Source organism: Streptomyces sp. NPDC015220 (genome assembly GCF_043079345.1).
Classification (GTDB): domain Bacteria; phylum Actinomycetota; class Actinomycetes; order Streptomycetales; family Streptomycetaceae; genus Streptomyces.
The window spans coordinates 1-112364 of sequence record NZ_JBIBUK010000018.1 but is presented as its reverse complement, the minus strand read 5'-3'; the positions used below and the strand labels follow the sequence as shown (position 1 = coordinate 112364).

Annotated in this window: 106 protein-coding genes and 1 tRNA gene (1 of these 107 running past the window's edge); 45 read left to right on the top strand and 62 right to left on the bottom strand. The window is 73.7% G+C overall.

The window, feature by feature from the left end:
* A protein-coding gene (locus tag ACF061_RS28845) for a serine/threonine-protein kinase (RefSeq protein WP_392269909.1) crosses the window boundary here: on the bottom strand, window positions 1-67 show its 5' portion. The gene continues 989 nt to the left of window position 1, outside the view; only the first 67 of its 1056 coding nucleotides appear in the window; it begins with the start codon at window positions 65-67; its stop codon lies off the left edge, out of view.
* A gap of 305 nt (window positions 68-372) precedes the next feature.
* Here ACF061_RS28845 and ACF061_RS28840 point away from each other — a divergent pair, with 305 nt between their 5' ends.
* A complete protein-coding gene (locus ACF061_RS28840) occupies window positions 373-561 on the top strand; it encodes a hypothetical protein (RefSeq protein WP_392269908.1) in 189 nt (62 codons plus the stop codon).
* On the opposite strand, the gene ACF061_RS28835 is transcribed toward ACF061_RS28840, so the two are convergent.
* The 3 genes from ACF061_RS28835 to ACF061_RS28825 form a co-directional block, all read right to left on the bottom strand.
* Window positions 558-1331 carry a sulfite exporter TauE/SafE family protein gene (locus ACF061_RS28835; protein WP_392269907.1) on the bottom strand — a complete coding sequence of 258 codons (774 nt, stop codon included), beginning with the start codon at window positions 1329-1331 and terminating at the stop codon, window positions 558-560. The genes ACF061_RS28840 and ACF061_RS28835 overlap by 4 nt on opposite strands.
* A gap of 132 nt (window positions 1332-1463) precedes the next feature.
* A complete protein-coding gene (locus tag ACF061_RS28830; protein ID WP_392269906.1) occupies window positions 1464-2981 on the bottom strand; it encodes a long-chain fatty acid--CoA ligase in 1518 nt (505 codons plus the stop codon).
* A gap of 92 nt (window positions 2982-3073) precedes the next feature.
* Window positions 3074-4261: a thiolase family protein gene (locus ACF061_RS28825; protein WP_392269905.1), complete on the bottom strand. Its 1188-nt coding sequence runs from the start codon at window positions 4259-4261 to the stop codon at window positions 3074-3076.
* A gap of 144 nt (window positions 4262-4405) precedes the next feature.
* On the opposite strand from ACF061_RS28825, the gene ACF061_RS28820 reads away from it, so the two are divergent.
* From ACF061_RS28820 to ACF061_RS28800, 5 genes are read left to right on the top strand one after another with little or no spacing between them, the layout of a single operon-like run.
* Window positions 4406-5284, top strand: coding sequence for an alpha/beta fold hydrolase (locus ACF061_RS28820; protein WP_392269904.1), 879 nt, complete (start codon window positions 4406-4408; stop codon window positions 5282-5284).
* 60 nt (window positions 5285-5344) lie between these two features.
* Entirely contained in the window at window positions 5345-5602 is a 258-nt protein-coding gene (locus ACF061_RS28815; protein WP_392269903.1) for a WhiB family transcriptional regulator, read from the top strand.
* The gene (locus ACF061_RS28810; RefSeq protein WP_392269902.1) at window positions 5599-6081 is read left to right on the top strand and encodes a Dps family protein; all 483 of its coding nucleotides are present in this window, start codon (window positions 5599-5601) and stop codon (window positions 6079-6081) included. Before ACF061_RS28815 ends, ACF061_RS28810 begins: the two co-directional genes overlap by 4 nt.
* Window positions 6082-6128: 47 nt before the next feature.
* Window positions 6129-6476, top strand: a complete 348-nt coding sequence (locus ACF061_RS28805) for a DUF3140 domain-containing protein (RefSeq protein ID WP_392269901.1) — start codon at window positions 6129-6131, stop codon at window positions 6474-6476.
* The gene (locus ACF061_RS28800) at window positions 6473-7126 is read left to right on the top strand and encodes an endonuclease (RefSeq protein ID WP_392269900.1); all 654 of its coding nucleotides are present in this window, start codon (window positions 6473-6475) and stop codon (window positions 7124-7126) included. Before ACF061_RS28805 ends, ACF061_RS28800 begins: the two co-directional genes overlap by 4 nt.
* Window positions 7127-7465: 339 nt before the next feature.
* Here ACF061_RS28800 and ACF061_RS28795 read toward each other — a convergent pair whose 3' ends face one another.
* Entirely contained in the window at window positions 7466-8413 is a 948-nt protein-coding gene (locus tag ACF061_RS28795; protein WP_392269899.1) for a Cof-type HAD-IIB family hydrolase, read from the bottom strand.
* Window positions 8414-8627: 214 nt separating this feature from the next.
* Here ACF061_RS28795 and ACF061_RS28790 point away from each other — a divergent pair, with 214 nt between their 5' ends.
* Genes ACF061_RS28790 through ACF061_RS28775 form a run of 4 tightly spaced genes read left to right on the top strand, consistent with a single transcriptional unit; the run spans window position 8628 to window position 12228 of the window.
* Window positions 8628-9032 carry a hypothetical protein gene (locus tag ACF061_RS28790; protein ID WP_392269898.1) on the top strand — a complete coding sequence of 135 codons (405 nt, stop codon included), beginning with the start codon at window positions 8628-8630 and terminating at the stop codon, window positions 9030-9032.
* A gap of 53 nt (window positions 9033-9085) precedes the next feature.
* The gene (locus tag ACF061_RS28785) at window positions 9086-10489 is read left to right on the top strand and encodes a glutamine synthetase family protein (RefSeq protein WP_392269897.1); all 1404 of its coding nucleotides are present in this window, start codon (window positions 9086-9088) and stop codon (window positions 10487-10489) included.
* A 1-nt stretch (window position 10490) separates the two neighbouring features.
* The gene (locus ACF061_RS28780) at window positions 10491-11666 is read left to right on the top strand and encodes an amidohydrolase family protein (protein WP_392269896.1); all 1176 of its coding nucleotides are present in this window, start codon (window positions 10491-10493) and stop codon (window positions 11664-11666) included.
* 34 nt (window positions 11667-11700) lie between these two features.
* Window positions 11701-12228 carry an NUDIX hydrolase family protein gene (locus ACF061_RS28775; RefSeq protein WP_392269938.1) on the top strand — a complete coding sequence of 176 codons (528 nt, stop codon included), beginning with the start codon at window positions 11701-11703 and terminating at the stop codon, window positions 12226-12228.
* Between the two features lie 208 nt (window positions 12229-12436).
* Here the strand turns inward: ACF061_RS28775 and ACF061_RS28770 are convergent, their stop codons facing one another.
* The 7 genes from ACF061_RS28770 to ACF061_RS28740 all read right to left on the bottom strand — a co-directional run bounded on the left by ACF061_RS28770 (window position 12437) and on the right by ACF061_RS28740 (window position 21029).
* A complete protein-coding gene (locus ACF061_RS28770) occupies window positions 12437-13903 on the bottom strand; it encodes a sialate:H+ symport family MFS transporter (protein WP_392269895.1) in 1467 nt (488 codons plus the stop codon).
* A gap of 60 nt (window positions 13904-13963) precedes the next feature.
* Entirely contained in the window at window positions 13964-14641 is a 678-nt protein-coding gene (locus ACF061_RS28765; protein ID WP_392269894.1) for an N-acetylmannosamine-6-phosphate 2-epimerase, read from the bottom strand.
* On the bottom strand, window positions 14638-15645 hold the full coding sequence (locus ACF061_RS28760; protein WP_392269893.1) for an ROK family protein: 1008 nt from the start codon (window positions 15643-15645) through the stop codon (window positions 14638-14640). Before ACF061_RS28760 ends, ACF061_RS28765 begins: the two co-directional genes overlap by 4 nt.
* On the bottom strand, window positions 15642-16601 hold the full coding sequence (locus ACF061_RS28755; RefSeq protein ID WP_392269892.1) for a dihydrodipicolinate synthase family protein: 960 nt from the start codon (window positions 16599-16601) through the stop codon (window positions 15642-15644). Before ACF061_RS28755 ends, ACF061_RS28760 begins: the two co-directional genes overlap by 4 nt.
* 312 nt (window positions 16602-16913) lie before the next feature.
* Window positions 16914-17705, bottom strand: coding sequence for a FadR/GntR family transcriptional regulator (locus ACF061_RS28750; RefSeq protein WP_392269937.1), 792 nt, complete (start codon window positions 17703-17705; stop codon window positions 16914-16916).
* A gap of 234 nt (window positions 17706-17939) precedes the next feature.
* Window positions 17940-19568 carry an amidohydrolase gene (locus tag ACF061_RS28745; RefSeq protein WP_392269891.1) on the bottom strand — a complete coding sequence of 543 codons (1629 nt, stop codon included), beginning with the start codon at window positions 19566-19568 and terminating at the stop codon, window positions 17940-17942.
* Between the two features lie 750 nt (window positions 19569-20318).
* Window positions 20319-21029, bottom strand: coding sequence for a TetR/AcrR family transcriptional regulator (locus tag ACF061_RS28740; RefSeq protein WP_392269890.1), 711 nt, complete (start codon window positions 21027-21029; stop codon window positions 20319-20321).
* A 61-nt stretch (window positions 21030-21090) separates the two neighbouring features.
* Here ACF061_RS28740 and ACF061_RS28735 point away from each other — a divergent pair, with 61 nt between their 5' ends.
* Window positions 21091-22539 (top strand): purine-cytosine permease family protein, encoded by a 1449-nt coding sequence (locus tag ACF061_RS28735; protein ID WP_392269889.1) that lies wholly within the window; start codon window positions 21091-21093, stop codon window positions 22537-22539.
* Window positions 22540-22693: 154 nt separating this feature from the next.
* Here the strand turns inward: ACF061_RS28735 and ACF061_RS28730 are convergent, their stop codons facing one another.
* Window positions 22694-23371 carry a response regulator gene (locus ACF061_RS28730; RefSeq protein ID WP_392269888.1) on the bottom strand — a complete coding sequence of 226 codons (678 nt, stop codon included), beginning with the start codon at window positions 23369-23371 and terminating at the stop codon, window positions 22694-22696.
* A gap of 221 nt (window positions 23372-23592) precedes the next feature.
* Entirely contained in the window at window positions 23593-24915 is a 1323-nt protein-coding gene (locus tag ACF061_RS28725; protein WP_392269887.1) for a sensor histidine kinase, read from the bottom strand.
* 302 nt (window positions 24916-25217) lie between these two features.
* On the opposite strand from ACF061_RS28725, the gene ACF061_RS28720 reads away from it, so the two are divergent.
* The gene (locus tag ACF061_RS28720; RefSeq protein ID WP_392269886.1) at window positions 25218-25790 is read left to right on the top strand and encodes a heme-binding protein; all 573 of its coding nucleotides are present in this window, start codon (window positions 25218-25220) and stop codon (window positions 25788-25790) included.
* A gap of 305 nt (window positions 25791-26095) precedes the next feature.
* Window positions 26096-26743, top strand: a complete 648-nt coding sequence (locus ACF061_RS28715) for an ankyrin repeat domain-containing protein (protein ID WP_392269885.1) — start codon at window positions 26096-26098, stop codon at window positions 26741-26743.
* A 50-nt stretch (window positions 26744-26793) separates the two neighbouring features.
* Here ACF061_RS28715 and ACF061_RS28710 read toward each other — a convergent pair whose 3' ends face one another.
* The 4 genes from ACF061_RS28710 to ACF061_RS28695 form a co-directional block, all read right to left on the bottom strand.
* Complete coding sequence (locus ACF061_RS28710) at window positions 26794-27354, bottom strand: nucleoside deaminase (protein WP_392269884.1); 561 nt, start codon at window positions 27352-27354, stop codon at window positions 26794-26796.
* A gap of 10 nt (window positions 27355-27364) precedes the next feature.
* Window positions 27365-27865 (bottom strand): nucleoside deaminase, encoded by a 501-nt coding sequence (locus tag ACF061_RS28705; protein ID WP_392269883.1) that lies wholly within the window; start codon window positions 27863-27865, stop codon window positions 27365-27367.
* A gap of 230 nt (window positions 27866-28095) precedes the next feature.
* Window positions 28096-28563: a cyanase gene (cynS, locus tag ACF061_RS28700; RefSeq protein WP_392269882.1), complete on the bottom strand. Its 468-nt coding sequence runs from the start codon at window positions 28561-28563 to the stop codon at window positions 28096-28098.
* A 25-nt stretch (window positions 28564-28588) separates the two neighbouring features.
* A complete protein-coding gene (locus ACF061_RS28695) occupies window positions 28589-29185 on the bottom strand; it encodes a carbonic anhydrase (protein ID WP_392269881.1) in 597 nt (198 codons plus the stop codon).
* A 123-nt stretch (window positions 29186-29308) separates the two neighbouring features.
* On the opposite strand from ACF061_RS28695, the gene cynR reads away from it, so the two are divergent.
* The 4 genes from cynR to meaB all read left to right on the top strand — a co-directional run bounded on the left by cynR (window position 29309) and on the right by meaB (window position 35364).
* Complete coding sequence (gene cynR / locus ACF061_RS28690) at window positions 29309-30220, top strand: transcriptional regulator CynR (protein ID WP_392269880.1); 912 nt, start codon at window positions 29309-29311, stop codon at window positions 30218-30220.
* 129 nt (window positions 30221-30349) lie between these two features.
* The gene (locus tag ACF061_RS28685; protein ID WP_392269879.1) at window positions 30350-32161 is read left to right on the top strand and encodes a methylmalonyl-CoA mutase family protein; all 1812 of its coding nucleotides are present in this window, start codon (window positions 30350-30352) and stop codon (window positions 32159-32161) included.
* The gene (gene scpA, locus ACF061_RS28680; protein ID WP_392269878.1) at window positions 32161-34338 is read left to right on the top strand and encodes a methylmalonyl-CoA mutase; all 2178 of its coding nucleotides are present in this window, start codon (window positions 32161-32163) and stop codon (window positions 34336-34338) included. The genes ACF061_RS28685 and scpA overlap by 1 nt, the downstream gene beginning before the upstream one ends.
* Window positions 34339-34350: 12 nt before the next feature.
* Complete coding sequence (gene meaB / locus ACF061_RS28675; protein WP_392269877.1) at window positions 34351-35364, top strand: methylmalonyl Co-A mutase-associated GTPase MeaB; 1014 nt, start codon at window positions 34351-34353, stop codon at window positions 35362-35364.
* A 152-nt stretch (window positions 35365-35516) separates the two neighbouring features.
* Here meaB and ACF061_RS28670 read toward each other — a convergent pair.
* Window positions 35517-35590 (bottom strand) — tRNA-Pro (locus ACF061_RS28670).
* A gap of 149 nt (window positions 35591-35739) precedes the next feature.
* Here ACF061_RS28670 and ACF061_RS28665 point away from each other — a divergent pair.
* Window positions 35740-36447, top strand: coding sequence for a transketolase (locus ACF061_RS28665; protein WP_392269876.1), 708 nt, complete (start codon window positions 35740-35742; stop codon window positions 36445-36447).
* A gap of 92 nt (window positions 36448-36539) precedes the next feature.
* Window positions 36540-37460: a transketolase family protein gene (locus ACF061_RS28660; RefSeq protein WP_392269875.1), complete on the top strand. Its 921-nt coding sequence runs from the start codon at window positions 36540-36542 to the stop codon at window positions 37458-37460.
* Window positions 37461-37546: 86 nt separating this feature from the next.
* Here ACF061_RS28660 and ACF061_RS28655 read toward each other — a convergent pair whose 3' ends face one another.
* From ACF061_RS28655 to ACF061_RS28610, 10 genes are all read right to left on the bottom strand, one after another.
* Window positions 37547-39073, bottom strand: a complete 1527-nt coding sequence (locus ACF061_RS28655) for an MFS transporter (RefSeq protein WP_392269874.1) — start codon at window positions 39071-39073, stop codon at window positions 37547-37549.
* A gap of 166 nt (window positions 39074-39239) precedes the next feature.
* The gene (locus ACF061_RS28650) at window positions 39240-39599 is read right to left on the bottom strand and encodes an MmcQ/YjbR family DNA-binding protein (protein WP_392269873.1); all 360 of its coding nucleotides are present in this window, start codon (window positions 39597-39599) and stop codon (window positions 39240-39242) included.
* 87 nt (window positions 39600-39686) lie between these two features.
* Window positions 39687-40604 (bottom strand): LysR family transcriptional regulator, encoded by a 918-nt coding sequence (locus ACF061_RS28645; protein WP_392269872.1) that lies wholly within the window; start codon window positions 40602-40604, stop codon window positions 39687-39689.
* 44 nt (window positions 40605-40648) lie between these two features.
* Entirely contained in the window at window positions 40649-41848 is a 1200-nt protein-coding gene (locus ACF061_RS28640; RefSeq protein WP_392269871.1) for a glycine C-acetyltransferase, read from the bottom strand.
* 40 nt (window positions 41849-41888) lie between these two features.
* A complete protein-coding gene (gene tdh / locus ACF061_RS28635) occupies window positions 41889-42917 on the bottom strand; it encodes an L-threonine 3-dehydrogenase (protein ID WP_392269870.1) in 1029 nt (342 codons plus the stop codon).
* A gap of 221 nt (window positions 42918-43138) precedes the next feature.
* A complete protein-coding gene (locus tag ACF061_RS28630; RefSeq protein ID WP_392269869.1) occupies window positions 43139-43741 on the bottom strand; it encodes a GAF domain-containing protein in 603 nt (200 codons plus the stop codon).
* 59 nt (window positions 43742-43800) lie between these two features.
* A complete protein-coding gene (locus tag ACF061_RS28625) occupies window positions 43801-44442 on the bottom strand; it encodes an ATP/GTP-binding protein (RefSeq protein ID WP_392269868.1) in 642 nt (213 codons plus the stop codon).
* Window positions 44420-44797, bottom strand: a complete 378-nt coding sequence (locus ACF061_RS28620; protein WP_392269867.1) for a DUF742 domain-containing protein — start codon at window positions 44795-44797, stop codon at window positions 44420-44422. Before ACF061_RS28620 ends, ACF061_RS28625 begins: the two co-directional genes overlap by 23 nt.
* The gene (locus ACF061_RS28615; protein WP_392269866.1) at window positions 44794-45228 is read right to left on the bottom strand and encodes a roadblock/LC7 domain-containing protein; all 435 of its coding nucleotides are present in this window, start codon (window positions 45226-45228) and stop codon (window positions 44794-44796) included. Before ACF061_RS28615 ends, ACF061_RS28620 begins: the two co-directional genes overlap by 4 nt.
* A gap of 98 nt (window positions 45229-45326) precedes the next feature.
* A complete protein-coding gene (locus ACF061_RS28610) occupies window positions 45327-47855 on the bottom strand; it encodes an ATP-binding protein (RefSeq protein WP_392269865.1) in 2529 nt (842 codons plus the stop codon).
* A 773-nt stretch (window positions 47856-48628) separates the two neighbouring features.
* On the opposite strand from ACF061_RS28610, the gene ACF061_RS28605 reads away from it, so the two are divergent.
* The 3 genes from ACF061_RS28605 (at window position 48629) to ACF061_RS28595 (ending at window position 53074) form a co-directional block, all read left to right on the top strand.
* Complete coding sequence (locus tag ACF061_RS28605) at window positions 48629-50050, top strand: APC family permease (protein WP_392269864.1); 1422 nt, start codon at window positions 48629-48631, stop codon at window positions 50048-50050.
* 147 nt (window positions 50051-50197) lie between these two features.
* Window positions 50198-51220: an acetamidase/formamidase family protein gene (locus ACF061_RS28600; protein WP_392269863.1), complete on the top strand. Its 1023-nt coding sequence runs from the start codon at window positions 50198-50200 to the stop codon at window positions 51218-51220.
* 327 nt (window positions 51221-51547) lie between these two features.
* Window positions 51548-53074, top strand: coding sequence for a glycosyl hydrolase family 18 protein (locus ACF061_RS28595; protein WP_392269862.1), 1527 nt, complete (start codon window positions 51548-51550; stop codon window positions 53072-53074).
* 155 nt (window positions 53075-53229) lie between these two features.
* On the opposite strand, the gene ACF061_RS28590 is transcribed toward ACF061_RS28595, so the two are convergent.
* From ACF061_RS28590 to ACF061_RS28575, 4 genes are all read right to left on the bottom strand, one after another.
* Complete coding sequence (locus tag ACF061_RS28590) at window positions 53230-54189, bottom strand: dihydrodipicolinate synthase family protein (protein ID WP_392269861.1); 960 nt, start codon at window positions 54187-54189, stop codon at window positions 53230-53232.
* A gap of 91 nt (window positions 54190-54280) precedes the next feature.
* Window positions 54281-55777: an exo-alpha-sialidase gene (locus ACF061_RS28585; RefSeq protein ID WP_392269860.1), complete on the bottom strand. Its 1497-nt coding sequence runs from the start codon at window positions 55775-55777 to the stop codon at window positions 54281-54283.
* Window positions 55778-55803: 26 nt separating this feature from the next.
* A complete protein-coding gene (locus ACF061_RS28580) occupies window positions 55804-56838 on the bottom strand; it encodes an acetylxylan esterase (protein ID WP_392269859.1) in 1035 nt (344 codons plus the stop codon).
* Window positions 56839-57087: 249 nt separating this feature from the next.
* The gene (locus tag ACF061_RS28575; protein WP_392269858.1) at window positions 57088-57840 is read right to left on the bottom strand and encodes a FadR/GntR family transcriptional regulator; all 753 of its coding nucleotides are present in this window, start codon (window positions 57838-57840) and stop codon (window positions 57088-57090) included.
* 142 nt (window positions 57841-57982) lie between these two features.
* On the opposite strand from ACF061_RS28575, the gene ACF061_RS28570 reads away from it, so the two are divergent.
* The 4 genes from ACF061_RS28570 (at window position 57983) to ACF061_RS28555 (ending at window position 63618) form a co-directional block, all read left to right on the top strand.
* Window positions 57983-59578 carry an ABC transporter substrate-binding protein gene (locus tag ACF061_RS28570; protein ID WP_392269857.1) on the top strand — a complete coding sequence of 532 codons (1596 nt, stop codon included), beginning with the start codon at window positions 57983-57985 and terminating at the stop codon, window positions 59576-59578.
* Between the two features lie 82 nt (window positions 59579-59660).
* Window positions 59661-60611, top strand: a complete 951-nt coding sequence (locus ACF061_RS28565) for an ABC transporter permease (protein WP_392269856.1) — start codon at window positions 59661-59663, stop codon at window positions 60609-60611.
* The gene (locus ACF061_RS28560) at window positions 60611-62590 is read left to right on the top strand and encodes a dipeptide/oligopeptide/nickel ABC transporter permease/ATP-binding protein (protein WP_392269855.1); all 1980 of its coding nucleotides are present in this window, start codon (window positions 60611-60613) and stop codon (window positions 62588-62590) included. The genes ACF061_RS28565 and ACF061_RS28560 overlap by 1 nt, the downstream gene beginning before the upstream one ends.
* Window positions 62587-63618 (top strand): oligopeptide/dipeptide ABC transporter ATP-binding protein, encoded by a 1032-nt coding sequence (locus tag ACF061_RS28555; protein WP_392269854.1) that lies wholly within the window; start codon window positions 62587-62589, stop codon window positions 63616-63618. The genes ACF061_RS28560 and ACF061_RS28555 overlap by 4 nt, the downstream gene beginning before the upstream one ends.
* 131 nt (window positions 63619-63749) lie before the next feature.
* Here ACF061_RS28555 and ACF061_RS28550 read toward each other — a convergent pair whose 3' ends face one another.
* The gene (locus tag ACF061_RS28550) at window positions 63750-64202 is read right to left on the bottom strand and encodes a hypothetical protein (protein ID WP_392269853.1); all 453 of its coding nucleotides are present in this window, start codon (window positions 64200-64202) and stop codon (window positions 63750-63752) included.
* Window positions 64203-64386: 184 nt separating this feature from the next.
* Between ACF061_RS28550 and ACF061_RS28545 the strand changes: the two genes are divergently transcribed.
* The gene (locus ACF061_RS28545) at window positions 64387-65271 is read left to right on the top strand and encodes an alpha/beta fold hydrolase (protein WP_392269852.1); all 885 of its coding nucleotides are present in this window, start codon (window positions 64387-64389) and stop codon (window positions 65269-65271) included.
* Between the two features lie 90 nt (window positions 65272-65361).
* Window positions 65362-66009 (top strand): TetR/AcrR family transcriptional regulator, encoded by a 648-nt coding sequence (locus ACF061_RS28540; RefSeq protein ID WP_392269851.1) that lies wholly within the window; start codon window positions 65362-65364, stop codon window positions 66007-66009.
* Between the two features lie 105 nt (window positions 66010-66114).
* On the opposite strand, the gene fabI is transcribed toward ACF061_RS28540, so the two are convergent.
* On the bottom strand, window positions 66115-66894 hold the full coding sequence (gene fabI, locus ACF061_RS28535; protein WP_392269850.1) for an enoyl-ACP reductase FabI: 780 nt from the start codon (window positions 66892-66894) through the stop codon (window positions 66115-66117).
* Window positions 66891-67754, bottom strand: coding sequence for an alpha/beta hydrolase family protein (locus tag ACF061_RS28530; RefSeq protein ID WP_392269849.1), 864 nt, complete (start codon window positions 67752-67754; stop codon window positions 66891-66893). The genes fabI and ACF061_RS28530 overlap by 4 nt, the downstream gene beginning before the upstream one ends.
* A gap of 301 nt (window positions 67755-68055) precedes the next feature.
* On the opposite strand from ACF061_RS28530, the gene ACF061_RS28525 reads away from it, so the two are divergent.
* Window positions 68056-69030 carry a hypothetical protein gene (locus tag ACF061_RS28525; protein WP_392269848.1) on the top strand — a complete coding sequence of 325 codons (975 nt, stop codon included), beginning with the start codon at window positions 68056-68058 and terminating at the stop codon, window positions 69028-69030.
* Window positions 69027-69377 (top strand): 4Fe-4S binding protein, encoded by a 351-nt coding sequence (locus ACF061_RS28520; RefSeq protein ID WP_392269847.1) that lies wholly within the window; start codon window positions 69027-69029, stop codon window positions 69375-69377. Before ACF061_RS28525 ends, ACF061_RS28520 begins: the two co-directional genes overlap by 4 nt.
* Window positions 69378-69640: 263 nt before the next feature.
* Here ACF061_RS28520 and ACF061_RS28515 read toward each other — a convergent pair whose 3' ends face one another.
* From ACF061_RS28515 to ACF061_RS28465, 11 genes are all read right to left on the bottom strand, one after another.
* Complete coding sequence (locus tag ACF061_RS28515; protein WP_392269846.1) at window positions 69641-70615, bottom strand: acyl-ACP desaturase; 975 nt, start codon at window positions 70613-70615, stop codon at window positions 69641-69643.
* Between the two features lie 54 nt (window positions 70616-70669).
* On the bottom strand, window positions 70670-72127 hold the full coding sequence (locus ACF061_RS28510; protein ID WP_392269845.1) for a DHA2 family efflux MFS transporter permease subunit: 1458 nt from the start codon (window positions 72125-72127) through the stop codon (window positions 70670-70672).
* A 56-nt stretch (window positions 72128-72183) separates the two neighbouring features.
* A complete protein-coding gene (locus ACF061_RS28505) occupies window positions 72184-73059 on the bottom strand; it encodes an alpha/beta hydrolase (protein WP_392269844.1) in 876 nt (291 codons plus the stop codon).
* Entirely contained in the window at window positions 73056-74468 is a 1413-nt protein-coding gene (locus ACF061_RS28500; protein ID WP_392269843.1) for a lyase family protein, read from the bottom strand. Before ACF061_RS28500 ends, ACF061_RS28505 begins: the two co-directional genes overlap by 4 nt.
* Window positions 74465-76417, bottom strand: a complete 1953-nt coding sequence (locus tag ACF061_RS28495; protein WP_392269842.1) for an FAD/NAD(P)-binding protein — start codon at window positions 76415-76417, stop codon at window positions 74465-74467. The genes ACF061_RS28500 and ACF061_RS28495 overlap by 4 nt, the downstream gene beginning before the upstream one ends.
* A gap of 222 nt (window positions 76418-76639) precedes the next feature.
* Window positions 76640-77548 carry a prephenate dehydrogenase gene (locus ACF061_RS28490; protein WP_392269841.1) on the bottom strand — a complete coding sequence of 303 codons (909 nt, stop codon included), beginning with the start codon at window positions 77546-77548 and terminating at the stop codon, window positions 76640-76642.
* Window positions 77548-78465, bottom strand: coding sequence for a phytanoyl-CoA dioxygenase family protein (locus tag ACF061_RS28485; protein ID WP_392269840.1), 918 nt, complete (start codon window positions 78463-78465; stop codon window positions 77548-77550). Before ACF061_RS28485 ends, ACF061_RS28490 begins: the two co-directional genes overlap by 1 nt.
* A 62-nt stretch (window positions 78466-78527) precedes the next feature.
* A complete protein-coding gene (gene hppD, locus ACF061_RS28480) occupies window positions 78528-79592 on the bottom strand; it encodes a 4-hydroxyphenylpyruvate dioxygenase (protein WP_392269839.1) in 1065 nt (354 codons plus the stop codon).
* Entirely contained in the window at window positions 79589-80875 is a 1287-nt protein-coding gene (locus tag ACF061_RS28475) for a beta-ketoacyl-[acyl-carrier-protein] synthase family protein (RefSeq protein ID WP_392269838.1), read from the bottom strand. Before ACF061_RS28475 ends, hppD begins: the two co-directional genes overlap by 4 nt.
* Window positions 80872-82521 carry a class I adenylate-forming enzyme family protein gene (locus ACF061_RS28470; protein WP_392269837.1) on the bottom strand — a complete coding sequence of 550 codons (1650 nt, stop codon included), beginning with the start codon at window positions 82519-82521 and terminating at the stop codon, window positions 80872-80874. Before ACF061_RS28470 ends, ACF061_RS28475 begins: the two co-directional genes overlap by 4 nt.
* A gap of 124 nt (window positions 82522-82645) precedes the next feature.
* Window positions 82646-82909 (bottom strand): acyl carrier protein, encoded by a 264-nt coding sequence (locus ACF061_RS28465; RefSeq protein ID WP_392269836.1) that lies wholly within the window; start codon window positions 82907-82909, stop codon window positions 82646-82648.
* A 17-nt stretch (window positions 82910-82926) separates the two neighbouring features.
* On the opposite strand from ACF061_RS28465, the gene ACF061_RS28460 reads away from it, so the two are divergent.
* Window positions 82927-83577 (top strand): 4'-phosphopantetheinyl transferase family protein, encoded by a 651-nt coding sequence (locus ACF061_RS28460; RefSeq protein ID WP_392269835.1) that lies wholly within the window; start codon window positions 82927-82929, stop codon window positions 83575-83577.
* A gap of 5 nt (window positions 83578-83582) precedes the next feature.
* On the opposite strand, the gene ACF061_RS28455 is transcribed toward ACF061_RS28460, so the two are convergent.
* Both ACF061_RS28455 and ACF061_RS28450 read right to left on the bottom strand, forming a co-directional pair.
* Window positions 83583-84887: a class I adenylate-forming enzyme family protein gene (locus ACF061_RS28455; RefSeq protein ID WP_392269834.1), complete on the bottom strand. Its 1305-nt coding sequence runs from the start codon at window positions 84885-84887 to the stop codon at window positions 83583-83585.
* A gap of 394 nt (window positions 84888-85281) precedes the next feature.
* Window positions 85282-86361: an alpha-hydroxy acid oxidase gene (locus ACF061_RS28450; protein WP_392269833.1), complete on the bottom strand. Its 1080-nt coding sequence runs from the start codon at window positions 86359-86361 to the stop codon at window positions 85282-85284.
* 168 nt (window positions 86362-86529) lie between these two features.
* Between ACF061_RS28450 and ACF061_RS28445 the strand changes: the two genes are divergently transcribed.
* The 9 genes from ACF061_RS28445 to ACF061_RS28405 all read left to right on the top strand — a co-directional run bounded on the left by ACF061_RS28445 (window position 86530) and on the right by ACF061_RS28405 (window position 93811).
* Window positions 86530-87174 carry a TetR/AcrR family transcriptional regulator gene (locus ACF061_RS28445; protein ID WP_392269832.1) on the top strand — a complete coding sequence of 215 codons (645 nt, stop codon included), beginning with the start codon at window positions 86530-86532 and terminating at the stop codon, window positions 87172-87174.
* A 46-nt stretch (window positions 87175-87220) separates the two neighbouring features.
* Window positions 87221-88171, top strand: a complete 951-nt coding sequence (locus tag ACF061_RS28440) for an alpha/beta hydrolase (RefSeq protein WP_392269831.1) — start codon at window positions 87221-87223, stop codon at window positions 88169-88171.
* A gap of 2 nt (window positions 88172-88173) precedes the next feature.
* Window positions 88174-89514 (top strand): PLP-dependent aminotransferase family protein, encoded by a 1341-nt coding sequence (locus tag ACF061_RS28435; protein ID WP_392269830.1) that lies wholly within the window; start codon window positions 88174-88176, stop codon window positions 89512-89514.
* 117 nt (window positions 89515-89631) lie between these two features.
* The gene (locus tag ACF061_RS28430) at window positions 89632-90234 is read left to right on the top strand and encodes a TIGR03086 family metal-binding protein (protein WP_392269829.1); all 603 of its coding nucleotides are present in this window, start codon (window positions 89632-89634) and stop codon (window positions 90232-90234) included.
* Between the two features lie 46 nt (window positions 90235-90280).
* Window positions 90281-90541 (top strand): hypothetical protein, encoded by a 261-nt coding sequence (locus ACF061_RS28425; protein ID WP_392269828.1) that lies wholly within the window; start codon window positions 90281-90283, stop codon window positions 90539-90541.
* 16 nt (window positions 90542-90557) lie between these two features.
* A complete protein-coding gene (locus ACF061_RS28420; protein ID WP_392269827.1) occupies window positions 90558-91532 on the top strand; it encodes a hypothetical protein in 975 nt (324 codons plus the stop codon).
* A complete protein-coding gene (locus tag ACF061_RS28415) occupies window positions 91495-91860 on the top strand; it encodes a holo-ACP synthase (RefSeq protein ID WP_392269826.1) in 366 nt (121 codons plus the stop codon). The genes ACF061_RS28420 and ACF061_RS28415 overlap by 38 nt, the downstream gene beginning before the upstream one ends.
* Entirely contained in the window at window positions 91857-92282 is a 426-nt protein-coding gene (locus ACF061_RS28410) for an acyl-CoA thioesterase (protein ID WP_392269825.1), read from the top strand. The genes ACF061_RS28415 and ACF061_RS28410 overlap by 4 nt, the downstream gene beginning before the upstream one ends.
* Entirely contained in the window at window positions 92279-93811 is a 1533-nt protein-coding gene (locus ACF061_RS28405; protein WP_392269824.1) for an AMP-binding protein, read from the top strand. Before ACF061_RS28410 ends, ACF061_RS28405 begins: the two co-directional genes overlap by 4 nt.
* Before the next feature lie 221 nt (window positions 93812-94032).
* Here the strand turns inward: ACF061_RS28405 and ACF061_RS28400 are convergent, their stop codons facing one another.
* The gene (locus tag ACF061_RS28400) at window positions 94033-94950 is read right to left on the bottom strand and encodes a LysR family transcriptional regulator (protein WP_392269823.1); all 918 of its coding nucleotides are present in this window, start codon (window positions 94948-94950) and stop codon (window positions 94033-94035) included.
* Between the two features lie 79 nt (window positions 94951-95029).
* Between ACF061_RS28400 and ACF061_RS28395 the strand changes: the two genes are divergently transcribed.
* From ACF061_RS28395 to ACF061_RS28385, 3 genes are all read left to right on the top strand, one after another.
* A complete protein-coding gene (locus ACF061_RS28395) occupies window positions 95030-95992 on the top strand; it encodes an EamA family transporter (protein ID WP_392269822.1) in 963 nt (320 codons plus the stop codon).
* A 167-nt stretch (window positions 95993-96159) separates the two neighbouring features.
* On the top strand, window positions 96160-96843 hold the full coding sequence (locus ACF061_RS28390; RefSeq protein ID WP_392269936.1) for an NAD(P)-dependent oxidoreductase: 684 nt from the start codon (window positions 96160-96162) through the stop codon (window positions 96841-96843).
* Window positions 96844-96945: 102 nt separating this feature from the next.
* The gene (locus ACF061_RS28385) at window positions 96946-97422 is read left to right on the top strand and encodes a RidA family protein (protein ID WP_392269821.1); all 477 of its coding nucleotides are present in this window, start codon (window positions 96946-96948) and stop codon (window positions 97420-97422) included.
* A gap of 13 nt (window positions 97423-97435) precedes the next feature.
* Here the strand turns inward: ACF061_RS28385 and ACF061_RS28380 are convergent, their stop codons facing one another.
* The 6 genes from ACF061_RS28380 to ACF061_RS28355 form a co-directional block, all read right to left on the bottom strand.
* Window positions 97436-98275: a PhzF family phenazine biosynthesis protein gene (locus ACF061_RS28380; protein ID WP_392269820.1), complete on the bottom strand. Its 840-nt coding sequence runs from the start codon at window positions 98273-98275 to the stop codon at window positions 97436-97438.
* Between the two features lie 92 nt (window positions 98276-98367).
* Window positions 98368-99159 carry a proline hydroxylase gene (locus ACF061_RS28375; RefSeq protein ID WP_392269819.1) on the bottom strand — a complete coding sequence of 264 codons (792 nt, stop codon included), beginning with the start codon at window positions 99157-99159 and terminating at the stop codon, window positions 98368-98370.
* An 88-nt stretch (window positions 99160-99247) separates the two neighbouring features.
* Window positions 99248-99439, bottom strand: coding sequence for a hypothetical protein (locus ACF061_RS28370; protein WP_392269818.1), 192 nt, complete (start codon window positions 99437-99439; stop codon window positions 99248-99250).
* A 133-nt stretch (window positions 99440-99572) separates the two neighbouring features.
* Window positions 99573-102569: a tetratricopeptide repeat protein gene (locus tag ACF061_RS28365; protein ID WP_392269817.1), complete on the bottom strand. Its 2997-nt coding sequence runs from the start codon at window positions 102567-102569 to the stop codon at window positions 99573-99575.
* A 341-nt stretch (window positions 102570-102910) separates the two neighbouring features.
* A complete protein-coding gene (locus ACF061_RS28360) occupies window positions 102911-103216 on the bottom strand; it encodes a hypothetical protein (RefSeq protein ID WP_392269816.1) in 306 nt (101 codons plus the stop codon).
* A gap of 35 nt (window positions 103217-103251) precedes the next feature.
* The gene (locus ACF061_RS28355; protein ID WP_392269815.1) at window positions 103252-104436 is read right to left on the bottom strand and encodes an MBL fold metallo-hydrolase; all 1185 of its coding nucleotides are present in this window, start codon (window positions 104434-104436) and stop codon (window positions 103252-103254) included.
* A 345-nt stretch (window positions 104437-104781) separates the two neighbouring features.
* Between ACF061_RS28355 and ACF061_RS28350 the strand changes: the two genes are divergently transcribed.
* Window positions 104782-105402 (top strand): TetR/AcrR family transcriptional regulator, encoded by a 621-nt coding sequence (locus tag ACF061_RS28350; protein WP_392269814.1) that lies wholly within the window; start codon window positions 104782-104784, stop codon window positions 105400-105402.
* Between the two features lie 336 nt (window positions 105403-105738).
* Here the strand turns inward: ACF061_RS28350 and ACF061_RS28345 are convergent, their stop codons facing one another.
* The gene (locus ACF061_RS28345) at window positions 105739-106524 is read right to left on the bottom strand and encodes an SGNH/GDSL hydrolase family protein (protein ID WP_392269935.1); all 786 of its coding nucleotides are present in this window, start codon (window positions 106522-106524) and stop codon (window positions 105739-105741) included.
* Between the two features lie 330 nt (window positions 106525-106854).
* Between ACF061_RS28345 and ACF061_RS28340 the strand changes: the two genes are divergently transcribed.
* Window positions 106855-107652, top strand: a complete 798-nt coding sequence (locus ACF061_RS28340) for a tyrosine-protein phosphatase (RefSeq protein WP_392269813.1) — start codon at window positions 106855-106857, stop codon at window positions 107650-107652.
* Window positions 107653-107676: 24 nt separating this feature from the next.
* Here the strand turns inward: ACF061_RS28340 and ACF061_RS28335 are convergent, their stop codons facing one another.
* The 5 genes from ACF061_RS28335 to ACF061_RS28315 form a co-directional block, all read right to left on the bottom strand.
* On the bottom strand, window positions 107677-107796 hold the full coding sequence (locus ACF061_RS28335) for a DUF6126 family protein (protein WP_037755618.1): 120 nt from the start codon (window positions 107794-107796) through the stop codon (window positions 107677-107679).
* On the bottom strand, window positions 107793-108416 hold the full coding sequence (locus ACF061_RS28330) for a helix-turn-helix domain-containing protein (RefSeq protein ID WP_392269812.1): 624 nt from the start codon (window positions 108414-108416) through the stop codon (window positions 107793-107795). The genes ACF061_RS28335 and ACF061_RS28330 overlap by 4 nt, the downstream gene beginning before the upstream one ends.
* 154 nt (window positions 108417-108570) lie before the next feature.
* Window positions 108571-109953, bottom strand: coding sequence for an aspartate aminotransferase family protein (locus ACF061_RS28325; protein ID WP_392269811.1), 1383 nt, complete (start codon window positions 109951-109953; stop codon window positions 108571-108573).
* On the bottom strand, window positions 109950-111896 hold the full coding sequence (gene dxs, locus ACF061_RS28320; protein WP_392269810.1) for a 1-deoxy-D-xylulose-5-phosphate synthase: 1947 nt from the start codon (window positions 111894-111896) through the stop codon (window positions 109950-109952). Before dxs ends, ACF061_RS28325 begins: the two co-directional genes overlap by 4 nt.
* A gap of 30 nt (window positions 111897-111926) precedes the next feature.
* Window positions 111927-112364 (bottom strand): flavodoxin-dependent (E)-4-hydroxy-3-methylbut-2-enyl-diphosphate synthase (locus ACF061_RS28315; protein ID WP_392269809.1); only part of this gene is annotated, 438 nt, incomplete at its 5' end.

The following is a 112364-nucleotide window of genomic DNA, read 5'->3' as shown; positions in this document are numbered from 1 at the left end:
GCCAGACCTCGCCCATACCGCCGCGCCCGATGACCGTGTGCAGCCGGTACCGATCCGCCACCAGCACCCGTAGACCGCCTCAATCCCCGAAAGATCCCCGAAGTCCCACCCTCACGACCGCGCCCGGCGAGGGGCACGGCGGCTGCCGGGCACCGCACCCGGGTCGCGGCAACCGGCCCATCTTAACGATCACTTGGTGTGCCGCCGACCGACGCCTTACCCGGACGGCGGCGAACGGACGGCGACCGGAGTGCCCCACTGAACACTTATGAGTGAAAAGCAGGAAGTCGCTTCTCGTACAAATATGTAGAACTGATCATGTATGTCATCGTCGCCCTACCCGCTGATCCGCTCGGGAAAGGGAGGACGATCTTGGATCCTTTGACGTGGCTGCTCATCCCCTTGGCGACCGTGTTCATGGCGAGTGTGTGGAGTTGCTGCGCCGGAAGATCACGGCGCGCCGACGTCTGGACGGACGTGCAGCGCTACGACCGCCTGCGGGCGGCACTCGCGCGCGCGGCGTCCGCCGACTCCCCCGCCACCCCCGTCTCCAGCGGCTAACCCAGCAGCAACTGCAGGCCGCCGACGACCGTCGCCGCGATCACCAGCTGCTCGAAGAGCCGCTGGTTGATCCGGTGCACGGCCCACTTGCCGACCAGCGCGCCCGGTACCACGAACACGGCGAGCGCCGCGTCGAGGAGCAGGGAACGGCCGTCGATCAGTCCGAGGCCCGCGCTGAAGGGCACCTTGGAGACGTTGACGACGAGGAAGAAGAAGGCCGACGTCCCGAGGAAGCCGAGCTTGCGGAAACCGGCGGAGAGCAGGTACATCGACATCACCGGGCCGCCCGCGTTGGCGACCATGGTGGTGAAACCGCCGAGGACACCGTAGGAGCGGGCCTTGAGGCGGCCGGGCCGGGTGGTGACCGCCTCGGGCCGATCCTCCCGGCCGGCCGCCCGGCGGCGCCCCACCGTCACCGCCGTCATCAGCAGCAGGGTCGCGCCGATGGATGTCCGCACGACCCCGTCGTCGGCCCACAGCAGGAACAGCGTGCCGAGGACGACCCCGGCCGCGACGGCCGGGAACAGACGCCACAGGGTGGGCCAGTGGGCGTGCCGCCGGTAGCTGAGGACGGCGAGCACGTCCCCGGCGATCAGCACCGGCAGCAGCACCCCGGTGGAGGCGCGGGCGGGGAGCACCGCCGCGAAGACGGCGAGGCTGACCGTGCTGGCCCCGCTGACGGCGGTCTTGGAGAAGCCGACGAGCAGGGCCGCGAGGGCGAGCGCCGCGAACCCCCAGCCGGATATGTGCCAGAGCGTCATCGTGTTCATGCGGAGACCGATGCTATGTCCTGACAACCGCGGGGCGTGAGCACCGTCCGGCCGCACGCCCCGTACAGGCCACCGGGCGCACGCCCCGTCCCGGGCGCCACGGGCCGCCCGCGCGGGCGGCCCGTGGCCCGCTCAGCGCCGGCCGTCGCGGTACCGCGCCCGCAGCTCCCGCTTGAGCACCTTCATGCTCGGCCCGAGCGGCAGCGCGTCGGTGAACTCCACGCGCCTCGGGTACTTGTGGCGGCCCAGGCGCTCCTTCGACCAGGCGGTGACCTCGGCCGGGTCCGCCTCGGCGCCGGGCGCGGGGACGACCACGGCGCACACCTCCTCGCCGTGCAGCTCGTCCGGCAGTCCGATGACGGCGACCTGGGCGACGCCGGGGTGGCGCAGCAGCACCTCCTCGACCTCGCGCGGGTAGACGTTGTAGCCGCCGCGGATGATGACGTCCTTCTTGCGGTCGACGATCCGGAGGAAGCCCTCGTCGTCCTTGGTGCCGAGGTCTCCGGTGCGGAACCAGCCGTCGACGAGCGCCTCGGCGGTGGCCTCGGGGCGGCCGAGGTAGCCGGAGAAGACGTTGTGGCCGCGGATGACGACCTCGCCCAGTTCGCCCGGGGGCAGCAGTTCGACGGCGTCCTCGACCTCCGCGCGGGCGATCTCGACGTCCACGCCCCACAGCGGGTGGCCGATGGTCCCGGCCCTGGTTCCGAACCAGGGCTGGTTCACGCTCGCCGTCGGCGAGGTCTCCGACAGGCCGTACCCCTCGTAGATCCGCGCGCCGAACGCCGCCTCGAACCGCTCCAGCACCGCGACCGGCAGGGAGGCGCCGCCGGAGATGCACACCCGCAGCTCGGGCAGGGCGTCGGCGGCGGCCGCGGCGGCTGCGAGCGAGACGAACATGGTCGGCACGCCGTGGAAGGTGTTCACTCCCTCCTTCACCATCAGCTCGATCGCCCGGGCCGCGTCGAAACGCGGCAGCAGCACGAGCGTGGCCCCGGCCCGCCAGGTGGAGTTCATCGACACCGTCTGACCGAAGGCGTGGAAGAGCGGCAGCGCGCCGAGCGCGACGTCGTCGGCGCGGATGTCGTTGGCGTCGAAGGCGTTGACGGTCGCGTTCATCACCAGGTTGAAGTGGCTGAGTACGGCGCCCTTGGGGACGCCGGTGGTGCCGCTGGTGTAGAACACGACGGCCGGGTCGTCGGCGGCCCGGGTGAGGTAGGACGGCAGCGGCTCGGCGGCGGCGGCGAGCCTTTCCAGCTCCGCGCCGAGGGTGACGACCCGGACGCCGACGGCGTCGGCCGCGGCGGTGCCCGTCGCCGCCTGCGCCGGGTGGCACAGGAGCAGGGCGGCGCCACTGTCCTTCAGGACGTGCTCGACCTCGTCCGCCGACAGCAGCAGGTGGACGGGGACGACGACCGCCCCGGCGGCGGCGATCGCGTAGTACGCCTGCGGGAACTCGGCGGTGTTGGGCGCCATCAGCGCGACGCGGTCCCCCGGCCGCACGCCGAGCTCGACGAGCGCCCCGGCCTGGGCGCGGGCCCGCTGCCACACCTGGGCGAAGGTGAGCCGCAGGTCGCCCTCCACGAGCGCGGTGCGGTCGGGGCGGCGCCGGGCGTTCTCGGCGAGGATCGCGGCGACGGAGAGGGTTGCCATGGAGGGGTACTTCCTTCGGTGCGGCTTCGTTGCGGCTCTTGTTTCGCTTGTCCCCGTGGGACGCCCCCGTCTGCGTACGTATGCGCGGCCGGCTAGTGCCGCTCGATGAGTACGGCGGTGCCCTGACCCACGCCCACGCACATGGTGGCCAGACCGCGGGCCGCTCCGGTGCGGCGCATGCGGTGCAGCAGTGTGGTGAGGATGCGGGCGCCGGAGCAGCCGAGCGGATGGCCGAGGGCGATGGCGCCGCCGCTCGGGTTGACCAGGTCCTCGTCGATGCCGAGCTGGTCGACGCAGGCCAGGGCCTGGGCCGCGAACGCCTCGTTGAACTCGGCCTCCGCCACGTCCCCGACGGTCCAGCCCGCGCGGGCCAGCGCCTTGCGGGTGGCGGGGACCGGTCCGAGCCCCATCACGTCGGGATGGACGCCCGCGGAGGCGCCGGCGACGTAGCGGCCGAGGGATTCGAGGCCGAGGTCGTTCAGGGCCTCCTCGCTGACCAGGAGGAGGCCGGCGGCGCCGTCGTTCATCGGGGAGGCGTTGCCCGCGGTGACCGTGCCGCCCTCGCGGAAGACGGGCCTGAGCCGGGCCAGCTTCTCCCGGGAGGTGTCCTCACGGACGCACTCGTCGGCGTCGACGACCACCCCGTCGGGGCGTTCGACGGGCAGCAGTTCGTCGTCGAAGTGGCCGTCCTTGCCCGCCCGGGCGGCCCGTCGGTGGCTGCGCAGCGCGAACTCGTCCTGGCGTTCGCGCGCGATGCCGTACCGGGCGGCCACCTCCTCGGCGGTCTCGCCCATGGCGAGCAGGCCGTGCAGTTCCCGCATGGCCGGGTTGACCAGGCGCCAGCCGAGCCGGGTGTCGTACGTCTCCATCCGGTGCGGCAGCGCCTCGTCGGGGCGGGGCAGCACGAAGGGGGCGCGGCTCATCGACTCCGAGCCGCCCGCGAGCACGATGTCGGCCTCGCCGGCGGCGATGGCGCGGGCGGCGGCGGTGACGGCCTCCAGGCCGGAGGCGCACAGCCGGTTGACCGTGGCGCCCGGCACCGACTCGGGGAGTCCGGCGAGCAGGGCGGCCATCCGGGCGACGTTGCGGTTGTCCTCGCCCGCCTGGTTGGCGGCGCCCCAGTACACGTCGTCGATCCGGGCCGGGTCCAGCGCGGGCACCTCGGCGACCAGGGCCCGGATCACGTGCGCGGCCAGGTCGTCGGGGCGGATGCCGGACAGGGCTCCGCGCAGCTTGCCGATCGGGGTGCGGCGGGCGGCCGCGAAGTGGACGGGACGCACGACAGGACTCCTCGGACGGCTCACACGGCCTCGCGCGTCGTTGCGCGGACCATTAATTAGCACTGCTAGTTTTGGACTATAGACCTCGGACCGGCCCCCTGGGAAGATCCCTCCCCGGAGCCCCGCCGACGCGTTGGAGGAGACATGGCCGACACCCGCGAGCATGTCCTGACCGGAACCCGGGGCACGCTCTGCGTCCACGAGTGGCCGCACGCCCGGCCGCGGTACCTCGCCGTCCTGGTGCACGGGTACGGCGAGCACGCCGGGCGGTACGCAGAGGTGGCGGGCGTGCTCGGGGCGCACGGCGCGGCGGTGTACGCGCCCGACCACATGGGCCACGGGAGGTCGGCCGGCGAGCGGGTGGTCGTCGAGGACTTCGAGGACGTGGTGACCGATGTGCACGCCGTGGCGGACCTCGCCCGGGCCGCGCACCCGGGGCTGCCGCTGGTGCTGGTCGGCCATTCCATGGGCGGCCTGATCGCGGCCCGCTACGCCCAGCGCCACGGCGCGGAGCTGACCGCGCTGGTGCTGTCCGGTCCCGTCATCGGCGCGTGGGAGCTGCCCGGGCGGCTGCTCGCGCTGGACGAGATCCCCGACACGCCGGTCGGTCCGGCCGCGCTCTCCCGGGACCCGGCGGTCGGCGCGGCGTACGCGGCGGACCCGCTGGTGTGGCACGGGCCGATGAAGCGGCCGACGGTGGAGGCGTTCGCGCGCTCCCTGGGGGCCGTCGCGGCGGGCGGCGGCGTCGGCCGGCTCCCCGTCCTGTGGCTGCACGGCGCCGACGACCGGCTGGTGCCGCTCGCCGGGAGCCGGGTCGGCGTCGAACGGCTCGGCTCGGGCGGTGGCGCAGACGACGGCGAGGATGACAGTGACGGCGGCGGTGGCGGGGGCGGCCGTGCCGGGGGCGGCGACCTCACCGAGCGGATCTATCCGGGCGCCCGGCACGAGGTGTTCCGGGAGACGAACCGGGCCGAGGTGTTCGCGGATGTGACGGGTTTCCTGGACCGGGTTCTGGCGCGCTGACCGGGCCGGGGACCGGCCCGTCATTGTTTGCGGTGGTCGACTCAGGGCACCCGCGCGACCATGGAGTGGTTGCGCAGTGCCGCCTGCGTGGGCGAGGACCCCGAGCTGTTCTTCCCGGTGGGCACCATCGGCCCGGCGGTGCGGGACATCGAGGCCGCCAAACGCGTCTGTGCCCGCTGCCCGGTGATCACCCAGTGTCTGTCCTTCGCGCTCGGCAACGGACGGACCGCGGGTGTGTGGGGCGGGACCTGCGAGGAGGAACGCGACGCACTGCTCCGTACCGCCAGAGACGACTCCACGAGGAGAACCACCGTATGACTGTCGTGAAGAGCACGATCTCCGACTCGGCCCGCCAGGTCACCGGGAACGCGTTGCAGAGCACCCTCGTCGATCTCCTGGGGCTCTCACTGATCGGGAAGCAGGCGCACTGGAACATCGTGGGCCCGCGGTTCCGCTCGATCCATCTCCAGCTCGACGAAGTGGTGGCGGCGGCGCGCGAGTTCGCCGACACGGTCGCGGAACGCGCCTCGGCGCTCGGCATCTCGCCGGACGGCCGGCCCGAGACGGTCGCCTCGGCGTTCACGCTGCCCAGCCCCAAGGACGGCTGGGTGCGCGACGTCGACGTCGTCGAGGTCATGGTCGAGGCCCTGGAGGCCGCCATCGCACGGCTGCGCGAGCGGATCGACGAGACCGAGAAGCCCGACCCGGTCACCCAGGACCTGCTGATCGCGATCACCGCGGAGCTGGAGAAGCAGCGCTGGATGTTCGCGGCGGAGAACGTGTCCCACGAGGGCTGACCGGCGCGCCGCGCCCGCCGTCCGCACCACGAACGAAAGGGGCACCGATGACCGACGCCCTCGAACTGGACGCGCTGTGGGAGGACTTCCACCGCGTGGTCAACATGACCTCGCAGGAGCTGGCCGCCTGGCTGCGGGTCCGGGACGCCGAGGAGACCACCGAGCCGCTGCCCGACGACGCGGGCACGCCGACCGGCCGGCATGTGCTCGCGATCCTGCAGAAACGGCGCACCGACCTCACCGACGACGACCTCCGGGTGATGCGCCGGGTCGTCGACACCGTCACCGCGCAGGTGGACCTGGAGAACGAACCCGAGCCGTCGGACGCCGGCGACACCGGCCGCCGGCACCGGCTGATGACCCTCGGCCACGATCCACTGAAGGCCACCCGGTGACCGAAGCCCGCGGCCGGGAGGCCCGGGTGCTGCGGGAGCTGGTCGAGGCGCACGGCGAGACGTTCGCCCACGAGGCCGGCATCACCTTGAAGGACACCCCGCAGCCGCTGTACCGGCTGCTGGTGCTCGCCGTTCTCCTCAGCGCCCGGATCCGCGGCTCGGTCGCGGTGGCCGCCGCCCGGGCGCTGTCCGAGGCGGGGCTGCGCGACGCGCGCAGCATGGCCGCGTCCGACTGGCAGGAGCGGGTGGACGCGCTGGGCCGCGGCGGTTACCGGCGCTACGACGAGCGCACGGCCACCCAGCTCGGTGACGGCGCCGAGCTGGTGGCCGAGCGCTGGGGCGGCGATCTGCGCCGTCTGCGTGAGGAGGCCGGCGGCGACGTCGGCGCGCTGCGCGAGCTGCTGCAGGAGGTGCCGGGGCTGGGACCGGCGGGCTCGGACATCTTCCTGCGCGAGGTCCAGGACGTCTGGTCCGAGCCGGTCCCCTACCTGGACGCCAAGGCCCTGTCCGGTGCCGAACGGCTCGGCCTGCCCACGGATCCCGGCCGGCTCGTCGCCCTGGCCGGAGACACGGCGCCGGCCGTCCTGGCGGCGGCACTGGTGCGCGCGGCGCTCGACAAGAAGATCGTCGAGGCCGTCACCGGCGCCTGAGCGGGCCGGACGAACCGCTTCCGGGCGCCCGCCTCCGCGTCACCCCACGGGGCAGGCGCCCGTCCCGGCACGCCCCGCCCGTCCCTGCCCCGCACGGCCCGCCCGGCGCCCGCCCCGCGGGGCGGGCGCCGGGCGCCGGTCGGTGGGTCCGCGGCGGTCGGCGGCCAGGCTGCGGTCGGCGCTCGGCGCTCGGGCTGCGACCGGCGGCCACCGTCCTGCCGCGGCGCCCGGTGCCCGGCTCCCGCCCGCCGGTCGCGGCGACGCGCCGCCGTCGGACCCGCGCCGCCGTCAAGCCGGCGTAGCCGTCAGTCCCGCGCCCTCGGCAAGCCCCCGCAGCCGTCAGACCCGCGCCGCCGGCAGGTCCAGCAGCCGGGCGACGGTGCGCAGGACCCCGTCTTCGTTGTTGGAGGGGGCCAGGTGGCGGGCCCGCCGGATGATCTCGGGGTGGGCGTTGGCCATGGCGAACGACCACTCGGCGGCGTCCAGCATCTCCAGGTCGTTGAGGTAGTCGCCGAAGACCAGCGTCTGCGCGGCCGTGATCCCCAGGTCCCGCTGGAGCCGGCGCAGGGCGGCGCCCTTGTTCGCGGTGCGGTTCATGACGTCGACCCAGTGCTCGCCGGAGACGACGACCTGATGGGTGGCGGCGAACGGCGCCAGCGCGGGGGCCGTGGTCCGCTCGGCCGACCCGAAGTCGAACAGGGCGACCTTGACGACGTCGTCGTCGCCGACGTCGGTCACGTCCGCCACGATCCGGTGTTCCACGTAGTACTTGCGGACCTCCGCCAGGAACGGCTCGTCGTTCCGCTCGACGTAGGCGGACCGCTTGCCGCAGACGACGGCGCCCACGTCCGCGCCCCGGCCCGCCAGGTCCCGCACGGCCAGCACGAGACGTTCCACGACGGCCGGGTCCATCGGGTCCGAGCTGAGCTCCACTCCGTCCCGGACCACGTGGGCGCCGTTCTCGGCGATGAACACCATGCCGTCGTCCGCGCCGGCGAACTGCTCGGCCAGCGTCGCGTACTGGCGTCCGCTGGCGGGGCTGAAGAGCACACCGCGGCGGCGCAGTTCGGCCAGGGTGGGCCACAGGCCCGGCGGGAGCCGCTTGGCGTCGTCGAGGAGCGTGCCGTCCATGTCGGTGACGATCAGCCGTATGTCGACGGGACCGGCGGGGAGTTCCGCGGCGGTCTCGGAGCCGGTGCCGGGGGCGGCCTCGGGGTCGGCGTCGGAAGCGTCCTCGACGGTGATGAGTTCGACGGCGGTGGGCAGGGGCGAGGGGGTGCTGGGCATGTCCTGGTCTCCGTGCGGGGCGCGGCGGCGCGCCGGGGGCGAGCGGTGGGCGTCGGCGCCGTGGTACGGCCCTGCCGGCCTTCGAGACAAACACGTCCCACCGCTTCCGGGCAAACCGCGCCCGACCGGACCCGCGGGACCCGAGCCGCCGGGCGGCCGCCGAGTCCGCCGATTCCCGGGACAGCGCTGATCACCGGGCGGCACAATGGCGGCGATGAACTTCGTCCCGGACACCCACCAGGCCCGCGACACCGTCCGCCGGCTCATGGCGGCGGCGCCCTCCCTCGGCCTCCCGGCCTCGACGCACCCCACCCCCGACACCGACCCGCACGGCGAGTACGCCGCGACGGCGACGGCGACGGCGACGGCGACGGCGACGGCGACGGCGACGGCGACGGCGTTGCGGAACGAGCGGGCCGCGCCCCAGGTCACCGCCCGGCCGCGCGCCGAGGCCGCCGCCTTCCGCACGGGCCGGGTCCGGTCCAGCCGGGTCCGGTCCAGCCGCGTCCGGGCGAGCGTGGCCCCGGTCCGGCCGGGTCCCGTGCCGTGCTCGCGCCGGCGGCCGGACACCGGCTCCCCCGCGGCGGCGCGGTTCCGTGCGGCGGCCGTGAATCCGTGACGCGGGGCGACGCGCCCCGCCCGGTCAGAGCTCGTCCGAGTTGAGGAGAACGTATGACCACCCTCGCCGATCCCGTACCCGGTGGGCGTCCCGGCGACGTCGAACGGGCCACCGCGCTCAGCGGTGAGCTGGCCGGGCGTGGCGTGCACGGTGTCGTCCTGGCCTACGTGGACACCGCCGGGATCGGCCGGGTCAAGACGGTCCCGGTGGCCAAGCTCCCCGCGGCGGCCGCCTGGGGGGTGGGCATGTCACCGGTGTTCGACACCTTCCTGGCGAACGACTCGATCGTCACCACGGACGTCCTCGGCTCCCCGGACGGCGATCTGCGGCTCTACCCGGACCTGGACCAGCTCGTCGCCCTCGCCGGGCAGCCCGGCTGGGCGTGGGCGCCGGTCGACCGGATCACACAGGACGGCGAGCGGCACCCCGGGTGCGGGCGTACCTTCCTGCGCCGCATCGTCGCGGACGCCGAGCGGCGCCTCGGCGTCACCTTCAAGGCGGCCGTCGAGATCGAGTGGGCCGTCGGCCGCGCGACGGCGCCGGAGGACGGCTTCGAGCCCGCGGTGTCGGGGCCGGCCTACGGTGCCGTCCGCCAGGTGGAGCTGAGCGACTGCACGGCGGACCTGCTGGCGGCCTGCGCGGCGCAGGGCGTGGACGTCGAGCAGATCCACCCCGAATACGCCGCGGGGCAGTTCGAGATCTCGGTCGGCGCGTTGGACCCGGTGGCCGCGGCCGACCGGAGCCTGCTGGTGCGCCAGACCATCCGGGCGGTGGCCCAGCGGCACGGGCTGCGGGTCTCGTTCGCCCCGGCCGTCCTCGCCGAGGGCGTCGGCAACGGCGGGCACCTCCACCTCTCCGCCTGGCGCGGCGGCGCCAACCTGCACAGCGGCGGCCAGGGCCGGCACGGCATGACGGCCGAGGCCGAGTCGTTCACCGCCGGGGTGCTGGCCCGGCTGCCCGCCCTCACCGCGGTGACCGCGCCGAGCCCGGCCAGCTACCTGCGGCTCAAGCCCTCCCAGTGGGCCGGTGTGTTCACCGCCTGGGGCCGGGAGACCCGCGAGGCGGCGCTGCGCGTCGTCACCGGCACCCGGGGCCTGCGCGACCAGGCCGCCAACCTGGAGGTCAAACCGGTCGACCTCGCGGCCAATCCGTACCTGGCACTCGGCTGTCTGATCGCCGCGGGACTGGACGGCATGGCGTCCTCGGCGCGGCTGCCCGAGGAGATCACCGGAGACCCCGCGCGGCTCGCCCCGGCCGAGGCCGCGGCGCGGGGCGTACGGCGGCTGCCGGTCTCCCTGTCGGAGGCGGTCGCCGAGTTCCGCGGGGACACCCTGCTGCGCGACACCCTCGGACCGGTCCTGGCCGACGCGGTGACCGCGGTGCGCGAGGGCGAGGTGGCGGCCGTCGCCGGGCTGGACGACGCGCAGGTGGCGGCGGCCTACCGCTGGAGGTACTGAAATGGGCGGGCCGGCCGTCGCCGGAACGGTGGACGAGGCGGTGGCCGCGGTGCCGCTCGTGGACCACCACTGCCACGGGGTGGTCACCGCCGACCTGGACCGGACGGGGTTCGAGTCCCTGCTCACCGAGGGCGAGGTGTGGCCGGACAGCGGGATCTCGCTCTTCGACAGCCCGGTCGGGGTGGCCGTGCGCCGCCACTGCGCACCGGTCCTGGACCTGCCCCGGCACGCCCCGGCCGATCAGTACCTGGCCCGCAGGGCGGAACTGGGCGCGCACGAGGTGAACCGGCGCTTCCTCGCCGCGACGGGCACGGCCGCCCTGTGCGTCGACACCGGCTACGCGCCCGAGCGGCTGACCACCCCGGCACAGCTCGCCGAGCCGGCCGGGGCGGCGGCGCATGAGGTCGTACGGCTGGAGAACATCGCGGAGGCGGTGGCCGCGCGCGGTGTGGAGGCGGGCGAGTACGGGGCCGCCGTGCTCACCGCCGCGCGGGACGCCGTACGCCGGCCCGGGGTGGTGGCGGTGAAGTCGGTGGCCGCCTACCGCACCGGTTTCCGCCTGGATCCGGCCCGCCCCACGGACGCCGAGGTCACGCGGGCGGCCGCCGGGTGGCTCGCCCGGCCAGGCCGCCGCCTGGACGACCCGGTCCTGGTCCGGCACCTGCTGTGGACGGCCGTCGACCTGGGGCTGCCGCTCCAGCTGCACACCGGGTTCGGGGACAACGACCTGCGCCTGCACCACACGGACCCGGCGCTCCTCACCGACTGGCTGCGCCTGACGGCGGGCACCGTCCCGGTGATGCTGCTGCACTGCTGGCCCTACCAGCGGCAGGCCGCCTATCTGGCCGCCGTCTTCGAGCAGGTGTACCTCGACGTCGGCCTGGCCCTGCACCACGTCGGTCCGGCACGGTCCGGCGCCGTCCTGGCCGAGGCCCTGGAGATCACGCCGTTCCGCAAGCTGCTCTACAGCTCCGACGCCTTCGGCCTGGCCGAGTTCCACCACCTCGGCGCGGTGGCCTTCCGGCAGGGGCTGGCGGGGCTGCTGCGGGAACGGGTGGCCGCCGACGAGATGAGTACGGCCGACGCGTTGCGGATCGTCCGGTGGACAGGAGGGGAGAACGCACGGCGGGTCTACCAACTCGCCGACCCGACCGGTTCCACCGATCGCGCCCATTGAGAACGACTGAAAGTATGATCAAGCAATGTCTGACATGACCGAGACCACACCCGGTTGGCTGACCACGGACGAACTGGAGGCGGCGCGCGCCCGCATGCCGATCCTGTACGTCGAGGCGGTTCCCGTGCGGGTCGACGACAGCGGCGAAGTGACCAGCATCGGACTGCTGCTGCGCATCGGACCGGACGGCACGGTCAGCCGGACCCTGGTCTCCGGCCGGGTGCTCCACCACGAGCGGGTGCGCGACGCCCTGCTGCGCCACCTGGAGAAGGACCTCGGGCCGGTGGCGCTGCCGCGGGTGCCCGCGTCCCTCCAGCCCTTCACCGTCGCCGAGTACTTCCCGACAGCCGGCATCACGGCGTACCACGATCCGCGCCAGCACGCCGTGTCGCTCGCCTACATCGTCCCGGTCACCGGGGACTGCCGCCCCCGTCAGGACGCCCTGGACCTGGTCTGGTTCAGTCCGCAGGAGGCCGCCTCCGAGGCGGTGCAGAGCGAGATGCCGGGCGGGCACGGGGTGCTGCTCAAGCAGGCCCTCGCCCATGTCGGCCACGTCGGCTGAGACGCTTCGCCGCCGGCTCTTCGGCGGCGCCCGTGCCGGAATCCCCGGGCTCCTCGGCCCGCCCCGCCGGGCGGGGTGGTCCACGGGCCCGCGCTCGCGCGCCACGTCGGCCTGCGCTGCGCGGCGGCGTGCGCTGGGCAGCGACCGCGCTCCGGACGACGGCCGCGCTCCGGACGGCCGTCGTCCCCCTCTCGCCCGGGCCCGCCGGCTAGGCGACGCCCTCCCGTGCCGGCGCCGTGTCGTGTCCGGGTTCCGCCACGAGGTGATCGGCGGGACCGTCCGGGTCGAGGAGCCGGCCCAGTCGCCCCGGCACGTCGAAGCCCACGAGGAGCACCACGATCATCGTCCCGGCGAAGGTCAGGACGGCTAGGGCGTGGCCGAGGTCCATGCCGGAGGCGAGGTGGGCGCCGAGGACGGGGGCCACCGCGCCGCCCAGCGCGCCCACGTTGTAGGTGAAGCCCAGGGCGGCGGCCCGCGAGTGGGTCGGGAAGTGGCCGCCGATGTAACGGGGCAGCAGGCCGGAGATGCCGAAGCTGGTGGCCTGCAGCACGAAGAGCAGCACACCGAGCAGCGGCAGGCTGTCGCGCACCGCGAACACCGGGAAGACGAAGACCAGTGAGGCGAGCAGCGTGAAGGCGTACGCCTTCCTGGTGCCGATCCAGTCGCCGACGAACCCGGCCAGCCAGCAGCCCGCCATGGTGCCGAAGCCCGCGTAGTACAGGGCGTCGGTGACCTGGCCGGCGTCGTAGCCGAGGTCGGTCTTCAAATAGGTGGGCAGCAGTGCCTGGATGGGCCAGGAGTACAGGAACGCGAAGAAGATCGTGACGATCATCGACACCCAGAGCAGCCAGCCGCGACGGCCGCCCAGCTGCACGGCGAAGGCGATCAGGCAGACTCCAGCGGCCACCGAGAGCACCGGCACCATGCCGTCGCCGAGCGGGGTGAAGACCGCGAGGAGCGAGCCGGTGGCCACCACGGCCAGCACCAGGTTGACGGTGGCCCTGGCCGGGGTGGCGAACAGCGGACCGAAGGGGTTGGGCCGCTTGTCGTGCTCGGCGACGGAGGCCTTCCAGTCGCCGGCCTCGGGGAGGGCGCGGCGCATCCACAGCGCGATCAGCACGGGGATCAGGCCGAGGTAGAACATCCAGCGCCAGCCGAGGGAAGGAACGACCCACTTGTAGACCTGGGCGGCGAGGACGGTGCCCACGGAGTAGCCGGAGATCAGGAAACCGCTGGCCCGGTTGCGCATGTGCACCGGCCAGCTCTCCATGACGTAGGTGGCGCTGGCCGAGTACTCCCCGGCCATGCCCATGCCGATGGCGAGCCGGGCGACGAACAGGCTGGTGTAGTCCCAGGCGAATCCGCAGGCGAAGCTGCCCAGCGAGTACAGCAGGATGCTGACCACCATCGACAGCTTCCGGCCGAAGCGGTCCCCCAGGGCGCCGAGCACCGCGCCGCCGAGCCAGCGGGTGATGAAGGCGGCGGAGACCAGACTCGCCGCCTGGACCGTGTCGAGGTGGAAGTCGTCGCTGATCTCGGTGAGCACCAGGGTGATCAGCACGAAATCGAAACCGTCGAGGACGTAGCCGATCCAGGCGGCGAAGAACGACTTCCACTGACCGCGGTCCACCTGGCGGTACCAGGGCGACTGCGATGGCGCGGTGGTGTGGTGCACGGTGACTCCAGGATGCCGGACGGCCTCGTCGTCGAGTGCCGTCGGGTACGACGGACCGCCCTACGGACGGGTGAGGTGTGTCACGAAGCGACGGGTGAGGGCGGTGGGCGCGGTGATGGCGGTGCCGACGACGACGCTGTGGGCGCCCCGGGCCAGCGCGGCGGCGGCCTCCTCGGGAGTGCCGACGCGTCCCTCGGCGACGACCGGGGTGTCGGTCCGGCGGGCGAGGTCGGCGACCAGCGCCAGGTCCGGTCCCGGGCCCTGCGGGGAGCCGGGCACGTATCCCGACAGGGTGGTGGAGACGAAGTCGGCGCCCTGCGCGGCGGCCGCCAGACCCTCCTCCAGGGTGGCGACGTCGGCCATGACCAGGGCCCCGGCGGCGTGGACGGCCCGGACGAGGTCCGAGAAGGTGCTGCCGTCCGGGCGCGGACGGGCCGTGGCGTCCGCGGCGACCACGTGCGCACCTGCTTCGGCGACGGCGAGGGCGTGGCGCACGGTCGGCGTGATGTAGACGCCGGTGTCGCCGTCCTTCCACAGCCCGATCACGGGCAGGTCCACGGCGGCGGCGACGGCGGCCACCACCTCGGGCTCGTTGACCCGGACACCCGCGGCCCCGCCGGCCGCCGCGGAGCGCGCGAGCCGGACCAGGGTGCCGGTGTCGCGCATCGGGTCGCCGGGCGGGGCCTGGCAGGAGACGATCAGCCGGCCCTGTACGGCGGTGACTGCGGACGGGGTCATGGAGCTCCTCCTGAGGCGTCGGTGAACGCGGTCGAGGGATGGGGGGAGACGGTCGGGTCCCGCGGGGGCGCGGTCGACCGGTGCAGGGGCGCGGTGCGGGTGAGCAGGGCGGCTCCCTGCACGGCCGCGTCGGCTCCCAGGCGCGGGTGCCGGGGGCGCAGGTGCCGCAGGGGCGCCATCAGCTCGGCGCGGAAGGCGTCGGTCAGCGCGGTCCAGTACGGCTCGCCGATGTGCGGCACACCGCCGCCGACCACGACACGGTGCGGGCCGAGGGCGTTGGCCAGGCCGCCGGCCACCCGTCCCGCGGCGCGCGCCCCGGTGGCGACGGCCTGCCGGGCGGCCGTGTCGCCCGCGGCGGCGCGCTCCGCCACGTCCTGGAGGCGCTCGGCCGGCTGTCCGCTCAGCCGCCGGTACAGGGCGGTGATCGCGGGTCCGGAGGCGATCGCCTCCAGGTGGCCGCTGCCGCCGCAGGTGCACGGCAGGTCCCCGGCCTCGGGGCTGGGCACATGGCCGAGGTGACCCGCGATGCCGGCGCTGCCGTGCAGCATCCGGCCGTCCACCGCGACCGCGCCGCCGACTCCGGTGCCCACGGCGACGTAGACCAGGGAGCCGTGCGGGTCCGGGAGCGCGGCGAGTTCGGTGGCCGCGGTGGCCCGTACGTCATTGTCGCAGGCCACCGGCAGTCCGGTACGGCCGTACAGGCCCGCGGCCAGCGGGGTGCCGGCCCAGCCGGCGATGGAGTCGGTGGCGCTGGTGACGATGCCGGTGCGCGGGTCCACGACGCCGGCCGCGGCGACACCGATCGCCCAGGCGCCGTCGTCGACTTCCCGGGCCGCGTCGGCGAGCGCGTCAACCACCGCCCGCGCCCCCGCCCGCGCCGGTGTCGGGCGGGTGTGCCGGCGCAGCACCGTGCCGTCCGGCCCGACCAGGGCGGCCGCGATCTTGGTGCCGCCGAGGTCGAGGCCGATGACCGCCTCGGCGCCGGGTACCGGGACGGCGGTCATCGGACCGGGGTGAGTCCGGCCGCGCGCAGCCGGGCGTCGACCTCGGCCACGGCCGCGGCGCCCAGCTGGATCTGCGGGAACGCGGTGTCGCCGCAGGCGATGACGCCCAGCAGGCGCAGCGCCGCCTTGAACGCGCCGAGCGCGGACGAGCTGCGGCCCATGTCGGCCTCGGGGCCGGCGTCCACCATGGCGAACAGGGTGGTGAGGCGTTCCTGCTCCTTGACGGCCGACGACCAGTCGCCGGCCCGCGCGGCGTCGTGGAGGCGTACGTAACCGGCCGGGTCGACGTTGCCCAGGCCGGGCACCACGCCGTCCGCGCCGGCCAGCAGCGCGGCGTCCACGGTGAGTTCGGAGCCGGTGAGGACGGAGAAGCCGGGGACCGGGCCGGTGCCGCGGCCTTCGCGCCCGCCGAGTTCGATGAGCAGACGGCGCAGGGAGCCCTCGTCGCCGCTGCTGTCCTTGATGCCGGCCAGGGTGCCGTCGGCGGCGAGGTCGAGCACCAGCGCGGGCGACAGCTTGCTGTGCACGGACACCGGCAGGTCGTAGGCGAACAGCGGCAGGTCGACGCGCTCGCGGATCCGTCGGAAGTGTCCGGAGATCTCCCGGGGGTGGGTGCGGGTGTAGAAGGGGGCGGTGGCCACCAGGGCGTCGGCGCCGAGCTGCGCCGCCTCGCGGGCGTGGTCCAGAACCCGGTTGGTGGTGGTGTCGATGACGCCCGCGAGCACCGGGACCCGCCCGTCGACGGTGTTCACCACCGTCTCCAGGACGGTGCTGCGCTGCTCGTCGGTGAGGTAGGCGACCTCGCTGGTCGAGCCGAGGGCGAAGAGCCCGTGGACACCACCGCCGATCAGGTGCTCGACCAGGCGGGAGAGGGAGACCGTGTCGACCTCCCCGGCCGCGTCGAGGGGGGTGCAGACGGGCGGGACGACCCCGCGCAGGGGTGTGGTCAAGGGCATGGGGGCTACTCCGTGGAACTGAGACGTAAGACGTCAGACGTCTGAACAATAGGCATCACTCTCCGGTGGCGGTCAAGAGGGAGATGGGTCACATGTGCCGACGCGCGCCGGAGTGGCGGCCGCGCTGCGACTCGGGTGTGGCGGGAGGACAGGTATGGACATGAGCATGACAATGCATCACCGTCGGACCGGCGAGCCGGGGCGGACGGTCGCGCGCCCGGCCGACTCACTGTCGGGGCGACTGCGCGCGGAAGCGACCGGCGGCCCCGCACGTCGTCGTCCCGCCCGGCGGGACGGGCCTCCCGCGGACCGTCAGGCCGTCGCCGCCCGCTCGTCGCCCTCCGCCGCCTCCGTGTCGGCCCGCGCCTCCGTGTCGGCCCGCGCCTCCGCGAGCCTCCTGCGCACCGGCGCGTAGTGGCCGGCGAGGGCGCGGACGAAGCCGTCCGCGTCGCCCTCCCGGGCGGCCCGCACGATCGCGCGGTGGTCGGCGATCGTCCCCGCCTCGTCCTCCTCGGAGATGCCCTTCAGGTGCGGCGCGACGATGGCGTACACGTCCCAGAAGGCGAGGGAGAGCTGGCTGACGAGCTTGTTGTCCAGCGGTTCCATCAGCCGCCGATGGAAGGCTCGGTCGCATTCGGCGAACCCCTCGCCGTCGTGGGCGCCGCGCTCGTCCATCTCGTCGACGAGGGCGTCGAGCGCGTCGAGGTCCTCGTCCGTCAGCGTCGCGAGGATGCGCTCGGCCATGCCGCGTTCGATCAGCTCGCGCACCTCGGTCAGCTCGGCCAGGATCCGGAAGTCGTCCTCGGGACTGAGCAGCCCCCGGAAGGCCAGGCCCTCCACCAGCGCGGAGAGACTGAGCCGGCCCACGTACGTCCCGTGCCCGCGCCGCACCTCGACGATGTCCAGCACCGCGAGGGTCTTCACCGCCTCGCGGATGCTGGACCGGCTGGCGCCCAGGGCCGTGCAGAGCTCCGCCTCGGACGGCAGCGGATCCCCCGGCCTGAGGCGGTTGTCGAGGATGTAACTCTTGATCGCCTCCGAGACCTCCTGGCGCAGTGACGGCCGGGCCGCCGTCCGGAACTCCTGCGGGCGCGACGGGCTCACCCGTTGCCCCTTGTCTCCTGCGGTAGTCACCCCGACAGTCTATCAACGTAGGACATCAGACGTCTGATGTCTAGGCCGGGGTCGTTCTCCTGCCCGGCCTCGATTCCGGACGCCGCCGGGCAGGAGTCGAAGCCGGCGGCCGCCGGGAAGGGCCGGGCCCGACCGTTGAGGCTGGGCCCGACGGTTGGGGCCGGGCCGGGCGGGCGCCGGCCGGAGTTCGGCGGCGGGCGCCGGTCAGAGGCCGGCGGCGCGGTGTGTCGGACGGCCGTCGACCACCGTGAGCAGGACCGGGAGCCCGGCCAGATCGGTGTCGGCGACCTCCAGCGGGTTGTCGGCGAGGACGGTGAGGTCCGCGCGCATGCCGACGGCGATCCGGCCCGCCTCGTGCTCGTCGCCCGCGACCCGGGCCGGGTTGAGGGTGATGCCCCGCAACGCCTGGAGCGGGGTCAGCGCCTGGTCGGGACCGTGCGGCGGCAGGGAGAGGTCGCCAGGGCGACGGTGGCGGGCGCCGGCCATGACGCCGAGCGGCGGGAACGGCGCGATGGGCCAGTCGGAGCCGAGGACGACGGTGGCGCCGGCCTCCCACAGATCGCGGCACCGGAAGGCGCGCGAGGCGCGTTCCTCGCCGAGCCGCCGGGACCAGTTGTCGGTGTGGTCCGCGCGGGTGTACTCGCAGCAGTGGGTGGGCTGCATGGAGGCCGCGACCCCGAGCCGGGCGAAGCGCGGCACCGTGTCGTCGGGGACGGTCTCGATGTGCTCGACCCGGTGGCGGACCGGCGTCCCGTTCCCGGGCCGGGCCGCCTGGGCCCGCTCGACCGAGTCCAGGACGTGGCGCACCGCGGCGTCACCGATCGCGTGGGTGGCCGTCGGCACTCCCGCCCGGTGCAGCTCGCCGACCACCCAGCGGTACTGGTCGGGGTCCGGCCAGAAGGCGTGGGTGGACTCGCCGTGGCAGTCGGGGCGCTCCAGCCAGGCGGTGCCGTTGTCGATGGTGCCGTCCATGAACATCTTCACTCCGGCGACCCGCCACAGCCCGCCCCCGACGCCCTGCATCCGGATCAGCTCGGCCACCGCGTCGGCGTCGGCGCCCGGCTGGCACCAGGGGGCCACCCGGAAGCGCAGCGGCAGCGCGCCGTCCGCCTCCAGGGCGGCGAGGATCTCCAGGCTCGCGCCGTTGGCGTCCATGGCGTGGCCGCCGGTCAGCCCGGCCGCGGCCATCTCGCGCAGCACCTCGGCGGTGCGGGCCCGTACCTCCGCTCCGGTGGGCCTGGGCGCCACGGCCTCGACGATTTCGCAGGCGGCGTCCTCCAGCAGCAGACCGGTGGGGCGGCCCTCGCTGTCGCAGACGATCTCGGCGGCCTGCTCGAACCGCCGCGGTCCGTCGACGCCCGCGAGCTCCAGCGCCCGGGTGCTGGCCAGAACCGAGTGACCGTCGAACAGGTCGATCAGGGCGGGGACGCCGTCCAGGACCGGGCCGAGCGAGGCCGCCGCCACGGGCGCGTCGCCGAAGGCGTTCGGGTCCAGCCCCCAGCCGCGCAGCCAGGCGCCGGGCGTCAGCGCCGCGACCCGCTCGGCGAGCGCCGCGCGCACCGCGGTCAGGTCGTGGCAGCCGGAGAGGTCGACGCCCATGGTGCGTTCGGCGCCGGAGACGGGGTGCAGGTGCCCGTCGGTGAAGCCGACGGTGACCACCGCGCCCTTCAGATCGATCACGGTGGTGGCCGGTCCGGCCAGCGCACGGACCTCGCGGTCGTCACCGAGGTGGGTGATGCGGCCACCGCCCGCGGCCAGCGCCGTGTGCGGGAGCAGCCCGCCCGTGCCCGGGTCGAGCAGCCGGGCGGAGAGGAGGACGAGATCGGGGGACACGGGGCGCTCCTTCGTGACTGGTGGAACTGGTGGAACTGGTGGAACCGGTGGTGTCGGGTGGTGCTGGATGGTTGGGGAACCGGGGTGGTCGGCGGGGAGCCGGGGTGGTCGGCGGGGAGCCGGGGTGGTCGGCGGCTCGGGTGGTCTGTGGCGGGGCGTAGTCGGCGGGCGGGGCGGCGGGCGGGGCGGTGATATCGCCCCCTCCCGCCGCCCTCACCCGTCGCTTCCTTCCCGGGGCTCCGCCCCCAGGCCGCCTGCGTCCGCCGTCGGTTCGGTGCCGGTGTGTGGAGGCTGGTCTCGCGGTTCCCCACGCCCGTTTCGGGGGGCGACGGTGACCGGCCGGGCCCGACGGGGCCGACCGCCTCGGGCCGCCGCCCCGGCCGCCGCGACCGGGGCCGTCCCGCGCGACGGCGCGGAACCGGCCGTACCGACTCCGACAGCCGGTACGGCGGTACGGCCGACGGCACCGACCAAGCGGGCCGGCCCGGTGCCGGGACACGGACCTGGCCCCCACGGCCCGGTGTGGTGCGGGCCGGCCCGGTGCCGGGACACGGACCGGGCAGGGCGGGCTGTGCCGAGCGGCGGACCGTTCGGGCCGGACCCGTGTGGTCCGGTGTGGTGCCGGGGCGCCCGGTGGTCAGGTTCGCGGCCCGGCCCCGGCACGGCGACCAGGCATCTTCGACCGGTGCCGACGACCGGGCACCGGCGACCGGATGCCGACGACCGGCGGGTGTCGGTGGTGCGGCGGGCTCAGGTGGTGCCGTCGAGCCGGGCGGTGCGGGGTGCCGGGCGGGCAGCGGGCTGGGTGTCCTGGCCGTCGTCCGTCTCGGCGAGCCGGGTGAGCGTGCCGGGCGGCAGGCCCAGTTCGCGCTCCGCCGTGGTGACGGCCATGCGCATCACCGCCGGGGGACGCTCGGGCGTGCCGGCGGAGTTGGCGTGGGCGCCGAGGCCGTCGAGCACGACCAGGATCTGGATCGCCGCCACGAGCGGGTCGTCCGCGTGGAACTCCCCCGCGGCCACCCCCTCCCGGACGAGGCCCTCCAGACGTCCGCGCCACGCGGCCTCCTGCTCGGCGACCCGGTCGCGCAGCACCGGCCGGTAACGGCTGAGGTGCCGGGCGTTGATCCACAGCCGGCTGATCGTGTCGTAGGCCTCCCCCACCGTGCGGGCGAGGAACCGTGCCAGGTGCCGGGCGGGGGCGCCCTCGGGACGCTCGCACGGGATGAGGGCGTCCAACTCCCCCGACGCGGCGCTGCCGAAGGCCTCGGCCACCAGGTCGTCCGCCGACGGGAAGTAGTGGTTGATCAGTCCCGGGCGGACGTCGAGCTCCTCGCCGACCCGGCGCAGGGTGATGCACTCCAGCCCCTCGGCCAGGGCGATCGCCGCGGCCGCGTCGACGATTTCCGCACGTCGGGTGGCCGGGTCCTTGCGAATTCGCTTGCGGCTGACGCTTGACGACATACGCCGGATGCTATTGAGTGTGCGACCAATAAGCAAGCGGCTGCCAGTACCCGGAGGGACAATGGTGTCCACGACCCCCGACCCGAACCCGGACGTCGACGACTGTCCGGGGGCACCGCCGTCCCCGGACCGGACGGCCCGTGTGGAGGCGCACGGCATCGACCACATCCCGGACTCCGAACGCCGGGGCCGGCCGCGTGAGTTGTTCTCCGTGTGGGCGGCGGCGAACGTGAACTACCTGAGCCTGGTCGTCGGCGGCGCGCTGGTCCTGCTGGGCCTGAGCCTGTGGCAGGCGCTCGCGGTGATCGTGGTGGGCAACGCGTTCTGGCTGCTGACCGGTGTGCTGGCCGTCTCGGGTCCGGCGGCCGGCACGCCGAGCGAGGTGATCACGCGGGCGATGTACGGGATCCGCGGCAACCGGGTGAACAACGCGGTCGTCGGCTGGCTGATCTCCGTCTGCTACTTCGCCCTCAACCTGGCCGCCGCCGCGACCGCCGCCTTCTCCCTCGTCGGCAGGACCGGCATACCGGTGAACACCGGCGTCAAGACGGCCGTCGTGATCGTCATCGCGGCGCTGACCCTGACCATCAGCGTCTACGGCCACGCCCTGATCATGAAGCTGTACCTCCCGATCACCCTGGCCCTCACCGCCGCCTTCCTCGGGGTGGCGGTCGCCGTCGTGCGGCACACCGACTTCTCCTACGTCCCCGACCAGCCGCTGACCGGCACCGACCGCTGGGCGGTCGTCCTCGCCGGTGTCTCCCTCGTCGCCTCGGGCCCGCTGTCGTACACCACCAGCGCGGACTTCTCCCGCTACCTGCCCCGGACGACGTCCGCCAGGGCGATCGTGGGCTGGACCGCCCTGGGCGGCTTCCTGCCGGGCACCGTCGTCTGCTCCCTGGGCGCGTTCGCCGCCACCGCGGTCGACATGACCGACCCGCAGAGCGCGCTGGAGAAGCTCCTGCCCGGCTGGTTCGACCCGGTCTTCCTGCTCGCCCTGATCCTCGGCACCATCGCCATCAACGCCCTGACCGCCTACAGCGCCGGTCTGGCGCTCCAGGCCGTCGGCATCCGCGTCCGCCGTTCCCTCAGCGTGCTCGTGGACGGCGCCGTGTCCGTCTCGCTGACCCTCTACGCCCTGCTCGTGTCGAACTTCCTCGACACCGTCAACAACGTGCTGCAACTGACCGTCGCGCTGCTCGGCCCGAGCACGGCCGTCTACGCCACCGACATCCTGCTGCGGCGCAACCGTTACGACGGCCGTGCCCTGATGGACGAGACCCCGGGCAGCCCGTTCTGGTACGCCGGGGGCGTCAACCGGGCGGGCGCCGTCGCGCTCCTCGGGGGCACCGCCGCGGCGGCCCTGTGCGTGGACACCCTCTACTGCACCGGGCCGATCGCCACGGCCCTCGGCGGTGTGGACCTCGCCCTGCCGGTGGGTCTGGTGGTCGCCTCGGCACTGTACGCGGTCCTCATGCGCGGGTCGGTTCCTCCCGCCGGCGTTCGATGACCCCCCGGAGTTCGCGCCCCGGCCCACGGAGACCGCCGGGGCGGGGCCGGGCCTCTCGGAGCCCCCGGACCGAGGCGGGGCAGGCCGTGGGGCGCGGGCCCACATCGCCGACCCCCGCCCCGCGCTCCGGCCGGCCGTGCGGCACTCGCCCCGCTCAGGGCAGCAGGCGCTGTTCCTTGGCGACGGCGACGGCGCCCGCGCGGGTGTCGACGCCGAGCTTGTCGTAGATGCGCCCCAGATGCGTCTTGACCGTGGCCTCGCTCAGGAAGAGGGCCTTGGCGATGTCCCGGTTGGTCAGCCCCCGGGCCAGCTGGCCGAGGATGTCGCGCTCGCGGTCGGTGAGGCCGGAGCGCGGGCTGCGCATCCGCGCCATGACCCGGTGGGCGACGGGAGCGGACAGCGCGGTGCGGCCGACGGCCGCGCTGTGGATGGCCGTGAACAGCTCCTCGGGGCGCTCGGCCTTGAGCAGGTAGCCGGTGGCGCCCGCCCCGATGGCGCGGGTGATGTCGGCGTCGGTGTCGTACGTGGTCAGCACCAGGACGTGGACCGAGCCGCCGGAGGCGGCGGTGATCCGGCGGGTGGCCTCGACACCGTCCATCCCGTCGCCCAGTTGCAGGTCCATCAGCACCACGTCGGGGGCCAGCTTCGCGGCGAGCGCGACCGCCTCGGCCCCGCTGTCCGCCTCTCCCACCACCTCCACGCCGGGAGCGCTGCCGAGCAGGGCGCGCAACCCGGCGCGGACGACGGCGTGGTCGTCGCACAGCACGAGCCGCACCGGCGCCGCCGACGACGAGGCCCCGGCCGCCCGGGCCTGCTCGGTCCCTCCGGCCACCTGGACCGGGTCGGCTCCGAAGGGCGGCTCGGCCCGTCGGCGCGGCTGGGCCCGTCCCGGTGGTTCGGCCCGTCCGCGCGGCTCGGCCCGTCCGCGCGGCTCGGCCCGTCCGGGCGGTTCGGAAGGCGTCCGCGGTCCGGCAGGGGCGGGCGATCCCGCAGATGCGGACGACGGCGTCCGCGGTCCGGAAGAGGCCGGTGGTCCGGACGGTTCGGCACGGTTCATGGCGTGGTGACCTCCGCGGCGCTGGGGGTGGGATGGAGCGGGACGGCGGCGGAGACGACGGTGCCGTCACCGGGCGCGGACTCGACGGTGAGGGTGCCGCCCAACTGGCCCACCCTGGCACGGATCGCGGGCAGCCCGTGCCCGCGGACTCCGACGGCGCGTTCCGGCAGCGCCGAGACGTCCAGACCGCGGCCGTTGTCGGCGATGTCCAGACGCACCTGGTCCCCCAGGTAGGTGAGGGTGAGGGCGGCCCGGGTGGCGCCGGAGTGCTCGCGGACGTTGGCGAGGGCGCCCTGCGCGATGCGCAGCAGCGCGGACTGCACCCGGTCGGGCAGCGGTCCGGGCGGGCCCGGTGTGCCGTCGACCAGACAGGTCACGGTGCGTTCCGCCGTGGTCTCCCGGGAGGCCAGCCGCCGCAGGGCCGCTTCCAGCCCGCCGCCCTCGGCGAGGTCGGCGGGCGCCAGGTCGTGCACGAACCGGCGGGCCTCGGCGAGGCTGCTCTCGGCGATGGAGGCCGCGGTGCGCACATGGGCCCGTGCCTGTCCCGGTTCGGTCGCCCACACCCGCTCGGCGGCCTGGAGCAGCATCCGCTGGCTGGACAGGCTCTGGGCGAGGGTGTCGTGGATCTCCATGGCCAGCCGCTGCCGCTCGGCGAGGGTGCCCTCACGGCGTTCGGTGGCGGCCAGTTCGCGGCGGGTGCGCACCAGGTCGCGGATCAGGGCGGCCTGGCGCGTCGCCTGCCGGTCCATGTGGGTGAAGACCGCGGTCGCCAGCAGGGCGACCGCCGGCGGGCCGACCACCAGGTCGACGTCGACGCGGTCGGCCAGCCGCAGCTGCGCCACGACCACGAAGGCGGTGAAGAAGGCCACGAGGGCGTAGGCGGCACGCGTCGGCAGGGTGCGCAGCGCGGTGTAGAACAGCGGCACCGCGCACCAGGCGAAGCTGGGCGCCAGGGCGACCAGCACGCCCCAGACGACGACCAGCGCGCCCAGCCACAGCAGCCCGGCGAGCGGAGGCCGCCCGGGGCTCGTGCCGACAGGGCCCGGGGCGGCGGGCGGCGTGGTCCGGGGCGGGGCGGCCGGGTCCGCGGCGGTCGCGCCCGTCGCCGTGCGGCGGCCGATGACGTACAGCAGCGCCAGCGCGCCGGCCAGGGCCAGGACGGCGGGCACCTGCGGCTGGGCGCCGTGCCGCTGGACGTAGCGGGCCAGGGCGGAGCCCAGCAGCAGGAAGAAGGCCAGGTGGATGACGAACGCCGGCCGGCGTGCCTCGCCGTCGGCGGCCTTCCGGCCCGCTGGGAAGGATCGGCTCCTGGTCGGCATGGGTTGCTCCTCCCCGGGGCCGGGACGTACGGATCTGGCTGCGGCTCGGCGGCGCGGGTGGCCGGGCGGCACACCGTCCGGCGGGACGGTGCGCGCGGTCGTCGGCGGCCGCCTGCCGGGCGCGGCGAGCACTGTCATTGTCGCCCGGGCGACACCGGGCGGGGTCAACCGATCGGATGACCCCGCCGTACGCCGTTGCGCGCGCCGGGACCAGCCGGTACGCCGACCGGTACCGGCCGTGGACGGGCCGAGGCTGGAGGCACAGCGCAGGAAGCGCTGCGAGACGACTGGGGAGTTGCCCGATGCAGCACAAGGCCGAGAAGTTCTCCACCCGTGCCAAGGTCCTCACCGCCGTGGCGTCCGCGGCCGCGGTCGCCGCCGGGGTTGCCGGCGCGGTGTCCGCGTCCGCCGACACCCCGGCCGCCGCTCCGGCCGCGGCCGTGGCCGCGGTGAAGGGCAAGGCCACGACCACCAGCACCCACCTGACGGTCGACGCCGCCACCGACGCGGCGCAGGCCGCCCTGAAGGCCGCCCGGAAGGAGGGCCAGCGGGTGAGCGTGGCGGTGGTGGACCGCAACGGCAACACGATCGTCACGCTGCGCGGCGACGGCGCGGGCCCGCAGGCCTACGAGTCCGCGATCAAGAAGGCGTACACCGCCGTGTCCTGGAACGCGCCCACCTCCAAGCTGGTCGAGCGCCTCCAGTCGGCGCCGACCCTGAAGGACATCCCGGGCACGCTGTTCCTGGCGGGCGGCGCGCCGGTCGCCTACGACAACGCGCCGATCGCGGGCGTCGGCGTGGCGGGCGCCCCCTCCGGCGACCTGGACGAGAAGTTCGCCCAGGCCGGTGTCGCCGCGATCAGCGACGGCCGCTGACCGCGGCGCCCCACCTCGGTGAACGGCGGCCCCCCGGCCGGGGGGCCGCTCCGCGGCGGCGTGTGCGGCTCCCCGCCCCGCGCACCGCCACGCCCGCTCCCACCGGACGACCGGGACCCGCTCTCGTCACCCTCCCGCCGTCCGCTTCCCCTTCCTCGCCGTGCCGCTTTCCGCTTTCCGCTTCTTTCCTCTTCCTCGCCGTGCCGTTCACCGCTTTCCTCGCCGTGCCGTTCACCGATTTCCTCGCCGTTCCGGCCTTCCGCTTTCCTCACCGTCCCGTCGCCATCCCGTGGAGGAGTTCCGTCATGGCCAAGAAGTCACTCACCCCGGCCGACCGCGCGCTGCTGGACGCGGCGCGGCGCGGAGACGCCGCCGCCGTCCGCGCGGCGCTGGCGGCCGGCGCCGACCTGGAGGCACGCGACGAGGAGGGCCGCACCCCCCTGCTGCGGGCGGCCCTCGCCGACCAGGTGGCGGCGGCCGAGGTGCTGGTCGGCGCGGGCGCGGACGTGAACGCCCAGGACGACCGCCAGGACAGTGCCTGGCTGGTGACCGGGGTGACCGGGAGCGTGGCGATGATGCGGGCGCTGCTGCCCGGCGGGCCGGACCTGGCGCTGACCAACCGGTTCGGCGGGGTGTCGGTGATCCCGGCGAGCGAGCGCGGCCACGTGGCGTACGTGAGGGCCGTGCTGGCCGAGACCGGCGTCGACGTGAACCACGTCAACCGGCTCGGCTGGACGGCCCTGCTGGAGGCGGTGATCCTCGGCGACGGCGGGCGCACCCACCAGGAGGTGGTCGAGGTGCTGCTCGCGGCGGGCGCCGATCCGCTGCTGCCGGACGCCGACGGGACGAGCGCCCTCGCCCACGCCGACCGCCGGGGCTTCCACGGGATCGCGGACCTGCTCCGGGCGGCCGAGGCGCGGGCGGGCTCGCGCGACGGCGAGCCCGGACGGTGACGGGCCGGGACGGTGACGGGCCGGGACGGTGACGGGCCGGCGCCCGGTCGTCAGGAGCCGCCCCCACGGGCCCGGGAGTAGCAGGCCCGGTGCATCTCGCGCAGGCGGTCGGTGAACTCCGGGGCGGGTCCGCGCACCTCCAGGCCGGGCACCACGTCCTGGATCGCCCGGAGGCGCACCGGTGCGGGCGGCAGGTGCAGCTCGGTCAGCCATTCCGCCAACTGGGCGGCCGAGTGCGCGTAGACCACGGGACCGAGCCCGGCCCAGCCGTGGGCGGCGGAGCACATGGGACAGTGCTCCCCGGAGGTGAAGACGGTGGCCGCCGCCCGCTGCGCCGCGGTGAGGTGCGCCGACGCCCAGCGGACCAGGTCGAACTCCGGGTGCCGGGTCCGGTCGTCCATCGTGTTCACCCGGTTGCGGTCCTCCGCCAGGATCCGCCCGTCGGCGCCGACCAGGACCGAGCCGAACGGCTCGTCCCCGGCCCGCAGCGCCTCGGCCGCCAGTTCGACGGCACGTTCCAGGTACGGCAGGTCGGCGGGGGTCGGCTCGAGGACGGCAGGGCCGGTGGCGGCCGGGGCACTGGGCGTCGGCCCGGTGGGCGTGGGGCTCATGGTCACTCCCTCAGTCGGCGGTGGGGGCGTCGGCGGCACGGCGTTCGCCGCCGTTGTGCTCCTGCCACAGACGGTAGACGTCGACAGCGGCGTCCCGCGGCTCGTGCCGCATCGGCAGCCTGCGCTCGTCCCAGTCCTTGGCGAATTCGTCGTAGAAGGTGTCCAGTTCGAAGTACTTGCGATCGTCGACGTAGTGCGGCTCGTAGGCGTCGCGGGTGGTGAGGAAGACGACCTCGTCGGGCGAGCAGTAGTACAGCGCCCCCAGGCACATCGGGCAGGGGTGGGCGAGTACGTAGATCGTGGTGCCGACGAGGTGTTCGGTGCCCAGCTTCGTGCAGGCCTCGCGGATGGCGAGGATCTCGGCGTGCGCGGTGGGGTCGTTGGTCTGGGCGACCCGGTTCGGGCTCTCGGCGAGGATCTCGCCGTCCCTGACGATGACGGTCGCGAACGGGCGGCCGCCCTCGGCGACGTTGCGGCGGGCGATGTCGATGGTGCGCTGTGCGAAGTCCATGACGGTGTCCTTCGGTGGTGGGGGGTGGGCGGGGCGGCCGACGGGGTGACGGCCCGCCCCACCCCGGGATACCGGCCGGCCGGACCGGGGTCCCGGACGGACCGGACGGGCCGGGTGAGCCGGACCGGGGTCCCGGCCGGACCGGAGTCCCGGACGGACCGGACGGGCCGGGTGAGACGGACCGGGGTCCCGGACGGGCCGGACGGGCCGCGGCCGGGAGGAGGAAGGGGTCAGAAGGGCTTGGTGGGCAGGTACTTGCCGTCCAGGGTGATCACCGCGCGCTCGCCGCCCTCGGGGTCGGCGACCTTCTTCACGTCCAGCCGGAAGTTGATCGCGGAGATGATGCCGTCCCCGAACTGCTCGTGGACCAGCGCCTTGAGCGTGGTGCCGTACACCTGGAGCATCTCGTAGAAGCGGTAGATGGTCGGGTCGGTGGGGACGCCGCCGGGGATGGACCCCCGGGTGGGAATGGTCTGCAGCAGGGCCACCGCGTCGGCGTCGAGGCCCAGCAGTTCGCCGACGGCCTCGGCGGCCGGCTCGGGCAGGGCGTGCTGGCCGAGCACGGCGGCGGTGGTGAAGGCCACCGACAGGCCGGCCGCGTCCGCGAGCTGCTGCCAGCTGAGGTCCTTGCGGGTCTTGGCCTCGACGGCGGCCACGGCGAGGGCCTGACGGGCGGCGGGGTCGAACTGAGCGTGCATGCGAGGGGTTTCCTTACGGGGTCGGTCAGGCCGCCGCGGACGCGGCGACCTGCTGGGCGGTGCCGGCGGTCTCGACGCCGCCGGTGGCGATGTCGTAGATCCAGCCGTGCAGGGTGAGGGTGCCCTCGGCGAGGGCACGGGCGACCGAGGGGTGGGTGGCCAGGTTCGCGAGCTGGGCGAGCACGTTCTGGCGCACCAGGGCCGCGACGTCCCCCCGGGCGGCGGTGCGGGCGAGGGAGGCGTCCGCGTGCCGCAGCCATCGGGCGAGCGCCGGGGCGCCGCTCAGGTCGTGCGTCTCGGCCAGCGCCGTCATGGCGCCGCAGCCGGAGTGGCCGCACACCACGATGTCGGACACGCCGAGAACGGCGACGGCGTACTCGATGGCGGCCGCCACCGCGTCGGGGCCCGGCGCGTGGGCCGGGACGAGGTTGCCCACGGCGCGGACGACGAACAGCTCGCCCGGCTCGCTGGCCGTGATCAGCTCGGGCACGACGCGGGCGTCGGAGCAGCCGATGAACAGCGTGTGCGGCGCGTGGTTCCCGGCGAGGCGGGCGAACAGCTCCGCCTTGGCGGGTTGGACGTCGCGCTGGAAACGTGTGACGCCCTCGGCGAGGTCGTGCATGGTCACTCCCTATCGGAGGCGGCGGCCCGGTGGGCCCGATGAATCCACCATGCATGACCTGTGGCTATAGAGTCCAAGACGCACTGCTCATGACTGCCATTGTTCCCACCTATAGTCGGATGCATGGCTCTGGAACTACGTCATCTGCGCTATCTGCTCGCCGTGGCCGAGCACGGCAGCTTCACCCGTGCCGCCGAGGACCTGCGCGTCTCCCAGCCGACCCTGTCCCAGCAGATCAGGCAACTGGAGCGGACGGTGGGCGCGCAACTGCTCGACCGCACGGGCCGCAGTGTGCGCCTGACCGACGCCGGTGAGACGTACGCGAGCCACGCCCGCCGGGCCCTGCGGGACCTGGCCGCCGCGCAGCGTGCCGTCCAGGACGTCCGGGACCTCACCCACGGCCATCTGCGCCTGGCCGTGACACCGACGTTCACCGCCTACCTGGTGGGCCCCCTGGTCGCCGGGCTGCACAGCCGGCACCCCGGCATCACCCTGGACGTCAGGGAGATGACGCAGGACCGCATCGAGACGTCACTGCTCGCCGACGACATCGACCTCGGCATCGCCTTCGCCGGCGCCCATCTGCCCGGCGTCACCGCGGCGACCCTGTTCACGGAGACCCTGAGTCTCGTCACCGCCGCGGGCCGACCCGAGGACGGCCCGCCCGGGCCGCTGTCGATCCGCGAACTGGCGGAGCGTCAGCTAGCCCTGCTCAGCGAGGACTTCGCCACCCGGGGGCACATCGACGCCCACTTCGCGGCCCACCGGGTGCGGCCGCGCATCACGGTGGAGGCCAACTCCGTCCAGGCGCTGGTCGAGATCGTGCGGCGGACCGCGATCGCCACCGTGCTGCCCGACGCGATCACCCATGACCACCCCCACCTCGTCCCCGTCCCCCTCGACCCCGCCCTGCCCGCGCGCACCGTCACCCTGCTGCGGCGCGGCAGCGGTTACCAGAGCGCCGCCGCCCGCGCCTTCACCCAACTGGCCCACGACCTCGTCCGGGAGCGCGGTTACACCGACGCCCGGCCCTGAGCCGCCGCGCGCCGGGCGCGACCGCCCCGCCCGGCGGCCACGAGCGGCCTACGCCACACGTCGGAGGAGAACAAGGTCACAACCGCGCCCTCTGACACCTCGCCGCCGCTCTGTCCTAGCATCCTGACCATGACGGTCCTGCCTGACGACGGGCTCTCCACGGCCGCCGGATTCCCTGACGCGACCCACGAGCAGTGGCGACACCTGGTGGCGGGTGTACTGCGCAAGTCGGGCAGGGAAGTGCCGGACGACGAGGCGGAGTCCGCCCTGTCCACCGCGCTGGAGGACGGACTGCGCGCCCGCCCCCTCTACACCGCGCGCGACCTCGCGCCCGACCCCGGCCTCCCGGGTTTCGCTCCCTTCGTGCGCGGGGGACGCGCCGAGGGGAACGCCGTCGGCGGCTGGGACGTGCGCCAGCGGCACACGGCGAGCGACCCGGCACCGGTCCTGAACGACCTGGAGAACGGCGTCACCTCGCTGTGGCTGGCCGTCGGCGAGACCACCGGCATCCCCGTCGGCGCGCTCGGCGAAGCCCTCGACGGCGTGCACCTCGACCTGGCCCCCGTCGTCCTGGACGCGGGCGACGAGACCGAGCCGGCCGCGCGGGAGCTGCTGCGGCTCTACGCGGAACGGGACGTGCCCGCCGACGCGGCGCGCGGCAACCTGGGCGCCGACCCCCTGGGCCACGAGGCCCGCACCGGAAAGCCGTACGCCACCGGGGCGGTGGCCGAACTGGCCCGGCTGTGCGCCGCACGGTACCCGGGGCTGCGGGCGCTGACCGTGGACGCGCTGCCCTATCACGAGGCCGGCGGGTCGGCGGCGCAGGAACTGGGCTGCTCCCTGGCGACGGGCGTCGCCTATCTGCGGGAGCTGACCGCGGCCGGACTGGACACGGCCCGGGCGCTGGCGCAGGTGGAGTTCCGGTACGCCGCGACCGCCGACCAGTTCCTGACCATCGCCAAGCTGCGCGCCGCCCGCCGGCTGTGGGCGCGGGTGGCGGAGGTCTGCGGCGCGCCCCGCGCGGGCGGGCAGTCGCAGCACGCGGTGACCTCCCCGGTGATGATGACGCGCCGCGACCCGTGGGTGAACATGCTGCGCACCACGGTGGCCACCCTGGCCGCCGGAGTGGGCGGCGCCGACGCCGTGACCGTGCTGCCGTTCGACCACGCGCTCGGCCTGCCGGACGCCTTCGCCCGCCGGATCGCCCGCAACACCTCCGTCATCCTCGTCGAGGAGTCGCACCTGTCCCGGGTGGTCGACCCGGCGGGCGGCTCCTGGTACGTGGAGCGGCTGACGGACGAACTCGCCCACGCCGCCTGGGACTTCTTCCAGGACATCGAGCGCGCGGGCGGGCAGGCGGCCGCGCTGCGTTCCGGAATGGTGGGCGAGCGGCTGGCGAGCACCTGGTCCGCGCGCAGCGAGCGGCTGGCGAAGCGGCGGGAGCCGGTCACCGGTGTCAGCGAGTTCCCGGACCTGGCCGAGAAACCCGTGGTGCGCCGGCCCGCGCCCGAGCGGCCGCCGGGCGGTCTGCCCCGGGTGCGGCGGGACGAGGCGTTCGAGGCGCTGCGGGCCCGCTCCGACGCCCACCTGGCCGAGACCGGCTCCCGGCCCCGCGTCCATCTGGCCGTGCTCGGCCCGCCCGCGGCGCATACCGCCCGGCTCGCCTTCGCCGCCAATCTCTTCCAGGCCGGCGGCATCGAGCCCGTCACCGGGGGCGGCTTCGAGGAGAGCGGTGCCCGGGAGGTGTGCCTGTGCTCCAGCGACGCCCTGTACGAGGAGCAGGCCGAGGCCACCGCCCGGGCGTTGCGGGAGGCGGGTGCCGAGCACGTGTTCCTCGCGGGCCGCCCGGGGCCGTACACCGGCGTGGACACCTATGTCTTCGCCGGCTGCGACGCCGTCGCCGTGCTCTCCGCCACGCTCGACCGCATGGGAGTGTCCTGATGTCCATCCCCGACTTCTCGTCGATCGAGCTGGGCGACCCGCGCGCCGACGCCGGCCTCGACGAGTGGCGTACGGCGGTCGAGAAGGCCGCCGACGGCGACGACCTCCTCTGGGAGACGCCCGAGGGCATCACCGTCAAGCCGCTGTACACGGGAGCGGACCTGGAGGGCCTGGACTTCCCTGGCACCTTCCCGGGCATCGCTCCGTACCTGCGCGGCCCGTACCCGACGATGTACGTCAACCAGCCCTGGACGATCCGCCAGTACGCGGGCTTCTCCACGGCCGAGGAGTCCAACGCCTTCTACCGCCGCAACCTGGCGGCCGGTCAGAAGGGCCTCTCGGTCGCCTTCGACCTGCCCACGCACCGCGGCTACGACAGCGACCACCCGCGGGTGACCGGCGACGTCGGCATGGCGGGCGTGGCGATCGACTCGATCTACGACATGCGGCAGCTCTTCGACGGCATCCCGCTGGACCGGATGACGGTGTCGATGACGATGAACGGCGCCGTGCTGCCGGTGCTGGCGCTGTACATCGTGGCGGCGGAGGAGCAGGGCGTGCCTCCGGAGAAGCTGGCGGGGACCATCCAGAACGACATCCTCAAGGAGTTCATGGTCCGCAACACCTACATCTACCCGCCGAAGCCGTCGATGCGGATCATCTCCGACATCTTCGCCTTCACCTCGCGGCGGATGCCGCGCTACAACTCCATCTCCATCTCCGGGTACCACATCCAGGAGGCGGGCGCGACGGCCGACCTGGAGCTGGCGTACACGCTGGCGGACGGCGTGGAGTACATCCGGGCGGGCCGGGAGGCGGGTCTGGACGTGGACGCCTTCGCGCCCCGGCTGTCCTTCTTCTGGGCGATCGGCATGAACTTCTTCATGGAGATCGCCAAGCTGCGCGCGGCCCGGCTGCTGTGGACGAAGCTGGTGGGACAGTTCGAGCCGAAGAACCCCAAGTCGCTCTCGCTGCGCACCCATTCGCAGACCTCCGGCTGGTCGCTGACGGCGCAGGACGTGTTCAACAACGTCACGCGCACCTGTGTGGAGGCGATGGCGGCGACCCAGGGGCACACGCAGTCGCTGCACACCAACGCCCTGGACGAGGCGCTCGCGCTGCCCACCGACTTCTCCGCCCGCATCGCCCGCAACACCCAGCTGCTGATCCAGCAGGAATCCGGCACGACGCGGGTGATCGACCCGTGGGGCGGCAGCGCGTACGTGGAGCGGCTGACCTACGACCTGGCCCGCCGGGCCTGGCAGCACATCCAGGAGGTCGAGCGGGCCGGCGGCATGGCGCGGGCCATCGACGCCGGCATCCCCAAGCTGCGCGTGGAGGAGGCCGCGGCCCGCACCCAGGCGCGGATCGACTCGGGGCGGCAGCCGGTGATCGGCGTGAACAAGTACCGGGTGGACTCCGACGAGCAGATCGAGGTGCTCAAGGTCGACAACTCCTCGGTGCGCGCCCAGCAGATCGCCAAGCTGCGGCGGCTGCGCGAGGAACGCGACGAGGCCGCGTGCCGGGACGCGCTCGACGCGCTCACCAGGGCCGCGGGCGGCGACGGCAACCTGCTGGAGCTGGCGGTGCGGGCGGCGCGCGCGAAGGCGACCGTCGGGGAGATCAGCGACGCCCTGGAGAAGGTGTACGGACGGCACGCGGGGCAGATCCGTACGATCTCCGGTGTGTACCGCAACGAATCAGGCCAGTCGCCGGAGGTGGACCGTACCCGTGCGGTGGTGGACGCCTTCGCCGAGGCCGAGGGCCGCCGGCCGCGCATCCTGGTCGCCAAGATGGGCCAGGACGGCCACGACCGCGGCCAGAAGGTGATCGCCACCGCCTTCGCCGACCTCGGTTTCGACGTGGACGTCGGCCCGCTGTTCCAGACGCCGGCGGAGGTGGCCCGTCAGGCCGTCGAGGCGGACGTGCACATCGTCGGGGTGTCGTCGCTGGCCGCCGGGCACCTCACCCTCGTGCCGACGCTGCGCGAGGCGCTCGCCGAGGAGGGCCGCGACGACATCATGATCGTGGTCGGCGGGGTGATCCCGCCGCAGGACGTGCCGGTGCTCCTGGAGATGGGCGCGACGGCCGTCTTCCCGCCCGGCACGGTGATCCCCGACGCGGCCCGCGACCTGGTGACGCGGCTGGCGGCCGGTCTCGGGCACGGCGACCTGTGAGCCGGTGACTCCATGGCCCTCGACCTCGACACGTACGTCAAGGGTGTGCTCGACGGCAGGCGGGCGATCGTGGCCCGCGCGATCACCCTGGTGGAGTCCACCAGCGCCCGGCACCGGGCGCCGGCCCAGGACCTGCTGACCGAGTTGCTGCCGCACAGCGGCAGGGCCCGGCGGATCGGGGTCAGCGGGGTGCCGGGCGTGGGCAAGTCGACGTTCATCGACGCGTTCGGCACGATGCTGACCGGGCTGGGCCACCGGGTGGCCGTACTGGCCGTCGACCCGTCCTCCAGCCGGACCGGCGGCTCCATCCTCGGTGACAAGACCCGGATGGAGCGGCTGGCCGTCGACCCCGCGGCCTTCGTCAGGCCCTCCCCCAGCGCGGGCACGCTCGGCGGGGTGGCCAGGGCGACCCGGGAGTCGATGGTGATCATGGAGGCCGCGGGCTACGACGTGGTGCTGGTGGAGACGGTCGGCGTCGGTCAGTCCGAGACGGCCGTCGCCAACATGGTCGACTCCTTCCTGCTGCTCACCCTGGCCCGCACGGGGGACCAGTTGCAGGGCATCAAGAAGGGCGTCCTGGAGCTCGCCGACGTGATCGCCGTCAACAAGGCCGACGGCCCGCACGAGCGCGACGCCCGCGCGGCGGCCCGCGAACTGGCCGGGGCGCTGCGGCTCATGCACGGCAAGGACGCCTTCTGGACACCGCCGGTGCTCAGTTGCAGCGCCCGCGAGCCGTCGGGGCTGGACACCGTCTGGGAACGCCTGGAGCGGCACCGCGCCCTGCTGGACTCCACCGGACGCCTCACCGCCAAGCGCCGGGCCCAGCAGGTCGACTGGACCTGGAGCATGGTCCACGACGAACTGCTGGACCGCCTGCACTCCGACCCGGCCGTCCGGTCCCTCGCCCCGGAGCTGGAACAGCGGGTCAGACAGGGCGGGCTGACGGCGACCCTGGCCGCCGAGCGGATCCTGAAGGCATTCGCCGGCGGCGAAGCCGCTCCGCCGCCGCCCGACGCCCGGCCCTGACCGGTCCCGCCGCGCACGCCGAGGGTCCGCCGGACCGGGCGCGCCCCCGCGTCCCGTCCCCGGCCGGCCTCGCGAGCGGTCCCCGCGCGCGAAACACCGAGGGGCCGTTCCGGATTGCTCCGGAACGGCCCCTCGGACACGACTCCACAAAGTCGGGACGACAGGATTTGAACCTGCGACCCCTTGACCCCCAGTCAAGTGCGCTACCAAGCTGCGCCACGTCCCGTTGCCCGTCTGACCTGGGGTTTCCCCGGGCCGAACGCGCAGGAAAACCATACCGCACTCGGGTCGGTGGTCGCGCACCCGTTTCCTGCGGGGCGGTTCCGGAATGTCGCCCTTGACCTCAAGCTTGGTTGAGGTCGCACGATCGCAGGTATGACGATCACCGAGGAATCCGGGCACGTCCACGGCTACGCGGACCTGCCCCGCCTGATGCGGCTCATGACGGGCGACGAGAAGCACGGACCGGCGGCCACGTCCACCCTGGACGTGCTCTGGGTCCTCTACGACCGGGTGCTGAAGGTGCGCCCGGAGCGGCGGGAGGACCCGGAGCGGGACCGGTTCCTGCTGTCGAAGGGGCACGGCCCGATGGCCTACTACGCGGTCCTGGCCGCCAAGGGCTTCGTACCGCGGGACTGGCTGGCGGACTTCGGCGCCTACGACTCCCCGCTCGGGCACCACCCGGACCGCACTCTGGTCCCGGGCGTGGAGATCGCCAGCGGTTCGCTGGGCCACGGACTGCCGATCGCCGTCGGCACGGCCCTGGGGCTGCGCGCCCGGAAGCTGGACCGGCCCCGGGTGTGGGTGCTGATCGGGGACGCCGAACTCGACGAGGGCAGCAACCACGAGGCGATCGCCTTCGCCGGGCCCGCGGGCCTCGACCGGCTGCACACCGTCGTCGTCGACAACGCCTCCGCCAGCCACGCCCGCCCCGGCGGGATCGCGGCCCGGTTCGAGGCGGCGGGCTGGTCGGCGGCGACCGTCGACGGCCGCGACCACGAGGCCCTGTACGCCGCGTTCACCGCTCCGCATCCGGGCCGGCCGCACGTGGTGGTCGCCCGGGTGGAGCCGAAGAACGCCTGACTCCCCCGGCTCCCCGCACGCCCCCGGCTCCCCCGCGGCGCCCCGTCCCCGCACAGACCCCCTCACCTCCCACACGGAAGGGCTCGACCCCCATGGACACCATGCGCGACCGCCTCGCCCCCGTCCTCTCACGACTGCTCGACGAGGATCCGCGGGTCGCGGTCGTCCTCGCCGAGATCGGCAGGGACGGCTTCACCGCCGCCCAACGCCGCCATCCGGACCGGTTGATCAACGTCGGGATCCGCGAGCAGCTCCTGGTCGGAGCCGGCGCGGGACTCGCCCTGACCGGGATGCGGCCGGTGCTGCACACGTTCGCGAGTTTCCTCGTCGAGCGGCCCTTCGAGCAGGTCAAACTGGATCTCGGGCACCAGGAGGCGGGCGCTGTGCTGGTGAGCGCGGCCGCCTCCTTCGACTGGCCCGCGGGCGGCTACACCCACATGGCCCCCGGCGACGTGGCCCTCCTCGACACCCTGGACGGCTGGACCGTCCATGTGCCAGGGCATCCGGACGAGGCCGAGACGCTGCTGCGGCACGCGGTCGCCGCGGGTGACGACAAGGTCTACGTGCGGCTGTCGACGCAGTCGAACGGGCAGGGGCGCCCGGTCGACGGCGCGCGGTTCTGGACCCTGCGCGAGGGCCGCTCCGGCGTGGTGGTCGCCGTCGGTCCCCTGCTCGACCCGGTCCTCGCCTCGACGGAGGGCCTGGACGTCACCGTGCTGTACGCGACGACCGTACGGCCCTTCGACACCGCCGCCCTGCGCCGGGCCACGTCGACGGCCGGGACGGACGTGGTCCTGGTCGAGCCGTATCTGGCGGGCACGTCCACGGCGGCGGCGAACGACGCGCTCCACGACGTCCCGCACCGTGTCCTGGGCCTCGGCGTGGGCCGCGCCGAGCTGCGCCGCTACGGTCGCGTCGAGGAGCACACCGCCGCGCACGGCCTGGACGCCCGGTCCCTGCGCCGGCGGATCTCGGCCTTCCTCGGGAGCGGGTCGGACGCCGCGGGAGTCTGAGGGGGCCGCGGAACGGGCGGCCTGCTCTTCCGGCTGCTCCCCCTTCGGGCGGCGGCGTCTGCCGGGCGGCGGTCCGGCGCCCGGTGTCAGGGCCGTTTCCGGCGCCCCCGCCCGGGTGTTCCCGCGCCGCTCGGGACGGAGGCGTCCGCGGCGTGCTGGGCGCCGGGACCCTCCGGGCGGGGCGGCAGGCCGCGGGCGCTCGGCGCGTCGGCGCGCACCAGGTCGCGTATCGCGGCGACGCAGAGCAGTGTGACCGGCACGACGAGGCTCACCGCCGCCGACACCAGCAGCACGTGGTCCGCGCCCAGCAGCGAGGCGGCCGGGCCGGCGAGGGCCTGGCCGACGGGCATCATGGCGAGGGAGCCGGCCACGTCGTAGGCGTGGATGCGGTTGAGGACGTCGGGCGGGACCTGCGTCTGGACGCTGGTCGCCCACATCACGCCCCAGAACGACATCCCGGCCCCGGCGACGGCCGCTCCGGCGGCCATCGCCGCGACGCCCAGGCCCGCCCCCACGGTCGCCGGGAACCAGACGAAGGCGAACAGGGCGAACGCGCCGGCGCGCAGCATCCGCCGCGGGCGCAGTCGCAGGGCGAGGAACCCTCCGACGACGGTACCCGCGCCGAGGGCCGAGTTGACCAGGCCGTAGGCGCGCGGGCCGTGCTGCTGGACCACTTCCGTGGCGACCAGCGGGACGGTCGGGCCCCACACGGCGATCATGTAGAGGCACCAGACGGCGATGACGCCCCACAGCCAGGTGCGCGAGCGGAACTCCCGCCAGCCCTCGACCAGATCGGCCCGGAAGGTGCCCGAGGCGTGACCGGCCGCAGCGCCGCCGGGGAGCAGCGGGGGCAGTCGGAGCAGCAGCAGGCACAGGGCGCTGACCGCGTAGGTGGCGGCGTGGGCCGCGAAGACACCGCCCGGCGAGGCGAAGCCGACCAGGAGGCCGGCGACGGCGGGGCCGGCGAGCTGGGCGGCCGACTCGGCGATCCGTATGGCGCCGTTGGCCGCCTGGATGTCGGCGGCGAGCCGGGGAACCGTGCTGGCCACGCCGGGCTGGAACACCGCGCCGGCCACGCCGTTGACGAAGCCGATGGCGCAGATCTCCCAGAGCACGACATGGCCCGAGTAGAAGAGGACGGCGGCCAGGGCCTGGGTGCCGAGCCGCACCAGGTCGGCGCCGATCATCAGCTTGCGGGTGCTGAACCGGTCGGCGATGACCCCGCCGAAGACCACGAGTCCGGCGAAGGCCGCGGCCGTCGAGGCCATGGCGAGGCCGACCGCGCCCGCGCCGTACCCGTGTTGCAGCAGGCCGGCGGCGAGCGCGACGGGCAGCATGGTGTCGCCGAGCCGGGCCACGGCCCGAGCGGCGAAGAACAGCGCGAAGTCCCGCGACCAGACCGGCCGCGTCCGCTCTCCGTCCAGGGCCCCCGCCCCGGTCCCGCCCCCGGCCTCGGCACCGGCTCCGACCCCGGCCGCGGCTTCGGTGCCGTCCCGCGGTCCCGCCGTGCGGCCCGTCGTCGGCCACGGACCCGCCGCCCCTCCCGGTGGCGGGGCGGCTCCGCGCGCCGCTCCCGCCTCCCCGGACGACGACTGCGATGACGTTCCGGTCATCCCTCGACGCTCCCTCCCCGGCCGGTCCCCACCCGTGCCCCTCGCACCCGGCGGCGGTCGCGGGCCCCCTCCGCACGCCCGCGGCGCCTGTGCCTGTGCCTGTGCCTGTGCCTGTGCCTGTGCCTCCGGATCATGCCACGGCCCGCCGGCACCGCCCGGGGGATTTTCAGCGGGCGGTGGGCAGACCGAGCTCGGGATGGGCCTCGACCAGCGGGCCCGGCGCGGCCTGGCGCCAGGAGTCGGCGAGGATGTCGCGCAGCTCCTCCTCGTCCTCCAGCGCGGCGAGACGGGCCCGCACCCAGGCGAACTGCGCCTCGTGGCCGGCGATCCAGAACTTGTCCGGCTCGGCCATGACCAGTTCGTCGCGCTCCTCCTTCGGGCAGCGCACGGCGATGGAGGTCTCGTCCTCCGGCAGCGTGGCGAACATCTTCCCGGCGACCCGGAAGGTGGGCATGCTCCAGGCGGTCTTCTCCGTCGTGTCCGGCAGGGACAGGGCGATTCGGCGTACGTCTTCTGCGTCCGGCATGGCACGCACGCTAACCCCTCCCACTGACAGTCGCCCCTGCCCGGGCGCAGTCCGGGCAGGCCGGTCCGAACCCGCCCGGCGACGTGCCTACGCCCGCGTCGGCCCGCCCCGCGCCACCTCGCCCAGCGCCTCCAGCACCGGGCGGATCAGCGGATGCTCCTCGGCGCCCCGGCGCACCGCGGCGAACACCCGGCGAGTGGGCGCGACTCCGTCGACGGGACGCACCACCACGCCCGTGAGGTCCATGCCGCGCAGTGCGGAGCGCGGGACGAGGGCCACGCCCACGTCCGCCGAGGCGAGCGCCACGACCGCGCGGAAGTCGTCGGAGGAGTGTTCGAGACGGGGCTGGAAGCCGGCGCTCTCGCAGGCGAGGACGACCACGTCGTGGCAGGGGTTGCCGGGGTAGGGGCCGATCCACGGGTCCTTGGCCAGCTCGGCGAGCGGGACCTCGGCGGCGCCGGCCATGCGGTGGGCCACCGGCACCACCGCGTCGAAGGGCTCGGCGTACAGCGGGACATGGGTGAGGCGCGGGTCGTCGGCGGGCGGCGCGCCCCGGTACTCGACGGCGACCGCCACGTCGACCTGACGGTCCAGCACCATCGGCAGGCTCGCGTCGCCCTCGGCGTCCTGGACCCGGATGCGGATGCCGGGCGCGGCGGCGGCCAGGCGGGCCACCGCGGGGGCGACGACCTCGGCGATGCCGGTCGCGAAGGCGGCGACGGTGACGGTGCCGGCCGCTCCCGAACCGTAGGCCGCCAGTTCGGCCTCCGCGCGTTCGAGCTGGGCGAGGACCACGTGGGTGTGGCCGAGCAGGATCTCACCGGCCGGGGTGAGCCGCACGCCCTTGGCGCCGCGCTCCACCAGCCGGTGCCCGGTCTCCTGTTCCAGGGCCGTGAGCTGCTGGGAGACCGCCGAGGGCGTGAGGTACAGCGCGGCGGCAGCCGCGGTCACCGTACGGTGGTCGGCCACCGCCCGGAGGATGTGCAGCCGCCGCGCTTCGATCATGCGAACGATTATCGCAAGACGTCGGACCTGGTTCGGGCCCGTGCTCAGCCCGCCAGCTCGGCGCGGGCCGCGACGAAGGCGTCCACCGCGCGGTCGACGTCCTGAGTCGAGTGGGCGGCGGACAACTGGACGCGGATCCGGGCCTGGCCCTGCGGCACGACCGGGTAGGAGAAGCCGATGACGTACACGCCGCGCTCCAGCAGCAGCTCCGCCATCCGGCCGGCCTCGGCCGCGTCGCCGATCATCACCGGGGCGATGGCGTGGTCGCCGGGGAGGACGTCGAAGCCCTCCTCGGTCATCCGGGAGCGGAACAGCGCCGTGTTCTCGGCCAGCCGGACCCGCAGGTCGTCGGCCGACTCCAGCAGGTCCAGCACCTTCAGGGAGGCCGCCGCGATCACCGGGGCGAGGGTGTTGGAGAACAGGTACGGCCGGGAGCGCTGGCGCAGCAGGGCGACGATCTCGGCGCGGGCGGCGACGTAGCCGCCGGAGGCCCCGCCGAGCGCCTTGCCGAGGGTGCCGGTGACGATGTCGACGCGGTCCATGACGCCGTGCAGCTCGGGGGTGCCGCGGCCACCGGGGCCGACGAAGCCGACGGCGTGCGAGTCGTCGACCATCACCATGGCGTCGTAGCGGTCGGCGAGGTCGCAGATCTCGCGCAGCGGGGCCACGTAGCCGTCCATCGAGAAGACGCCGTCGGTGACGATGAGCTTGCGGCGCGCGCCGCCCTCGTCCGCCTCCTTGAGCTGCTGTTCGAGGTCGGCCATGTCGCGGTTGGCGTAGCGCAGGCGGCGGGCCTTGGACAGGCGGATGCCGTCGATGATCGAGGCGTGGTTGAGGGCGTCGGAGATCACCGCGTCCTCGGCGCCGAGGAGGGTCTCGAAGACGCCGCCGTTGGCGTCGAAGCAGGAGGAGTACAGGATCGTGTCCTCCTGGCCGAGGAAGGCCGACAGACGGGCCTCCAGCTCCTTGTGCACCTCCTGGGTGCCGCAGATGAAGCGCACGGAGGCCATGCCGTAGCCCCAGCGGTCCAGCGCCGCGTGGGCCGCGGCGACGACCTCGGGGTGGTCGGCGAGGCCCAGGTAGTTGTTGGCGCAGAAGTTGAGGACCTCGCCGGGACGGCCGCCCGCGGTGACGGCGACGGTCGCGGACTGGGGGGTGCCGATCACCCGCTCGGGCTTGTGCAGGCCGGCGGCGCGGATCTCGTCGAGGGTGGCGCGCAGGTCGTCGCGGACAGAGTTGAACATCAGGGACTCCAGGGGAAGCAGGGGCGAACCGGGCCGGGGATCAGACAGTCCAGTCGAGGATGACCTTGCCGCCCTTGCCGCTGGCGGCGTCCTCGAAGGCGGCCTCGAAGTCGGCGCAGGCGTACCGGCCGGTGATCACCGGGGCGAGGTCGAGGCCGCCCTCCAGCAGCACCGACATGGCGTACCAGGTCTCGAACATCTCGCGGCCGTAGATGCCCTTGACGGTGATCATCGAGGTGACGATCCGGGCCCAGTCGACCGCGAACTCCTCGGACGGCAGGCCGAGCATGGCGATCCGGCCGCCGTGGGTCATGTTGGCGATCATGTCGCGCATCGCCTCGGGACGGCCGGACATCTCCAGGCCGATGTCGAAGCCCTCGCGCAGGCCGAGCGAACGCTGGCCCTCGGCGATCGTCGTCCCGGCGACATCGAGCGCCAGGCTCACCCCGATCTTGCGGGCCAGTTCCAGCCGTTCCTCGCTGACGTCGGTGATGACGACGTTGCGGGCGCCCGCGTGCCGGGCCACCGCGGCCGCCATCAGGCCGATCGGGCCGGCGCCGGTGATCAGGACGTCCTCGCCGACCAGCGGGAAGGACAGCGCGGTGTGCACGGCGTTGCCGAACGGGTCGAAGATCGCGGCGACGTCGAGGTCGACGGGGACGCGGTGCACCCAGACGTTGCCGGCGGGCAGGGCGACGTACTCGGCGAAGGCGCCGTCGCGGCCCACGCCCAGTCCGACGGTGGCCCGGCACAGGTGGCGGCGGCCGGCCAGGCAGTTGCGGCACTTGCCGCACACCAGGTGGCCCTCGCCGCTGACCCGGTCGCCGGCCTTGATGTCGGTGACGTCGCGGCCGGTGGCGACGACCTCGCCGACGAACTCGTGGCCGACCACGAGCGGGGTGCGGATCGCCTGCCGCGCCCAGCCGTCCCAGGCCCGGATGTGCAGGTCGGTGCCGCAGATGCCGGTCCGCAGGACCTTGATCAGCACGTCACCGGGTCCGACAGCGGGCTCGGGCACGTCCGCGAGCCACAGCCCGGGTTCCGCCTTCTCCTTGACCAGCGCCTTCAACGCTACGGCTCCTGTGGTTCGGGCCCCGGGCCCGGGCATGCCGAAGGGACCCGTATCCGGGGTGAGGGGTGGATTCGCCAGCAATCTGCCGTACGGCGGCGCCCTGGTCCATCGAGACTTTCTTAAGCGCGGCCACAGCTTTGCTTCACGCCACCCGACTGGAGTCACCGCGGCCCCCGGTCCCGCCGTCCGGATCACGGTCGGGCCGCGGGTCCCGGCGGCTACGGACCCTGGAGCGGGAAGCCCTCCGGGACCCCTCGCTCCAGCCGCGGGACCAGTTCCGCCGCCGCCGACTTGATGGCCGTCAGGCCCTGCCGGCCCCACGGCCGCGGCTCGACGTCCACGACGCAGACCGTGCCCAGCACCGTCTGGGTGCTGTCGATGAGCGGGGCGCCGAGGTAGGAGCGGATGCCGAACTCGTCGACGACCGGGTTGCCCGCGAACCGCGGGTAGTCGCGGACGTCCTCCAGCACCAGCGCCTTGCGCCGGGCCACCACGTGCGGGCAGAAGCCGTGGTCGTGGGCGAGGCAGCGGCCCACCTCGCGCCGGACTCCCCCGGCGCCGGGGGCGGCGGTGTCGACGTCGAGCACGCTCCGTTCGGGCCGGTGCAGGCCGGCGAAGAACTGCCGCTTGTCGTCGGGGAGGTTGACCATCGCGTACGGCGCCCCGGTGAGCTCGGCGAGGCGGTCCGCGAAGGCGTCGAGGGCCGGCTCGGGGCGCTCCCCCAGTCCCAGCCGGCGCAGCCGGAGGGCACGGGCGGGGGCCTCCCTGTCCTCGGGCGTGAGCAGCAGGCGACCGGCCGGACGCGGCGGGTCGTAGCTCATGGCCGGGCTCCGGCGCTGTGCGCGTGTGTCATGGTCGGGCTCCGTGGGGTGTGCGGGGATCACATGTGCGCGCCGTGGCCCGGCGCGGCGGCGGGGGCCGGGGCGTGGGCGATGAGGTGCCGTACGAGGGTCAGCAGGCTCTGGATGCCGGAGCTGGAGATACGGGCGTCGCAGCGCACGACGGGGACGTCGGGAGCGAGGTCGAGGGCGGCGCGGACCTCGTCGGCGTCGTAGCGGTGGGCGCCGTCGAACTCGTTGACGGCGACGACGAACGCCAGTCCGCGCTGTTCGAAGAAGTCGACGGCGGCGAAGCACTCCTCAAGGCGGCGGGTGTCGGCGAGGATCACCGCGCCCAGGGCGCCCTCGGACAGTTCGTCCCACATGAACCAGAACCGCTCCTGCCCGGGCGTGCCGAACAGGTACAGCACGTGCCGCGCGTCGAGCGTGATGCGGCCGAAGTCCATCGCGACGGTCGTCTCGACCTTGTTCTCGATGCCGTCGAGGTTGTCGGTGTCCGCTCCGACCGTGGTGAGCAGTTCCTCCGTGCTGAGCGGCGCGATCTCGCTCACGGCGCCGACGAAGGTGGTCTTGCCCACGCCGAACCCGCCCGCCACCAGGATCTTCAGCGCGGTGGGGAAGGGGTCGCGGCGGCCCTGGTGGTCGGGGCCGCCGACGTGGTCAGAGCTGTCGTCGTAGTCCATCGAGGACTGCCTCCAGAAGGGCCCGGTCGGTGGGGTGGTCGTGGAACTCGGGGGGCTTGGTGGTCAGCGCGCCGCAGTCGACCAGATCGGACAGCAGTACCTTCGCCACCGCCGCCGGCAGCCTCAGCTGGGCGGCGACCTCGGCGACCGGGACCGGGCCGAGGCACAGGTCGAGCGCCTGGCCGTGCTCGGGGCCGAGGTACCCGAGGGGCGTGACGCCGGTGGCCATCACCTGCGACATGAGGTCGAGCGCGACGCTGGGCCGGGTGCGGCCGTTGCTGACCGTGAAGGGGCGCACCAGCCGCCCGGCCGCGTCGTCGAGCCAGGGCCCGTCGCCGGCCGCCGCAGCGCTCAAGGCCGCAGCGCCGGGTGGTCGGCGGTGTGCTGCCGGGGGGCGGTCACGAGGTACGGGCGGACGCTCTTGACCAGCATCGCCATCTCGTAGCCGAGCACCGCCGCGTCGGCCTCCCGCCCGGCGAGCACGGCCAGGCAGGTGCCGGAGCCGGCGGTGGTGACGAAGAGCAGGGTCGAGTCGAGTTCGACGACCACCTGGCGGACGTCGCCGCCGTCGCCGAAGCGGACACCGGCGCTGCGACCGAGTGAGTACAGCCCGGAGGCGAGCGCGGCCATGTGGTCGGCGCTGTCCGGGTCGAGGCCGTGCACGGACTTCACCAGCCCGTCGCAGGACAGCAGGACCGCGCTGCTGGTGTGCGGGACGCGCTGCACGAGGCCGCTCATCAGCCAGTCGAGGTCGGAAACATGGCCGGTCGGCGCATCGCTCGCCATGGTGGATCGACTCCTTGGGGTACGAAGGTCCGCGGGAGCGCTGGACGTGGGGACGGGAGGCAGGGGGCGCGTTCGGGCGCGGGCGGGGGGCGGGCTGGTCATCCGGCCGGCGCACTCCCGTCGTGCCGGGCGGTGACGTCGGGGACGGCGGCGTCGAGCCGGGCGGTCGGATCGGGAGCGGCGGCGTCGTGCCCGGCGGTCAGGCCGGGGACGGGAGTGTCGTCGGCGGCGCCGGTCGCGGGGCCGGGCCGGCTCGGACGGCGGCCCGGCTCCGGCAGGTCCGGTGTGCGGCGCTGCTGGGCCTCGGCGAGTCCGATGCCCCGCTGGAAGGCGGCCATCAGAGCGGGGTCGTGGCCGGCGACGTGCTCGCCGTCGTGGCGGGGCGCCGGGCCGTCGCGCAGTTGGGGGGCGATGTGCTCCTGGGCGCGGCGTCGGGGCAGCCGGGGCCGGTCCGTGGCACCGCGCACGTCGCCGTTTCGCGGGGTGGGCGCGAGGCCCTCGTTCGCGGCCACCGCGGCCCGGTCGGCGGGCCGGACGCCGGGCACCGCCTCCGCCGGGTTGGCCCGCCCGCTCCGGTCGCCGCGCCGCGGCAGCGGCACGGGCGGGCTGCCGTCGGCGTCCCGGGCGGGACCGGCCCCGTCGAGGGCGCCGGCGGTGTCCGCGTCGGCCGCGGGGAGCGGGGAACCGGTGCGCCCGCCGTCGCAAGAGCGTGCCTGCGTGCCGCCGGTGTCGGTGCGGAACACGGCGTGCGCTCCGGAGCGCGGACCCCCGACGGTGTCGAGGTCGCCTCCGAGCGCGGCGCGCCCCACCGCTTCGCCCTGCGCTCCCCGGCGGTCGCCGCCGCCCGCACCACCGGCCCCGGCGGTTCCGACGATCCCGCCGGTTCCGCCGGCCCCGGCGGTTCCGGCGGACGGGAAGGAACCTTCGGCGGAGTCGTGGCCCTCGGCGCGCGGCACGGCGGACGGCCCCGGGAAGCCGGACGGAGCGACCGCACCGGCCGGGGCGGAGGGCGAGCGGTCCGCCGGGCCGGAGCGTGCCGACTGGTCCGACAGGCCGGACGGGGCGATCGGAACCGCCGAAACGAATGGACCGGACGGAGCGACCGGTCCGGACGCAGCGGCTGGGAGCACCGGGCCGGACGCAGCGGCCGTAGTTGCCGGATCGAACGAACCAGACGGACCGGACGGACCGGATGGACCGGACGGACCGGACGGACCGGACGGACCGGACGGACCGGATGAACCACTCGATGAACCGGACGGACCGCGAGACGGCCCGGACGGACCGCTCGGAGCGACCGCTCCGAGCGGAGCCGGCGGTTCGCTCGGGTACGGGTCCTGCGCCACCAGGGCCCGGCGCGTGCCGTCGGCCGGGGCGGCGAGCGCCTGCGCCATGCCCTCCGCGTCGCCCGGCGCGGTCGTGTCGGTGCCCAGCAGTGCCTGCGGTACGACGAGGACGGCCTGGACACCGCCGTAGATGTTGGTCTGCAGGCGCACGGTGATGCCGTGGCGCCGGGCGAGCTGGGAGACCACGAACAGCCCGATCCGGCCGTCGGCGAGCAGACTGGCGACGTTGACCTGGTCGGGGTCGGCCAGCAGCGCGTTCATCCTGACCTGCTCTCCGACCGGCATGCCCAGGCCGCGGTCCTCGACCTCGACGGCGAGTCCCGAGGTGACGAGTCCGGCGCGCAGCAGGACCTGGGTGTGCGGGGCGGAGAACACGGTGGCGTTCTCGACGAGTTCGGCCAGCAGGTGGATGACGTCGGCGACGGCGTGACCGCGCAGCCGTCCGTCGATCGGCGGGACGAGTTTGACCCGCGAGTACTGCTCGACCTCGGCGATGGCGGAGCGCAGCACCTCGGTCATGGGGACGGGGTTGCTCCACTGGCGGCGGGAGACGGCACCGCCGAGAACGGCGAGGTTCTCCGCGTGCCGGCGGATCCGGGTGGCCAGGTGGTCGACGTGGAAGAGGCCCTTGAGCAGGTCGGGGTCCTCGATCTCGTTCTCCAGCTCGTCGAGGATGGAGATCTCGCGGTGCACCAGGGACTGAAGGCGCCGGGCGAGGTTGAGGAAGACCTCGAGCTTCTGTTCGCTGCCGGCCTGGCTGGAGAGCTGGGTGGCCCGGACGACGGCGGCGACGGCACCGTCGTGGGCGCGGGCGAGGTCGGCTGCGAGCAGTTCGAACTCGTCGGTGTCGTCCGGCGGACCGCCGCGCGGATTGCGTCGGGGCGGGGCCTCTCCGTGGCGCAGCGCCTCGACCAGGGCGCTCAGATCGGCCTCGCGGCGCGCGGTGCCGCGGCGCAGGGCGTCGATCCGCTCGTGCACGGAGCGCGCGGCGCGGCCGGCCGCGACCGCGGCGACCACGATGCCGGCGAGCGCCACCGACGACGCGCCGGCCAGCACGGCCCACAGGGCGGGACCGGTGCGGGCCCCGGTGGAGCGCACGGTGAAGAGCACGACGGCGATCGCGGCCAGCGCGACCGCGGTGGGCGGCAGCACCGCGAGGCGCAGCAGTTGGGGCCGCAGGCGCGTTTCGGGCAGCGAGGGGGCGGGGCGGGCCACCGGCCGTCCGTGCCGCCCGCCCTCACGGCGGTCTGCGCGGGCGGCCGGTGCGCGGAGGTGAGACATCTGTTCCTCGTACTGGTCCGTCGGGCCTGTGTGCTCGCGGGGTGCGAGCGGGCATGCGCCATCGCTGTGCCGGCCGACCCGGGCCGCGGAGGATGCGGCGCTGCGTCGCCCGGCGGACACTGACAGTAGTCACGGACGCATCGTGCGCGGCAGCCAGTTGACGAAATCCCACGGGAAGCGTCCCGCTCTGGTATGAGGCGTCGTACGGCCGACCGATAACTTTCCGGGCCCGACATGGGATGCCGTCGGTGACCGGCACGCGCGGCCCCTCGCCGCGCGCCGGGAAACCGGGTCCGGCCGATCGCCCGCCCGCCGATCGTCGCCGCCACCGGATCGAACACCTGCCGGGCGAAGGGTTCGCGGTCGGCCGGGCGACCGAACTCGGTCGGCCGCATACCGGTCGGCCGGGCGACCGGCCTGCGGTCAGCCGCACACCGCGCGAACCGTTCGCGGACAGCCGGGCGACCGGCTCGCGGACAGCCGCACACCGGTCCCGGTCGACCGCACACCGGGCGAACGGTTTCCGGTCGACCGGGCGAACGGTTTCCGGTCAACCGGTCTCCAGTCGCCCGCGCGCCGGGCGCGGGCACCGGTCAGCCGGGCGCCGCGCCGGCCGCCGCGAGGTGGCCGACCACGGGGCCGGGGCCGTGGGCGCCGGCGGCGCGCGGTACCAACTCCCGGGCGGACACCGGCGCGTCGGGCCGTTCCCTCCGGAAAGGACTGGCCGTACGCTCTCCCCCGCGGCGCGGGCAGCGGCAGTGAGGAGAACGCGAATGACCGAACAACCGGCTTCCGGCTCGCTCCAGGACTACGGCTACCGGCAGGAGCTCCACCGCTCGCTGACCTTCCGCGACCTGCTGGTCTACGGTCTGGTCTTCATGGTGCCGATCGCGCCCTTCGGCATCTTCGGCAGCGTCTTCGCGAGCTCGGGCGGCATGGTCGCCCTGACCTACGCGGTGGGCATGGTGGCCATGATGTTCACGGCGCTCTCGTACGCGCAGATGGCGCGGGCGTTCCCGATGTCCGGCTCGGTCTACGCCTACGCCGGACGGGGCATCGCCGCGCCCGTCGGCTTCCTGGCCGGCTGGATGATCCTGCTCGACTACGTGCTGGTGCCCGGGCTGTTGTACCTGATCGCCGGAATCGCCATGAACTCGCTGGCGCCGGCCGTACCGGTGTGGCTGTGGCTGGTGGGTTTCGTGGTGCTCAACACCGCGGTCAACTACACGGGCATCCGGATGACCGCGCGCGTCAACAAGGTGATGCTGCTGGCCGAACTCGCGGTGCTGGCCGTCTTCGTGGTGATCGGCTTGATCGCGCTGGCCCGGGGCGAGGGGCGCGGTTTCGACCTCACCCCGGTCTACAACGGCGCCACCTTCTCCTGGTCGCTGGTCTTCGGCGCCGTGTCGGTCGCCGTGCTGAGCTTCCTCGGGTTCGACGGCATCTCGACGCTGGCCGAGGAGAACAAGGATTCGGCGCGTGCCATCGGCCGTTCGATGGTGGCGGCGCTGCTGCTGGCCGGCGCCCTGTTCGTCGTCCAGACCTGGCTGGCCTCCCTGCTGGTGCCCGATCCCGCCGGGCTCCTGGACCGGGGCGACCCCGACGGCACCGCCTTCTACGACGCGGCCCGCGCGGCCTCCGGCGAGTGGCTGGCCACCCTGACCGCCGCGGCCACCGCCGTGGCGTGGGGCTTCGCCAACTCGCTGGTGGCCCAGGCCGCCACCTCCCGGCTGCTGTACGCGATGGCCCGGGACCGGCAACTGCCCTCCTTCCTGGCCAGGGTGCACCCGCGGCACCGGGTCCCGGTCAACGCGACCCTGCTCACGGCCGCGGTGTCGCTGGCACTGGGCCTCTACATGGACTCCCGCGACGACGGGGTGACGCTGCTCAGCAGTCTGGTCAACTTCGGTGCGCTGACGACCTTTCTGGTGCTGCACGTGTCCGTGGTCGTGCACTACCTGGTCCGGCGGCGCAGCCACGACTACTGGCGCCATCTGATCGCGCCGGCCATCGGCTTCGCCATACTGGCGTACGTCGTGGTGAACGCCGACATCGCCGCGCAGCGGCTCGGCTTCGTCTGGCTGGGCGTCGGCGTCGTGGTGCTGGCCGGGCTGCTCCTGACCGGCCGCCGCCCGCGGTTGGCCGCCGTGCGGTCGGCGGAGGACCCGGCGCCCTCGCCACCGCCGGGCGGATAGCACCCGCACCACCTCGCACCACACCTGTGTCGCCCCGCGCCGTTGCGCACACCTCCCCGTGGCACCCGCACACTCACGCACACGTCCGCCGAGGACGTCCCGTCCGCCGCACCCCGCCCGCGCCCCGCTCACCCCGAGGAGTTCCGCATGACCACGTCCGACCAGGTGATCACCGTCCCCGCCGACCCGGACCGGTACGCCTACTCCTTCGGCGGCGGATCGCCGGTGGTGACGGTGCGGCCCGGCAGCATCGTCGAGCTGAGCACCGAGGACTGCTTCGGCGGCCGGGTGCGCGGCCCGGGCGACCTGCCGAGCAAGGTGTGCGCCTTCCCGTATCTCAACCCGGTCACCGGTCCGATCGCCGTCGCCGGCGCCGAGCCCGGCGACGCGCTCGCGGTGCACTTCGTGGAGATCACGCCGGCCCGCGACTGGGGCGTGTCCAGCACGTTCCCGCACTTCGGCGCGCTCACCGCCACACACACCACCGCCATGCTGCATCCCGCGCTGGAGGAGCGGGTCTGGGTCTACGCCATCGATGTCGAGGCCGGGACCTGCCGGTTCGAGGCCACGCACGGCGACTTCGCGGTCGACCTGCCGCTGGACCCGATGCACGGCACGGTCGGCGTGGCCCCCGCCGCGGGCGAACGGCTGATGTCCATCTCCCCGGGCGTGCACGGCGGCAACATGGACACGCCCGAGCTGCGTGCCGGCACCACCGTCTACTTCCCCGTCAACGTGGCCGGGGCCATGCTCGCCATCGGCGACGGCCACGCCCGGCAGGGCGAGGGCGAGGTGTGCGGGACCGCGGTGGAGACCGCCATGAACACGGTGGTGGCCGTAGATCTCGTCAAGGGCGCCGCGCCCGCCGTGCCACGGCTGGAGAACGACGACTTCCTGCTGAGCACGGGCCACGCGCGTCCGCTGGAGGACGCCTTCCGGATCAGCCAGCACGATCTGGTGGGGTGGACCGCCGACCTGCTGGGGCTCGACCGGCTGGACGCGTACCAGTTGGTCGGCCAGGCCGGACTGGCGCCCGCGGCGAACGTCTGCGACACCCAGTACACGATGGTCGCCAAGCTGCCCAAGCGCGTCCTCGGCGCCGCCCGCGCCTACGAAGGCGTCCACGACCGGCTGCGGGCCCTGGGCGCGGAGTACTCGCGCCGGCGCTGAAGGGCGGCAGGGGGCACGGCGACGGCGGCGCCGTACGGCACCGCCCGGCGGGAACGACGGCGGGGAGCACGGCACCGCCCGGCGGGAGCGGCGCGGGTCCGCGACGCTCCCGCACCCCGCCCTCCCCCGGTTTTTCCTCCGCATGTGGTCCAGTCCACCGCCGGGGGCGCTGCGCAGGCGGATGACCCCCGACCTCGGGTGATTGGTCTAGTCCCATTTTGGTCCAGACCATTGACCCACCCCGTGAGCGGGCGCTATCCCATACGCATCAACATTCTCCCTGCGTACGTGAACTGACGACCCCTCACTCCTCACACCGGGACTGACATGAAACTCATGCGTTCCTTCCGCGCGGTGCTCACCGCGGCCGTCACCACGGCGGCCTCCGTGGGCCTCGCCCTCTCGGGCACCGGCACCGCGCAGGCGGCGACGCCGCTGCCGGCCCACGTCTTCGCCCCCTACTTCGAGGCCTGGACGGGCGAGAGCCCCGCCGCGCTGTCCGCCCAGTCGGGCGCGAAGCACCTGACGATGGCGTTCCTGCAGACCGCGTCCAAGGGTTCCTGCACGCCGTACTGGAACGGCGACACCGGCATGCCGGTCGCCGCGTCGACCTTCGGCAGCGACATCAAGACCATCCAGAGCAGGGGCGGCGACGTCATCCCCTCGTTCGGCGGCTACACGGCCGACACCACCGGCACCGAGATCGCCGACAGCTGCACCGACGTCCAGCAGATCGCCGCCGCGTACGAGAAGGTCATCACCACCTACGACATCTCGCGGCTCGACATGGACATCGAGGCCGACTCCATCGACAACTCCGCCTCCGTCGACCGGCGCAACAAGGCCATCAAGCTGGTCCAGGACTGGGCGGCGGCCAACGGGCGCAAGGTGGAGTTCTCGTACACCCTGCCGACCACCACGCAGGGGCTCGCCTCCAACGGCGTGGCACTGCTGCGCAACGCCGTGAGCAACGGCGCCCGGGTCGACGTCGTGAACCTCATGACGTTCGACTACTACGACAACCAGGCCCACGACATGGCGAAGGACACCCAGACCGCCGCCCAGGGCCTGTACAACACGCTCGCCCAGCTCTACCCGAGCAAGACGTCGGCGCAGCTGTGGAACATGGTCGGCGTCACCGAGATGCCCGGCGTCGACGACTTCGGCCCGGCCGAGACGTTCAGCCTGGCCAACGCCACCACGGTCTACAACTGGGCGGTCTCCAAGGGCATCAACACCCTGTCCTTCTGGGCTCTCCAGCGGGACAACGGCGGCTGCCCGGGCGGCGCGGCCGCCGACAACTGCTCCGGCATCCAGCAGAACACCTGGGACTTCTCCCACATCTTCTCGCCCTTCACCGGCGGCGGCAGCACCCAGCCGACCGACGACTTCTCCGTCGCGCTCAGCTCCGCGTCCGGCTCGGTGACGGCCGGCCAGTCCGCCACCGCCACCGTGAAGACCGCCGTCACGGCCGGTCAGGCGCAGACGGTGAACCTCAGTGTCAGCGGGGCCCCGGCGGGCGTCACCGCCTCCCTCAGCCCCACCTCCGTCACGGCGGGCGGCTCCTCGACGCTGACCCTCGCCACGACCTCGGCGGCGGCCTCGGGCACCTACAACATCACCGTCACCGGCTCGAACGCCTCCGGCAGCCACTCGGCGACGTACGCCCTGACCATCACGGGCGGCAGCGGCAACCAGTGCACCGGCACCGCGTGGGCCAAGGACAAGGTCTACACCGGCGGTGAGACGGTCTCCTACAAGGGCCACAACTGGAAGGCCAAGTGGTGGACGACGGGCGAGGAGCCCGGCACCACCGGTCAGTGGGGTGTCTGGCAGGACCTGGGCGCCTGCTGACGGACCCGCACGGTCTCGGTGGCCACCCGGCGGACAGCCGCCCGGGTGGCCACCGGCATGTCGGCCCCCGGGCCGGGACCTGCGGGAGCCGGACCGGGACCTGCGGGGGCCGGGCCGGGACCTGCGGGAGCCGGACCGGGGCGGCTGGGGGCCGGTCAGCGCACCGGCGGCAGCCCGGCGGCGCGCAGCCGTTCGGCGACGTACGCCACCGAGGCGTCGCCCAGCTGGATCTGCGGGTCGGCGGTGGTGCCGTGCGCGAAGACGCCGAGCAGCCGCAGGGCGTGCTTGAACGCGCCGATCGCGGAGGAGTTGCGGCCCATCTCGTCCTGCGGGCCCGCGTCGACCATGCCGAACAGCTCGACGAGCCGTTCCTGTTCCTTGACGGCGGTGTCCAGGTCGCCGCCGCGCACGGCGTCGTAGAGGCGTACGTAACCGGCGGGGTCGACGTTGCCCAGACCGGGCACGACACCGTCGGCGCCGGCCAGCAGGGCGGCGTCCACGGTCAGTTCGGAGCCGGTGAGGATGCTGAACGAGGGAGCCGGGCCCTCGGCGCGGCCGTGGCGTCCGCCGAGTTCCACGACGAGCCGGCGCAGCGAGCCCTCGTCGCCGCTGCTGTCCTTCAGCCCGGCCAGGGTGCCGTCCTCGGCGAGTTCGCGCACCAGGGCGTTGGAGAGCTTGCTGTGCACCGAGACGGGCAGGTCGTAGGCGTACAGGGGCAGGCCGGCGGTGTCCCGGACGGTGCGGAAGTGGCGCGCGATCTCGTGCGGGTGGGTCCGTGTGTAGAACGGCGCGGTGGCCACCAGGGCGTCGGCGCCCGCCGCCCGGGCGGCCCGTGCGTGGTGGAGCACACGGGGGGTGGTCATGTCGATGACGCCGGCGAGCACGGGCACGCGCCCGTCGACGGCCTCGACCACCGTCTCCAGGGCCACGGCCCGCTGCCGGTCGGTGAGGAAGGCGACCTCGCTGCTGGAGCCCAGGGCGAACAGCCCGTGCACTCCCCCGCCGACGAGGTGTTCCACGTGCCGGGTGAGCGAGGCGGTGTCGACCTGGCCCGACGCGTCGAGGGGGGTGCAGACGGGCGGCACGACGCCGCGCAGGGGCTGGGACGAGGACATGTGTCTCCTGGGCTGTGCGAGTGGGTGGTACGGGGGGACGGGCCGCCCGCCGCCGCTCGGGGGATCGGGCGGGCGGGCGGCCCGTGGCCGGTCACGGCGTGGTGACGGTGAGCGTCGCGTCGCCGTACGAGTGCTGCGTGCCGCGGACCTCGTAGGTCGCGGTGGTCGCCACGGCGCCCGCGGTGGCGGTCGCGGGGACGGTGACGGGGATCTTGACGTTCGCGCCCTGACCGGGGTTGAGCGCGGGCACGGTGACGGCCGGGGCCCTGAAGCCGGCGGGCAGCTTGAGGGAGGCCGTGCCGGCGGGGAGGGCCACGTCGTTCTGGCTGACGACGCGGACGGTGACCTCGGTGGTCGCCCCGGCGGGCAGGGCGGCGGGCGGGGTGACGGTGACGGGCGCGCAGACTCCGCCGAGCCACTTGATGTCGAAGGACGAGTACGTGATGTGCTGGTAGTTGTCGCGCTCCCACAGCAGGCCCACCCGGGAGTTGGCGGCGGTGCCGTCGTCGAGCGGGGTGAGCGTCGAATAGGCGGCCGAACCCGCCTCTACGGTCTTGCGCACCGGCCAGTTCTGCCCGTTGTCGCAGGAGAGCCGGACGGTCAGGTCGCTGCGGCCGCTGGTGGTCGCGGTGTTGCTGAACAGCAGCCAGGAGGCGCGCGGGTGGGAGGCGGCCACGTCCGGCGCGAAGCGGGCGATGGAGCCGTTGTTGCCGGGGTCGGGCAGTTCGGTGTCCTGCTGGAAGGGGGTGTAGGTGACGCCGCCGTCGCTGGAGTAGGCGACCTTGCGGTACGGCGCGGAACGGGTGTTGAGCATGACGCGGCCGTCGGACAGTTCGACGGTCTTGTTCTCGTCGCCGCCCGGTCCGACCGGGGTGCCCGTCCGCCAGGTGGCGCCGTGGTCGTCGCTGTAGGCGCTGACCGCGTAGTTGGCGCCGTTGCTGCGGATGGCGTACTGCTGGATCAGGCGGCCCTTGTGGGCGCCCTGCCGCAGTTGGACGCCCTCGCCGGAGGCCGCGAACACACCGCCCCAGGCCGGGTTCTTGATCTGGGCGGTGATCCGCCGGTGCTGCCAGGTCAGGCCGTCGTCGTCGGAGTAGCTGTAGTCGGCCTGGAGGACGTTCGGGTCGCTCTCGTCGTTGCCGGTCGCCGAGCCGAGGAACCCCTGGTTCACGGCGGCCGCGTAGAAGAGGAAGATCCGTCCGGTCTCGCGGTCGACGAGCAGGCTGGGGTCGCCGTAGCCCTTGGGCGCGGCGTCCTTGCGCACCACCTGCTGTGCCTGCCAGGTGGTGCCGCCGTCGGTGCTGCGCCGCAGCACGACCCCGATGTTGCTGGGCAGGTCGCCGAGGGTGGGGCGGGCGTCGTACGCGGCGAGCAGGGTGCCCTGGGTGGTCCTGGTCAGGGCGGGGATGCGGTAGTAGGGGGAGCCGGTGCCCGCGGTGGCGAGGTCCTGCGAGGCGAGGGTGCCGGCGGTGGCCGCGGCCGCGCCGGCGGCGACGCCCCGGCCGGGGGCGCCGTGCGCGGCGGGCATGGTGGCGGCCAGGACGGCCAGGGTCGCGGTGGCGGTGACCAGGAAGACTCTTCGCTGCATGGACGGGCCTCTTCTCGGGTGAGGGGTCAGGCGAGCCGGGTGTCGTGCGGGGCGGTGAGTGCGGTGGGGACGTCGCGGACCGCGGCGTCGGGGGTGGCGAGGAGCCGCCGCAGCCAGGCGAGTTGGGCGCGCTGGTGGTGGCCGCCGCCGCCCTCGTGGCCGTTGAACTCGTAGACGCGCAGGTCCTTGGGACCGCCGTAGCGGTGGTAGGCGGCGAAGCAGGTGGAGGGCGGGCAGATCTCGTCCATCATGGCGATGGAGAAGAGCGCCGGGGCCGTGGCCCTGGCGGCCAGCAGGGCCGCGTCGACGTAGGACAGGGTGCCGAAGACGGTCGCGGTGCGGTCGCGGTGCAGGCGCAGGTACTCCGCGACCTCGGTGTAGGGCGGCTGGGCCGCGATGCTCGCGCCGCGCCGGATGTCGCACAGGAACGGCACGTCGGGCATCACGCCGGCGAGGCCGGGAACGAGCCCGGCCACCGCGAGCGCGATGCCGCCGCCCTGGCTGATGCCGGTCACCACGACCTTGGCCGGGTCGACGGCCGGGTGTGCGCGGACGGCCTCCACGCACGCCACGGCGTCGGTGAACACCCGGCGGTAGTAGTGGTCGTGGGGGCTTTCGACGCCGCGGGTCAGGAAGCCCGGCACGGTGCCCGCCAGGGCCGCGGTGTCAGGGGTGTCCCCGCCGGCCGTGGACCAGCCCTGGCCCCGGGTGTCCATGACGAAGTGGGCGTACCCGGCGTTGGCCCAGAGCACCTGCTCGTGCGGCAGGCCGCGCCCGCGTCCGTACCCGAGGAACTCCACCACGCAGCCGAGCGGACCGCTCGCGCCGGCGGGCAGGTGCAGCCAGCCCCGCACCGGTTCGCCGGCGAAGCCCGGCACGGTCGCGTCGTAGGTCGTGACCTGGGTCAGGCCGGTGTCCACGAGTGCGAAGCCGGGTGCGCCGGCGTCGTCCCCGCGGGCCTCACGCAGGGTGCGGTCCCAGAAGGCGTCGAGGTCGGCGGGTTCGTCGAGGTCGGGCCGCAGTGCGTGGCACTCGGCGAGGGTGAGGTCCGTCAGTGGCATGGAGGGGCCCCGGTCGGTGAGGCGTGCGCGCGGCGCAGCGCGGGGGTACGGAGTCGAACGGGTCGCAAGGCGCGCGTTCGAGAGCAGACGTCTGACGTCTGTTGTCCCGGGACCCTAGAGACCTCGGACGGGAGCCGTCAAGTGCCCCGCCGGCCGGGGGCCTTCGCCGGCCCGGAAGGGCCCCGCACACGGCGCGGCGGAGGCTCCCCCCTCCACAGAGGTGCCTCCGCCATCAGGGAAAGGGCCTGGTCAGCCCAGGGCGCGGGCCTCCGCGATCCGCCGCCGGACCGGCGCGTAGTGGTCGGCCAGCGCCGCCGCGAACTCCACCGGGTCGCGGTCCCGTACGGCGTCCACGATGCGCTGGTGGTTGGCGATGGTGGCCATCTCGTGTTCGTGGGTGAAGACGTCGAGGTGCGGCGCGACGATGACGTAGACGTCCCAGAACGCCGTGGACAACTGGCCGATGAGGTCGTTGCCGAGCGGCGCGAGGAGCAGGGTGTGGAAGGCCCGGTCGGTCTCGACGAAGCCCCTGCCCTCCCCAGCGCCGGCCCTGCGCATCTCCTCGACCAGGTCCGCGAGCCGGCCGATCTGCTCGCCGTCCAGGGAGGCGACGAGCCGTTCGGCCATGCCCCGCTCGAACAGCTCGCGCACCTCGACCAGGTCGGACATCACCTGGAAGTCGTCGTCGGGACTGAGCAGGCCGCGGAAGGCCAGGCTCTCCACCAGGGCGGACAGGCTCAGCCGCCCGACGTAGGTGCCGTGGCCGTGCCGCACCTCGACGATGTCGAGCGCGGCGAGGATCCTGATCGCCTCGCGCACGCTGGAGCGGCTCGCGCCGAGGGCCTCGCAGAGCGCGGGCTCACTCGGCAGCGGGTCCCCCGGGCGCAGTTCGTTGCGCAGGATGTACGTCTTGATGCCGTCCACGACCTCCTGCCGCAACGGCTGTCGTGCCGACCTGGGCTCCGGCGCCGTACGCCGGGCCGCCCCCTGTCCCACCGCCACCTCTTGACCCCTCTCACTCGCCGGGCTACGTTCCCACGTTACCAAGCATCAGACGTCAGACGTCTGATGCATTGCGTCGAGGCGTCGGCCACGTTCGCCTCCTTCTTCTCGACCGTCTCCCTTCCCCTGCCAGGAGGACCCCTTGCCCGCGCGCAGTGCAGCCGGCGTCGACCGCCGCGCCTTCCTCAGATACACCAGCGCCATCGGTGTGGCGACCGCCGTCACCACGGGCCTGACGGCCTGCGGAGGCCCGGCCTCCAGCGGAGACGGGGCCGGCGGCTCGGGCAGCGGCGCCGACACCATCGAGGCCGGCCTCTCCTACCCGCTCTCCACCGGCTTCGACCCGATGATCACCTCGGGGGCGACCCCGTACGCGGCCAACATGCACATCTTCGAGGGCCTGGTGGACCTGGACCCGGCGACGCTCGTGGCCCGGCCGGCCCTGGCCACCGCCATGCCCACGAAGATCAACGCGACCACCTACCGGGCCACCCTGCGCAAGGGCGCCACCTTCCACGACGGCTCACCGGTCACCGCGGACGACGTGGTCTTCAGCTTCGAACGCGTCCTCGACCCGAAGAACGCCTCGCTGATGGCGCAGTTCGTCCCGTTCGTCGACAAGGTCACCGCGGTCGACACCTCGACGGTCGAGTTCAAGCTGAAGTACCCCTTCGCGCTCTTCCCCTCCCGGATATCCGTGGTGCGCGTGGTGCCCGAGAAGATCGCCGGCGCCGACGCCAAGGCCTTCGACGCCAAGCCCGTCGGCTCGGGCCCGTACCGCTTCGTGTCCGCCGTCCGCGAGGACCGGATCGTGCTGGCGGCCCACGACGAGTACAACGGCCCGCACCCCGCCAAGGCCAAGAAGCTGGTCTGGCACCTGATCTCCGACCCGTCCGCCCGGGTCAGCGCCCTGCAGTCCGGCCGGGTGCAGGCCATCGAGGACGTGCCCTACATCGACGTCAAGGGCTTCACCGGCAAGAACAAGGTCGAGTCCGTCCAGTCCTTCGGACTGCTCTTCCTCATGTTCAACTGCGAGGACAAGCGCTTCGCGGACAAGCGGGTGCGCCAGGCCCTGCACTACGCCCTGGACACCGAGAAGATCATCTCCACCGCCCTGCTGGGCAACGCCGAGCCCGCCACCGGATACGTGCCGCCCACGCACCCCGACTACCACAAGGCCGCCACCGTCTACGGCCACGACGTCGCCAAGGCCAGGAAGCTGCTCGCCGACGCGGGCGTGGGCAAGCTCTCCTTCACCCTGCTGGTCACCGACACCGGCTGGGTCAAGGACATCGCCCCCCTGATCAAGGAGAGCTGGGCGGCGGTGGGCGTCGACGCCAAGCTGGACATCGCCCAGTCCCCCGCCCAGTACGCCAAGGTCGACAAGGGCTCCTTCGAGGTGCTGGCCGCACCGGGCGACCCGTCCGTCTTCGGCAACGACGCCGACCTGCTGCTGCGCTGGTTCTACTACGGGTTCTGGCCGGAGAAGCGCTACGGGTGGACCGGTTCCGCCGCGTACAAGCAGGTCAAGTCGCTACTCGACCGGGCCGCCGCGGAGACCGACGCCACCGGGCGCAAGGAGCTGTGGGGCAAGGTCACCGACCTGGTCGCCGAGGAGGCGGCCCTGTACCCGGTGCTGCACCGCAAGCTGCCCACCGCCTGGCAGGACGGCACGCTGACCGGGTTCAGGCCGCTGCCCACCACCGGACTGTCCTTCATCGACGTCGGCCGCGCCTGACCCCGTAACCCCAGGCCGACGGGCCGCCGCAGCGCCGCACCGGACAGCGGCGGCCCCCGCCCCGATCCCTAGGAACCCCAGGATGGTTGCATTTCTCCGGCTGGCGCTGCGCCGCGTCGCGATGATGCCGGTGATGGTCCTCGGCATCGCGCTGCTGGTCTTCGTGGTCCTGCAGTTCTCGCCGGCCGACCCCGCGTACAACGCGCTCGGCGACAGCGCGAGCCCCGCGGCGCGTGCCGCGTTCGCCGAGGCGCACGGTCTCGACGACCCGCTGCCGGTCCGGTACTTCGCCTTCCTCGGCGATCTGGTGCGGGGGGACCTCGGTGTGACCGTGCCGCCCAGCCAGCCCGTGGCCGACCGGATCGCCACCGCGTTCCCGCTCACCCTCCAGCTCACGCTGCTCGGTCTCGCGCTGGCCGTCGTGCTGGCCCTGGTCTTCGGCGTCACCGGCGCCGTCTACCGGGACCGCTGGCCCGACCAGGTCTTCCGGGTGCTGTCGATGGCCGGTATCGCGCTGCCCTCGTTCTGGCTCGGCGTGCTGCTCATCCAGCAGTTCGCGCTGAACATCCCGCTCTTCCCGACCGGCGGTTACGTCAATCCGGCCGAGTCGCTCGGCGGCTGGCTGCGGAGCCTCGCACTGCCCGCGTTCGCCCTCGCCCTGCCCGTCGCCGCGTCGCTGGCACGCCTGGTGCGCACCTCGATGGTCGCCGAACTCGACCGCGACTACGTGCGCACGGCCCGGGGCAGCGGCCTGCCGCCGTTCCTGATCGTCCGGTCGGTCCTGCGCAACGCCCTGGTCACCCCGCTGACGGTGCTCGGCGTCAAGGTCGGCTACCTGCTCAGCGGCGCCGTCGTCATCGAGGCGATCTTCGACCTGCCCGGCATGGGCAAGCTGATCCTCGAAGGCGTCACCGGGGGCGACGTCGCGCTCGTCCAGGGCACCGTGCTCACCATCGCGGTCGCCTTCCTCGTGGTCAACGTCGTCGTCGACCTGCTCTACCTGCTCGTCAATCCGCGCATCAGGACGGTGTGATGTTCGCCCCTCGCTCCCTCGCCGAGCGGCTGGCCCGGCCCGGCACCCGCCTGCGCCGCCTGCCCGTGCCCTCGCGGATCGCCCTGGCGGTCCTCCTCCTGGTCGTGCTGGGCGCGATCCTCGCCCCCCTGCTCACCCAGGACCCGCTCGCGACCGGCACCCCGGCCCAGGCGCCGAGCGCCGACCACTGGTTCGGCACCGACCGGGCCGGCCGGGACGTCTTCGCCCGGGTCGTGCACGGTGCCCGCTACTCCCTCACCATCGGCTTCGGCGCGACGCTCCTCGCCCTGGTCATCGGCTCGTTCCTCGGCGCCCTGGCCGCCACCTCGCGCAGGCTCGCCGACGAGGCGGTGATGCGCACGCTCGACATCGTCATGTCGTTCCCGCCGATCGCCCTGGCCGCCGTCCTCGTCGCGGTGTTCGGCCCCAGCGTCCCGGTCATCATCCTCACCATCGCGTTCGTCTACGCGCCCTCGCTCGCCCGGGTCGTGCGGGCCAACGTGCTGGAGCAGTACGGCGAGGACTACGTCGCCGCCGAACAGGTCGTCGGCGCCCGCCGCGGCCACATCGTGGCCCGGCACGTCGCCGTCAACTGCGCCGCCCCGGTCCTGGTGTTCGCCACCGTCATGGTCGCCGACTCCATCATCTTCGAGGCGAGCCTGTCCTTCATCGGCGCCGGCGTGCAGGACCCGGACCCCAGCTGGGGCAGCGTCCTCGCCTACGGCCGCCAGATCCTGCTCTCCGGCGGCTGGTGGGCCACCCTCTTCCCCGGCCTGTGCCTGCTGGTCACCGTACTCGCCCTGAACGTCCTGTCCGAGGGCATGACGGACGCCGCCGCGGCCCCCGACCGGGCCCGCACCGGCGGCGGCGACTCCGACGAGAACACGGCGCCGGCCGCCACGCCGGCCGCCGACGCCGCCGAGGTGGACGCCGCGCTCGCCGAACTGGCCGGCCGGCTGGCCGCGCTGGAGCCCGCCGTGCGGCCGCTGCCCGAGGACGCGCCGGAACTGCTGGTCGTACGCGACCTGACGATCCGTTTCCCCGACCGGTACGGCGACACCCGCGTCGTCGACGGCATCTCCTTCACGGTCCGCGAGGGCGAGACCCTGGGACTGGTCGGCGAGTCGGGCTGCGGCAAGTCGATCACCAGCCTGGCGATCATGGGCCTGCTGGCCCGCAACGCCGAGGCCGAGGGCGAGATCCTCTACCGGGGCCGCGACCTGCTGAAGCTGTCGCCGAAGGAGCGCCGGGCGCTCATGGGCCCGGAGATCGCGATGGTCTACCAGGACGCCATGTCGTCCCTGAACCCGTCGGTGCTGATCGGCACCCAGCTCAGGCGGCTCACCTCGCGCGGCGGCACCCGAACCCCCGCCGAACTGCTCGAACTGGTCGGCCTGTCCCCCGAGCGAACCCTGCGCAGCTACCCCCACGAGCTCTCCGGCGGCCAGCGGCAGCGCGTGCTCATCGCCATGGCGCTCTCCCGCGGCCCGCGGCTGCTCATCGCCGACGAGCCCACGACCGCGCTCGACGTCACCGTGCAGGCCCAGGTCGTCGAACTGCTGGTCAGGCTGCGCGACGAACTCGGTTTCGCGATGGTCCTCGTCTCCCACGACCTGGCCCTGGTCGGCGACCTCGCCCACCGGGTGGCGGTGATGTACGCGGGGCAGGTCGCCGAGGCCGGCGCCACCCGTTCCCTGCTGACCGACCCGGCCCACCACTACAGCCGCGGACTGCTCGGCTCGGTCGTCTCCCTGGAGGCGGGCGCGCGGCGGCTGCACCAGATCCGCGGTGTCGTGCCCGCGCCCAGGGCGTTCGGCGCCGGCTGCCGGTTCGCCTCCCGCTGCGCGGCCGCCACCGACCTGTGCGCCACCACCCCGCCGGTCCCGGCCGGCCGCGACGCCGCGCCGGACCACCAGTTCGCCTGCCACCACCCGGCGCCCGCGCCCCGGCCGGCCAAGCCGCTGGAAGGCGCCCGATGACCGCCCCGAAGGACACCACGATGGAACCGCTCGTCCGGCTCGACCGCATCCACGTACGGCACAAGGCCCGCAGCGGGGGCATCCTGCGCCGGGACGCCGTGCACGCCCTGACCGACGCCTCCCTGGAGGTCCGGCGCGGCGAGATCCTCGGCCTGGTCGGCGAGTCGGGCTGCGGCAAGTCCACCCTGGCCCGGGTGGTCACCGGACTGCAGCGGCCCACGGAGGGCCGGGTCCACTTCCAGGGCCGGGACCTGTGGACGATGAGCGCCGCCGAGCGCCGGACCCGCTTCGGTCCCGCCGTCGGCGTGGTCTTCCAGGACCCCTCCACCGCGCTCAACCCGCGTCTGCCGGTGCGCCGGATCCTGCGCGACCCGCTGGACGTGCACGACCGCGGCACCCGCGCCGAGCGCGAGCGGCGCGTCGAGGAACTCCTCGACCTGGTCGGGCTGCCCGGTCACACCCTGGACGCGCTGCCCGGCCAGCTCTCCGGGGGCCAGCGCCAGCGCGTGGCCATCGCCCGCGCCCTCGCCCTGGAGCCGGAGCTGATCGTCGCCGACGAACCCACCAGCGCCCTGGACGTGTCCGTGCGCGCCCAGATCCTGAACCTGCTGGTGGACCTGCGCGCCCGCCTGGGCCTCGGCATGGTCTTCATCTCCCACGACGTGCAGACCGTGCGCTACCTCGCCGACCGGATCGCCGTGCTCTACCTCGGCCGCGTCGTGGAGGAGGGCGCGGCCGGGGAGGTGACCGGCCACTCCCGGCACCCGTACACCGAGGCGCTGCTGTCGGCCACGCCGAGCCTGCTGGAACGCCCCGAGCGCATCGTGCTGCACGGCCCCGTGCCCTCGGCCACCAACCCGCCCTCGGGGTGCCCGTTCCGCACCCGCTGCTGGAAGGCGGACGACGCGTGCGCCGCCGCCTTCCCGGACGCCACCGACGGCGGCGACGGCCACCGCTGGCACTGCGTGCACCCGCAGCCCGGGAAAGACGCCGCGGCCGTGACGGGAACGGCCGCGGACAGCGCCTGAACGGCGGGGCGCCCGGACGCTGGTCGGCCGGCCGGCGGACGTGGGTCCGGGGCCCGGCCCGCCCGGTCGGTCGGGCGGCGGACCGGCCCGTCCGCCGGTGGACCGGCCCGCCCGGGCAGCGGTGGCACCGGCTATCGGGCGGGCCAGTCGGTCCGCCCGGTCAGCAGTGCGCGGGCCGCTTCCCGGGTCGCGGCCCGGTCGAAGTCCTCGGTCCGCCACATCGCCGACCGCAGGGTGCCGCGGTCCCGGTAGGCGCGGACGATGCGCAGATGATCGGGGCGCGAGACGAAGCCCGCCAGACACGTCTCGTCACGCCACACGGACACCGCCCCGGAGCGGGGCCTCAGCAGGTCCGGCACCGTCCACAGCCACAGCCCCACCGCTCCCTCCACGTCGTGCCAGATCCGCCGCAGCGCGGCACCGGCGATGCCGACGCCGAGCGCGTCCCACGGCCGGTGCGGGACGAACTCGGTGACGCTGACGACCCCCGGCCCGCCGCCCGCGCCGGCATCTCCCGCGTCGTCATCGAGGCCGGCCCCGGCCGGACCGGACTTCCAGGGGGCGAACCAGACAGCGGACGGCATGGCGTCTCCTCGGGGGCGGGAGCCGACGGCGGGAGCGGATACGGGAGTGGATACGAAGGGGGACGGCGGGGACGTCGCGAAACGGAGTGGGGGGGGCGAGGCGGGGCGGGGCATGGCCGGTAATACAAAGTGCACGGCCGTGCGTGCTAATATACCAGGCCCCTATGCCGATCGAGGAGCAAGCATGGACCCCACCGAGGCAGTCACGAGCGCCGTCCTCAACGGCACCTCCGTCCTCTCGACCCGGCTCGCGGGCTCGGGCGCGTACAAGCTGTTCCACATGCCGCTCGCCCGCAGCCGGGTGCGGACCGCCGAGCGGGAACTGTTCGACCGGGCGGAGACCGGGCACGTGGAGGTCGGCGGCAGGCGCTCGGTCACCTATCGGTGGGGCGACGGCACCCGGCCGGTGCTGCTGGTGCACGGCTGGCAGTCCCGTGCCTCCCGGCTGTCGGACTTCGTGCCCGGCCTGCTGGACCGGGGCCACAGCGTCGTCGCCTTCGACGCCCCGGGCCACGGCGACTCCTCCGGCCGGGACGCGACGATCCTCGACTACCGGACGGTCATCACCACGCTGCACGACGAGTTCGGCCCCTTCGACGCCCTGGTGGCGCACTCGCTGGGCGCGCTGGCGTCGTTCTACGCGCTGAAGCACGGCGTGAAGGCGCAGCGGATCGTCACCATCAGCGGGGTCTGCGACTTCGACTACCTGGTCGACGAGTACTGCTCGGCCCTGAGGCTGCGGCCGCGGCTGAAGACCGAGCTGCACCGGCGCATCGCGCGGGAGCTGTTCCCCGGCACGCCGCCGGAGCGGACACCGTTCTCCGCGACCCACGCGACCGAGGACGTGCACGCGCCGATGCTGGTCATTCACGACGAGGACGACTCCAGGATCGAGGTTGCGCAGGGCCGCCGCCTCGCCGCGGCGTTCGCCGGCCGCGCCCGGCTGGTCACCACCAACGGCCTGGGGCACCGGCGTATCCTCGGCGACCCGGAAGTCGTGCGCACGGTCCTGGACTTCGTCGCGGACGCGGACCGCGTCCGGGCACGTCAGGAGCCCCGGCAGCCCTAACCGCACGAGCGTCCGCTTATTGGCTACACTCGGGTAACCTCATCGGCACGACCGGGGGGTCCGGCCCAAGAGAGCAGGTAAGACACGGGCATGGCAGCACCACAACACACCGACGGGCGCATCGCACGTGGCAACCAGACCCGTCAGCTGATCCTCCGGCGCACCGTGGAGATCGCGTCCGTCGAGGGCCTGGAAGGGCTCTCGCTGGGACGGCTCGCGAGCGAGCTCAATCTCAGCAAGAGCGGTGTGTTCGCCCTGTTCGGCTCCAAGGAGGACCTGCAACTGGCCACCGTCCGGGCCGCCATCAAGATCTACCTGGAACACGTGGTGCAGCCGGCCCGCGAGCTGGCGCCGGGCGTGGGCCGCCTGTGGCGGGTGTGCGCGGACTGGCTCACCTACTCCCGGGAGCGCGTCTTCCCCGGCGGCTGCTTCTTCTACTCGGTCCTGGCCGAGTACGACGCCCGCGAGGGCAAGGTGCACGACACGCTCGCCGCGACCCGCACCAACTGGCTGGACTACCTGGACCAGACGGTGCGGGAGGCTCAGCGGGCCGGTGAGATCGAGGCGGACATCGATGTCGCGCAACTCGTCTTCGAACTGGTGGCGCTGCTGGAGATGGCCAACGCCGAGTCGATCCTGCACGACACGTTCACCAGTTACGACAAGGCGGCGAAGGCCATACTGAGCAGGCTGCGCTCGGTGGCCACCGACCCGGCCCTGCTGCCCGACGGCCCGTAACGCCTTTGGCGCCGGGCGGCCGGTGGACCGCCCGGCGGCCGGTGACGGCCCGGGTGGGCCGGCCCCGGCGACGCGGGCGGGCCCACCCGGAGGGCGTGGACGACGTCATGCGCCGATGGCGTGCACACCGCCGTCCACGTGCACGATCTCCCCCGTGGTCCGCGGGAACCAGTCCGAGAGCAGTGCGACGACCGCCCGGGCGGCCGGCTCCGGGTCGGTGATGTCCCACCCGATGGGCGCGCGCGTGCGCCACACCTCCCGGAAGGTGTCGAAGCCGGGGATGGACTTGGCCGCCATCGTCTTGATCGGCCCGGCGGCGACGAGGTTGCAGCGCACCCCCCGCGGCCCCAGGTCCCGGGCGACATAGCGCGACGTGGCCTCCAGCGCCGCTTTCGCCACGCCCATCCAGTCGTACGCCGGCCAGGCGATGCTCGCGTCGAAGTCCAGGCCCACGACCGAGCCGCCCCGCTCCTCCATCAGCGGCAGGCAGGCCATGGCCAGGGACTTCAGCGAGTACGCGGACACCTCGACCGCGGTCGCCACGGAGTCCCAGCCGGTGTGCAGGAAGTTGCCGCCGAGCGCGTCCTGCGGGGCGAAGGCCACCGAGTGCACCACTCCGTCGAGACGCGCGTCGGCGCCCACCGCCTCCCGGACGCGCTCGGCCAGGCTGTCCAGCTGCCCCTTGTCCCGGACGTCGAGTTCGACGAGCGGGGCCGGGCGCGGCAGCCGGCGGGCGATCCGCTCGACGAGGCCGAGCCGGCCGTAGCCCGTGAGCACTACCTCGGCGCCCTCCTCCTGGGCGATCCGTGCACTGTGGAAGGCGATCGAGGACTCCATCAGGACCCCCGTCACCAGGATGCGCTTGCCCGCGAGTATGCCGCTCATCGCGCGCCCACCTCCGTCTCCCGGCCGGCCCGTGCCGCGCCGGCCTCGATGAACTCCGTCATGGCGTCGACGGCCTGGGGTGCCCCGAGGATCCGCCGGTGGCCGAACCTGCGCGTCGTCACGAGGCTCGCCCGGCCGCCGAAGGCGCCGACGAGCTGCGCCACCCGGCCCGGCTCGACCGCCTCGTCGTCCTCGTCGTGGACGAAGAGCAGCGGGGCGCGTACGGCGTCGGCGTCGTGCAGGACCGAGAAACGTGTCCACATGTCCGCCACGTCCGGGTAGAGCTGCCGCTCCACCCGGTGGCGCAGTTCGTCCTCCAACGGCGCCGGCAGGCGCATCCGCCGCTGGAACGTCTCGATCAGGTACGAGAAGTCGGGCACCGGACTCACCGCGACGACCCGCCGCGCGCGCAGCCCCTCGCCGAGCGCGAAGAAGACCGCGAGCGCCCCGAAGGAGTGCGCCACGACGGCCTCGAACTCGCCGTGCTCGCGCTGGAGTCGGGCGATGATGTCGCGGTACTCCACGAGGGTCGTGTCCTGCCCCTCGGATTCTCCGTGCCCCGGCGCGTCGAAGGCCACCGGGCTGCACCCCGCCTCGACCAGCCGGGCGACGGCCTTCGCGTAGCGCGAGGCGCGGGACTCCCAGCCGTGCACCAGCAGCACGGGGCGCGCGCCCGTGCCCCAGCGGTAGGTGACGGCCCGCTTGCCGCCGACCGTCACCGAGCCGGTCACCGCGCTCTCCATGACCGCCGTCTCGTCCGGCCTGGGTCTGCTGCGTCCGTGCGGTCTGCGGAAGAGGTCGAACAGTCGCTCGCCCTCTGCGCTCATGGCCGTCTCGACGGCTGCCGTCGCGGGCTCCATTCGACCTCCCACTCGATCCTTGACGCGAAAATGTTAGCACGACCGTTCGGACTTTTTTTGGGGACGAGGGGAAAAGTAAACGGACGATCGTGCTATTGTTTTCGCCGTCCGCACTCTCCCCTGGAGGACGCGCCATGACGTCTACGCATCCCGCCCCGCGCCCGGGCGCCACGGCCGAGAGCGGCCCCGGACCGAATCAGTGGCTCAAGGACCACCTGGACGGCGTGATCGACGCCGAGCTCCTGAGGAACTGGCCGGCCGCCGCGGACACACCCGCACCGTCGCGGAACGGGCGGGCGTCATGACCGGCGCGGGCGCCGGGAACGAGGCGGACGGCGCGAACGGGGCGGGGCGCCCCGGGGAGAGCGTGGGCATCGCGGTGGCGGCGGGCATGCTCAAGGGCGTCTACGGCCACGGTGTGCTGTCCGCCTTCGAGGAGCGCGGTCTGCGCGCACAGGTGTACGGCACCGCTTCGTCCTCCGGCCTCTCCGGCGGCCTCGCCGCCGTGGGCCTGGCCCGGCGTACCGGCGTCGACTACTGGCTCAAGGCCGCCGCGGCCGCCTCGGAACGGGGCATGAGCAGCGTCGTGCTGGACAGCATCGAGGAGTACGGCCCGGCTCTGCGCGCGGGACTCTTCCAGCCCTCCGCGCCCGAGTTCCTGCTGGCCACCAGCAAGGTCACCAACGCGGCCGCGGCCCGGACCACCCAGGGCCCCGAGGCGAAGGCGCTCGGCAGGCAGTTGCTGCGCAACGTCTTCACCGGTGACAGGAGCTGGGTCCAGGAGAACCTCGCCACCGTGGTGTTCTCCTCCCGCGCGCTGCCCGGGGGCGAGCAGCCGGCGCTGACGCCGGAGAACTACGACGCGGTGTCCTACGCCTCCACCCGCATGCTGCACGCCTGGAAGGTGCCGGCCGAGATCGACGGCGAGGCGTACGTCGACGCCTCCTACACCTGCTCCTGTCCGGCCCGGGAGGTCGCGGACCGAGGGGTGTCGGTGCTGGTCGCGATCGGCTGCGACCCCTTCCCGCTCTTCCGCGACCTGTACGCCTCGGAGGAGATCCGCGACGGATCCGTCCTCGGCGGGGCCCGGGTCCTGGTGATCAAGCCGGACGAGGACCTGAAGGACCTGGGCGTCGACTACGCCACCGCGGACGGCGAGGGGCTGGTCAAGGCGTACGGGATTGGAGTGGAGGCGGGGCACCGGTTCGCGGACCGGCACCCGGAACTGCTCGGGTCGCCGGCCGGACGGTCCGCTGGACAGGAGGGCGCGGCGTGACACACGTGGTCACCGAGCAGTGCGTGCGCTGCAAGTTCGCGGAGTGCGTCACCTACTGTCCCGTGGCCTGCTTCCGGGAGGCCGACGCGTTCCTGGTGATCGATCCCGAGGAGTGCATCGACTGCGGGAACTGCGTCGAGGCGTGTCCGGCCGACGCCATCTACCCGGAGGGCGAACTGCCCCCCGAGCTGGAGCCCGCGCTCGAGTGGAACGCCCGGCTCGCCGCCCGGCTGCCCCTGGCGACCACCCGCGTCGAGCCGCTGCCCGACGGCGAGGAGTGGAACGGGAAGCCGGACAAGTGGCTCTCGCTGCCCGCCGAAGAGGCCCCGCGCGTGACGGCCCCCTGACCGACGCGCCGGCCGGTGTGCCGTCCCGTGCGCGGCGGGCGCGGGGGCGGCACGCACCGGCGCCCGCCGCCCGGCGGTGGACGCCAGGCGATGGACGCCCGTGTGCCGGGCCCCGACGAGGACGAACTCCTCGCCGGGGCCCGGCACACGGGCGTTCGCGCTTCGCCGCGTCGTTGCCGCCGGGGGGCGGAGCGAGCCCTTCGGACGCGTGACGGCGGCCGTCACTCCGTGTCGTGTGACGGCCGCCGCTCCGCTCCGTCCGCTCAGACGGCCGGTACCGCCTCCCGCTTGGCCCGCGCCGCCCGGATGCCCTCGCGCCGGTCGACGAAGGACGTCGCCTTGGCGTCCAGCCGCTCGACGAAGGCGGCGAGTTCCTCGCGGGCCGCCTCGCCGGCGGGACCGAGGCCGCCCCGCTCGAAGACGAGCAGTTTGCGCAGGATCGGCATGACCACGCTGTCGTGGTGCAGCCGCAGGTCGTAGATGCCCGCGATGGCTATCTCCGCGGACTTGCGCCCGAAGTCCTTGATCGTCGATCCGGGCATCTCGAACCCGGTGACGACGTCGCGGACGACCTCCATGGTGGTGTCCGGCGCCAGTTCGAACGCCGCCTCGACCAGGTTGCGGTAGAAGACCATGTGCAGGTTCTCGTCCGCGGCGATCCGGGCGAGCAGCGCGTCGCAGACCGGTTCGGTGCTGATCCGGCCGGTGTTGCGGTGCGAGATCCGCGTGGCGAGCTCCTGGAAGGCGGCGTACCCGATCGCGTGCAGCGCGCTGTAACCGTCGGGGCGCAGATAGCCGGCCGACATGTGCTCCATCCGGGCCCGCTCCAGCGCCCGCGGGTCCACCGCCCGGGTGACCAGGAGGTAGTCGCGCAGCGCGGCGCCGTGCCTGGCCTCCTCGGCGGTCCACCGGTCCACCCAGTTGCCCCAGGCGCCGTCCTTGCCGAACTCCGCGACGGCGAAGTGGTATCCGGGCAGGTTGTCCTCGGTGAGCAGGTTGACCACGAGCGACTCGCGGGCCACCTCCGGGAGCGTGGCCTCGTCCGGCGTCCAGGGCTCTCCGTCCAGCGGGCCGTCGAAGTCCCGGCCCTTTCCCCAGGGGATGTACTCGTGCGGGAACCACTCCTTGGCGACCTCCAGGTGGCGGTGGAGATTGCTCTCCACCACCGGCTGGAGCTCGGCCAGCAGGGAGTGCTCCGCTCGGGTGGCGCTGCGATCGGACCGGTCTATGGGCGGCATGGCAGTCTCTGTTTCACGTGTCGGGGAGGGTGACTCCCGCTGGGCGGTTACGAGTTACGGAACCTGCGGGGGCAGGGACCGGGTGCGGATCGCCGGTGCGGCGACGGCCGCGGCCACCGAACCCACGGCGCAGAGGAGGAACACCACCAGGTATCCCTCGTCGTCGAGGAAGTCGTGGCGTTCCAGGACGGCCGCCATCACCGCGACGCCGAGCGCGCCGCCGATCTGACGTGCCGTCATGAGCAGGCCGGTGCCGGAGGCGAAGCGCTGCGGCTCGAGCGAGGCCGTGGCCGCGTTGGAGATCGCGGTCAGCGCGGCGCCGATCCCGATGCCGGCCACGATGCCGATGGGCAGCCAGACCGCCGCGTACTGACGCTCGGTGCCCAGCAGCGCGTACATCGCGGCGCAGGCCGCGCCGAAGACCAGGGAGCCGAGGCCGACGGCCGCCCACTGCGACCTCGGGGCGACCCGGCGGCCGACCAGCGTGGCCCCGATCGCGGCGCTGAAGGCGCCGGGCGTGACCGCGAGGCCCGCCTTCAGCTCCGAGTAGCCCCAGACCGCGTTGAGGAACAGCAGCGAGGCGAGGAGGTAGGAGTACATGGCCGCGCCGAACAGCAGGGAGGCGACGTTCGTGGCGGCGAAGCCGCGGTTGCGCCACAGGTCCCACTCGACGGCGGGCGCCTCGTGCCGGCGCGACAGCAGCAGGGCGAGCGCGAGCAGCACGGCGCCGCCGATCAGCAGGACGAGCACGCGCCCGCTGCCCCATCCCCAGTCCGATCCCTGCGTCACCCCGAAGACGAGTCCGCCGACGCCCAGGGCCAGCGCCAGGGTTCCCACCGGGTCGGGCAGCCGCCGCCCGCTGGGGGCGTCGCCCGCGAGCCGGGCGGCGATCGCCACGATCGCGACGCCGAGCGGCAGGTTGATCAGGAAGACGCTGCGCCATCCCCAGGCGTCCACCAGCAGCCCGCCGAGGCTGGGGCCCACGGCCGCAGCCATGCTGCCGACCGCTCCCCAGACGCCGAGGGCGACCTGGCGGCGGGCCGCCGGCGTGTGCTGGAGGACCAGGCCGAGCGCCGAGGGGATCATTCCGGCGGCCGCGACCCCCTGCAACGCACGGGCGCCGACCAGCATCGGCACCCCGCCCGCCACTCCGCTCAGCAGTGAGGCGAGGGTGAACAGGGCCGTGGCGGAGAGGAACAGCCGCTTGCGCCCGATGACGTCGGCGACCCGCCCGGCGACGGCGAGCAGCGCCGCGAAGACCACGGTGTAGGCGGTGACGACCCAGGTCAGCTCGGAGAGCGAGGCGTCGGGGAAGTCGATGCGGAGGTCGGAGAAGGCGATGTTGACGACCGTGGTGTCGAGCACGGCGAGGAAGGTCGCCCCGGAGGAGACCAGGAGCGCGAGCTTCGCCGTGGCGGACGCGGCCTCGTCGGCCCGCCCCGGCTGTCCGGTCCGGGGCGGCGCGGCGTCCGCCGCTTCCGCGTCGGGTGATTGGGGGGAGGCGGTGGACATGGCGGGGGTCCCTTCGTCGTCGGTCGCGGGATAAAACTAAACGACCGTACGTGCAATTAAAAGCCGCCTCTCCCGGACTCCCCGGGACCGGCCCCGATGAAGTCCAGGGCGCCGTCGATGACCACGGCCTCGCCGAGCACCTTGCGGTGCCCGAGTCCGCTGGTGACGAGCAGGTCCGCCCGGTCCCCGTACGCCGCCTTCAGCGCGTGCGCCTGGGCGACCGGGACCATGTCGTCGTCCGTGTCGTGGATGATCCGCATCGGCACGTGGATCTCCTCGGGCCGGTGTGTGGCGTCGAAGAGCTGCCAGGGGGCCTGGACGTCCGCGAACAGCAGGTGCTCGATCCGGTGGCGCAGGTCCGTCCGCAGTCCGGGCCCGAGCCCGAGGATGCGCCCGAACTCGTCGGCCAGGTGACCGAAGTGCGTCACCGCCGAGACCGTGACCAGACGCTCCGCCCGGACACCGCTGCGCAGCGCCAGGAACGCGCTCGTGGCGCCGAAGGAATGGGCGACGACCGCGTGGAAGGCGCCGTACCGGTCCTGCAGGCACCGCAGGATCTCGCGGTACTCCAGGATCGTCGTGCTGCGTCCCTCGGAGTCCCCGTGCCCCGGGGCGTCGAAGGAGAGCGCGGTCAGGCCCAGCGCCTCCAGGCGCGGCACGAAGCCGGCGTACCTGGAGGCCCTGGACTGCCAGCCGTGCAGCATGACGACCGGACGGGCGCCGTCGCCCCACCGGTAGACCCGCACCCGCTTGCCGGCCACGGTCAGCTCCTCCACCGCGGCCCGCTCGTGGGCGGCACGTTCCCGGGGCAGCACCTTGCCCCGCCGCAGCGGATGGCAGAACAGGCCGAAGGCGGCCCGGCCCGCCAGCGCCGGGGCCGGGCCCGCCAGCGCGTTGAGGGCGGTGCCGGCGAACGCCGCGCCGCGGCTCACGCCCCCGGCTCCTTCTCCGGTCCGCCGTGCACGGCCGAGCGCACCAGTTCCCCGGCCGCTCCGACGTATTCGGCCGGGTCGAGGAGGTCCTGGAGCATCCCGGCCAGCCGGCCGTCCGCCTCCCCCGTCTCGAGCAGAGCGGACAGCAGGGGCCGGCCGGTGGCGGACGCCTGGGCCGCGGCCCGGCTGACGGCCTCCTTGGCGGCGGCCTTGCCGAGGACCGGCGCCAGCGCCGCGGCGAGCCGTTCGGAGACGATCAGGCCTCCGGTCAGGTCCACGTTGGCCCGCATGCGCCCGGGGAACACCTCCAGCCCGGCGACCAGTTCGCGTGCGGTCCACGCGGCGCCGCCGGCCAGCCGCAGGCACTCGCGCAGCGGTTGCCACTCGGCGTGCCAGGCGCCGGCCGAACGCTCGTCCTCGGAGAGCATGGCCTGGGTCAGCACTCCGGCGTAGGCGGGCACCTGAAGTGCCGCCGAGCGGATCAGCGTGGCCAGTGCCGGGTTCCTCTTCTGCGGCATGGCCGAGGAGACGCCCCGGCCGGCGGCCGCCGGTTCGGCGACCTCTGCGACCTCGGTGCGGGCCAAGGACTGCACGTCCACCGCGATCTTCCCCAGCACGCCGGTGGTGAGGGCCAGTTCGGCCGCCAGCGCGGCGACGGGCGCACGATGGCTGTGCCAGGGCAGCACGGGCGCGCGCAACCCCGTCTCCTGGGCGAACCGCTCGGTCAGGCGCCTGGCGTAGTCCTCCGTCACCGGTTCCTGTCGGGCCTGCCGGTGGAGCCGCTCGTAGGCGACGTATCCGGCCAGGGTGCCGGCCGCGCCGCCCAGCTGGACCACGAGGTTCTCGGCGCGCAGCGCCCGCAGGCGGTCCACGGCCGCGCGCACCGCCACCAGCCAGCCGGCCGCCTTCAGGCCGAACGTCGTGGGCACCGCGTGCAGCGCCAGCGTCCGGCCGGGCATCAGCGTCCCGGCGTGCCCGGCCGCCAGCGAGCGCAGTGAGCAGGCCACCTGCTGGAGGTCGTCCACCAGGACGTCCAGGGTCCTGCCCGCCACCAGCATCAGCGCGGTGTCGAAGATGTCCTGGCTGGTGGAGCCGCGGTGCACGTAGTCGGCGGCGTCCGGGGCCCTGGCGGCCACCAGCTCGGTGAACGCCTGGACCAGGGCCACCACCGGGTTGGCCGCCCCCCTGCTGAGCCGGGCCAGTTCGATCAGGTCGAAGTGATCTGCGCGAGCCAGCTCCGTAATGACCCGGGCCGCTTCCTCCGGTACGTTCCCCAGGTTCGCCTGGGCGCGCACCAGCGCGGCCTCGGCGTCGAGCATCGCCTGCAGCCAGGCGCCGTCCGACGTGGTCTGCTCGGCCGCGGAGCCGGCTCTCACCGGGCTCAGCAGGCCGGTGTCGATGACGTTCATCCCGTCAGCTCTCCCATCATCCGGCCGTCCTGCCGGTCCCGGCCGTCCATCCCGAGCAGCGCTCGCGCGACGGCGTCGGAGTCCTGCAGCGTCACCGAGTTGACCCCGGGACGGATACCGGCCGCCGTCGCCCAGTGCACGGACTCTGTGGGGACCCCGAGGGCGAAGCGGCCCGGGTGCGCGCGGCCGTCTGCGCCGATCACCCGGTAGGGCCTGCCGGAGACCGCGAGGCCCCCCGTCTCGTACGGCGCCTGACCGGGGTCGTGGATGCGGTAGGTCCGGCACTGCCCGGTCTCCAGCAGACGGCGCAGCAGCGGGTCGCCGGTCACCCGCAGATCGGTCTCGGGAAGGCGCGCGTCGACCAGTGTGGTGGCCGCCGTCGAGGAGCCCGGGACCGCGGCGGACTCCACGACGAACGCGCCCGCCGATCCGTCCGTCCGGAGCCGGACGTCGGGGCCGAGCACCCGCAGCACGCCCGCCTCCACCAGGGCGATCGCCTCCTCGATCCGCCCGGCGGGCGGGCCGATGGACAAGTAGGCGTTGAGCGGGGTGTACCAGCCGTCCAGGTCCCGCCGGTAGGAGCCGCCGGTGAGGCCCCCGTGGTCGACGACGAGGCGCACCTCGTTGCGCAGGTCGCGCAGCACGTCGAGGGCCGCCTTGAGCGGGCCGTCGACGTTGCCCGCCCGGGCCGCGCCCAGGTCCGCGCGCAGATGCCCGAGCAGCCAGTCCCGGAAGTCCGACACGGAGGAGAAGTTCCGGCCCGCGTACGGCCGGGCGATCCGCTCCCAGTCCCAGCGCTGGTCCTCGGCGATGCCGAACTCCCCGGGCAGGTCGCGCTCCTCCCGGCTGCCCGCGGGCGCCGCGAGGTAGCGGTCGCGCAGCCGCCGGGCCTCGCCGGAGCGTCCCTCGGCGGTCAGCAGCGCCGAGTAGTAGACGGCCTCGACCTCCTTGGCCACGAGTGGCCACACGGTCTCGCGGAAGTCGATTCCGCCGTCCCGACGCGCCCGCCGGCGCAGTTCCCGGATCACCTCTTCGGTCAGCACCGCGGGTTCGTGGCGCCCGTGCGCGCCCTTCTGGTTCTCCCCCCGCGCGTGGAAGGGCAGTCCGCGCCGGGAGCCGGCCACCAGCAGCGGCTCCCGGCCCGAGGCCACGTAGTCGAGCCGTCCGGCATGCCGGACGAACCGTCCGCCGCGGCCCAGCGTGAACAACGCCGTGTAGTCGAAGAAGTTCAGGCCGAGGCCGAGCAGCGCGACGGTCTCCCCGGGCCGGACCGCGGACAGGTCGACGTCCGCCGGGTTGGCGGGCGGCAGGTAGCCGAGACCGTGGGCCTCGGCGAAACGCTCCAGTTCGCGTCGGCGGGGGGAACTCCGCACCGGCAGGTGCCCCTGCGCGAGGACGACGGCGTCCAGGCCCGAGACAAGGGTGCCGTCGTCCAGCAGGACCCGCTGGGTGCCGCCGGGTTCGTCATCGAGCTCGACGGCCCGTGCCCGGTGCTCGGTGACGGTCACCGTGGCCGGAGCGGTCCTGACGACCCGCTGGAAGACCCACTCCAGATAGCGGCCGTAGAAGGCTCGCGTGGGGTACGTGTCCGGCCCCAGGGCGCTTGCCTCGGCGAGCACCGCTTCGTCGTAGTGCCAGTCGTCGAGCGGTCCGATCAGGGTGAGGAAGCGAGCCCACTCGTACAGGCTGGGTCCCGGGGCGAGGGCGCCCTCGATCCGGACGCTCTCGTCGGTGAACATGGTGACCTGCGAGGCCACCGTGTTCATCAGCAGGTGCTCGGACTGGTCGGTGCGCCACACTTGCCCGGCGCCCGGCGGGTAGGGATCGACGACGTGCACGGTGACACGCATGTCCACCGCCGAGGCCGCGTTCGCGCAGAGCCGTTCGAGGACGGAGAGCCCCCTGGGCCCGGCACCGATCAGGCACACGTCGAGCCGTCGGCTGGTCATGGATCAGTCTCTCCAGTGGGTCGGAAACGGTCGTGTCGGTGTGCGGGTCCGCTGGGACGCGCACCTCTCGCGTCCCGGCGGCGGTCCCGAGCGGACTCCCGCGGCGGCACCGCCCGGGCCCCGGGGTCGGGCCGCCCGAGGCCGGGGCGCCGCCGCCACGGAAGCCCGGCGGCGGCCCGCCTGCCCGGCGCCGGTGGCGCCGCCCGGCCCCGGCGGCGCTGCTCAGGCCCCGGCGGGCGCGCCGCTCAGGCGGAGCTGCTCGTCGGAGGCCGGGGTCCGCACCGGGATCCGGCCCCGCCCCTGCACCCCGCGGGACAGGACGGCGGTGAGCCGGTCGCGGTCGGCGGCCGGCCGCCGGCCGGGCGGATCGGCGGCCAGGCCGCGCAGCGCGTCCACGACCGTGCCCAGTTCCTCGGCGAACTCCGTCAGCACCTCGGCGACGGCCGTGGCGTTGGCGCCCAGGATGTCGGTCCACAGCTCGGCCTCCCCCGCGGCGATCCGGGTGACGTCGCGCAGCCCCTGCCCGGCGAGCTGCAACTGGGACTCCTCCCCGTGCAGCAGGCGGGCGGCCAGCAGGCTCGCCACCAGGTGCGGGGTGTGCGAGACCAGGGCCACCGCCCGGTCGTGCTGGCCGGGCGCCATCAGCACCGGCCGGGCACCGCAGAGCTCGGCGAGCGTCCGCACCCGTCCGACGGCGCGGCCGCCCGCCCGGGAGCTCGGCGTGAGCACCCACGGTCTGCCGTGGAACAGGTCGCCCTGGGCGGCGAGCGGTCCCGACTGCTCCCGGCCCGCCATGGGGTGGCCGCCGACGTAGCGGGTCAGGTCGCAGCCCAGCGCCGCGGCCTCCTCCTGCGGGCCGGCCTTGACGCTGGCGACGTCGGTGAAATCGTGTGCCAGGTTGGCGAGCTGCTGCTCGCGCAGGATCGAGGCGACACGGCTCGGCGGCACCGCGATGACGGCCAGGTCCACCGGCGAGCGTGGCGCGCCCACGACACCGGCGCCCAGCTCCGCCGCGGTCCGCGCCGCCTCCGGGTTCACGTCGAGCAGGTAGGGGGTGATCCCCCGGCCCCGCAGGGCCAGGGCGATCGAAGTACCGATCAGGCCGGTTCCGACCACGGCGGCACTACGCATCAGCGGCTGCTCCAGAGCACCGGGAGGAACTCGGGGTCGCTGTAGTCCGGGGTGCCCTCGGCGGTCTTGCGCACGAGGACGTCGTGGTTGTACGAGACCTGCGTGCCGTCCGAGCGGCGGAAGTCCCGGTAGCGGTTCTCCCCGTCCTGGAGGTGGAAGGAGATCGCCCGGCGCGGCCGGTCGCTGACGTTCGCGCCGCTGCCGTGGTAGGTGCGGCAGTGGTGGAAGCTGACGTGTCCCTTGGGGATCTCGACGGGTATCTTGCGCACCTCGACGCCGTTGTACCGGGCGTTCTCCTCCAGCATGACGTCGAGTTCGCTGCGGTCGCGCTCGGCGAAGTGCAGCGACGTCGCGTCGTTGACGGCCGTCTCCCGCCAGTTGTGGGAGCCGTCCACCATGGTGATCGTGCCCATCTCCTCGCCGCAGTCGTGGAACGGGATGAAGGCCGTCAGCATGCGCTCGGAGGTGGACGTCGACCAGTAGTGCCGGTCGAAGTGCCAGGGCACGATGTTCGACTGTTCCCCGGCGACCGGCGGCTTGTAGATGAGGGTGGACTGGAACACCCTGATCTCCTCGGCCTGGGCGAGCCGTGCGGCGACCGCGCCGAGCAGCGGCTTGCGCAGGATGCCGCCGATCGTGTCGTCCTCGTAGTGGATGTAGTCGTTGTGCCGCTGGACGTTGCCCTTCTCCGGCTCCCAGTAGGCGAGCTTGGGCGGACGCACGGGCAGCGTGCGGTCGCGGTGGCCGGCGTAGAAGCGCTCGCTGGCCGACTCCAGGAGGTCGATCTCCTCGTCGGTGAAGATCTTCCGGGACAGATACCAGCCGTGTTCGGCGTAGAAGGCGACGTCCTCGTCGGTGGGCAGGAGCGCGCGCTCCTCTTCGGTCAGGGTGAACAGAGCCGAGTCCTGAACAGTCATGGTCTTCCTCGAGTACGACGGTGCGGTACGGGTTGCGAAGGGGTGTGCGCGGCGGCGCGGTGTCAGGCCATCGCCTTCTCGCGGGCCACGGCCTCGTAGAGGGCCTTGATGTTGCCGCTGCCGAAGGTGCGGGCGCCGTGCCGGTCGATGACCTCCCAGAAGAAGGTCCGGCGCACGTGCGGCGACTGGGTGAAGAGCTGGAACACCTGGCCCCAGTGGTCCCGGTCGACCAGGACGTTGGTGCGCCTGAGGTCCTCGATGCGCAGGTCGGGCCGGCCGAGCCGCTCGGTCAGCTCGTCGTAGTAGGCGTCGGGCGTCTCCAGGAACTTCACGCCCCGGGCCTCCAGGGCCGGCACCGTGGTAACGATGTCATCGGTGAGCAGGGCCAGGTGCTGCACACCCGCGCCGCCGTGCCGGGCCAGGAAGTCGTCGATCTGTCCCGGCCTGCGGTCCACGACCGGCTCGATGAGGGTGAAGGTGACCTCGCCCGACGGGCTCTGCACCACCTTGGAGTCCATCGCCTGCTCGCCGACCTCGATGAACTCCTCGAAGATCTGCCGGAACCCGAAGACCTTCTGGTAGAACTCGACGGTCTGGCTCAGCTGGCCCGCGGGCAGGCAGACCGCCGCGTGGTCGACGGTGTGCAGCAGCCGCTCGGTCTCGTCGGGGTCCTCGGCGATCATGTCGAACACTCCCGGCAGGAAGTCCTCGCGGCCGCCGGCGCGCTGCACGAAGCGGTGCGCCACGTCGCCGAAGCCGAGCACGGAGGCGGTGACCACCTCGTCGCCGTCCTCGCCGTGCGTCCGCGGCTCCTCGACCGCCGTCGCGCCGCGTTCCACCGCGAGGGCGAACGCCCCGGCCGCGTCGTCGGTAGCGAAGGCGATGTTGGCCACGCCGTCGCCGTGCCGCGCCACGTAGTCCGCCGCCGGGTGGTCGGTGCCGAGGGCCGAGGTGAGCACGAGGTCGATGCCGCCCTGCCGCAGCAGGAGGGAGCGCCGGTCGGGGTGCCCGGTCTCCGGGCCGGCCTGCCCGCGCACCCGGAATCCGAAGGCGGTGCAGAGGTAGAACGCGGACTGCTGGGCGTCCCCGACGTAGAACTCGATGTGGTCCACTGCTCCGATGTTCACGGGTGAATCCCTTCCTGCTGTCGCTTGTTACGGGTGGATGCGGAACCGAGGAGCAGGCTGACGTTGTGGCCGCCGAAGGCGAACGAGTTGGAGAGCACGGCCTCCACCCGCTGCGGTCGGGCCCCGCCGCGCACATGGTCCAGATCGCACGCCGGGTCGATCTCGTCGAGGTTGTGCGTGGGCGGCAGCAGGCCCCGGGAGAGCGCCAGGGCGCAGATGGCCGCCTCCACCGCGCCGGACCCGCCGAGCAGGTGGCCGGTCATCGACTTGGTGCTGCTGACGGCGGGCCCGTCGTCGCCGAACACGGCCCGCACGGCCTTCGTCTCGGCGACGTCGCCCAGCTTGGTGGCCGTGCCGTGCGCGTTGACGTAGCCGATGTCGGCCGGTTCGAGTCCGGCCGTCGCGAGGGCTCCGCGCATGCTCTGCGCGGCGCCCTCCCCGTCGGGGCGGGGGGCGGTGGGGCGGTAGGCGTCGGTGGTGGCGCCCCAGCCGAGGACGTCGGCGTAGCCGGCCGCACCGCGGGCGTCCGCGTGCTCGGCGCGCTCCAGGACCAGCACGCCGGCGCCCTCCGCCAGGACGAAGCCGTTGCGGCGCCGGTCGAAGGGCCGGCTGGCCGCCTCGGGGTCCTCCCAGCCGCTCGCCAGCGCCCGGGCGTGCGAGAAGGCCAGCGCGGAGGTGGGGTTCAGCGGTGCCTCGGCGCCGCCGCAGACCACCACGTCGGCCTCGCCGTACCGGATCAGCCGGGCTGCCTCCGCCACGGCGTGGGCCCCCGCGGCGCACGCGGTGGCGATCGCCGAACTCCAGCCGCGTATGCCGTACTTGATGGCGATCCGGGCGGCGGCCATGTTCGGCAGCATGCCGGGCAGCAGATACGGGCTGACCGCGGTCGGCCCGCGCTCCGCGCGCGCCCGGGTCTGCTCCTCGTACGTGGTCAGGCCGCCGGCGCCGCTGGAGACGATCACCGCGATCCGGTGCGGGTCGACATCGCGGCCGACGACGAGGCCGGCGTCGGCCAGCGCGTCGTCCGCGGCGGCCAGGGCCATCAGGGCGTACCGGTCGACGAGGCGACCCTCGCTGGGCGGCAGCACCTCGCTCGCCGTGATGTCCGGAGCGATGCCGGCCACGTTCACGGTGCCGTCGAGAAGGTGGCCCGCAGGCGGTGTGCGCAGTCCGGACTTGCCGTGGCACAGGGCGTCGAAGGTGTCCGCGGCGCCGCGGCCGAGCGGGGTGAAGGTGCCGAGCCCGGTGACGACGGCGCCGGACCGCACGGTGCGCGCCGTCATGCCGTCACCTGCCGGGCCTCGGTCTCGCGGCCGAGCAGTTCCCCGTCGAGGAAGCGCTGCCGGAGCAGGAACTTGCGCACCTTCCCGGTCGCGCCGAGCGGTATGCGGTCCGGTTCGACGACCACCACGCGTTCGACGGTGCGGGCCACGTGCGGTTCGAGGGCCGCGAGCACCTCGGCGGTCCGGTCGGCGTCCTGGTCGGCGCGGGCGTCGAGCACGAGCAGGACCGAGGTGGCGACCCGGCCGTCGGCCGGCACGGCGACGACGGTGCACTCCTGCACGTCCGCGCAGTCGGCGAGGACGCGCTCCTCGCAGAGCATGGTGTAGAGCTTGTTGCCGTCGCCCAGGTCCACGGCGTCCACGGCGCGGTCGACGTGGTAGTAGTAGCCCTCCTCGTCGCTGAAGACGAGGTCGCCGGTGAGGAAGTAGCCGTCCCTGCGGGTGCGGTAGGTGGTCACCGAGTCGTTCCAGTAACCCAGCGACAGGGTGGGCGCGTTGATGGCGAGCTGTCCGACCTGGCCGGCGCCCAGCTTCTCGCCGTCCTCGTCGACCACGGCCACGTCCGAGAAGGCGTGCGGGCGGCCGATGCACCGGCCGTAGCGGCTGGTCTCGGGGGTGTGGGTGATGTGGAACTGGGAGTGGCCCATCTCCGAGGAGCCGAGGCCGTCGACGAAGAAGGAGCCGGTGCGGCGCGACCGGCCCTGCGCGGTGACGGTCTCCCGGGTGCCCACGGCGATGAGCTTGCGGATGTGCGCCTCGTGCGCGCAGTCGCCCGTGTTCCACCAGGTGCGCACGGAGCCCAGGTCGCGCGCCGACAGGTCCTCGGCGGCCAGCTCGGACCAGGTGGTGGCGAAGCCAAGGACGCTGTACGGCTGCCAGGACTCGATGGCGTCGAGGACGGGGCCGCCGCCCTGGACGGAGAGCACGGCCAGTTCGGCGCGGTTGGTCAGCGCCAGGTTCACGGCGATGACGGTCGCCGCGTGTGCCGACGGCAGTGCTCCCAGCATCCGGTCGAGGCCCTGTCCCTTGGGCAGCGACAGGCGGTGGCGGATGGCGGCGAAGAGGCTGTGGTGGGAGTGGATCACCGCCTTGGGCAGGCCGGTGGTCCCGGAGGAGTGGGTGATCACCACGGGCTCGTTGGCGTGGTGGCGGTACGGCTTGGGCGCTCCGGCGGGATCGGCCTTGCCGAGTTCGGCCGGGTCCGCGAGCAGCGGAGTGGGGCAGCCGGCGGCGGACAGGGCGTCCCAGTGCGGCGTGTCGGCGATGACTCCCACGGCGCGCAGCCGCTTGATGTACTCGCCGGCCTGCTCGCCGGGGATCCTGCCGTTGACGAGCGCGGGAATCGCGCCGATCCGGGCCAGGGCCAGGTAGCTGAGGACCTGGTCGGCGCCGGCGGTCGTCCATACGGCGACGGCGTCCCGGGGCCGGACGCCGAGGTCGTGCAGGGCGGCGGCCCGGGCGGCCACGCGCTCACCCAGCTGGGCCAGGGTCAGCGCCTGCCAGGCCGGGTGGCCGTCGACGTCGGTGTCGAACGTGAGGGTGGGGGTGTCCAGACCGGTTCCTCGTTCGAGCAGCGTGGTCAGCACGTTGCCGACACCGAGGCCCTGGTCGGCCGCGAACTGCGCGCGCTCGTTCTTCGGATTCATTGCCCGTTGTCTCCAGTTTCCGGATCTAAGTCCTTGCGTGCGGTCCACCCCGCCCCGCCCCGCCCACGGCCTTCGGTGGTCGCGGGCGGGGAGAGGGTGCCGGGGGAGCCGGAACGGCCCCGGGTCACTTGGCCGCGGCCGCGGCGGACGCCCGCTCGACGATCTCCTTGACCAGGCCGGAGACGGTCAGCAGCGCGACGGTCTCCATCTCGTCCTCCTCGAACTTCACGCCGTAGGTGTCCTCGACCTGGATCGCTATCTCGGCGACGGAGAGCGATTCGAGGTCCAGTCCGGCCGGGCCCAGGGGGGTGTCGCCGGTGACATCGGTGACGTCGTAGTTCATGTTCTTCAGCGCCTCGATGATGAACTTCTCAACCTCAGCGGACATTTGATTGACTCCTGTTCATGGATTGGCGCCCGGGAGTGGTCCCGGACACGGTGACGGTGCGGTGGTGCACCGCTGACGGGGACGAACGCCGAAGGGCGCGCGTCCTGTTGCTGCGGACGGCGGCGGAACTGCTCCAGGTCCCGCTGTCCGAGGTCTCGTTGGAGCACGAGCCCGGTGGCCGGCCGTATCTCGGCGGGGCCGGTGGGCCGCTGCGGGTGAGTCTCACGCACGGCCGCGGTGTGCTGGCGGTCGCGCTGACCGGCCGGGCTCCGGTGGGGGTCGATGTGGAGGTGGTACGTCGGGTGCGCGCCACGGCGATGGCGCGGGCGTGGCTCGATCCGGCCGAGGCGGCCTGGGTCGAGGGACTGGCGGAGCGGGACCGCTCAGCGGCCTTCCTGTGGCTGTGGACACAGAAGGAGGCCGTGGGCAAGGCGCTCGGTCAGGGGCTGCGGGGCGGCGGCATGAGCCGTCCGATGCCGCTGCCGCGGCAGTGGCCGCCGCCCGAGGACGCCCCGGGCGGGCTGACGCCGCTGCCCGGCGCGCCGGGTCTGGCGTCCGCGGCGGTCGTGGTCGGTGGCGGGGGGCATGTCGTCGGTGTGGCGCTGCACGGCCGGGAAGGCGACGTCCGGATCGACGTGTGCCGGGTGCCGGCCGCGGCCTGCGACTGAGCGGGTCACGCGGAAGTCGCCGACCGCACCGCGGCGCGGAGGATCTCCGCGTTGCGCACCGGCTTGCCGGTGGGGGTGCGTGGCAGCTCGGGCAGGACGTGGAGGGTACGGGGGCGTTTGTAGGGCGCGAGCCGGGTGGCGAGGGAGTCGGCGAGCCCGTCGGACACGCCGTGTTCGGATACGGTCACGAACGCCTCGATGCCCGTGCCGTGGACGACCACGGCGTCGGTGACACCGGGCAGCGCGGTGATGGACTCCTCGACCTCCGCGAGGTCGACCTTGAGGCCGCCGATGGAGACCTGCGAGTCGAGCCGTCCGTGGACCGTCAGGAGTCCGGTCGCCTCGTCGAGGTCGCCCGCGTCCTTGGTCCGCAGCCAGCCGTCCACGAAGCGGGACGGGTCCGCCGCGCCCACGTAGGGGGTGGCCGGCAGCCCGATCAGGATGTGCCCGTCCTCCACGCGCACCCGCATCCCGGGCGCGGGCGTCAGGCCGGGGCGGGTGGAGCCGTGCAGGTCGGTGGCGATGACGCCGGTCTCGGTCATGCCGTACATGGCGCCCAGTTCGGCGCCGTAGCCCCGGGTGAACCGTTCCCAGACGTTGGCCTTGACCAGTTCGCCGCCGACGATCATCCGGCGCAGCTGCGGGAGCCGCGGCGGGTTCTGGGCGGTGGCGAGGACCGCGGCCTGCGAGGGCACGCCGAGGAGGGTGGTGGGTTCCTCGCCCGCCGCCACGGCCTTGAGGATGCCGTCGAAGGTCTGCGTGCCGGGGAGCACCACCTGTGTACCGGCGGCGAGTCCGTGCAGCAGGCCTCCGACGAGGCCGAGGACGTGGATGACCGAGGCCAGGACCACGGTGCGTTCGCCGCGGCGGGGGAAGCCGTCGAGCTGCGCGTAGCGGTCCAGTTCGGCCAGGAGGCTGCCGACCGTGCGGCCGATCACCTTGGAGGGGCCGGTGGAGCCGGAGCTGAGCTGGAGCAGGACGTGCTCCGTCTCGGCGGGCCGGCCGCCGCGCAGCGCCGACACCCGGGTCCGGACGTCGAAGTATCCGCGCAGCCGGCCCGTCACGTCCTCGACGGGTTCCACGACCAGTTGCGGAGCCAGTCGGGCGATCGCCCTGCCCACCTCGAAGGTGGTCAGCCGGTAGTCCAGCAGGGCCACCTGGGCTCCCGCGCGCCATCCGGCGAGCATGGCCACGATGCAGCCCAGCGACGGCGGCACCCGGACGGCGAGCGTTCCGCCGGCGACGAGGCCCGCCGCCTGGAGGCGCTGCTGCTCGTCCGCGACGAGCCGTCGGAGTTCCGCCCGGCTCACCGGCCCGCCGACATGGAGGGCGACGGCGGAATCGTCGCCTTGGAGCAGTATTTCGTCGACCCAGGAGCCTTCGACGCAAACGGGCCTTTTGGGCGCCGTTTCCCCCACTGAAATCCCCACCTATCAAAGATTCTGGACGACCCGATTCACCAGCGGACAGCACTGTCCGCCGGCCCCTTCGGGAGCGTAGCCACCGCCTCGCACTTCCCCCGGGCGGCACGTTCATCGTTGCCGACTACTTTCAAGTAATCAAGCGCAGCTTTCCGTTAACTTCTACCGGCGAGTAGCAGTTGAATGAGCAAATCATTGGATCCGCCGACAGGCACGCCAAAGCGCCCTATTCGCTTGGCTGGAAAGGCGAATAGGAGGTGAACTCTTCATTCCCCGGCCGGGCTCAGCGCCGAGCGATTCCGGAGGAACAGAAATCCTGCACGCGAACGGCCCCCATCAGGGCCATGACCTCTTCGAACTCGTCGATGATCAGCCGGAGGACCGACTCCGCGCCGGCGCTTCCCGAATCCGAGAGTCCCCACAGGACGGGGCGCCCGACGAAAACGGCGTCCGCCCCCAGGCAGAGCGCCTTCGCGATATCGGCGCCGTGCCGGATCGCTCCGTCCAGGATGACGCGGCAGTCATCCTGGACCGCGTCACGAATCTCCGGCAGAGCATCGACCGCGGGCACCGCGAAATCGAGCTGACGGCCTCCGTGATTGGAGACGACGAGCGCGTCGACACCGTGCTTCACGGCGAGTTCGGCATCCTCCCCCGTCAGTACGCCTTTCAGAACCAGTGGCAGCGAGGTGCGCTCCCGGAGCCAGGCGAGGTCTTCCCAGGTGATGCCGGCGTCGAACTGCTCGCGCGAATGCCGCGCGATCGCGGACTCGCCGGCCGCCGAGTCGTGGGAGGCGGCCATCAGAGCGGCGTCGACGTTCACCGCCCGGATGCCGGCGGGCACCGTGAACGAGTTGCGCAGGTCCCGCGGCCGGCGCGCGACCCGGGGGGCGTCGACCGTCAGCACCAGCGCGCGGTACCCGGACCGCTCCGCCCGCGCGACGAGTTCCAGCATCGCCTCGCGCCGCTTCAGCCAGTAGAGCTGGAGCCAGAGCGGCCCGGTCGCCCCCTGCGCGATCTCCTCGAGGGTGCGGCTGGCGAACATGCTGACCGTGAACAGCGCGCCCGCGGCGCCGGCGGCCCGGGCGGTCGCCACCTCGCCCTCGGGGTGGACGAGCCGGTGGTAGGCCATGGGCGCGATGCCCACGGGCGCCGCCAGTCGTTCCCCGAACAGGGTGGCGCCGGGGTCGCAGTGCGACACGTCGACCAGACACCGAGGGCGCAGCCGGATCGCGTCGAGCGCCTCGCGGCCGGCGGACAGCATCGACTCCGTTCCGCTGCCGCCCGCGAGGAAGTCCCACACGGGTGCGGGCAACCGCCCTCTGGCCCCGGTCTCGTACTCGTCGAGCGTCAGCTTCGCCATCGTGCTCCCCCGTTGCGTGTATCAGCCCTGCTCAACCGTGCACAAACTAACCGCACGGACGTACACTAACTTCACTCTCCCACATGTCCGCACGATCGTCCACTTTGTTCGACCGTGGACGGTCAAGGTGACGGACGCCCCCGGCGGGAGCCATCGAGGAGGTGTCCTTTGACAACCACGCGCACGGACGGACGGATCGAACGCGGTAACCAGACACGGCAGTTGATCCTCCACCGAGCCGTTAGGATCGCATCGGTCGAAGGCCTCGAGGGGCTGTCGCTGGGCCGGCTGGCGACCGAGCTCAGCCTCAGCAAGAGCGGTGTGTTCGCCCTCTTCGGTTCCAAGGAGGAACTCCAGCTCGCCACGGTGCGCGCGGCCATCAAGGTCTTCATCGAGCACGTGGTGCAGCCCGCCCGTTGCCTGCCGGCGGGGCTGGCCCGGGTCTGGTTCCTGTGCCGGAACTGGCTCGTCTACTCCGAGCGGCGGGTCTTCCCCGGCGGCTGTTTCTTCTACTCGGTCTCGGCCGAGTACGACGCCCGTTCCGGCAAGGTGCACGACGCGGTCGCCAAGGCCCACGGCAACTGGTTCTCCCTGATGGAGCAGGCGATCGAGGACGCCAAGCAGGCGGGCGAGGCGCGGGCGGACACCGACGTGCCGCAGCTGGCCTTCGAGGTGATCGCGCTCCTTGAGATGGCCAACGCCGAATCGGTGCTGCACGACAACTTCACCTGCTACACAAGGGCCGCCGACGGGATTCTCGGCCGTCTGCGAAGCGCCGCGACCGACCCGGCGCTGCTGCCCGACACCCCATGAAAGCCGCCCGTGGCCGCCCGGCCGCGGGCCGACGGCCGGAGGTGCCATGCCTTTCGATCCGCAGCTTCAGACCCTGTACGACCAGCGCGCCGCCGAGGGCGTGCGCCCCCTGTACACGATGACGCTCGCCGAGGCGCGGGCGGCGGACCTCGCCGCCGTCCAGGCGGACGCCGGGGCCCCCGAGCCGGTGGAGGAGGTCCTCGACCTCTCGGTACCGGGTCCGGCCGGACCGCTGCCCGTGCGGATCTACCGCCCCCGCGCCGAGGGCCCGCTGCCCGTGCTCGTCTACTTCTTCGGCGGCGGCTGGACCCTCGGCTCGCTCGACACCAGCGACGCCATCTGCCGGAGCCTGGCCAACGCCGCCGGGTGCCTGACCGTCTCGGTCGGTTACCGCCTCGCGCCCGAGCACAAGTTCCCGGCCGCTCCCGAGGACTGCATGGCGGGCGTCAGGTGGGTGGCCGAGCACGCCGGCGGTTACGGCGGCGACCCGGCCCGCCTGGCCGTCGGCGGGGACAGCGCGGGCGGCAACCTCGCCGCCGCGGTGACCCTCATGGCCCGCGACGCGGGGGGCCCGGGGCTCCTGGCCCAGCTCCTCGTCTACCCGAACACCGACCAGCTCGCGGACACCCCGTCACGCCGGGAGAACACCGACCCGCTGCTGTTCAACGACAAGTCGGTGCAGTGGTACTGGGACAACTACCTCGCGGCCCCCGAGGACGGCGTCCACCCCCTCGCGTCCCCGCTGCGCGCGGCAGACCACCGCGGCCTGCCGCCGGCCCTCGTGATCACCGCCGAGTACGACCCGCTGCGCGACGAGGGCGAGGAGTACGCCCGGCGGCTGCGGGAGAACGGGGTCCCCGTCGTGGCGAGCCGCTACCCCGGAGTGGCCCACGGCTTCTTCGCCATGGCCGGGACGCTCGACGCGGGCCGCCGCGCCACCGAGCAGGCCGCCGGGTACCTGCGCTCCGCCTTCGACGGCACCCTCACCAAGGACTGAACATGGCAGACACCACCGCATCCGCCACCCGGCCCCCGGCGCTCGCGCTGGAGGAGCTGCACGCCTCGCTCACCGACCCCGTGCTCGACGCGATGAACTTCCTGAACGAAGTCGTCGCGCGCTTCCCCGACGCGCTCTCCTTCGCCCCCGGCCGGCCGTTCGAGGGGACGTTCGAGACGGAGGACCTGAGCCGGTACCTGCGGGCCTACACCGACCACCTGGAACACGGTCTGGGCTGGTCCCGGGACCGGGTGCGCACCCAGCTCTTCCAGTACGGCCGCACCAACGGCATCATCCACGAGCTGATCGCCCGCACCCTGGCCAACGACGAGCGGATCGAGGTGAGCCCCGAGGCCGTGGTCGTGACCACCGGCTGCCAGGAGGCGATGCTGCTCACCCTGCGCGCCCTGTTCGCCCGGCCCGAGGACACCCTGCTCGTCAGCTCCCCCTGCTACGTCGGGGTCACCGGAGCGGCCCGGCTGCTCGACATCGCGATCCGCCCGGTCCCGGAGGGCGCCGACGGCCCCGACCCCGACGCCGTGCTGGCCGCCGTCCGGCACACCCGGCGGTCGGGCGGCCGGCCCCGCGCCCTGTACCTGGTGCCGGACTTCGCCAACCCGTCCGGCGCCAGCATGACGGTGGCGGCCCGTGAACGGCTCCTGGAGATCGCGGCCCAGGAGGACCTGCTGATCCTGGAGGACGACCCCTACGGGTTCTTCGTGCGCACCGGATCGGCCCGCCCGACCCTGAAGTCCATGGACCGCGAGCGCCGTGTGCTGCACCTCGGCTCGTTCGCCAAGACCGCGCTGCCCGGCGCCCGCGTGGGATACGTCGTCGCCGACCAGGAGGTGATCGGGCCGGGGGGCCGGCGGTCGCTGCTCGCGGACGAGCTGTCCAAGATCAAGAGCATGACGACGGTCAACACCTCCGCCATCTCCCAGGCCGTCATCGGCGGTCTGCTCGTCGAGTCGGACTGCCGGCTGCGCGAGGCGAACGCCGGGGCCGTCGCGTACTACCGGACCAACCTCGACACGCTCCTCGGCGAGCTGGAACGGCACTTCCCGGCGGAGCGCAGGAAGGCTCTCGGGGTCTCGTGGAACGAACCGGACGGCGGGTTCTTCCTCGTCGTGGACGTGCCGTTCCGCGCCGACCACAAGGCGCTCGAGGACTCGGCGCGCAACTACGGCGTGCTCTGGACGCCGATGGGCGACTTCTACCTGGACGGCGGCGGGGACCACCAGCTCAGGCTGTCGTGCAGCGCGCTCGGCCCCGAGGACATCACCGAGGGCGTACGGCGGCTGGCCCGCTTCGTCGAGGCCCGGGCGGCCCGGACGAGCGAGTGACACCTCCCGGAGGTCCGGTCCCCGCCCGGCCGGACCTCCGACCGCCCGGACACTAAAAACTAAACGTACGGTCGTGCTAATGTCTGGCTCGAAGAAACCCTTCCCGGAAGGGGTCCGATGGACATCCTGAAGCTCGACCGGACGGCGGCGCTGGAAACCGTGCGGCTCCTGGAGCACGCGACCCCTGAGGACTGGACCCGCCCGACGCCGTGCGCCGGCTGGACGCTTCACGACCTGGTGGCCCACCTGGCCGGCCGGCACCACGGCTTCGCGGCGGCCGCCGCCGGAGGCGGCGCCGCACGCGGCGTCTGGCTGCCCCCGGCCCTCGGCGGGGACCCGGTGGCGGCGTACCGCTCCGCCACCGCGGCGGTGCTCGACGCCTTCGCCCGACCCGGAGTCCTGACCCGGGAGTTCAGCCTCCCGGAGATCAGCACCGGAACCCGGTTCCCCGCCACCGTGGCCATCGGGTACCACTTCCTCGACCTCGTGGTCCACGGCTGGGACGTGGCCCGCACCCTCGGCATCCCGCTGGAGCTGGACCTGGCGACCACCGAGGCCGCGCTCCTGTTCGCACTGCGCGTCCCGGACGACGAGCGGCGCCTGGAGCCGGCCCCGGCCTTCCGTCCGGCACTGCCGGCCGCCACCCACGCGAGCCCGCTCGACCTGGCCCTGGCGGCGCTCGGCCGCTCCCCCGCCTGGTCCGCTCCGGCGTCCCTGTAGGACCCGGCACGGCCCCCATCACCCACGCACGCACAGGGAGACACCCATGCTCGACGAACTCAGAGCGAACGTCGCACGCCGGCTCGGCCTCCCGGAGGACGAGGTCTTCAACGGGCAGCCGCTGTCGGCGGTCCTGGTGGCCTCGCCGTCCGCCATCAACTCCATCGACCTGCTGGACGCGTTCGCCGGCGCGCTGGCCGACCTCGGAGTGGACGACGACGTCGAACTGCCGACGATGACCCTCGACCACACCGCGCAGGACGTCGTCACGGCCCTGGCCGGCCAGCTCACCCCCACCTCCTCCTGAACGAAAGGCGGGACCCGTGCTGATCATGACCGACATCGTCAAGGAGCTCCGGGCCGGAGCCACCATCAGCGACGTGCTGCGCGTCCAGCAGAGCTACCACGAGCAGCGCCGCTGGGGAACCGACCAGCTCTTCGACGGCCGCAGCCTGTCGCGGCCCGAACCGGGCGACAAGGCCGCGCTGTGGCACGCGGCGCGCGCCGAACTCACCACCCAGCCCGCCGGTATCCGGCTCGCCGTGGACGGCGTCAAGCTCGCCGGGGAACTGCGCGAGTCCAACCCGCTCGGCGCGGACGTGCTGCACGTCGCCGCCGCCTGGTCGGCCCGCTACTGGCTGGAGGAGGAGGCGCACCACGAGGTCGCCTTCGGACGGCTCATGGAGATGGCGGGCATCGACCCGATCGACGAGGCCGAAGTGGTCGAGCACCGCGGCCCGTTCCCCGCGGACAACTACGCGCGGGTGTGCATCCTCCAGGCGTGCGTGGAGATCGAGGCCTGCGTGTCCTACGGCTGGCAGTCCCGCACCACCGAGGACGGACTCGTCCGCGACGTCTTCCACACGATCATGAAGGACGAGGTCCAGCACCGGCAGTACTTCGCCTCGTTCGCCAAGGCCCTGGTGGACTCGGGTGTCTACCCGATCAAGGACGTGCTGTCGATGGCGTACACCTGGATCCGTCCGGACGGCGGCGAGACCTTCGGCTCGGCCCGCGACGCCCAGACCGAGCGGCAGGGCTACGTCAACTGGTGGGAGCGGACCCGCACCGGCGAGGAGGAGTTCGGGCTCGGCGACGACGCCCTGCACGAGGGCTCGGTGCACAAGCAGAAGCTGACCAGTGTCTTCGCCCTGGTGCGCGAGGTTACCGGAATCCAGACCCGCTCCTACGAGGACCTCAAACGTGCCTACTTCGCCAGCCTGCGCACCAACGATGTCGACCGGATTCGATCTGCAGTCCGTGACGGAGCTGCGCGCGAAGCCGCACTTGCTCGATAACGGGACGCTGTTCACCGAGGCCGAGCGCCGGCACTGCCGCTCGCGTCCCGATCCGGCGGCCTCCCTGGCGGGGCTGTTCTCGGCGAAGGAGGCGTTCGTCAAGGCGGTGGGCGCCCTGCCGCGGGCGCCCGCGCACACCTTTCCCGACATCGAGATCGCGCACGGCCCCACCGGGCGGCCCCGCATCAGGCTGCACGGCCGGATCGGCCGCTGGTTCGAGGAGGGCAACATCAGCGCGGACGTCTCCATCAGTCACAGCGGCGACATGGCCGGCGCGGTGGTCGTGCTGCTCGCCGCGCCGGCGCCGAGCGAGGGGGAACAGCCATGACCGCCGGCCGGCCGTTCGGCCTGGTGCACGTCAGTGAGGTCGCCCTGCGTCCCAACGACTTCGACTGGGCCGGTCATCTGAACAACAGCGTGTACGTCCAGCTCCTGGAGACCGGCCGGTGGGAGTGGGGGCTCGCCTGCGGGGTCGATCTGCGCGACAGCCGGCTGGTCGCCGTGGTGCTCCAGCTCCGGCTGGACTACCTGCGCGCGGTCGACTGGGACCCGGTGGGCCGCCTCGCCGTCCGCACCTCGCTGGCGGAGCGGTCCCCGTTCAGCTTCACGCTGGCCCAGGACGTCGAGCGCACCGACGGGACCGTGGTCGCCACCGGACGGGTCCGGCTGGGGCTCGTCGACCGCGACACCAAGCGCGTCCACCCGGCCGACCTGGAGGCCATGCTCGAAGTCCCGGGCAGGGCGGCATGAGCGGGAACACCCTCCGGGCGGCCCTCGCGGACCAGGCCCACCGCCGGGACGCGACGGTGACCTTCGGCACCGGCGCCCGGCGTACGAGCCTCACCTACCCCGAGCTGGCCGAACAGATCGCCGCGGCCGCCGGCGGCTTCGCCCGGCAGGGCGTGTGCCCCGGCGACCGGGTGATGCTGCGCATCGGCAGTTCGCGCGAGAGCGTGCTGGCCATGCTGGGGCTGATGCACCTGGGCGCCGTGCCCGTCTCGGTCAAGCCGCGCGTTCCGGGGGCGGTGCTGGAGGAGTACCTGGAGACGGTCGCCCGCCAGCAGGGGGTGCGCCACGCGTTCCGGGTGGCCGGCCCCGGGCTGGGCGAGCTCGAGCTGGAGCTGCGCGGCGGGACCGTGCCCGGGCCCGCCCCGGGGGACCCGGAGGACCTGGCGTTCATCCAGTACACCAGCGGCTCCACCGGCATGCCGCGGCCCATTCCGCTCAGCCATCGCGCGGTGCTCGGCAACATCGACGCCATCCGCGACATCGCCGGCATGAAGCCCGGCCACGCGGGGCTCATCGCCCTGCCGCTCCACCACGACATGGGCCTCATCGGGGTGCTGACCTCCCTCGTCCAGGGCATCGACCTGGTCGTCGAGGAACCGGGCGCCTTCCTGCGCAGACCCATGGCCGCCCTGCGGCTGGTACGCGACGCCGAGTCGGTGCACAGCGCCTTCCCCGACTTCATGCTGCGCTACCTCGCGGCACGGATCGCGGAGGCGGCGGCACGCACGGGCCCGGACCCGCGGCTGCTCGGCGCCTGGAGCACCGTCTTCTGCGGCGCGGAGCCCATCCGCCGGCCCTCGGTCGACACCTTCCTGTCCGCCGCCGGGCCGTGGGGTTTCGACCCGACGGCACTGGTCTTCTGCTACGGCCTGGCCGAGGCGGCGCTGATGGCCACCGCCCACCGGTACGTGGACGCCGGACACAGCTTCCACACGGACGGCCCCACCGTCACCGCCTGCCTCGGAACTCCCGCGCCCGGCCTGGACCTGCGGATCGTCGACGACACCGGACGCACCTGCCCGCCGGGGGCGACCGGCTCCGTGCAGCTGCGCGGAGGCACCCTCTTCAACGGCTACGACGGCGCCACCGACCACCGCGCCCACTGGTTCGACACCGGCGACCTCGGCTGCCTGAGGTCGGGCCGGCTGTATCTGAGCGGCCGGCGCGGCGACCGGATCTCCGTCAACGGCGTGAACGTCTTCGCGGCGGACGTCGAACAACTGGCGGCCACCGAGCCGGGCGTGGCGGAGTGCGTCGCGGTGCCGTACGGCGGCTCGTTCGCCGTCGTCCTCGTCGCCCGGCGCGGCGAGGTCCTCGACACCGGCCGGATCGCCGCCCGCATCGCCGCGGACCTCACCGTCGCCCCGCACACCGTCCTGGAGGTCCCGCACAGCGCCGTTCCCCGCACCGCGAGCGGGAAGCCCGCCCGAGGCCACCTCGCCGCCCAGCTGGAGCAGCGCCTGACCGCGCGCGAGGAGGAGGCCGTCTAGTGCCGCGGCAGGCAACGTTTGCCCGTCGAGGAGCGGCGTCCGGTGCGTGCTCTCTGGGGGTGCCCCCTGCTCGAAGAGCTCGGGGGAGTGCCGGCCGGAAGTCCTCGTACTGGGCGTACTTGGGCTTTCGGCCGGTGCGGCGAGTGGGGTTCCCCCTGCTCGAAGAGATCGGGGGAGGCGTGCCGGGCGTCGCGACGGGGTGAACGTTGCCTGTTGCGGCACTAACCGTCGCGCCCGTCGTCCGGCCGCCGGGCCCGTCGGTCCACCCCGAGGACGTCGAGCATCGCCCGGGTGGCCGGGCTGGGGTTGAACCGGCTCCACGCCAGGTACTCCACCCGGTGCGGCCCGTCGACCACCGGGACCAGCGCCAGCGCGGGGTCGTCCGCGGCCAGCGGCCGGACGAAGGCCGAGGGCAGCAGTGCGATGCCCAGTCCGCGCGCGATCAGCCGGGTCGTCAGCTCCGCGACACCGGCCTCGTACGCCACGTCACGGGCCAGCCCAGCGGCGGCGAACGCCTGGTCGGACTGGGCGCGGGCGGGTGTCCCGGCGACGAAGTCCACGAACGTCTCCCCGGCGACGTCCCCCAGCGTGACCCGGGAAGCGCCCGCGAGCCGGTGCCCCGCGGGCACCACCAGCACGTGCTCGTCGTGATCGAGGACGACGGTCTCCACCCCGGAGGGCCGTTCGTCCTCCGGCAGGCCCAGGAAGGCGATGTCCAGTTCGCCGGCCCGGATCGCCGCCACCAGTTCGTCGCTGCCGCCGGCCCGCAGCAGGACGCGGACGTCCGGGTGCCGGGCGCGGTAGCGCTGGAGCAGTTCGGGTACGTCGACCGCGGCCGTGGTCACGATCACGCCGACGGCGAGCCGGCCGCGCACCACGCCGGCCGCGGCGGCCGCGTCGGCCGCCGCGCGGTCGGCGGCGGCCAGGCACTCGCGGGCGCCGGCGAGGAACGCGGCCCCGGCGCTGGTGAGTTCGACGCGTCGGCTGGACCGGGCGAACAGCCTGACGCCGAGTTCCCGTTCCAGGCCGGCGATCCGGTGACTCAGTGACGACTGCACCACCTCGCAGCGCTCCGCCGCGCGGGTGAAGTTGCGGGTTTCGGCGACGGCCACGACGTATCGCATCTGCTGGAGATCCACCCGAACCATGATGCTGATTCATGGCTGGCATGACAAGCATGCTTTGGAATCATGATGCGTGACGGCCAGACTCCACCGCATGCATACCTCGACCGCCCGGTCCCCGGGCCTGCCGCGGACCCCGCACGCGCGGCAGGCGGCCACCGTCGCCCTGACCGCCCTCGCGCCCGCGTCCTGGGGCACCACGTACGCCGTGACCACGGAACTGCTGCCGCCCGGGCATCCGTTGTTCGCCGGACTGATGCGCGCCCTGCCCGCCGGCCTGCTCGCGCTGGCGATCACCCGGGTGCTCCCCCGTGGGGACTGGTGGTGGAAGGCGGCCGTCCTCGGCGTGCTCAACATAGGCGCCTTCTTCCCCCTGTTGTTCCTGGCCGCCGAACGTCTCCCCGGCGGTGTCGCCGCCACCCTCGGCGCCGCCCAGCCGCTGCTGGTCGCCGGGCTGGCCGTCGTGGCGCTGCACGACCGGCCGACGGCCTGGCGGCTGGGCTGGGGCGTGATCGGCGTGCTCGGCGTCGGACTCGTCGTGCTGGGGCCGCGGGCCCGGCTGGACGCCGTCGGGGTGCTCGCCGGCCTCGGCGGAACGGCCTTCATGGCCTGCGGGGTCGTCCTCACCAAGCGCTGGGGCCGGCCCGCGGGGGCCGGGCCCATGACCCTGGCCGGCTGGCAGCTGACGGCAGGCGGCCTGCTGCTGCTCCCGCTCACCCTCGGGATCGAGGGGGTGCCGCGGCGGATCGACGCCGGAGCCGTCGGCGGCTATCTGTGGCTCGGCAGCATGGGCGGGCTGATCGCCTACACCTTGTGGTTCCGCGGCATCGGGCGGCTGCCGGTCGGCGCGTCCGCCCCGCTGGTGCTGCTGTCCCCGCTGGTCGCCGCCGTGGTCGGCGTCGCGCTGGGCGAGTCGACGACCCTGCCGCAGACCCTCGGCTTCGCCCTCGCCCTGGCCGCGATGCTCGCCGCGCAGCTCACTGGCCCGGACCGGCGTGCCCGGACCGGGCGCGACCGCTCCTCGGCGGACCCCGCACGCGAGGCTCGCCTTCGATGAGGACGGGCCCAAGAGGGCCGGAGGCGGTGCGGGCGGGTGCGGCGAAGCCGGCGGGACCGATGACGCGGAGGGGTTCCACGACGGTGACAGGACTGACGGAGGAGGAACCGATGGAGAAGGAACCGATGGGGACGGAACCGACGAGGACGGACACGACCGGGACGGGCATGACGATCGCCGTGCTCGGCGCCGGCGGGATGGTGGGCAGCCGCGTGGTCGCCGAGGCCGGCGCACGCGGACACCGCGTGCTCGCCCTGTCCCGGAGGCCGCCGGGCGGCAAGGCGGGCGTGACCCCGGTCGCGGTCGACGCCCGGGATCCGGCCGCCGTGCGCGAGGCGCTCGCCGGCTCCGCCTCGCGGAGCGCGGCGGACGCCGTGGTGCTGGCCGTGCGGACCGAACCGGTCGACCAGGAGTTCCTGGTCGGCGTCACCCGTACGCTGCTGGACCTGACCGCGCGGCTCGGGATCCGCCTCCTCGTGGTCGGCGGCGCCGGCGCGCTGCGCAGCCCCGGCGACCGCGAACTCCTGGTCGCCGACGACCCCGTTCACGTGCCGCCCGAGTTCCGGAGCGTCGCCGCCGCCGGGGTCGCCCAGTTGCGGGCCTGCCGGCGCCGGGCCGGCGGTGACTGGGTCTATCTGAGCCCGCCGGCCCAGCTCCTGCCCGGCGCCCGCACCGGCCGCTACCGGCGCGGCACCGACACCCTGCTCACCGCCGCCGACGGCCGGTCGTGGATCAGCGCCGAGGACCTGGCCGTCGCCGTGCTCGACGAACTCGAGACCCCTGGGTCCGGACGGCACATCACGGTCGTCCACCATGACGGGGACCGGGCCGTCGCGGCGGGGCTGCCGTAGCAGACCGGCGCCGCCACCGTGGGAGCAAGGGGCGAAGTGGGTCCCGACCGGACGGGGGCGGTGGGACGATGACTCGCGTCGTCCAGGTCACCAGGAGGGGCCATGACCACTGACGTCCGCCGGCGGCTCGCCGGGCTCGGTCTGCGACTGCCGGAGGTGAGTGCACCCAAGGGCGCCTACGTGCCCGCCGTGCGCAGCGGCAGCCATGTCTTCGTCGCCGGTCAGATCCCGCTGACCGGAGGGGAGTTGACCGCTACCGGGCGGGTCGGGGCGGAGGTGTCGCTGGAGCGGGCCAAGGAGCTGAGCAGGCAATGCGCGCTGGCGGCGCTGGCCGCCGCCGACTCGGTCGCACCGCTGGAGACGGTGGTCCGGGTGGTGAAGGTGGTCGGGTACGTGTCCTCCGCGCCCGGGTTCGTCCGGCAGGCGGCGGTGGTGGACGGGGCCAGCGAGCTGCTCGTCGACCTGTTCGGAGCGGCGGGCCGGCACGCGCGCAGCGCGGTCGGGATGAACATCCTGCCGCTCGACGCGCCCGTGGAGATCGAGGTCGTCCTGGAGGTCTCCGCGGACGGCGCGCGGTAGCCGCCGCCCCCGCTCAGGCGATGCGGACCGCCGTCCCCGTCACCTCGATGCCGCTCGACGGGTGCGCCGGGACGCCCACCGTGAGCAGGCTCGGCCGGCCCATGTCCGTCCCCTGGTGGATCGTCAGCACGGTGGGCGGGTCGATGAGGCCCAGGGCGCGGAGGTAGCCGCCGAAGGCCGCCGCCGCCGCGCCGGTGGCCGGGTCCTCGACCACGCCGCCGGGCGGGAAGGGGTTGCGGACGTGGAAGACGGTGTCCGCCTCCCGCTGGACCAGGGTGACGGTGGTCCAGTCCCGGCGCGCCATGAGGTCGGCGAGCGCGGACATGTCGTAGTCGAGGTCGGCGAGCCGGTCCCGGCGGGCGGCCGCGATGACCGGGTGCCAGGCGCCGGCGTAGGCGGCCCGCGGCGGCAGGGCCGGGTCGAGGTCGTCGGCGGACCAGCGCAGGGCGGCGAGGAGCTCGGCCAGATCGGGTTCGGCGATCTCCGCCGTGCGGGGCTCGACGCTGACCAGGGTGGCGACGATCGAGCCGTCCGGGCGCGCGGAGGTGGTCACCGGGACGGGTCCGGCCATGGTGTGCAGCAGCAGGTCGCCGACGCCGTGCCGGTGGGCGTGGGCGACGGCGGTCGCGATGGTGGCGTGGCCGCAGAAGGGCACTTCGGCCTTCGGGCTGAAGTAGCGGATGTCGAGCGCCCCGTCCGGGCGGGGGACGGCGAAGGCCGTCTCCGAGTAGCCGACCTCCGCCGCGACGGCGCCCATCGTGGCCTCGTCGACGCCCTCGGCGTCCAGCACCACACCCGCCGGGTTCCCGCCCGAGGGGTCGGTGCTGAAGGCCACGTAGCGCAGGATGTCCATCACCCGAACGTAGCGGCTCCGTCACTGAGGCGTCAAAGCCGCCCGCCCGGTCGGCCTCGCGCCGCCCGGACCCGGCCGCGCCGGCGCGGCGTTCAGGCCCAGGTGAGCAGCCGGCCGGAGGCGGCGAGCCCCACCGCGAACCCCAGGGCGATCCTGCGGGCGCCCCGGCTCGGCCGCACCGCGTGGAAGTAGCGCGGGTCGATCAGCAGCGCCTCGCCCACGCGCGGGGTGATCTCCAGGGATTCGGCACCCCGCACCACCGCCTCGTCGTAGCCGTAGGAGGCGGGCAGCCGGTGCGCCTCGTCCTCCGGCTGCCACCGGTGGCGCCACAGGACCGTCTCGCCGCCGGAGTCGGGCACGGCGAGGTAGAGGTTGAACGCGAACTGGGCGATCAGGGGTTCGTCCAGCAGGTCCCCCGTGTACTCGCGGAGGGCGTCGTCGAAGTGGACCAGGAAGCCCTGGTTGGGTTCCCTGGCCACGCCGTCGCCGAGCTCCCGGCCGCCCCTGCGGCCGACCGCCACGCCCCCGGGCCAGTGCGCGCCGAGCCCCTCCCGGCAGGTGAGGAAGGGGTCGAAGGAGAGGCCGAGGCCCTGCCAGGCGGCGTGGTGCCCCTCCAGGGCCTTCCAGTAGTCCTCACAGACGCCGCCGTCCGCCATGTGGTCGCTGATCCCCACGCCGAACCGCATCACCCGCGGCTGGACACGGGTGCTGCCGTAGGAGTCGAAGGCCCGCGTCTCCAGGGCGGCGAGCACCTCGGCGCACCGCTGCTGGGGCAGGAAGCCGGGCACCCGCACCGCCGCGTACCGTCCGGCCGCGAGCCCGGCGAGCAGGTCGTGGGTGAAGGCGGACGCGGTGGCGGCGCGGAAGAAGGGGTCGTGCGACACGGTCCGCGGTAAGCCCTGCGTGGATGTCCCTGATGTCATTCGTGATCCCCCTGACATTCTGGAAGACAGCGGCGAAGAGACGTCGTGCCTAGCCCGGATGCGCTCCGCCGGTGGCGCGGAACGCGGTCTTGGCGTCGAGTTCGAGTGCCTGGCGTCCGGCCTCCAGCGCTTCCATCGCGATCCGCCGGCCGAACTCCGCCTGCATCTCCTCCAGCTCGCTCCCCGGAGCGCCCCACGTCAGGGCCTGGTCGTCGTAGGTGTCAGGGGGGAGAGATGTCATCGGCGGACCTCCGAGCGCTTCGGTAGGGGACGCGTCACACAGCGTGAGGCACCGTCAGGCTACGCGCAAGGGCGCCGTGTCCGACGGCGTTCCGCCCAACTGCTCCCGGGAACGGAGTGACCCCGGGGGCGCGTCAGGTCGGCATCTCCCTTACCGCCGTTTCGAGGAGTGCCCTGGCCTGCACGGACAGCGGGTGCTCGGAGGTCACCACCCGGTCGAGGTCGTGCACCAGTGCGCGCAGTTCGTTCACCGCTTCGGGGGTACGGCCGCGGATTCCGAGGATCACGAGGACGAAGGTCCAGCGGAGCCGCATGACGAGGTTGGAGTCCGGGGGCTGGGCGGCGTCCCGCAGCGCCTCGCGGATGACCTGCTCCGCCTCCTGGCTGCGGCCCTGACTCATCAGCGAGTGGGCCAGGGTCTCCCGCACCCGGAGGGTCTCGGGCGTGGCGGGCGGCCAGTGGTTGCGACGGCTGATGGCCAGTATCTCCCGGGCCTCCGACTCGGCCTCGCGGTGCGCCCCGAGGGCGAACATCGTCCGGGCCAGGGTGTGGCGCACCACCAGGGTGTCGTAGTGCTCGGGGCCGCGCACCTGCTTCTCCGCCTCGACGATGGAGCGCAGCATGACCTCGGCCTCGCCCTCCCGGCCGGTCTGCTCGTTGATGGCGCGGGCCAGCTTGTGCCTGCTGGCCAGGGTGTCGGCGTGGTCCTCCCCCAGGATCCGGGTCCTCACCTCCACGACGCGGCCCAGGACCGCCTCGGCCAGGGGCAGTTGCTCCCTGTCGAGGTGGATGCGCCCCTGCTCGTGGCGCAGGCCGAGGACCTCCCGGTCGTCGCTGTCGAAGCCGAACGAGGAGCAGCGCTCGACGAGCGGGAGGACGAGGTCGTGGGCGGGCCCCAGCAGCCCCGTGGCGATGAGGTAGCGGGCGGTCAGCCGGGCCAGTTCCAGGGCCTCGGTGCGCACGGAGCGGTCGGAGAGCCTGAGGTCGCCGAGCAGACAGGCCCGGGACACCTCCAGCGCGTGCGGGGTGAGCGCGGCCCACAGCGGCCAGTTGGCGGGGTGGTCGGGGTTGCGGTGCTGGGTGGCCGACCGGAGCATGCGCACGGCCAGCCCGTAGTAGTCCGCGGGCCGCTTGCGCACCTCCTCGTCCTCGCGCAGGACTCCGTGCACGACGGGGTGCAGGGTCAGCACGCCGGCCAGTGCGCGGTCGGTGACGCCCTCGCGCTCGTAGGCGTCCACGAGTCCGAGTTCCTCCAGGCCCGCCAGGGCCGCTCCGGTGCCGGCGGGGGTGGCGCCGGGGAAGAGCGGGGACTGGGCGAGCGCGGAGTCGGTGAGGAGGCAGCGGTAGGGGATCGGGGCGATGCTCAGACAGGCGAGGACCTTCAACAGGTAGGGCGCCTGCGGAAGTTCGTGCTGCGTGAGCAGGTCCATGCCGATCCCGCAGACCTTCTCCACTATCTCCCGGCCCAGCAGTTCGCTCAGGTGCGGTCCGTCCTGGTCGGTGGCGGTGTCGACCCGGGGGGCGACGGTACGGCGGAAGGTCTCGAAGTCCCTGATGTCGCTGTCCAGTGAGACCCGGCTCTGACTGACCGCCTTGATCACGTCGGCGGCCTGTCGCAGGGCCAGCGGCAGCCCGCCCAACTGCCGCGACAGTCTGCGCGCGTCCTCGTTGGTACCGCCCAGCCCGCCGGTCCGTTCCAGCAGCATGGAGGCGCCGTCGTTCTCGTCCAGCGGCAGCACCTGGTGGACGCGGCAGGCGTCGCCCCAGGCGTGCCGGCTGCGCACCCGGCTGGTGACGATCACGGTGCCCCGGGCGTTGCGCGGCGTGCGCAGCCAGCCGGTTCCGGCGGAGACCGGGCCGTCGCGGGGGCCGAGGCGCTCGGGGTCGTCGGCGTTGTCGAAGATCAGCAGCCAGGGGTCGGGGCAGGCGTCCAGCAGGGTCCACACCAGGTCCATCGCCGTGCCGACGAGCCAGGCCCGTTCCACGGTGATCGACGGAGCGCCCAGATCACGGGCGATCATCCGCATCCGGAGGCTGAGCTCGGGCGCCGACACCCACCAGACGCGGTGTCCGGCGCGCTGGGCGCGGTCGGCGACCTCCAGGGCGATCCGGCTCTTCCCCGACCCGCCGAGGCCCGCCACGACGTGCACCTGCCGGCGTGCCTGTTCGGACAGGAGGTGGGCGACCAGGCTCAGCCGGTCCTCGCCCTTCAACTGGCCCTCGTCCAACCGCCCGTACGGCGGGGGCGGGAAGGGGGCGAGGTCCGGGTCCTCGGCGGCGGGCGGCGGCCCCGAGGGCCCGCCGTCGGCCCGGGTGTCCGCGGCGGTGCGGACGCCGTCGACGGCCCCGTCGGTGCGGGCGGTGGCGGGGGGCCGCGCGGCCGCCGGCCCGGGCGGGGGAGCCGCCTCGCGGGCCGGCGCGTCCCGGGTCGCCTCCAGCAGGGCGCCGCGCACGGCCCGGTAGGAGGCCGCGGTACGGTCCGCGGGCTGGACGATGGAGAAGTGGTCGGCGGTGACCACGCCGCCCTTGGGGAAGACGCCGCGGGCCACGACCGGCGGCACGATGTCGTCGGAGGAGCCGCCGTAGGCGCGGACCGGTATGGGGCACTCCTTGTCGCTGTGCCCCCGGGCGTGCACCACCGCGCTCAGGACGGTCCGCTGGGCCTCCGTCACCGCCCGGTCGAAGGGCCTCAGTTGCTGCTCCTGCGGGTTGCTCCAGAGCTTGAGGGCCTTGCGGACGGTGAGGAAGAAACCCGAGCCGGTGTTGGGGCAGGCGAACATCGTGAAGTGCTTGATCCGGGCCAGGTCGGCGCCCTCGCCGTTCCACAGCTTGCGGGCCAGGAAGCGCTGCACGACCAGGCCGCCCTGGCTGTGGGTGACCAGCACGATCCGTTCGGCGTCGGCGAGTTCGGTCTCCAGGAAGGTCCCCAGCTGGTCCGCGACGTCGTCGGTCTCGGCGACCCGGCGGTCGGGACGGAGCCGGACGAGCGGGGAGTCGTACTCGAAGGGGTGGACGCTGACCCAGCCGGCCAGTTCGGGGTCGGTGCCGATGAGCGTTTCGAATGCCTTCCACACCTTCGCGGAGGAGAACAGGCCGTGCACCAGCACGAGGTGGACGCGCATCGACACCATCGCGAACCTCCGCGTTCACAGGGGGCGTTGAGGCAACTGGATTCGATCGCTGATGAAGGAGCAACCGGGTCAATGATGCACGAGGGCCGAGCGCGGGAGCCATAACGAGACAGCCTCGGACGCCGCCCCGGCACCGTGCGGGCGACGTCCGGCCGCCGGACCGGCTCCAGTCGCGGCTGCGGCGCCCGGCGGCTCTCCGCACTCCCGGCACCGGCCGGGTCGCCGGGCCGGCGCGCTCGTCACCGGGGCACGGCGGCCGATGACGGCCGTGGTCCCGGCACATCTCGGGATGTGCCGGGACCACGGGTTTCCCGCTCCGGTGCCGGCGGGGCCGGTGCGGGTCACCGCGAGACGGCGGCCCACGCTGCCGCGTAGCGGCCGCTCAGCCGGTACAGCTCGTCGGCTGTCGGGTCCTGGGCCCTGCGCGCCCGGAGGAGATCGAGCAGGCCGACGCCGAAGCGCCGTGCTTCGATCACATAGCCGAGCACCTCGTGTTCCTCGACCCACATGGCGTACTCGGGCCACAGCAGGCCCAGGAAGTCGTGGAACTCCCCCAGGTCCCGCTCGGAGTCGTTCCACGCGTCACCGTACGTGTCCAAGTCGTCGAGGGTGGCACGCCCGTTCAGGACGTCGTCGACGAATGTCATGCCCCGATCCTCCGCGCTCTCATGCTCCGCCGCCGTCAGCCCTCGCCCACGAGGTCGAGGTCTTCGCGGGAGGCCGCCGCGGCGATCTGCGGAACGGGCCACTTGCGGTCGAGCGGCGGGGACACCTCCCGCCACCAGGGGCGCTCGGGGAGGTCGCCGGCCGGCTCGAAGGGTTGACCCGGAACGGGCAGGGCGACCGCCTGTCCGACCGCCTTCGCCGCGGCCAGCGTCCACTCCCCCGGCTCGGCCCAGGGATGCGGGGCCAGATTGAAGGTGCCCCAGTGGATCGGCAGCATCACACCGTGCGGTGCGCCTCCCTGGAGGTCGAGGTGGGCGCGCATGCCCTCCTCGGGGGTCATGTGGATGTCGGGCCAGAACTCGGAGTACGCGCCGATCTGGATCATCGTGGCGTCGAACGGGCCGTGGTCGGCGCCGATGTCCTTGAAGCCGTCGAAGTAGCCCGTGTCGCCGCTGTGGTGGACGCGGTGCCGCTCGCCCTCGACCACCCAGGAGGCCCACAGGGTGTGCTGGGTGTTGCGCAGGGCGCGGCCGCAGAAGTGGCGGGCCGGGGTGGCGGTCAGCGTGACGCCGCCGACCTTGGTGGACTCGTGCCAGTCCAGTTCGCGCAGGCGGGCGGCGGACACGCCCCAGTGTTCGAGGTGGGCGCCGACGCCGAGCGGCACCGCGAAGACGGTGTCCGTGCCGGCCAGCGCCTTGATCGTGGGCATGTCCAGGTGGTCGTAGTGGTCGTGCGAGATGACGACCACGTCGACCGGGCCCAGCGCGGCCAGCGGCAGCGGCACCGGGTGCAGCCGTGCGGGGCCGGCGAAGGGGAAGGGGGAGCACCGCTCGCCCCACACCGGGTCGAAGAGCACCCGCTGCCCGTCGATCTCCACCAGCACGCTGGAGTGCCCGAGCCAGGTCAGCCGCAGCCCGGTGGCCGCGGGCCGGGCCAGGTCGGCGAAGGTCGTGGGGTGCACCGGCACATTGCTGTCGGGGGAGCGACGGGGGCGCTCCTCCTTGTCGAAGTAGACCTTGGCGAAGTCGAGCATCGAACCGGAGGGCCGGGTCCGTGCGACGCCTCCGGGGTTCTGGAAGACGCCGTCCTTGAAATGGGGTGAGCGGCGGATGCGCGCCATGCGCTCTCCGCCGGGGTCCGCGCCGAAGGCCGCGGGCCGCAGCGCGCGGAGCCCGGAGCTCAGGGGACGGAAGCCGGCCACGATACCTCCAGTTGGAGTCGGTCAGGCTTTCCATTATGAAGGGCCCGTTCCCACGGCCCGCCGCGCCCTCCGGACCCCCGGGCCGGTGGCCTTTCCGTCCGCTCCGGCCCGCGCGGGCCGGTGGCCGTTCGGTCCGCTCCGGACCCCCGGGCCGGTGGCCGTTCCGTCCGCTCCGGCCCGCGCGGGCCGGTGGCCGTTCGGTCCGCTCCGGATACCCGGGCCGGTGGCCGTTCGGTCCGCTCCGGCCCGCGCGGGCTCGTGCGCGGCGGCCGCCGCGGGCGGTGGGCCGTGGGCCGGGCGCGCCACCCGGATTGCCTCTGGGACAACGCCCGTTAGGGTGACCGCGTGGCGAGAGTGCGGTTGAGTGTGGCGGAGCGGCGCGAGGAGTTGCTGCGGGCCGCCATCGGACAGATCGAGGCGCGCGGGGTGGCCGCGGTACGGATAGCGGACGTCGCCTCGGCGCTCGGCGTGAGCAACGCGTTGGTCCTCTACCACTTCTCGACGAAGGAGAGGCTGGTCGCGGCCGCGTTCGCGCACGCGGCCGAGGACGACCTCGCCCGCCTGCGCAAGCTGCTCGGGCGGCGCACGACGGCACTGCGCCGGCTGCGGGCCGCCGTGCGCTGGTACGCGCCCACCGGCCCGGCCAAGGGCTGGCGGCTGTGGATCGAGGGCTGGGCGGCGGCGCTGCGCGAGCCCGCGCTCCGCGATGTCGCGCGGGACCTCGACCGGGAGTGGAAGGCGGCCATCACCGAGGTCGTCGCGGAGGGCGTGGCGGCGGGCGAGTTCCGGTGCCCGGACCCCTCCGGCACCGCGCTGCGCCTGACCGCGCTGCTGGACGGGCTCGCCGTGCAACTGACGTCCTACGGCGGCACGGTCTCCCGCGCGCGGGCCCGGAACTGGGTGGACGAGGCACTCGTGCGGGAACTCGGCCTGGAACGGGAGGCGTTGACCGCCTCCGCGCGCTGAGCACCAGGACGTCCCGGGTCCACGGCGCGAGAGCGGCCGCCGGGTCCGGAACCGGACCGGGCCGGCTCCGGCCCCCCGACCTGCTCCTGCGCGCCGGTACCGCCACCGGACCCCCGGCCCGCCACCGGACCGACTCCCCGCCACCGGACCCCCGGACCGCCACCGGACCGACTCCCCGCCACCGGACCCACGACCCCGGCGACGGGCCCACGCCCCGGCGACGGCCCCGCGACCGGCCGCCGGCCCCCGGTGCGGCCCTCCGGCCGGCGACGGGTGCCCGGCCGGAGCCGGCGGCCTCGCCGGAGCCGGCGCCCGTCAAGGCGTACCGCGGTCCCCTCAGGCCACCGAGGCGATCCGTGACCTGATGTCGTCCGGGGAGAGCGCGCCCTTGGCCGTCACGTGGTCGCCCGAGGACTCACCGCGCAGTCGGCGGCCGATCCACGGGACCAGGTACTCGCGCGCCCAGTGGACGTCGTCCCGCCGGACCTCCAGGGTCCCGCGGGGCGGCAGCGCCGGCCAGGCCTGCTCCGGGTCGGCCGGCACCTCCAGGCCGAGGGCCTGGCCCGCGCGCAACGCCACGCGCGTGTGTCCTTCGGGCGAGAGGTGCAGGCGGTCGTGGTCCCAGGCCCGGCGGTCCTGGACGGCCCGCAGGGACCACAGGTCGAGCACCGGGCAGCCGTAGCGGTCGGCGATGGCCCGCACATGGCCGTTGTACGTGGCGATCTTGCCGCGCAGGTGCTTGAGCACGGGCACGCCCCGGGTGTCGAACCCGGTGGTGACCATGACCGTGCCGGCCGCGGCGGCGAGCCGGGCCAGGGCCCTCTCGAACCGTTCGGCCACCTCGTCCGGATCGGTGCCGGGGCGGATGATGTCGTTGCCGCCCGCGCAGAAGGAGACCAGGTCGGGGGCGAGCTCGACGGCCCGCGGCACCTGGTCCGCCACGATCTGGTCGAGGAGCTTGCCCCGCACGGCGAGGTTGGTGTACTGGAAGTCGCCCTCGGGCCGCCGGTCGGCGAGGAGTACGGCGAACCGGTCGGCCCAGCCGACGTAGGCCCCGTCCGGGCCGGGGTCGCCGACGCCCTCGGTGAAGCTGTCCCCCACCGCCACGTACGACCCGATCACTGATCTGCTGTCACTCTTCGAATCGTCTGCCACGTCGGACCATGATTCACCTTCGAATGTGACCTACGCGACCGTAGGCAGGGGTTGACGGGCGGTGAGATAAGCCACTCCAACTTCCTTGCTCACCTGGGAATACGCGTGGCCGGGCGGGTGCGGCGGCAGTCGCCGGGCCGGACGGCCGGACGGCTGTCGCACGGGGCCGGCCGGGCAAGCGCGGGCCCGGCGTGCCGGGCCCGGCGACAGCTCGTTGCCCCCGGAACGTATGTCGTATCGTCATAAGCCGCGCCCGCCGGCGAACCGTGGCGGCGGGGCCGAAAGGGAGGAGTTCCCGTGACGCAGCAGGTCCCGTCGACCGAGCCCGAGCTGGCCGGAGTGCGCAACTTCCGTGATGTGGGCGGACTGCCGACCGTGGACGGACGGCGGGTGCGGCACGGGGTGCTGTTCCGCAGCGGCCACCTCGCGCACGCGACCGCCGAGGACGCGGTCTTCCTCGCCTCCCTGGGGCTGCACACGATCTTCGACTTCCGCAACGCGGCCGACCGGAAGCTGGAAGGACCGGACGTCGAACTGCCCGGCGTGCGCAACGTCAACCTGCCGCTGAGCGACCCGGCGGACGGCGCCGAGTTCTGGAAGATGGTCCGCGACGGCGACCTCGACCAGTTGCGGGCGATCCTGGACGACGGCAAGGGCGCGGACCGGATGATCGCCTCCTACCGGTCGATCATCAAGGAGCGCACCGCGGAGCACTCCCGGGTGCTGCACGCCATCGCGGAGGACAGCGTCCCGGCCCTGATGCACTGCGCCGCGGGCAAGGACCGCGCCGGCCTGTCGATCGCGGTGACGCTCCTCGCCCTCGGCGTGGAGCACGAGGCGATCGTCGCGGACTACCTGGAGTCCAACGCCAAGCACCGCCGTTACCGGGTGCGGCGCAGCAGCACCTCGCCCTCGGCCTACTCCCCCGAGGTCATGGAGCTGCTCAACCCCCTGTTCGACGCGCGCGCCGAGTACCTGACGGCGGCCCTGGAGACCATCGAGGAGACCTGGGGCGGCACCGACGCCTACCTGGAGCAGGGCCTGCGGCTCTCCCCCGGGACCCGGGAGCGGCTGCGGGAGCGACTGCTGGACTGAGCCGGCGGCGCTCCCCCTCGCCCGCTACTTGGCGCCGACCTCGAACAGCAGCCAGATGAAGGCGGCGAAGAGGTGGCCGACGGCGATGTAGATGATGAGCCGGACCCACAGGGCGCGCGGGAACTTCTCTTCCATGTCGCTCATGGCATCTCTCCAGTGAGGGGGCCCAGGCACAGCGCGGCCGTGGGACTCTGCAGCAGGGTGTGGACGAAGAGGAGCTCCAGCCCGTCCGGCCCCTCGGCCGCGATGCGGTGCGGGGTCAGCGAGTCGAAGTGCGCGCTGTCGCCGGACGCGAGCAGGTACGCGGTGTCCCCCAGGCGCAGCCGCAGCCGCCCCTTGAGCACGTACAGCCACTCCTCGCCGGGGTGGACGCGCACGATGTCGCCCTGGGAGCCGTGCGGGACACGGACCCTGAGGGCCTGCATCCCGCGGCCCGAGGCGCCGGCCTGCCAGTACGTCCAGCCGCCGGCCCGGGTCGGTTCCATGTCCGCGGCACGCACGATCGCGTCCCGGTCGGCGACCGTCTCGCCGAGCAGTTCGGAGACCGTCGTACCGTAGACACGGGCGAGGGCGAGCAGCATCGGCAGCGAGGGCTGGCGCTGCCCCGTCTCCAGGCGGGAGAGGTGGGCGGGCGACAGTCCGGCGGCGCGGGCCGCGGCCTCCAGGGTGAGGGAGGCGCGCCGACGCAGCGCACGCAGCTGGGGCGCGACGACGGGCAGGTTCTCGGCCGGCCTCGCCGAGGGCTCGGACTCGGGAGAGCTCATGCCTCCATTCAGCCCCAGAATTGCCTCTGCGGCAAATTCGTTGCCTCAGAGGCAAAATCCTGAGGGAGCCCCCGCCCGCGGCCGCGGCCGGGCCGGGAGCCGCGCCGTGCGGCGCCCGCCCGGCCGCTGTGCGACGTCTGCCCGGCCAGGGCCCTCAGCGGTTGGCGACGGCCTGCTTGACCAGCGTCTTGCCGAAGTCCCACATCAGCCCGCCGCCGTGCGCGTCGTCCATGACGGCGGTGAAGGCGTCCACGAACCGGTCCACCTCCTTCTCGCCGACGACCAGCGGCGGGATCAGCTTGATCACCTCCAGGTGGTCGCCGGAGACCTGGGTCAGGATGCGGTGCCGTTGCAGCAGCGGGACCACCACCATCTGCGCGAACAGGCCCTTGCGGGCCGCCTGGAGCATGGTCCAGCGGCCGCGCAGCTTCAGGGACCTGGGCCGGCCGAACTCGATGCCGATCATCAGGCCCCGGCCGCGCACGTCGGAGAGCAGCTCGTACTTCCCGGTCAGCGCCGACAGCCGGGACCTCAGCAGGTCGCCGGTGGCCCGGGCGTTCGCGACGATCTGCTCGTTCTCCATGACCGAGAGCACGGCGAGGCCCGCCGCCATCGCCTGGGCGTTGGACCCGAAGCTCGCGGAGTGGACGAGCACCCGGTCGATCGACGAGTAGACCTTCTTGAAGATCCAGTCCTTGCCCAGGGTCGCGCTCACCGGCACATAGCCGCCGGACAGGGCCTTGGCGACGCACACCAGGTCGGGTTCGACACCCTCCTCGTGCTGGTAGGCGTAGAAGTCGCCGGTGCGGCCGAGCCCGGTCTGCACCTCGTCGGCGATGAGCAGCGCCTTGTGCTTGTGCAGCAGTTCCTGGGCGGCGCGCAGATAGCCGGCCGGCGCCTCGTGCACGCCCTTGCCCTGGATGGGCTCGACGATCAGGGCGGCCACGTCGCCCTTGCGCAGCTCACGGGCGAGCGCGTCGAGGTCGCCGAGCGGGACGGCGGTGTCGGGCAGCAGCGGGGCGAAGCCGTCCCGGAAGCCTTCCTCGCCGTTCACCGACAGCGAGCCGGTGGTCAGCCCGTGGAAGGAGTGCTCGCAGTACAGGATGCGCTGCCTGCCGGTGGCCCGGCGGGCGAACTTCAGCGCGGTCTCCACCGCCTCGGTGCCGCTGTTGCCGAAGAACACCCGGTCCAGGTGGGGGCTGTGGGCGAGCAGCCGCTCGGCCAGCAGCCCGGGCAGCGCCTGGCAGTCGAAACGGGTCAGGTCGGCGAGGGAGGCGTCCAGGACGTCGTGCAGCGCCTTGCGGACGACCGGGTGGTGGCGGCCCAGGCCCATCACCCCGAACCCGGCGAGCATGTCCAGGTAGTCGTTGCCGTCCGCGTCCCAGAAGTACGCGCCCTCGGCCCGCTCGTAGACCTTGTCGAAGCCGATGGTGCGCAGCATGCGCGGCAGTTGGTGGTTCAGGTGCTTGCTGTGCAGCTCGTAGCGCTCGGCGCCGCGCTCGGCCAGCAGGGCGCCGAGGTCGAACTCCGTGGTCATTCAGTCGTCTCCTTGACTGGCATGGGGGTCCCGGCGGCGCGGGCGGACTCCTGCGCCGGTACGGCCCCGGTCCGCTCCCGCACGCCCAGGCTCGCGCCGATCCGGCCCGCGATCTCGACCGGCGTCAGGCCGATGTCGGCGAGGACCTCGCCGCGCTTGGCATGGGCGAGGAACTGCTCCGGGATGCCGAACCGCCTCACCGGTACGTCGACTTCGGCGTCGCCGAGGGCCAGGGCCACCGCGGAGCCGACGCCCGCCGCCCGGCTGTTGTCCTCCACGACGGCCACCAGCCGGTGCCCGGCGGCCAGACCGGGCAGCGCCGTATCGACCGGTTTGACCCAGCGCGGGTCGACCACCGTGCAGCCGACGCCGCGCGCTTCGAGCAGTTCGGCGGCCCGGAGGCAGACCGGGGCCATCACGCCGACGGCGACCAGCAGGACCTCGGGCCGCTCCGCGCGGTGCAGGACGTCCATGCCGCCCACCCGGGCGACGGCCGGGATCTCCGGACCCACGTTCTCCTTCGGGAAGCGGACCAGGGTGGGCGCGTCGTCCACGGCGACGGCCTCGCGCAGCTGGGCGCGCAGCTGGCCGGCGTCGCGCGGGGCGGCGATCCTGAGGCCCGGCACGACCTGGAGGACGGACATGTCCCACATGCCGTTGTGGGAGGCGCCGTCGGTGCCGGTGACGCCGGCCCGGTCCAGCACGAAGGTGACCCCGCAGCGGTGCAGCGCCACGTCCATGAGGAGCTGGTCGAAGGCGCGGTTGAGGAAGGTGGCGTAGACGGCGACGACCGGGTGCAGGCCGCCGGTGGCCAGTCCGGCCGCGGAGACGGCCGCGTGCTGCTCGGCGATGCCGACGTCCCAGACCCGCTCCGGGAAGCGCTCGGCGAACTTCGCCAGCCCCACCGGGTGCAGCATGGCCGCCGTGATCGCCACGACGTCGTCGCGCTCCTCGCCGACGCGCACCATCTCCTCGCCGAACACCGAGGTCCAGGACGGTCCGCCGGACGGGGTGAGCGGCGCACAGGTCAGCGGGTCCATCACGCCGACGGAGTGGAAGTGGTCCTCCTCGTTCGCGAGGGCCGGCTCGTAGCCGCGGCCCTTCTCGGTGAGGCAGTGGACGAGGACCGGACCGTGGAAGCGCTTGGCACGGCGCAGCGCCGACTCCAGGGCGCGCACGTCGTGTCCGTCGATCGGGCCGAGGTACTTGAGTCCCAGGTCCTCGAACATGCCCTGGGGGGCGAAGGCGTCCTTGAAGCCCTTCTTCGCACCGTGCAGCGACTCGTAGAGGGTGCCGCCGACCACGGGGGTGCGCTGCAGCACCTCCTTGCCCCAGGCCAGGAACCTCTCGTAGCCGTCGGTGGTGCGCAGGGTGGCCAGGTGGTTGGCGAGGCCGCCGATGGTCGGCGCGTACGAGCGCTCGTTGTCGTTGACGACGACGATCAGCGGCCGGTCCCGGGCGGCGGCGATGTTGTTCAGCGCCTCCCAGGCCATGCCACCGGTCAGCGCGCCGTCGCCGATGACGGCTACGACATGCCCCTTCTCCCCCTGCACCTGGCGGGCCTTGGCGAGCCCGTCGGCCCAGCCCAGCGCGGTCGAGGCGTGGCTGTTCTCGATGACGTCGTGCTCGGACTCCTCGCGCGAGGGATAGCCGGACAGGCCGCCCTTGCCGCGCAGCTTGGAGAAGTCCTGACGTCCCGTCAGCAGTTTGTGCACATAGCTCTGGTGACCGGTGTCCCACAGGATCCGGTCGGCCGGCGACTCGAAGACCCGGTGCAGGGCGATGGTGAGTTCCACCACGCCCAGGTTGGGCCCGAGGTGACCGCCCGTCCTGGCGACCGCGTGCACCAGGAAGTCACGTATCTCCTCGGACAGTTCGCCGATCTCCGCCTCGGACAGCGCCTTCAGGTCGCGTGGTTGCCGGATGCTCTCCAGGATCGTCACGCTGGGCCCCCTCTCGGTCCGTGCCGTACGTCAACTCACCGTCACCGTCGGTGTCCCCACCGAGGTGGGGGCGTCGGCCGCGTCGTCGTTCCCCTCCGTCGCCTCCATCCGCTCGGCGAGCTTCATGGCCTCCTCGATCAGGGTCTCCACGATCTTCGACTCGGGCACGGTCTTGATGACCTCGCCCTTCACGAAGATCTGCCCCTTGCCGTTGCCGGAGGCCACACCCAGGTCCGCCTCACGCGCCTCACCGGGACCGTTGACCACACAGCCCATCACCGCCACGCGCAGCGGCACCTCCATACCGGTCAGACCGGCCGTGACCTCCTCGGCCAGCTTGTACACGTCCACCTGGGCGCGCCCGCACGACGGACAGGAGACGATCTCCAGCCCCCGCTGACGCAGGTTCAGCGACTCCAGGATCTGGATGCCCACCTTCACCTCCTCCACCGGAGGAGCCGACAGCGA

Bases quoted from the DNA above. Each gene is read 5' to 3' on its own strand.
- ACF061_RS28835 (WP_392269907.1), bottom strand. From the start codon at position 1,331: ATGAACACGATGACGCTCTGGCACATATCCGGCTGGGGGTTCGCGGCG.
- ACF061_RS28830 (WP_392269906.1), bottom strand. From the start codon at position 2,981: ATGGCAACCCTCTCCGTCGCCGCGATCCTCGCCGAGAACGCCCGGCGC.
- ACF061_RS28820 (WP_392269904.1), top strand. From the start codon at position 4,406: ATGGCCGACACCCGCGAGCATGTCCTGACCGGAACCCGGGGCACGCTC.
- ACF061_RS28815 (WP_392269903.1), top strand. From the start codon at position 5,345: ATGGAGTGGTTGCGCAGTGCCGCCTGCGTGGGCGAGGACCCCGAGCTG.
- ACF061_RS28810 (WP_392269902.1), top strand. From the start codon at position 5,599: ATGACTGTCGTGAAGAGCACGATCTCCGACTCGGCCCGCCAGGTCACC.
- ACF061_RS28805 (WP_392269901.1), top strand. From the start codon at position 6,129: ATGACCGACGCCCTCGAACTGGACGCGCTGTGGGAGGACTTCCACCGC.
- ACF061_RS28795 (WP_392269899.1), bottom strand. From the start codon at position 8,413: ATGCCCAGCACCCCCTCGCCCCTGCCCACCGCCGTCGAACTCATCACC.
- ACF061_RS28790 (WP_392269898.1), top strand. From the start codon at position 8,628: ATGAACTTCGTCCCGGACACCCACCAGGCCCGCGACACCGTCCGCCGG.
- ACF061_RS28785 (WP_392269897.1), top strand. From the start codon at position 9,086: ATGACCACCCTCGCCGATCCCGTACCCGGTGGGCGTCCCGGCGACGTC.
- ACF061_RS28780 (WP_392269896.1), top strand. From the start codon at position 10,491: ATGGGCGGGCCGGCCGTCGCCGGAACGGTGGACGAGGCGGTGGCCGCG.
- ACF061_RS28775 (WP_392269938.1), top strand. From the start codon at position 11,701: ATGACCGAGACCACACCCGGTTGGCTGACCACGGACGAACTGGAGGCG.
- ACF061_RS28765 (WP_392269894.1), bottom strand. From the start codon at position 14,641: ATGACCCCGTCCGCAGTCACCGCCGTACAGGGCCGGCTGATCGTCTCC.
- ACF061_RS28760 (WP_392269893.1), bottom strand. From the start codon at position 15,645: ATGACCGCCGTCCCGGTACCCGGCGCCGAGGCGGTCATCGGCCTCGAC.
- ACF061_RS28755 (WP_392269892.1), bottom strand. From the start codon at position 16,601: ATGCCCTTGACCACACCCCTGCGCGGGGTCGTCCCGCCCGTCTGCACC.
- ACF061_RS28740 (WP_392269890.1), bottom strand. From the start codon at position 21,029: ATGTCGTCAAGCGTCAGCCGCAAGCGAATTCGCAAGGACCCGGCCACC.
- ACF061_RS28735 (WP_392269889.1), top strand. From the start codon at position 21,091: ATGGTGTCCACGACCCCCGACCCGAACCCGGACGTCGACGACTGTCCG.
- ACF061_RS28725 (WP_392269887.1), bottom strand. From the start codon at position 24,915: ATGCCGACCAGGAGCCGATCCTTCCCAGCGGGCCGGAAGGCCGCCGAC.
- ACF061_RS28720 (WP_392269886.1), top strand. From the start codon at position 25,218: ATGCAGCACAAGGCCGAGAAGTTCTCCACCCGTGCCAAGGTCCTCACC.
- ACF061_RS28715 (WP_392269885.1), top strand. From the start codon at position 26,096: ATGGCCAAGAAGTCACTCACCCCGGCCGACCGCGCGCTGCTGGACGCG.
- ACF061_RS28710 (WP_392269884.1), bottom strand. From the start codon at position 27,354: ATGAGCCCCACGCCCACCGGGCCGACGCCCAGTGCCCCGGCCGCCACC.
- ACF061_RS28705 (WP_392269883.1), bottom strand. From the start codon at position 27,865: ATGGACTTCGCACAGCGCACCATCGACATCGCCCGCCGCAACGTCGCC.
- cynS (WP_392269882.1), bottom strand. From the start codon at position 28,563: ATGCACGCTCAGTTCGACCCCGCCGCCCGTCAGGCCCTCGCCGTGGCC.
- ACF061_RS28695 (WP_392269881.1), bottom strand. From the start codon at position 29,185: ATGCACGACCTCGCCGAGGGCGTCACACGTTTCCAGCGCGACGTCCAA.
- cynR (WP_392269880.1), top strand. From the start codon at position 29,309: ATGGCTCTGGAACTACGTCATCTGCGCTATCTGCTCGCCGTGGCCGAG.
- ACF061_RS28685 (WP_392269879.1), top strand. From the start codon at position 30,350: ATGACGGTCCTGCCTGACGACGGGCTCTCCACGGCCGCCGGATTCCCT.
- scpA (WP_392269878.1), top strand. From the start codon at position 32,161: ATGTCCATCCCCGACTTCTCGTCGATCGAGCTGGGCGACCCGCGCGCC.
- meaB (WP_392269877.1), top strand. From the start codon at position 34,351: ATGGCCCTCGACCTCGACACGTACGTCAAGGGTGTGCTCGACGGCAGG.
- ACF061_RS28665 (WP_392269876.1), top strand. From the start codon at position 35,740: ATGACGATCACCGAGGAATCCGGGCACGTCCACGGCTACGCGGACCTG.
- ACF061_RS28660 (WP_392269875.1), top strand. From the start codon at position 36,540: ATGGACACCATGCGCGACCGCCTCGCCCCCGTCCTCTCACGACTGCTC.
- ACF061_RS28655 (WP_392269874.1), bottom strand. From the start codon at position 39,073: ATGACCGGAACGTCATCGCAGTCGTCGTCCGGGGAGGCGGGAGCGGCG.
- ACF061_RS28650 (WP_392269873.1), bottom strand. From the start codon at position 39,599: ATGCCGGACGCAGAAGACGTACGCCGAATCGCCCTGTCCCTGCCGGAC.
- ACF061_RS28645 (WP_392269872.1), bottom strand. From the start codon at position 40,604: ATGATCGAAGCGCGGCGGCTGCACATCCTCCGGGCGGTGGCCGACCAC.
- ACF061_RS28640 (WP_392269871.1), bottom strand. From the start codon at position 41,848: ATGTTCAACTCTGTCCGCGACGACCTGCGCGCCACCCTCGACGAGATC.
- ACF061_RS28630 (WP_392269869.1), bottom strand. From the start codon at position 43,741: ATGAGCTACGACCCGCCGCGTCCGGCCGGTCGCCTGCTGCTCACGCCC.
- ACF061_RS28625 (WP_392269868.1), bottom strand. From the start codon at position 44,442: ATGGACTACGACGACAGCTCTGACCACGTCGGCGGCCCCGACCACCAG.
- ACF061_RS28615 (WP_392269866.1), bottom strand. From the start codon at position 45,228: ATGGCGAGCGATGCGCCGACCGGCCATGTTTCCGACCTCGACTGGCTG.
- ACF061_RS28610 (WP_392269865.1), bottom strand. From the start codon at position 47,855: ATGTCTCACCTCCGCGCACCGGCCGCCCGCGCAGACCGCCGTGAGGGC.
- ACF061_RS28605 (WP_392269864.1), top strand. From the start codon at position 48,629: ATGACCGAACAACCGGCTTCCGGCTCGCTCCAGGACTACGGCTACCGG.
- ACF061_RS28600 (WP_392269863.1), top strand. From the start codon at position 50,198: ATGACCACGTCCGACCAGGTGATCACCGTCCCCGCCGACCCGGACCGG.
- ACF061_RS28595 (WP_392269862.1), top strand. From the start codon at position 51,548: ATGAAACTCATGCGTTCCTTCCGCGCGGTGCTCACCGCGGCCGTCACC.
- ACF061_RS28590 (WP_392269861.1), bottom strand. From the start codon at position 54,189: ATGTCCTCGTCCCAGCCCCTGCGCGGCGTCGTGCCGCCCGTCTGCACC.
- ACF061_RS28585 (WP_392269860.1), bottom strand. From the start codon at position 55,777: ATGCAGCGAAGAGTCTTCCTGGTCACCGCCACCGCGACCCTGGCCGTC.
- ACF061_RS28580 (WP_392269859.1), bottom strand. From the start codon at position 56,838: ATGCCACTGACGGACCTCACCCTCGCCGAGTGCCACGCACTGCGGCCC.
- ACF061_RS28565 (WP_392269856.1), top strand. From the start codon at position 59,661: ATGGTTGCATTTCTCCGGCTGGCGCTGCGCCGCGTCGCGATGATGCCG.
- ACF061_RS28560 (WP_392269855.1), top strand. From the start codon at position 60,611: ATGTTCGCCCCTCGCTCCCTCGCCGAGCGGCTGGCCCGGCCCGGCACC.
- ACF061_RS28555 (WP_392269854.1), top strand. From the start codon at position 62,587: ATGACCGCCCCGAAGGACACCACGATGGAACCGCTCGTCCGGCTCGAC.
- ACF061_RS28550 (WP_392269853.1), bottom strand. From the start codon at position 64,202: ATGCCGTCCGCTGTCTGGTTCGCCCCCTGGAAGTCCGGTCCGGCCGGG.
- ACF061_RS28545 (WP_392269852.1), top strand. From the start codon at position 64,387: ATGGACCCCACCGAGGCAGTCACGAGCGCCGTCCTCAACGGCACCTCC.
- ACF061_RS28540 (WP_392269851.1), top strand. From the start codon at position 65,362: ATGGCAGCACCACAACACACCGACGGGCGCATCGCACGTGGCAACCAG.
- fabI (WP_392269850.1), bottom strand. From the start codon at position 66,894: ATGAGCGGCATACTCGCGGGCAAGCGCATCCTGGTGACGGGGGTCCTG.
- ACF061_RS28530 (WP_392269849.1), bottom strand. From the start codon at position 67,754: ATGGAGCCCGCGACGGCAGCCGTCGAGACGGCCATGAGCGCAGAGGGC.
- ACF061_RS28525 (WP_392269848.1), top strand. From the start codon at position 68,056: ATGACCGGCGCGGGCGCCGGGAACGAGGCGGACGGCGCGAACGGGGCG.
- ACF061_RS28515 (WP_392269846.1), bottom strand. From the start codon at position 70,615: ATGCCGCCCATAGACCGGTCCGATCGCAGCGCCACCCGAGCGGAGCAC.
- ACF061_RS28510 (WP_392269845.1), bottom strand. From the start codon at position 72,127: ATGTCCACCGCCTCCCCCCAATCACCCGACGCGGAAGCGGCGGACGCC.
- ACF061_RS28500 (WP_392269843.1), bottom strand. From the start codon at position 74,468: ATGAACGTCATCGACACCGGCCTGCTGAGCCCGGTGAGAGCCGGCTCC.
- ACF061_RS28495 (WP_392269842.1), bottom strand. From the start codon at position 76,417: ATGACCAGCCGACGGCTCGACGTGTGCCTGATCGGTGCCGGGCCCAGG.
- ACF061_RS28490 (WP_392269841.1), bottom strand. From the start codon at position 77,548: ATGCGTAGTGCCGCCGTGGTCGGAACCGGCCTGATCGGTACTTCGATC.
- ACF061_RS28485 (WP_392269840.1), bottom strand. From the start codon at position 78,465: ATGACTGTTCAGGACTCGGCTCTGTTCACCCTGACCGAAGAGGAGCGC.
- ACF061_RS28475 (WP_392269838.1), bottom strand. From the start codon at position 80,875: ATGACGGCGCGCACCGTGCGGTCCGGCGCCGTCGTCACCGGGCTCGGC.
- ACF061_RS28470 (WP_392269837.1), bottom strand. From the start codon at position 82,521: ATGAATCCGAAGAACGAGCGCGCGCAGTTCGCGGCCGACCAGGGCCTC.
- ACF061_RS28465 (WP_392269836.1), bottom strand. From the start codon at position 82,909: ATGTCCGCTGAGGTTGAGAAGTTCATCATCGAGGCGCTGAAGAACATG.
- ACF061_RS28460 (WP_392269835.1), top strand. From the start codon at position 82,927: ATGGATTGGCGCCCGGGAGTGGTCCCGGACACGGTGACGGTGCGGTGG.
- ACF061_RS28450 (WP_392269833.1), bottom strand. From the start codon at position 86,361: ATGGCGAAGCTGACGCTCGACGAGTACGAGACCGGGGCCAGAGGGCGG.
- ACF061_RS28440 (WP_392269831.1), top strand. From the start codon at position 87,221: ATGCCTTTCGATCCGCAGCTTCAGACCCTGTACGACCAGCGCGCCGCC.
- ACF061_RS28435 (WP_392269830.1), top strand. From the start codon at position 88,174: ATGGCAGACACCACCGCATCCGCCACCCGGCCCCCGGCGCTCGCGCTG.
- ACF061_RS28430 (WP_392269829.1), top strand. From the start codon at position 89,632: ATGGACATCCTGAAGCTCGACCGGACGGCGGCGCTGGAAACCGTGCGG.
- ACF061_RS28425 (WP_392269828.1), top strand. From the start codon at position 90,281: ATGCTCGACGAACTCAGAGCGAACGTCGCACGCCGGCTCGGCCTCCCG.
- ACF061_RS28410 (WP_392269825.1), top strand. From the start codon at position 91,857: ATGACCGCCGGCCGGCCGTTCGGCCTGGTGCACGTCAGTGAGGTCGCC.
- ACF061_RS28405 (WP_392269824.1), top strand. From the start codon at position 92,279: ATGAGCGGGAACACCCTCCGGGCGGCCCTCGCGGACCAGGCCCACCGC.
- ACF061_RS28395 (WP_392269822.1), top strand. From the start codon at position 95,030: ATGCATACCTCGACCGCCCGGTCCCCGGGCCTGCCGCGGACCCCGCAC.
- ACF061_RS28390 (WP_392269936.1), top strand. From the start codon at position 96,160: ATGACGATCGCCGTGCTCGGCGCCGGCGGGATGGTGGGCAGCCGCGTG.
- ACF061_RS28385 (WP_392269821.1), top strand. From the start codon at position 96,946: ATGACCACTGACGTCCGCCGGCGGCTCGCCGGGCTCGGTCTGCGACTG.
- ACF061_RS28380 (WP_392269820.1), bottom strand. From the start codon at position 98,275: ATGGACATCCTGCGCTACGTGGCCTTCAGCACCGACCCCTCGGGCGGG.
- ACF061_RS28370 (WP_392269818.1), bottom strand. From the start codon at position 99,439: ATGACATCTCTCCCCCCTGACACCTACGACGACCAGGCCCTGACGTGG.
- ACF061_RS28365 (WP_392269817.1), bottom strand. From the start codon at position 102,569: ATGGTGTCGATGCGCGTCCACCTCGTGCTGGTGCACGGCCTGTTCTCC.
- ACF061_RS28360 (WP_392269816.1), bottom strand. From the start codon at position 103,216: ATGACATTCGTCGACGACGTCCTGAACGGGCGTGCCACCCTCGACGAC.
- ACF061_RS28335 (WP_037755618.1), bottom strand. From the start codon at position 107,796: ATGAGCGACATGGAAGAGAAGTTCCCGCGCGCCCTGTGGGTCCGGCTC.
- ACF061_RS28330 (WP_392269812.1), bottom strand. From the start codon at position 108,416: ATGAGCTCTCCCGAGTCCGAGCCCTCGGCGAGGCCGGCCGAGAACCTG.
- ACF061_RS28325 (WP_392269811.1), bottom strand. From the start codon at position 109,953: ATGACCACGGAGTTCGACCTCGGCGCCCTGCTGGCCGAGCGCGGCGCC.